Annotated in this window: 104 protein-coding genes and 2 riboswitches (1 of these 106 running past the window's edge); of the genes, 35 read left to right on the top strand and 69 right to left on the bottom strand. The window is 70.2% G+C overall.

Translation table 11 applies throughout. The annotated features are described in order from the left end of the window. Window positions 1–763: the 5' portion of a histidinol-phosphate transaminase gene (locus OO69_RS32745; protein WP_033284487.1), read on the bottom strand. The gene continues 347 nt to the left of window position 1, outside the view; the window shows 763 of its 1,110 coding nt (coding positions 1–763); the start codon lies at window positions 761–763; its stop codon lies off the left edge, out of view. After that, window positions 760–2,082 (bottom strand): histidinol dehydrogenase, encoded by a 1,323-nt coding sequence (gene hisD, locus OO69_RS32740; RefSeq protein WP_033284486.1) that lies wholly within the window; start codon window positions 2,080–2,082, stop codon window positions 760–762. The genes OO69_RS32745 and hisD overlap by 4 nt, the downstream gene beginning before the upstream one ends. 171 nt (window positions 2,083–2,253) lie before the next feature. Here hisD and OO69_RS32735 point away from each other — a divergent pair, with 171 nt between their 5' ends. From OO69_RS32735 to ybaK, 4 genes are all read left to right on the top strand, one after another. Further along, window positions 2,254–3,831: a hypothetical protein gene (locus tag OO69_RS32735; RefSeq protein ID WP_033284485.1), complete on the top strand. Its 1,578-nt coding sequence runs from the start codon at window positions 2,254–2,256 to the stop codon at window positions 3,829–3,831. Window positions 3,832–3,969: 138 nt separating this feature from the next. Then, window positions 3,970–5,103 (top strand): hypothetical protein, encoded by a 1,134-nt coding sequence (locus OO69_RS32730; RefSeq protein ID WP_051801339.1) that lies wholly within the window; start codon window positions 3,970–3,972, stop codon window positions 5,101–5,103. A gap of 11 nt (window positions 5,104–5,114) precedes the next feature. Then, on the top strand, window positions 5,115–5,858 hold the full coding sequence (locus tag OO69_RS32725) for an LON peptidase substrate-binding domain-containing protein (RefSeq protein WP_033284484.1): 744 nt from the start codon (window positions 5,115–5,117) through the stop codon (window positions 5,856–5,858). A gap of 15 nt (window positions 5,859–5,873) precedes the next feature. Continuing rightward, a complete protein-coding gene (ybaK, locus tag OO69_RS32720) occupies window positions 5,874–6,374 on the top strand; it encodes a Cys-tRNA(Pro) deacylase (protein WP_033284483.1) in 501 nt (166 codons plus the stop codon). 300 nt (window positions 6,375–6,674) lie between these two features. On the opposite strand, the gene OO69_RS53150 is transcribed toward ybaK, so the two are convergent. The 4 genes from OO69_RS53150 to OO69_RS32700 all read right to left on the bottom strand — a co-directional run bounded on the left by OO69_RS53150 (window position 6,675) and on the right by OO69_RS32700 (window position 10,719). Continuing rightward, window positions 6,675–7,415 carry a hypothetical protein gene (locus OO69_RS53150; protein ID WP_033284482.1) on the bottom strand — a complete coding sequence of 247 codons (741 nt, stop codon included), beginning with the start codon at window positions 7,413–7,415 and terminating at the stop codon, window positions 6,675–6,677. A 34-nt stretch (window positions 7,416–7,449) separates the two neighbouring features. Then, the gene (locus OO69_RS32710; protein WP_033284481.1) at window positions 7,450–8,277 is read right to left on the bottom strand and encodes an ABC transporter permease; all 828 of its coding nucleotides are present in this window, start codon (window positions 8,275–8,277) and stop codon (window positions 7,450–7,452) included. Window positions 8,278–8,371: 94 nt separating this feature from the next. Then, window positions 8,372–9,343, bottom strand: coding sequence for an ABC transporter ATP-binding protein (locus OO69_RS32705; protein WP_033284480.1), 972 nt, complete (start codon window positions 9,341–9,343; stop codon window positions 8,372–8,374). 152 nt (window positions 9,344–9,495) lie between these two features. Next, complete coding sequence (locus tag OO69_RS32700; protein ID WP_033284479.1) at window positions 9,496–10,719, bottom strand: NYN domain-containing protein; 1,224 nt, start codon at window positions 10,717–10,719, stop codon at window positions 9,496–9,498. A gap of 224 nt (window positions 10,720–10,943) precedes the next feature. On the opposite strand from OO69_RS32700, the gene OO69_RS52600 reads away from it, so the two are divergent. After that, entirely contained in the window at window positions 10,944–11,108 is a 165-nt protein-coding gene (locus tag OO69_RS52600; protein WP_019067731.1) for a hypothetical protein, read from the top strand. Window positions 11,109–11,190: 82 nt separating this feature from the next. Here the strand turns inward: OO69_RS52600 and dnaE are convergent, their stop codons facing one another. Continuing rightward, the gene (gene dnaE / locus OO69_RS32695) at window positions 11,191–14,730 is read right to left on the bottom strand and encodes a DNA polymerase III subunit alpha (protein ID WP_033284478.1); all 3,540 of its coding nucleotides are present in this window, start codon (window positions 14,728–14,730) and stop codon (window positions 11,191–11,193) included. Between the two features lie 187 nt (window positions 14,731–14,917). Here dnaE and OO69_RS32690 point away from each other — a divergent pair, with 187 nt between their 5' ends. The 4 genes from OO69_RS32690 (at window position 14,918) to OO69_RS32675 (ending at window position 19,664) form a co-directional block, all read left to right on the top strand. Next, window positions 14,918–16,243 carry a DUF2252 domain-containing protein gene (locus OO69_RS32690; RefSeq protein WP_033284477.1) on the top strand — a complete coding sequence of 442 codons (1,326 nt, stop codon included), beginning with the start codon at window positions 14,918–14,920 and terminating at the stop codon, window positions 16,241–16,243. A 68-nt stretch (window positions 16,244–16,311) separates the two neighbouring features. Further along, window positions 16,312–17,001: a hypothetical protein gene (locus tag OO69_RS32685; RefSeq protein ID WP_033284476.1), complete on the top strand. Its 690-nt coding sequence runs from the start codon at window positions 16,312–16,314 to the stop codon at window positions 16,999–17,001. 86 nt (window positions 17,002–17,087) lie between these two features. Further along, window positions 17,088–17,900 carry a thioredoxin domain-containing protein gene (locus OO69_RS32680; protein WP_033284520.1) on the top strand — a complete coding sequence of 271 codons (813 nt, stop codon included), beginning with the start codon at window positions 17,088–17,090 and terminating at the stop codon, window positions 17,898–17,900. A gap of 102 nt (window positions 17,901–18,002) precedes the next feature. After that, window positions 18,003–19,664: an alkaline phosphatase D family protein gene (locus OO69_RS32675; RefSeq protein ID WP_033284475.1), complete on the top strand. Its 1,662-nt coding sequence runs from the start codon at window positions 18,003–18,005 to the stop codon at window positions 19,662–19,664. Here OO69_RS32675 and OO69_RS32670 read toward each other — a convergent pair whose 3' ends face one another. After that, window positions 19,665–20,234, bottom strand: coding sequence for a dienelactone hydrolase family protein (locus tag OO69_RS32670; RefSeq protein ID WP_033284474.1), 570 nt, complete (start codon window positions 20,232–20,234; stop codon window positions 19,665–19,667). A 29-nt stretch (window positions 20,235–20,263) separates the two neighbouring features. Between OO69_RS32670 and OO69_RS32665 the strand changes: the two genes are divergently transcribed. Then, entirely contained in the window at window positions 20,264–21,370 is a 1,107-nt protein-coding gene (locus tag OO69_RS32665; protein WP_033284473.1) for a mechanosensitive ion channel family protein, read from the top strand. 106 nt (window positions 21,371–21,476) lie between these two features. Here the strand turns inward: OO69_RS32665 and OO69_RS32660 are convergent, their stop codons facing one another. From OO69_RS32660 to OO69_RS32635, 6 genes are all read right to left on the bottom strand, one after another. After that, entirely contained in the window at window positions 21,477–22,217 is a 741-nt protein-coding gene (locus OO69_RS32660) for an SDR family NAD(P)-dependent oxidoreductase (protein WP_033284472.1), read from the bottom strand. Between the two features lie 147 nt (window positions 22,218–22,364). Continuing rightward, a complete protein-coding gene (locus tag OO69_RS32655) occupies window positions 22,365–23,951 on the bottom strand; it encodes a Na+/H+ antiporter (RefSeq protein WP_033284471.1) in 1,587 nt (528 codons plus the stop codon). Between the two features lie 104 nt (window positions 23,952–24,055). Then, a complete protein-coding gene (locus OO69_RS32650; protein WP_033284470.1) occupies window positions 24,056–24,526 on the bottom strand; it encodes a GNAT family N-acetyltransferase in 471 nt (156 codons plus the stop codon). Further along, window positions 24,523–25,467 (bottom strand): RluA family pseudouridine synthase, encoded by a 945-nt coding sequence (locus tag OO69_RS32645; RefSeq protein ID WP_033284519.1) that lies wholly within the window; start codon window positions 25,465–25,467, stop codon window positions 24,523–24,525. The genes OO69_RS32650 and OO69_RS32645 overlap by 4 nt, the downstream gene beginning before the upstream one ends. A 76-nt stretch (window positions 25,468–25,543) precedes the next feature. Then, the gene (gene lspA, locus OO69_RS32640) at window positions 25,544–26,122 is read right to left on the bottom strand and encodes a signal peptidase II (protein WP_033284469.1); all 579 of its coding nucleotides are present in this window, start codon (window positions 26,120–26,122) and stop codon (window positions 25,544–25,546) included. A gap of 74 nt (window positions 26,123–26,196) precedes the next feature. Further along, window positions 26,197–27,303: a TraR/DksA family transcriptional regulator gene (locus OO69_RS32635; protein WP_051801337.1), complete on the bottom strand. Its 1,107-nt coding sequence runs from the start codon at window positions 27,301–27,303 to the stop codon at window positions 26,197–26,199. A 604-nt stretch (window positions 27,304–27,907) separates the two neighbouring features. Here OO69_RS32635 and ileS point away from each other — a divergent pair. Next, window positions 27,908–31,045, top strand: a complete 3,138-nt coding sequence (ileS, locus tag OO69_RS32625; RefSeq protein ID WP_033284467.1) for an isoleucine--tRNA ligase — start codon at window positions 27,908–27,910, stop codon at window positions 31,043–31,045. Between the two features lie 205 nt (window positions 31,046–31,250). On the opposite strand, the gene OO69_RS32620 is transcribed toward ileS, so the two are convergent. From OO69_RS32620 to rsmH, 16 genes are all read right to left on the bottom strand, one after another. Next, window positions 31,251–32,495 carry a DivIVA domain-containing protein gene (locus tag OO69_RS32620; protein WP_033284466.1) on the bottom strand — a complete coding sequence of 415 codons (1,245 nt, stop codon included), beginning with the start codon at window positions 32,493–32,495 and terminating at the stop codon, window positions 31,251–31,253. 52 nt (window positions 32,496–32,547) lie between these two features. After that, complete coding sequence (locus OO69_RS32615; protein ID WP_019062316.1) at window positions 32,548–32,838, bottom strand: YggT family protein; 291 nt, start codon at window positions 32,836–32,838, stop codon at window positions 32,548–32,550. 50 nt (window positions 32,839–32,888) lie between these two features. Beyond that, window positions 32,889–33,530: a cell division protein SepF gene (locus tag OO69_RS32610; RefSeq protein ID WP_033284465.1), complete on the bottom strand. Its 642-nt coding sequence runs from the start codon at window positions 33,528–33,530 to the stop codon at window positions 32,889–32,891. A gap of 128 nt (window positions 33,531–33,658) precedes the next feature. Continuing rightward, entirely contained in the window at window positions 33,659–34,378 is a 720-nt protein-coding gene (locus OO69_RS32605) for a YggS family pyridoxal phosphate-dependent enzyme (RefSeq protein ID WP_033284464.1), read from the bottom strand. Window positions 34,379–34,384: 6 nt separating this feature from the next. After that, a complete protein-coding gene (pgeF, locus tag OO69_RS32600) occupies window positions 34,385–35,113 on the bottom strand; it encodes a peptidoglycan editing factor PgeF (protein WP_033284463.1) in 729 nt (242 codons plus the stop codon). Beyond that, on the bottom strand, window positions 35,110–36,297 hold the full coding sequence (ftsZ, locus tag OO69_RS32595) for a cell division protein FtsZ (RefSeq protein WP_033284462.1): 1,188 nt from the start codon (window positions 36,295–36,297) through the stop codon (window positions 35,110–35,112). Before ftsZ ends, pgeF begins: the two co-directional genes overlap by 4 nt. Before the next feature lie 277 nt (window positions 36,298–36,574). Then, complete coding sequence (locus OO69_RS32590) at window positions 36,575–37,369, bottom strand: cell division protein FtsQ/DivIB (protein ID WP_033284461.1); 795 nt, start codon at window positions 37,367–37,369, stop codon at window positions 36,575–36,577. 25 nt (window positions 37,370–37,394) lie between these two features. Then, window positions 37,395–38,486, bottom strand: a complete 1,092-nt coding sequence (gene murG, locus OO69_RS32585; RefSeq protein ID WP_033284460.1) for an undecaprenyldiphospho-muramoylpentapeptide beta-N-acetylglucosaminyltransferase — start codon at window positions 38,484–38,486, stop codon at window positions 37,395–37,397. A gap of 6 nt (window positions 38,487–38,492) precedes the next feature. Further along, window positions 38,493–39,860: a putative lipid II flippase FtsW gene (gene ftsW, locus OO69_RS32580; RefSeq protein WP_033284459.1), complete on the bottom strand. Its 1,368-nt coding sequence runs from the start codon at window positions 39,858–39,860 to the stop codon at window positions 38,493–38,495. 21 nt (window positions 39,861–39,881) lie between these two features. Next, a complete protein-coding gene (gene murD / locus OO69_RS32575) occupies window positions 39,882–41,315 on the bottom strand; it encodes a UDP-N-acetylmuramoyl-L-alanine--D-glutamate ligase (protein ID WP_051801336.1) in 1,434 nt (477 codons plus the stop codon). After that, the gene (gene mraY / locus OO69_RS32570) at window positions 41,297–42,370 is read right to left on the bottom strand and encodes a phospho-N-acetylmuramoyl-pentapeptide-transferase (protein ID WP_078652664.1); all 1,074 of its coding nucleotides are present in this window, start codon (window positions 42,368–42,370) and stop codon (window positions 41,297–41,299) included. Before mraY ends, murD begins: the two co-directional genes overlap by 19 nt. Beyond that, entirely contained in the window at window positions 42,367–43,782 is a 1,416-nt protein-coding gene (locus tag OO69_RS32565) for a UDP-N-acetylmuramoyl-tripeptide--D-alanyl-D-alanine ligase (protein ID WP_033284457.1), read from the bottom strand. Before OO69_RS32565 ends, mraY begins: the two co-directional genes overlap by 4 nt. Window positions 43,783–43,786: 4 nt before the next feature. Continuing rightward, window positions 43,787–45,307: a UDP-N-acetylmuramoyl-L-alanyl-D-glutamate--2,6-diaminopimelate ligase gene (locus OO69_RS32560; protein WP_033284516.1), complete on the bottom strand. Its 1,521-nt coding sequence runs from the start codon at window positions 45,305–45,307 to the stop codon at window positions 43,787–43,789. 173 nt (window positions 45,308–45,480) lie between these two features. Beyond that, window positions 45,481–47,463, bottom strand: a complete 1,983-nt coding sequence (locus OO69_RS32555) for a peptidoglycan D,D-transpeptidase FtsI family protein (protein WP_324604572.1) — start codon at window positions 47,461–47,463, stop codon at window positions 45,481–45,483. Between the two features lie 5 nt (window positions 47,464–47,468). Further along, entirely contained in the window at window positions 47,469–48,059 is a 591-nt protein-coding gene (locus OO69_RS32550) for a membrane protein (protein WP_033284455.1), read from the bottom strand. A 30-nt stretch (window positions 48,060–48,089) separates the two neighbouring features. Beyond that, on the bottom strand, window positions 48,090–49,046 hold the full coding sequence (rsmH, locus tag OO69_RS32545) for a 16S rRNA (cytosine(1402)-N(4))-methyltransferase RsmH (RefSeq protein WP_078652663.1): 957 nt from the start codon (window positions 49,044–49,046) through the stop codon (window positions 48,090–48,092). A gap of 417 nt (window positions 49,047–49,463) precedes the next feature. Between rsmH and OO69_RS32540 the strand changes: the two genes are divergently transcribed. From OO69_RS32540 to OO69_RS32525, 4 genes are all read left to right on the top strand, one after another. Then, window positions 49,464–50,012, top strand: coding sequence for a beta-class carbonic anhydrase (locus OO69_RS32540; RefSeq protein ID WP_033284515.1), 549 nt, complete (start codon window positions 49,464–49,466; stop codon window positions 50,010–50,012). A 236-nt stretch (window positions 50,013–50,248) separates the two neighbouring features. Next, entirely contained in the window at window positions 50,249–51,274 is a 1,026-nt protein-coding gene (locus OO69_RS32535; protein WP_033284453.1) for an AAA family ATPase, read from the top strand. Then, on the top strand, window positions 51,274–52,629 hold the full coding sequence (locus OO69_RS32530) for a DUF58 domain-containing protein (RefSeq protein ID WP_033284452.1): 1,356 nt from the start codon (window positions 51,274–51,276) through the stop codon (window positions 52,627–52,629). Before OO69_RS32535 ends, OO69_RS32530 begins: the two co-directional genes overlap by 1 nt. Continuing rightward, window positions 52,626–55,007 (top strand): transglutaminase TgpA family protein, encoded by a 2,382-nt coding sequence (locus OO69_RS32525; RefSeq protein WP_033284451.1) that lies wholly within the window; start codon window positions 52,626–52,628, stop codon window positions 55,005–55,007. The genes OO69_RS32530 and OO69_RS32525 overlap by 4 nt, the downstream gene beginning before the upstream one ends. A 95-nt stretch (window positions 55,008–55,102) precedes the next feature. Here OO69_RS32525 and OO69_RS32520 read toward each other — a convergent pair whose 3' ends face one another. From OO69_RS32520 to OO69_RS32510, 3 genes are all read right to left on the bottom strand, one after another. Beyond that, complete coding sequence (locus OO69_RS32520; protein ID WP_033284450.1) at window positions 55,103–55,501, bottom strand: DUF3040 domain-containing protein; 399 nt, start codon at window positions 55,499–55,501, stop codon at window positions 55,103–55,105. Between the two features lie 277 nt (window positions 55,502–55,778). Further along, the gene (locus OO69_RS32515; protein ID WP_033284449.1) at window positions 55,779–56,549 is read right to left on the bottom strand and encodes a methyltransferase; all 771 of its coding nucleotides are present in this window, start codon (window positions 56,547–56,549) and stop codon (window positions 55,779–55,781) included. Window positions 56,550–56,809: 260 nt separating this feature from the next. Next, entirely contained in the window at window positions 56,810–57,349 is a 540-nt protein-coding gene (locus tag OO69_RS32510; protein WP_033284448.1) for an SAV_6107 family HEPN domain-containing protein, read from the bottom strand. Window positions 57,350–57,534: 185 nt separating this feature from the next. Here OO69_RS32510 and OO69_RS32505 point away from each other — a divergent pair, with 185 nt between their 5' ends. The 5 genes from OO69_RS32505 (at window position 57,535) to OO69_RS32485 (ending at window position 63,557) form a co-directional block, all read left to right on the top strand. Further along, window positions 57,535–58,227: an ABC transporter ATP-binding protein gene (locus OO69_RS32505; RefSeq protein WP_033284447.1), complete on the top strand. Its 693-nt coding sequence runs from the start codon at window positions 57,535–57,537 to the stop codon at window positions 58,225–58,227. Next, window positions 58,199–60,283: a YhgE/Pip family protein gene (locus OO69_RS32500; RefSeq protein ID WP_033284446.1), complete on the top strand. Its 2,085-nt coding sequence runs from the start codon at window positions 58,199–58,201 to the stop codon at window positions 60,281–60,283. The genes OO69_RS32505 and OO69_RS32500 overlap by 29 nt, the downstream gene beginning before the upstream one ends. 62 nt (window positions 60,284–60,345) lie before the next feature. Next, complete coding sequence (locus OO69_RS32495; protein WP_033284445.1) at window positions 60,346–60,975, top strand: TetR/AcrR family transcriptional regulator; 630 nt, start codon at window positions 60,346–60,348, stop codon at window positions 60,973–60,975. A 386-nt stretch (window positions 60,976–61,361) separates the two neighbouring features. After that, entirely contained in the window at window positions 61,362–62,000 is a 639-nt protein-coding gene (locus OO69_RS32490; RefSeq protein WP_033284444.1) for a DUF4126 domain-containing protein, read from the top strand. 45 nt (window positions 62,001–62,045) lie between these two features. Further along, a complete protein-coding gene (locus OO69_RS32485; protein WP_199811076.1) occupies window positions 62,046–63,557 on the top strand; it encodes a phytoene desaturase family protein in 1,512 nt (503 codons plus the stop codon). Window positions 63,558–63,611: 54 nt separating this feature from the next. Here the strand turns inward: OO69_RS32485 and OO69_RS32480 are convergent, their stop codons facing one another. The 6 genes from OO69_RS32480 to OO69_RS32455 form a co-directional block, all read right to left on the bottom strand. Then, complete coding sequence (locus OO69_RS32480) at window positions 63,612–64,616, bottom strand: hypothetical protein (protein ID WP_033284442.1); 1,005 nt, start codon at window positions 64,614–64,616, stop codon at window positions 63,612–63,614. A gap of 56 nt (window positions 64,617–64,672) precedes the next feature. Beyond that, window positions 64,673–65,596, bottom strand: a complete 924-nt coding sequence (metF, locus tag OO69_RS32475) for a methylenetetrahydrofolate reductase [NAD(P)H] (protein WP_033284441.1) — start codon at window positions 65,594–65,596, stop codon at window positions 64,673–64,675. Window positions 65,597–65,715: 119 nt separating this feature from the next. After that, the gene (gene thiE, locus OO69_RS32470) at window positions 65,716–66,375 is read right to left on the bottom strand and encodes a thiamine phosphate synthase (RefSeq protein WP_033284440.1); all 660 of its coding nucleotides are present in this window, start codon (window positions 66,373–66,375) and stop codon (window positions 65,716–65,718) included. Between the two features lie 118 nt (window positions 66,376–66,493). Further along, the gene (locus tag OO69_RS32465) at window positions 66,494–66,865 is read right to left on the bottom strand and encodes an Rv2175c family DNA-binding protein (RefSeq protein ID WP_033284439.1); all 372 of its coding nucleotides are present in this window, start codon (window positions 66,863–66,865) and stop codon (window positions 66,494–66,496) included. 64 nt (window positions 66,866–66,929) lie between these two features. Then, on the bottom strand, window positions 66,930–68,159 hold the full coding sequence (locus tag OO69_RS32460) for an NAD(P)/FAD-dependent oxidoreductase (RefSeq protein WP_078652662.1): 1,230 nt from the start codon (window positions 68,157–68,159) through the stop codon (window positions 66,930–66,932). 44 nt (window positions 68,160–68,203) lie between these two features. Next, a complete protein-coding gene (locus OO69_RS32455) occupies window positions 68,204–68,542 on the bottom strand; it encodes a hypothetical protein (RefSeq protein ID WP_033284438.1) in 339 nt (112 codons plus the stop codon). A 51-nt stretch (window positions 68,543–68,593) separates the two neighbouring features. After that, window positions 68,594–68,705: riboswitch (TPP riboswitch) on the top strand. On the opposite strand from OO69_RS32455, the gene thiO reads away from it, so the two are divergent. The 5 genes from thiO to OO69_RS32430 all read left to right on the top strand — a co-directional run bounded on the left by thiO (window position 68,703) and on the right by OO69_RS32430 (window position 73,983). Next, entirely contained in the window at window positions 68,703–69,866 is a 1,164-nt protein-coding gene (thiO, locus tag OO69_RS32450) for a glycine oxidase ThiO (RefSeq protein WP_033284437.1), read from the top strand. Its footprint overlaps the riboswitch before it by 3 nt. After that, window positions 69,863–70,063: a sulfur carrier protein ThiS gene (gene thiS / locus OO69_RS32445; RefSeq protein ID WP_033284436.1), complete on the top strand. Its 201-nt coding sequence runs from the start codon at window positions 69,863–69,865 to the stop codon at window positions 70,061–70,063. Before thiO ends, thiS begins: the two co-directional genes overlap by 4 nt. Window positions 70,064–70,066: 3 nt before the next feature. After that, complete coding sequence (locus tag OO69_RS32440; RefSeq protein ID WP_033284435.1) at window positions 70,067–70,861, top strand: thiazole synthase; 795 nt, start codon at window positions 70,067–70,069, stop codon at window positions 70,859–70,861. A gap of 238 nt (window positions 70,862–71,099) precedes the next feature. Then, entirely contained in the window at window positions 71,100–73,034 is a 1,935-nt protein-coding gene (pknB, locus tag OO69_RS32435) for a Stk1 family PASTA domain-containing Ser/Thr kinase (protein ID WP_033284434.1), read from the top strand. A 34-nt stretch (window positions 73,035–73,068) separates the two neighbouring features. Continuing rightward, window positions 73,069–73,983 (top strand): deoxyribonuclease IV, encoded by a 915-nt coding sequence (locus OO69_RS32430; RefSeq protein ID WP_033284433.1) that lies wholly within the window; start codon window positions 73,069–73,071, stop codon window positions 73,981–73,983. Between the two features lie 30 nt (window positions 73,984–74,013). Here the strand turns inward: OO69_RS32430 and OO69_RS32425 are convergent, their stop codons facing one another. Beyond that, complete coding sequence (locus OO69_RS32425; protein WP_033284432.1) at window positions 74,014–74,628, bottom strand: sulfite oxidase-like oxidoreductase; 615 nt, start codon at window positions 74,626–74,628, stop codon at window positions 74,014–74,016. Between the two features lie 158 nt (window positions 74,629–74,786). Here OO69_RS32425 and bfr point away from each other — a divergent pair, with 158 nt between their 5' ends. Then, window positions 74,787–75,263 (top strand): bacterioferritin, encoded by a 477-nt coding sequence (gene bfr / locus OO69_RS32420; protein ID WP_019062355.1) that lies wholly within the window; start codon window positions 74,787–74,789, stop codon window positions 75,261–75,263. Window positions 75,264–75,272: 9 nt separating this feature from the next. Here the strand turns inward: bfr and OO69_RS32415 are convergent, their stop codons facing one another. Next, window positions 75,273–75,515 carry a (2Fe-2S)-binding protein gene (locus tag OO69_RS32415; protein ID WP_199811075.1) on the bottom strand — a complete coding sequence of 81 codons (243 nt, stop codon included), beginning with the start codon at window positions 75,513–75,515 and terminating at the stop codon, window positions 75,273–75,275. Window positions 75,516–75,650: 135 nt separating this feature from the next. Next, window positions 75,651–77,006, bottom strand: coding sequence for a class II 3-deoxy-7-phosphoheptulonate synthase (locus OO69_RS32410; RefSeq protein ID WP_033284430.1), 1,356 nt, complete (start codon window positions 77,004–77,006; stop codon window positions 75,651–75,653). A 63-nt stretch (window positions 77,007–77,069) separates the two neighbouring features. On the opposite strand from OO69_RS32410, the gene OO69_RS53955 reads away from it, so the two are divergent. Further along, window positions 77,070–77,159, top strand: coding sequence for a trp operon leader peptide (locus OO69_RS53955; protein ID WP_078652660.1), 90 nt, complete (start codon window positions 77,070–77,072; stop codon window positions 77,157–77,159). Between the two features lie 96 nt (window positions 77,160–77,255). Continuing rightward, the gene (locus OO69_RS32405; protein WP_033284429.1) at window positions 77,256–79,136 is read left to right on the top strand and encodes an anthranilate synthase family protein; all 1,881 of its coding nucleotides are present in this window, start codon (window positions 77,256–77,258) and stop codon (window positions 79,134–79,136) included. Here OO69_RS32405 and OO69_RS32400 read toward each other — a convergent pair. The 5 genes from OO69_RS32400 to OO69_RS32380 all read right to left on the bottom strand — a co-directional run bounded on the left by OO69_RS32400 (window position 79,088) and on the right by OO69_RS32380 (window position 83,993). Beyond that, window positions 79,088–80,083, bottom strand: coding sequence for a 2-hydroxyacid dehydrogenase (locus OO69_RS32400; RefSeq protein ID WP_033284428.1), 996 nt, complete (start codon window positions 80,081–80,083; stop codon window positions 79,088–79,090). The genes OO69_RS32405 and OO69_RS32400 overlap by 49 nt on opposite strands. Before the next feature lie 87 nt (window positions 80,084–80,170). Further along, on the bottom strand, window positions 80,171–81,199 hold the full coding sequence (locus OO69_RS32395; protein ID WP_033284427.1) for a 6-phosphofructokinase: 1,029 nt from the start codon (window positions 81,197–81,199) through the stop codon (window positions 80,171–80,173). A gap of 120 nt (window positions 81,200–81,319) precedes the next feature. Beyond that, on the bottom strand, window positions 81,320–81,997 hold the full coding sequence (locus tag OO69_RS32390) for a response regulator (RefSeq protein WP_033284426.1): 678 nt from the start codon (window positions 81,995–81,997) through the stop codon (window positions 81,320–81,322). Then, window positions 81,994–83,214, bottom strand: coding sequence for a MacS family sensor histidine kinase (macS, locus tag OO69_RS32385; protein ID WP_033284425.1), 1,221 nt, complete (start codon window positions 83,212–83,214; stop codon window positions 81,994–81,996). Before macS ends, OO69_RS32390 begins: the two co-directional genes overlap by 4 nt. A 32-nt stretch (window positions 83,215–83,246) precedes the next feature. Next, complete coding sequence (locus OO69_RS32380; RefSeq protein WP_033284513.1) at window positions 83,247–83,993, bottom strand: lysophospholipid acyltransferase family protein; 747 nt, start codon at window positions 83,991–83,993, stop codon at window positions 83,247–83,249. 192 nt (window positions 83,994–84,185) lie between these two features. On the opposite strand from OO69_RS32380, the gene OO69_RS32375 reads away from it, so the two are divergent. Both OO69_RS32375 and OO69_RS32370 read left to right on the top strand, forming a co-directional pair. Further along, complete coding sequence (locus OO69_RS32375; RefSeq protein WP_033284424.1) at window positions 84,186–84,998, top strand: alpha/beta hydrolase; 813 nt, start codon at window positions 84,186–84,188, stop codon at window positions 84,996–84,998. Further along, a complete protein-coding gene (locus OO69_RS32370; RefSeq protein ID WP_033284423.1) occupies window positions 84,991–85,596 on the top strand; it encodes a hypothetical protein in 606 nt (201 codons plus the stop codon). Before OO69_RS32375 ends, OO69_RS32370 begins: the two co-directional genes overlap by 8 nt. Here OO69_RS32370 and OO69_RS32365 read toward each other — a convergent pair. From OO69_RS32365 to OO69_RS32340, 6 genes are all read right to left on the bottom strand, one after another. Next, window positions 85,593–86,339, bottom strand: a complete 747-nt coding sequence (locus tag OO69_RS32365) for an endonuclease/exonuclease/phosphatase family protein (protein WP_033284422.1) — start codon at window positions 86,337–86,339, stop codon at window positions 85,593–85,595. The two genes, OO69_RS32370 and OO69_RS32365, sit on opposite strands and share 4 nt — an antisense overlap. Before the next feature lie 247 nt (window positions 86,340–86,586). Beyond that, entirely contained in the window at window positions 86,587–87,540 is a 954-nt protein-coding gene (locus OO69_RS32360; protein ID WP_033284421.1) for an ROK family glucokinase, read from the bottom strand. Between the two features lie 148 nt (window positions 87,541–87,688). Beyond that, a complete protein-coding gene (locus tag OO69_RS32355) occupies window positions 87,689–88,186 on the bottom strand; it encodes a DUF5304 domain-containing protein (RefSeq protein WP_033284420.1) in 498 nt (165 codons plus the stop codon). Between the two features lie 81 nt (window positions 88,187–88,267). After that, a complete protein-coding gene (locus OO69_RS32350) occupies window positions 88,268–89,437 on the bottom strand; it encodes an ArsA family ATPase (RefSeq protein ID WP_033284419.1) in 1,170 nt (389 codons plus the stop codon). Window positions 89,438–89,554: 117 nt separating this feature from the next. After that, window positions 89,555–89,998: an SRPBCC family protein gene (locus OO69_RS32345; RefSeq protein WP_033284418.1), complete on the bottom strand. Its 444-nt coding sequence runs from the start codon at window positions 89,996–89,998 to the stop codon at window positions 89,555–89,557. A gap of 147 nt (window positions 89,999–90,145) precedes the next feature. Continuing rightward, window positions 90,146–90,901 carry a metallophosphoesterase family protein gene (locus OO69_RS32340; protein WP_033284512.1) on the bottom strand — a complete coding sequence of 252 codons (756 nt, stop codon included), beginning with the start codon at window positions 90,899–90,901 and terminating at the stop codon, window positions 90,146–90,148. Between the two features lie 338 nt (window positions 90,902–91,239). Between OO69_RS32340 and OO69_RS32335 the strand changes: the two genes are divergently transcribed. Next, window positions 91,240–93,036, top strand: a complete 1,797-nt coding sequence (locus tag OO69_RS32335) for an AMP-dependent synthetase/ligase (protein WP_033284417.1) — start codon at window positions 91,240–91,242, stop codon at window positions 93,034–93,036. Between the two features lie 22 nt (window positions 93,037–93,058). Here the strand turns inward: OO69_RS32335 and OO69_RS32330 are convergent, their stop codons facing one another. After that, a complete protein-coding gene (locus OO69_RS32330; protein ID WP_033284416.1) occupies window positions 93,059–94,645 on the bottom strand; it encodes a GMC oxidoreductase in 1,587 nt (528 codons plus the stop codon). 562 nt (window positions 94,646–95,207) lie between these two features. Continuing rightward, window positions 95,208–96,350 (bottom strand): glycosyltransferase family 4 protein, encoded by a 1,143-nt coding sequence (locus tag OO69_RS32325; RefSeq protein ID WP_033284511.1) that lies wholly within the window; start codon window positions 96,348–96,350, stop codon window positions 95,208–95,210. Between the two features lie 131 nt (window positions 96,351–96,481). Here OO69_RS32325 and OO69_RS32320 point away from each other — a divergent pair, with 131 nt between their 5' ends. Then, window positions 96,482–97,717: a glycosyltransferase family 87 protein gene (locus tag OO69_RS32320; protein WP_033284415.1), complete on the top strand. Its 1,236-nt coding sequence runs from the start codon at window positions 96,482–96,484 to the stop codon at window positions 97,715–97,717. 17 nt (window positions 97,718–97,734) lie between these two features. On the opposite strand, the gene OO69_RS32315 is transcribed toward OO69_RS32320, so the two are convergent. The 5 genes from OO69_RS32315 to OO69_RS32295 form a co-directional block, all read right to left on the bottom strand. Then, the gene (locus OO69_RS32315) at window positions 97,735–98,925 is read right to left on the bottom strand and encodes a hypothetical protein (protein ID WP_234444587.1); all 1,191 of its coding nucleotides are present in this window, start codon (window positions 98,923–98,925) and stop codon (window positions 97,735–97,737) included. Window positions 98,926–98,955: 30 nt separating this feature from the next. Next, on the bottom strand, window positions 98,956–99,978 hold the full coding sequence (locus tag OO69_RS32310) for an NlpC/P60 family protein (RefSeq protein ID WP_033284413.1): 1,023 nt from the start codon (window positions 99,976–99,978) through the stop codon (window positions 98,956–98,958). 241 nt (window positions 99,979–100,219) lie between these two features. After that, window positions 100,220–101,254 (bottom strand): C40 family peptidase, encoded by a 1,035-nt coding sequence (locus OO69_RS32305; RefSeq protein WP_033284412.1) that lies wholly within the window; start codon window positions 101,252–101,254, stop codon window positions 100,220–100,222. A gap of 210 nt (window positions 101,255–101,464) precedes the next feature. Further along, entirely contained in the window at window positions 101,465–102,808 is a 1,344-nt protein-coding gene (locus tag OO69_RS32300; protein WP_033284411.1) for an NYN domain-containing protein, read from the bottom strand. Between the two features lie 38 nt (window positions 102,809–102,846). After that, window positions 102,847–103,086 (bottom strand): hypothetical protein, encoded by a 240-nt coding sequence (locus OO69_RS32295; protein ID WP_033284410.1) that lies wholly within the window; start codon window positions 103,084–103,086, stop codon window positions 102,847–102,849. A 161-nt stretch (window positions 103,087–103,247) separates the two neighbouring features. On the opposite strand from OO69_RS32295, the gene OO69_RS32290 reads away from it, so the two are divergent. Both OO69_RS32290 and OO69_RS32285 read left to right on the top strand, forming a co-directional pair. Next, a complete protein-coding gene (locus OO69_RS32290; RefSeq protein ID WP_033284409.1) occupies window positions 103,248–103,982 on the top strand; it encodes a rhomboid family intramembrane serine protease in 735 nt (244 codons plus the stop codon). Further along, window positions 103,979–104,260: an Lrp/AsnC family transcriptional regulator gene (locus tag OO69_RS32285; protein WP_019062383.1), complete on the top strand. Its 282-nt coding sequence runs from the start codon at window positions 103,979–103,981 to the stop codon at window positions 104,258–104,260. Before OO69_RS32290 ends, OO69_RS32285 begins: the two co-directional genes overlap by 4 nt. A gap of 641 nt (window positions 104,261–104,901) precedes the next feature. Here OO69_RS32285 and OO69_RS32280 read toward each other — a convergent pair. From OO69_RS32280 to OO69_RS32255, 6 genes are all read right to left on the bottom strand, one after another. Beyond that, the gene (locus OO69_RS32280) at window positions 104,902–106,263 is read right to left on the bottom strand and encodes an aminotransferase class V-fold PLP-dependent enzyme (RefSeq protein ID WP_033284408.1); all 1,362 of its coding nucleotides are present in this window, start codon (window positions 106,261–106,263) and stop codon (window positions 104,902–104,904) included. 164 nt (window positions 106,264–106,427) lie between these two features. Further along, window positions 106,428–106,544, bottom strand: a riboswitch (SAM riboswitch). A gap of 76 nt (window positions 106,545–106,620) precedes the next feature. Further along, entirely contained in the window at window positions 106,621–107,685 is a 1,065-nt protein-coding gene (gene trpD / locus OO69_RS32275; RefSeq protein WP_033284407.1) for an anthranilate phosphoribosyltransferase, read from the bottom strand. 133 nt (window positions 107,686–107,818) lie between these two features. Further along, window positions 107,819–109,459, bottom strand: a complete 1,641-nt coding sequence (locus tag OO69_RS32270; RefSeq protein ID WP_033284406.1) for a cytochrome b — start codon at window positions 109,457–109,459, stop codon at window positions 107,819–107,821. Next, a complete protein-coding gene (locus OO69_RS32265; protein WP_033284405.1) occupies window positions 109,456–110,511 on the bottom strand; it encodes a ubiquinol-cytochrome c reductase iron-sulfur subunit in 1,056 nt (351 codons plus the stop codon). The genes OO69_RS32270 and OO69_RS32265 overlap by 4 nt, the downstream gene beginning before the upstream one ends. Continuing rightward, the gene (locus OO69_RS32260) at window positions 110,508–111,317 is read right to left on the bottom strand and encodes a c-type cytochrome (RefSeq protein ID WP_033284404.1); all 810 of its coding nucleotides are present in this window, start codon (window positions 111,315–111,317) and stop codon (window positions 110,508–110,510) included. The genes OO69_RS32265 and OO69_RS32260 overlap by 4 nt, the downstream gene beginning before the upstream one ends. A gap of 80 nt (window positions 111,318–111,397) precedes the next feature. Further along, window positions 111,398–112,018, bottom strand: a complete 621-nt coding sequence (locus OO69_RS32255; RefSeq protein WP_019067823.1) for a cytochrome c oxidase subunit 3 — start codon at window positions 112,016–112,018, stop codon at window positions 111,398–111,400. 193 nt (window positions 112,019–112,211) lie between these two features. On the opposite strand from OO69_RS32255, the gene OO69_RS32250 reads away from it, so the two are divergent. Continuing rightward, window positions 112,212–112,613 carry a response regulator transcription factor gene (locus tag OO69_RS32250; RefSeq protein ID WP_033284403.1) on the top strand — a complete coding sequence of 134 codons (402 nt, stop codon included), beginning with the start codon at window positions 112,212–112,214 and terminating at the stop codon, window positions 112,611–112,613. A gap of 77 nt (window positions 112,614–112,690) precedes the next feature. Here OO69_RS32250 and OO69_RS32245 read toward each other — a convergent pair whose 3' ends face one another. The 3 genes from OO69_RS32245 to OO69_RS32235 form a co-directional block, all read right to left on the bottom strand. Continuing rightward, window positions 112,691–113,956, bottom strand: coding sequence for a L,D-transpeptidase (locus OO69_RS32245; RefSeq protein ID WP_033284402.1), 1,266 nt, complete (start codon window positions 113,954–113,956; stop codon window positions 112,691–112,693). Window positions 113,957–114,086: 130 nt separating this feature from the next. After that, window positions 114,087–114,485, bottom strand: a complete 399-nt coding sequence (locus OO69_RS32240; RefSeq protein WP_033284401.1) for a cytochrome c oxidase subunit 4 — start codon at window positions 114,483–114,485, stop codon at window positions 114,087–114,089. Continuing rightward, a partial coding sequence (locus OO69_RS32235) for a cytochrome c oxidase subunit I (RefSeq protein WP_033284400.1) occupies window positions 114,482–115,343 on the bottom strand: 862 nt, incomplete at its 5' end. The genes OO69_RS32240 and OO69_RS32235, both read right to left, overlap by 4 nt.

Raw genomic sequence — 115,343 nt, 5'->3', positions numbered from 1 at the left:
CGAGTTGGACGGCGTCGACGACGGCCGGGTGCGCGGCGAGATAGCCGAGGCGGAGCCCCGCGGCCCCGAACGCCTTCGACATCGTGCGCGAGACGACGAGATTCGGCCGACCTTCGAGCAGCGGCAGCAGCGACTCGCCGTGGCTGAACTCGACGTACGCCTCGTCGACGATCACCATCGACGGCTTGGCGGCCTGCGCGGCCTCGTACAGCGCGAGGACCGTCTCGGGCGGAACGGCGTTGCCCGTGGGGTTGTTGGGGGTCGTGACGAACACGACGTCGGGCTCGTTCTTCGCGATCCACCGCTCGGCGGCGGCGAGATCGATCGAGAAGTCCTCGTTGCGCGGACCGGAGATCCACCCGGTCCCGGTGCCCCGCGCGATGAGCGCGTGCATCGAGTACGACGGCTCGAAGCCGATCGCGGTACGGCCGGGCCCGCCGAAGGTCTGCAGCAGTTGCTGGATGACCTCGTTGGAGCCGTTGGCCGCCCACACGTTCTCGACGCCGACCCGGTAACTCCCGGTCTTGGTGAGGTAGTTGGCCAGCTCGGTGCGCAACTCGACCGCGTCCCGGTCCGGGTAGCGGTTGAGGTCGCGGGCGGCTTCACGGACCCGCTCGGCGATCCGCTCGACCAGTGCCTCGGGCAGCGGGTAGGGGTTCTCGTTGGTGTTCAGCCGTACGGGGACGTCCAACTGGGGCGCGCCGTAAGGGGACTTGCCGCGCAGCTCGTCCCGTACGGGAAGATCGTCGATTCCGAAGCTCACTTGCCGGGCACCTTCCAACCGAACCTTGCCTTGACCGCCGCGCCGTGCGCGGGCAGGTCCTCCGCCTCCGCCAGCGTGACCACGTGATGCGCTACGTCCGCCAGCGCGTCCTTCGTGTAGTCGACGATGTGGATGCCGCGCAGGAAAGACTGCACGGAGAGCCCGGAGGAGTGGCAGGCACAACCCCCGGTCGGCAGCACGTGGTTGGAGCCGGCCGCGTAGTCGCCCAGCGAGACGGGCGCCCACGGTCCGACGAAGATCGCGCCGGCGTTCCGCACCCGGTCGGCGACGGCAGCGGCATCCGCGGTCTGGATCTCCAGGTGCTCGGCGCCGTACGCGTCGACGACCCGCAGGCCCTCGTCGACGCCGTCGACGAGGACAATCGCGGACTGTCGGCCGGCCAGTGCCGGGGCGATCCGGTCCTCGATGTGCTTGGTGGCCGCGACCTGGGGTTCGAGTTCCTTCTCGACGGCGTCCGCGAGCGTCACGGAGTCCGTGACCAGGACGGCGGCGGCGAGCGGGTCGTGCTCGGCCTGGCTGATCAGGTCGGCGGCGACGTGCACCGGGTCGGCGGTGTCGTCGGCGAGGACCGCGATCTCGGTCGGGCCGGCCTCGGTGTCGATGCCGATCTTGCCGGTGAAGTAGCGCTTGGCGGCGGCGACCCAGATGTTGCCGGGGCCGGTGACCATGTTGGCCGGGGCGCAGGACTCGGTGCCGTGGGCGAACATCGCGACGGCCTGGGCACCGCCGACTGCGTAGACCTCGTCGACGCCGAGCAGCGCGCAGGCGGCGAGGATCGTCGGGTGCGGGAGGCCGCCGAACTCGGCCTGCGGCGGCGAGGCGAGCGCGACGGACTGGACACCGGCCTCCTGGGCCGGGACGACGTTCATGATCACGGACGACGGGTACACGGACCGACCACCCGGGGCGTACAGCCCCACCCGGTCCACCGGCACCCACTTCTCGGTGACGGAACCACCCGGCACGACCTGGGTGGTGTGGGTCGTACGGCGCTGCTCGCGGTGGACGAGCCGGGCGCGCCGGATGGACTCCTCCAGGGCCGCGCGCACCTCCGGGTCGAGCTGCTCCAGCGCGTCACTGAGCGCCTGGGCCGGGACCCGCACCTGCTCCAGCCGCACCCCGTCGAACTTCTCGGCGAAGTCGATCAGCGCCGCGTCGCCCCGATGATGCACGGCCTCGCAGATCGGCCGCACCTTCTCCAGGGCGGCCGAGACGTCGAAGTCGGCTCGGGGCAGCAGGTCGCGCAGGGCGGGCCCTTCGGGGAGGGCGTCACCGCGCAGATCGATTCGGGAGATCACAGGAGCAATTCTCGCAGACCGCGATCGAGGGCCGCTCACGCATATCAATGGCTGATACAGAACGTGGCCGGAACCCGGAAGATCCCCTTCACGTCTAGTGTTCCGGGGGTTACTCAGCGGGCATGAACTGCTGTGCGAAACCCGTGAGTAGTTGAGAGGGATGAAAGAGCAGTGACCGAGGGTGCCGGCATCCGCGCGGGGGATGTGCCGGACGATGCGACCGCCGCCGAGGCCGGTATGTGGCAGGCCTTCCGCAACGGCAGCGTGTACGACCTGAGCAGCGGCGACAGTGTCGTCGACGATCCGCACGGCGGACATCCGTGGGGCCCGGAGCGGACCGTGCGGGCGCGGTTCGTGTGCTGGCTGCTCCTCGACGGACCGCCCGCGCTGTCGGGCCGGGTGGCCTCCCTGAAACTCACCGGCGTGCAGATCAGCGGCGTCCTGGACCTGGCGGGCGGCACCGTCACGCCGTACGTCGAGCTGAAGGGCTGCCGTTTCGAGCGGGAGGTGCTGCTGCCGGAAGCCCGCTTCCAGACCGTACGGCTGGTGGACTGCTCGGTGCCGCGGCTGGAGGCGGCGCGGGTGCACACGGAGGGTGACCTGCATCTGCCGCGCTGCCGCTTCCACAACGGCGTACGGCTGACCGACGCGCACATCGGCACCGACCTGCTGCTGAACCAGGCGATCGTCTACCGGGACCGCACCGGGCGTTCGATCGCCGCCGACGGCATGACCGTAGGGCAGGATCTGCAAGCCGAACTCCTGGAATCGCACGGTGAGTTGAGCCTGCGCAGCGCCAAGGTGGGCGTCTCGCTGAGTCTGCGCGGTGCCCGGCTGGCCAACCCGTACGGCCGACTCGCCCTGAACGCGCCCCAGTTGACCGTGGGCCGCACCCTGTACCTGACCCCGGCCGGTGTCGGCGGTCCCTGGCTGAGCGGTACAACTCCCGCGCGCGGGACCCGCATTCAGCGTTTCTCGTGCCAGGGCGGGGTGCGGCTGGACGACGGGCGGTTCGGGGACGCGGTGGACCTGGAGCGGGCCCGGTTCACGTTCACGGACGACCAGGAGCTGTCCCTACTGCGCGTCCAGGCGCCGGAGTTGCGCTTCCTCGGCGAGAAGCCCCAACGCGGGAAGGTGGTGCTGTCGGGGGCGCGGGTGGTCAACCTGATTGACGCGGCGACCAGTTGGCCGGCTCCCGGCAACCTCCACATGGGCGGCTTCGTGTACGAGAACCTCGTACCGCAGGGCCCGTTCCCGCTGGACGCGCGTCTCGACTGGGTGGCGGCGGCGACCGCCGAGTACGCCCCGGAGCCGTACGAGCGGCTCGCGACCGTGCTGCGCAACGCCGGTGAGGACGAGGACGCGCGCGAGGTGCTGCTCGCCAAGCAGCGGCGGCGCCGGGAGAGCCTGCCGATCGCGGCCAAGGTGTGGGGGTTCGTGCAGGACTGGACGGTCGCCTACGGGTACCGGCCGGGCCGGGCCGCCGTGTGGATGGCGGTGTTGTGGGCGGCGAGTTCGCTGGCCTTCGCGCACGCCGACCACGCGCCGGTGAACACGAACGGGCATCCGCCGTGGAGCCCCGCCCTGTTCGCGCTGGACCTGCTGCTGCCGGTGATCGACCTGGGGCAGGCGGGCCAGTGGCAGCTGCACGGCGGCTGGCAGTGGCTGTCGGTGGCGCTGATCCTGCTGGGGTGGATCCTTGCCACGACGGTCGCGGCGGGCGCCACACGGCTGCTCAGACGCGGCTAGCGGGCCCTCGGAAGCCCGCGCGCACAGCACTCGAACAGTTGAGCAACAGTCACCTTTTGCCTGGGCTTGACCGAAGCGCGTACAACTTTCAGCCGGGTGGTCAAACGGTCTGGCGCACTCCGGATCGGCGGTCTTTCAATGGTCGACACCATGGCTCTGCTGCGCGCGTTCATCCGCACCGCCCGGATGGCAAGGAACACCTCGCGGCTCGCCGCCGGGCTGCCGGCCGACGACGAGGTCCTCCTCGACGCCCCCGACGACCGGCTCGGCCCGGCGCTGGTCGCGGCCGGGCGCGGCGAGTACGGGCCCGCCTCCGAGCTGCTGGCCGCCTCGCGCGCGTCGGCGGAGTGGGAGGACCGCGACCGCCACACACGCCGGCTCGCCGCGTTCGCCCGCAGCCGCCCGGAGTGGCTGGACGACTGGTGCGCGGCCGCCCCGCGGAACCCGGACGCGCTCCTCCTCACGGCCCAGCTGGCGATGGACCGCGGCTGGGAGTCGCCGGCCCGCGCCGAACTCCTCCGTGAGCTGAGCCCGCTGATCACGGCGGCGGCCGAGGCCGAGCCGCGCGACCCGGTGCCGTGGCGGATCGCGCTGGACCGGGCGCGGGGCACGAACGCCGGGCACGCCGAGTTCGAACGGCTGTGGGGCGAGGCGGTCCGCCGCTCCCCGCACCACTACGGCTGCCATGTGGCCGCCCTCCAGTACCTGTCCACGGCCTGCTGCGCGCAGTGGGGCGACACGCCCCACACCGCCCGCTGCTCCCACCGCGAGTGCTTCGACTTCGCCGAACCGGCCGCGCAGGACGCCCTGCCCGGCTCGCTCGTCCAGGCCCTGCCGGTCCGGGCGGCCTTCGCGTGCCTGACCGACGGCTGCGGTCCCACGGTCCCCCGCGCCCGCCTGGACGCGGCGGCCGACCTGGCGATCGCCCTCTCGGCCACGTACGCGGCGGCGGACCCGTGGCCCGCAGAGGTCCGCAACCTCCTGACCTACGTCCTTGTCCGCCTGGAACGATGGACGGACGCTCTCGACCAACTCCGCCTGATCGGCCCGTACGCCACGTCGTTCCCCTGGGACCGGATATCCGACGACCCGCTCGGCCAGTTCCTCGAAGTCCGGGACGGCGTCCGCATGGCGGTGGCCGCGGACGTGCCCCTGGGCGGCCCGGTTCCCCCGGCCCTGCGGGCGATTCCGACCCAGCCGTGGGCGTTCGAGGACGCACCCGGGTATCCACGGAGTGAGCACGGCGGACGTGCCCGCTCCGGCGACCATTAGGCTTTTGCGCCGTGACCACCGTCCGGCTGCCGCTCTTCCCCCTGAACTCGGTTCTGTTCCCGGGGCTCGTGCTTCCTCTGAACATTTTCGAGGAGCGCTATCGCGCCATGATGCGCGATCTGCTCAAGACCCCTGAGGAGGATTCGCGCCGATTCGCCGTCGTGGCCATCCGCGACGGCCACGAGGTGGCATCGACCGCCCCGGGCATGCCCGACCAGACGGCCGTGCCCGACCGCGGGCCCGCCGCCGGCTTCGGCCCCGACCCGCTCAAGGCCTTCCACTCGGTGGGCTGCGTGGCCGACGCGGCCACGATCCGCGAACGCGCCGACGGCACCTTCGAGGTACTGGCCACCGGCACGACCCGCATGCGCCTGCTCTCCGTGGACGCCTCGGGCCCGTTCCTGACGGCCGAGCTGGAGGAGCTGCCCGAGGAGAAGGGCGACGAGGCGGGCGCGCTGGCTGAGGGCGTGCTACGCGCGTTCCGCCAGTACCAGAAACGCCTGGCGGGCGCCCGCGAACGCACCCTGTCCACGGGTGAGGCCGAACTCCCGGACGAACCGGCGGTCGTCTCCTACCTGGTGGCGGCGGCAATGATGCTCGACACGGGCACAAAACAACGCCTCCTCCAAGCCCCCGACACCGCCTCCCGCCTGCGCGACGAACTGAAACTCCTTCGCTCCGAGACGGCCATCATCCGTAACCTGCCGTCCCTACCGGCATCGGACCTGACCCGAGGCCCGACAAGCCTGAACTGACGCGGGAGTCCCCTGATGGCCAAGAAGCAGAAACAGCAACAGTCGGGCGGCACCCCGGCGACGGTCGCCCTGACGACCGCGGGGGTGCCGTACGAACTCCACGCCTACGACCACGACCCCTCCCACCCCTCCTACGGCGAGGAGGCGGCCGAGGCGATGGGCGTCTCCCCGGACCGGGTCTTCAAAACCCTGCTGGCGGACGTGGACGGCACCCTGACGGTCGCCGTGGTCCCGGTGGCGGGCCAACTGGACCTGAAGGCCCTCGCCTCAGCGGTAGGCGGCAAACGCGCCACGATGGCCGACCCCACCCTCGCCGAACGCACCACGGGCTACGTCCGAGGCGGCATCTCCCCCCTGGGCCAACGCAAAAAACTCCGCACGGTCCTGGACGCCTCAGCCACCACCCACCCCACGATCTGCGTCTCGGCAGGCCGCCGCGGCCTGGAGGTGGAACTCACCCCCGACGACCTGAAAACCCTCACCGCCGCGGTACTGGCCCCCATCGGCCGTGCGTGACCCCTCGACGCCCTCCCTGTCCTCGGTTAAGAGGAAGAGACATGTCGAAGAAAACGCGGAAACGAAAGTGGCGCATCAGGAAGCACAGGGCAAACCACGGGCGGAGGCCGGCGTAGGCGTTTCGGGCACCGGTCGGGCGGGCGTGACTTCCCAACGCAGGCCGCCACATCCAGCCCGTCCGGCGTTTGAGGACGAGGCCGTCCAGGCCGATGGGGGTCTGGGGGCGCAGCCCCCAGGCGGGGCGGAAGGGGCGGCAGCCCCTGGGGATGGGACGGGTAGGGGCGGCGGGGGCGAGAAAACCTAGGACAGAGGAGCCCCGTACCCATCCGTAGGCCCAACCCCCTGCTGCACATACCCCGGCTCAGGATCCCGAGGCCCGAACAACGCCGTCAGCCCCAGATGAACGACCAGCGCGGCCACCGGCCAGGCCAGCAACGCCCCCTTCGCCCCCATCTTCAGCGGCGCGGAGAACGTAACCCCCTTACCCACAGCCTTGGCATGCGCGAGCACATCCTTGGTAGGCCCGAACCACATCCCCAGCCGCCAGGCGATGAACGCGGCGAGCAACCCACCCAGAGCCAGCGCTGCGACCAGCGGCACTCCCCCACGCCGCCGCAACAAAAAGACGACAAGCGCGCTCACGACCCCAAAAGCGACGGCAAGCAGAGTGAACGTTCCGTCCACCCCCACGGCCTGCTCACCCTCGGAGTCCTTGAGGTAGACGACCCAGCTCTTGTCGACCACGTCCCCGACCAGCGGAACATGCGGCGCCAGCCACCACCACAACACCCCAAGCAACACCCCGCCGACCGCCGAGGCGACGGTGACGACCACGGCCTCGATCAGCTCGGTCTTGATCCCGGGCCCGTCCGCCCCGTAGGACGCTTCCTGCGGGGCGTACACGGGATACCCGGCCCCCGGCTCACCGGGGGCGTCCGTGGCACCCGGGGAATCCGGGGAATTGGGGTCACCCGGCGGCTGCCACGCATCGTGCGGGGACTGGTCACGCGGCGGCGGAGGCGGAGTCAGCGGTGCGGTCACAATGCCATCGTGCCAGGCCCGGCTGTGCGGCGCGTCACCGGACGGCAGCCCGACGGTATGCCCAGGCGGCGACGGCCAGCGAAACGACCCCGACCCCGGCGCATACGGCGAGGTCACCGAGGACGAGCGCCCAGTCCGGATGCGCCGCGAACGTCTGCGCGAACGCCTCCACGCCGTACGTCGAGGGCACCAGATCCCGCAGGAACCGCACCGCGTCCGGCATCCGATCAGCGGGCAGCACACCCAGCAACAGGGCCGCGGACATCCCCAACTGCCCGAGCAGCGTGGCGAGTTCGGGCCGAGGAGCCAGCAGCCCCAGCGCCGCCCCGAGTCCGGCGAGCGCGGCCCCCGCGAGCGGGATCACCGCCGCCAGGATCCAGATGTTCCCCATCGGCAGCCCGAACAGCACGCACCCGAAGACGGCGGTCAGCGCGGTCCCCGGCACGGTGAAGGAGGCGTACGCCCCCGCCGCGCCCAGCACCACGGCCGCGGGCGGCACCGGCAGGGTGGCGTAGTGGTCGAGCCCGCCGCTGCCGCGCAGCTGCCCGAAGTACTGCGCGAGGAGGTTGAGCCCGACGTAGGCGACGACGAGCACGGACGAGCCGGCGACCACGAACCGGGCGTCGTGGCTCCCGCCGTCGACGACCCCGCGCATCATGATCAGGATGCCGACCGACTGGAAGGTCGCCACGAACAGCAGCGGGATCCGCGCGACCCGCGCCCGGGACAGCTGCGCCCGGTACACGGCGGCCATGGACGGCCACAGCCTCGCCTTCGGCCCCAGCTCGGCCGCGCCCGAGGCGGTGGCCTCCGGCACGGCCAGGGGACCACTCGGCAGAACATCGGCGGATACGACACTCACGTCGCGCTGCTCCTCTCGACGCCGGCAGACGCCCTGTCCCCTACGGATACAACGACATTCGCCCTGTCCCATACGGATACGACGGCCCGTGCACTCATGCCTTCACCAGCCCCTGCGCGTTCCCGCCCAGCGTCAGATACACGTCCTCCAGGCTGGGCGTGGCCAGCGTGAAGTCGTCGAGGGCCGCGAAGGCCGCCCCGCCGGTCACCGTGGCGACGGCCACCCGGGCCTCCTCGGGGGCCAGCCGCAGCGTCCAGCGGCGGCCGGACTCGACGGCCCGGTCCCGCAGCGCGGCGACCTCCGGGACGTCCAGCGGCGGCTTCTCCCGCCACACCAGCTCGACCCGCACCTCGCCCGCGACCTGTTCCTTGAGCCCGGCGGGGGTGTCGCAGGCGATGACCTTGCCCTGGTCGAGGACGGCGACCCGGTCGAGGACCGTCTCGGCCTCGATGACGTTGTGGGTGACGAGCAGCACGGTGGACCCGCGCTCGGCCCGGCGCCGGTCGACGGCGGACCACACGGCCCTGCGCGCCACCGGATCCATCCCGGTGGTCGGCTCGTCGAGCACCAGCAGCGGCCGCTCCCCGACCAGCGCGGCGGCGACACACGCCAGCCGCCGCTGCCCACCGGACAGCTTCTTCAGCGGCCGCCCGGCAATGGCCGTAAGCCCCAACTCGTCCAGTACGGCGTCCCGTTCGGCCCGCGCCTCGCGCAGCTCCAGGCCGCGCAGCCGGGCGGTGGTCTCGGCGGCGAGCGACACGGTGAGTTCGTCGAGGGCGGAGGACTCCTGGCCGAGGTAGGCGAGGATCCGCGCGGCCCGCTCGGGGTGGCGGACGATGTCGTGGCCGAGGATCTCGACGCTGCCGGCGTCGGGCCGCATGAGCCCGGTCAGCTGGCGTACGAGGGTGGACTTGCCGGCGCCGTTCGGGCCGAGCAGTCCGAAGATCTCGCCCCGGCGGATGTCGAGGGTCACGTCGTCGGTGGCCCGCACCTCGGGGGTTCCCGGCGCACCGCGCCGTCCGCGCACCGCCGGATAGGTCTTGCTGAGCCCGCGCACCGCACACACGACATCATCACCGTGTCGAAGTGCCTGTCCCGCGCGCGTACTCACGGGACGAGACTACGGGGTCCGGGAGCCCCGCCCGTTCGCGGGTCGGTCGAGAACGGCACAATCGCCGGTAAAGCCGTCCCGCCACCGCGCGGCCCGGCCGGCTGCGCTCACTCCCCGGCGGGCGCGTGCTCCGCGGCCGTCCGTACGTCGATCTCGCGCCAGAAACCGGCCCGGATCGCGTACCGGTCGTGCTCGTCGATCTGGTCGTCCTTGTGCGCGAGGAGGCCGAACCGGGCGGCGTAGCGCAGGAGTTCACCGTCGATGCGGTGCGGGACGCGGGGGTACATCCCGGACAGCTTCTGCAGGTGGCTGCCGTGGTCGCCGAGGCGGCCCATCCAGCGGCGGGCGAAGACCTGGCCCACTTCGTAGGGGTCGCCGCCGACCGTGGTGATGTCCTCCTCGCGGTCGGCCCAACGCTGCTCGGCGGTGGTCAGCTGCGCGAGCGTCGGCATCGAGGCGACCTCGGGCGGCTCGGCGGCGCCGCCCGGCCGGTCGACCCACCCTTTGTCGGAGGACCAGCGCAGGGTCGCGCTCGCGGGCTGCTGCGCCGGCGCGGCGGCACCGGGGGCCTTCAAGCTCGCCAGGTCCTTCGGGGTGGGCACGCCCTTGGGCGCGGGCACCCGCTCCTGCGAGCCGTTCTCGGATCCGGCCGCGGCGGTCGCGTGCTCGCTCTCCTCGGCCGGCCGCTCACGCGCGGCCGGCGCGGACTCGGGCAGCGGCGCGGACAGGATCGCGGCGATCTCCGGCCGCGGCACGGGTGGCGGCGCGCACACCCCGCCGAGATCCTTCGCCCGTACGGCCTTGGTGATCCAGGTCCGGTCCAGCACCCGCCGCTCGTCGGCCTCGGCGACCAGGTCCTCGGACTGGTTGTAGTCCCCGTCCGCGGCCTGCACGGCCCACAGGTGTACGGCGACGCCGTGCTCCTTGGCGGCCATCATGCCCGGCAGCAGGTCGCCGTCGCCGGTGACGAGGACGACGTCGGAGCAGGCGCGGTTGCGGGCCAGCTCGGTCAGCTCGGCGTGCATGGCGGCGTCGACGCCCTTCTGCGCCCAGCGGCCGTCGCTGCGGGTCAGGGCGCCGAGGCGGACGGTCACGCGGGGCATCACGCGGAGCCTGCGGTGCTCGGGCTGGGGGACGCGGTCGGGGGCGCCGTCGAACCAGTAGATGCGCAGCAGGGGTCGTTCGGTGTCGGACTCGGCGCGCTCGCGCAGGCCCTGGATGAGGGCGGCGTGATCGACGGTGATCCTGGAACGCGAGGGTTCTCCGGCGAGGAGACTCGCAGCGGCCCCCAGCAGATACCCGGCGTCCACCAGGACGATGCAGCGGTCCACGCGACTCACCCTCTTCCCGGTCGGTTCACTTCGGGCTTGCTTCGAGTCTGCCCGACCGCGCAGGGGTTAACGGCCCGAACTCGATCTTCGGCGTGGCGTTTCGGGGCTGCTCTCTCGCACCAACCATGTCACACACGGTAATTATCCGAAATGCGTTCTTCGTCAGGCTATGTGAATCTGGTCGCGGCCCTGGCCCCTAGATCCCCCTCAGGAGGCAGATCACCATGGCCAAGAACAAGCACCGTGACCGCAAGCAGCCGCAGTCCGAGCGCGCCCAGGAGCAGGCCACGTCGTCCTCGATGGAGGCACAGGCCGAACAGCGCATATCCCAGGCGACGCCGAGCGACATGGCCCGCAAGGGCAAGCAGAAGCGCTTCGGTCACAACTGAGGCCTGCTTTAAGGGTTGTTGAACGACTGAGGGGCGCATCCGTTGGCGGATGCGCCCCTCAGTCCTGTCCGTACGCCTGTTGCTAGCCCGCCAGGCAGGCCGCGCCGAGCAGCACCTTCAAGTCGCCGAACAGCGCCGGGTCGGGCTTCACCCGGTGCTTGTCCAGACGCAGGATCGTGGTCTTGGTCGGGCCCTGGAGCTTGATGCGGACCTCGCTGTCGCCCCGGTGGTGGCTGAGGATCTCACCGAGCCTGCTGACCATCGGCGGAGTGACCCGGGTCGCCGGGATGGTGAGGATCACGGGCGCGTTGGTGCCCACGTTCGACACGTCCGGGACCTGCATCTCCATCGCGACCAGGCGCGGCACGTCCTCGCGCTTGTCGAGGCGGCCCTTGACGAACACGATGGTGTCCTCGACGAGTTGGGTCGACACCAGCTGGTAGGACGCCGGGAAGAACATGCACTCGATGGAGCCCGCGAGGTCCTCGACGGTGGCGATCGCCCAGGCGTTGCCCTGCTTGGTCATCTTGCGCTGGAGGCCCGAGATGATGCCGCCGATGGTGACGACCGCGCCGTCCCCGTGCTCACCTCCGGTGAGCTGGGCGATGCCCGCGTCGGCCTTGTCGGACAGCACGTGCTCCAGGCCGAAGAGCGGGTGGTCGGAGACGTACAGACCGAGCATCTCCCGCTCCTGGGCGAGGAGATACGTCTTCTCCCACTCGTCGGTGGTGAACTCCACGTCGAGTCCGAAGCCGGGCTCGCTGGTGTCCTCCTCGCCCATGCCCCCGAAGAGGTCGAACTGCCCCTCGGCCTCCTTGCGCTTGACCGCCACCACGTTGTCGATCATCGGCTCGAAGTGCGCGGTGAGGCCCTTGCGGGTGTGCCCCAGGGTGTCGAACGCCCCGGCCTTGATGAGGGATTCGGTGGTCCGCTTGTTGCAGGCGGCGGCCTCGACCTTGTCCAGGTAGTCGGGGAACGAGCCGTACTTCCCCTTCGCCTTGCGGGACCGGATGATCGAATCCACCACGTTCGTACCGACGTTGCGCACGGCCTCCAGGCCGAAGAGGATCACGTCGTCGCCCTGGGCGGCGAAGTTGTGCACCGACTCGTTGACGTTCGGCGGGAGCACCTTGATCTTCATGCGGCGGCACTCGTTCAGGTAGATCGCGGACTTGTCCTTGTCGTCCTTGACCGAGGTGAGCAGCGCCGCCATGTACTCGGCCGGGTAGTTGGCCTTCAGGTAGGCGGTCCAGTACGAGACCAGGCCGTACGCGGCGGAGTGCGCCTTGTTGAACGCGTAGCCCGCGAAGGGGACCAGGACGTCCCACAGGCCCTGGATCGCCTCGTCGCTGTAGCCGTTCTTCTTGGCGCCCGCCTGGAAGATGGTGAAGTTCTTCGCCAGCTCGTCGGGCTTCTTCTTGCCCATCACGCGGCGCAGGATGTCGGCCTCGCCGAGCGAGTAACCGGCGACGATCTGGGCGGCCTTCTGCACCTGCTCCTGGTACACGATCAGGCCGTAGGTCACCGCGAGGACCTCCTCGAGGGGCTCCTCCAGCTCCTTGTGGATCGGGGTGATCTCCTGGCGCTTGTTCTTGCGCTCGGCGTAGTTGATGTGCGAGTTCATGCCCATCGGGCCCGGGCGGTACAGGGCCGACACGGCGGAGATGTCCTCGAAGTTGTCGGGCTGCATCTGGCGCAGCAGCGAGCGCATCGGGCCGCCGTCGAACTGGAAGACGCCCAACGTGTCGCCGCGGCAGAGCAGTTCGAAGGTCTTGGGGTCGTCGAGCGGGAGGGCGAGCATCTCCAGGTCGATGCCCTTGTTGGACTTCACCATCTTGATGGCGTCGTCCATGATCGTGAGGTTGCGCAGGCCCAGGAAGTCCATCTTCAGCAGGCCGAGCGACTCGCACTGCGGGTAGTCCCACTGCGTGATGGTCACGCCGTCCGTGTGGCGGACCCACACCGGGGCGTGGTCGACGATGGGCTCGCTGGACATGATGACGCCGGCCGCGTGCACGCCCATCTGCCGGACCAGGCCCTCGACGCCCTTGGCGGTGTCGATGACCTTCTTGACGTCCGGCTCGTTCTCGTACATCCCGCGGATCTCGCCCGCCTCGCCGTAGCGGGGGTGCTTGGGGTCGGTGATGCCGGAGAGGTCGATGCCCTTGCCGAGGACGTCGGCGGGCATCGCCTTGGTGAGCCGGTCGCCCATCGCGTACGGGTAGCCCAGCACGCGCGCGGAGTCCTTGATGGCGTTCTTGGCCTTGATCTTGCCGTAGGTGCCGATCATGGCGACCTTGTCGGCGCCGTACTTCTCCGTCACGTACCGGATCACCTCGACGCGCCGACGCTCGTCGAAGTCGATGTCGACATCGGGCATGGAGACGCGCTCGGGGTTCAGGAACCGCTCGAAGATCAGGCCGTGCGGGATCGGGTCGAGGTCGGTGATGCCCATGGCGTACGCGACGATCGAACCGGCCGCGGAACCACGGCCGGGGCCGACCGCGATGCCGTTGTTCTTCGCCCACATGATGAAGTCGGCGACGACGAGGAAGTAGCCCGGGAACCCCATCTGGATGATGACGTCCATCTCGTAGTCCGCCTGCTTCTGGCGGTCGTCGGGGATGCCGTTCGGGAAACGGCGCTCCATGCCCCGGCGCACCTCCTCCTTGAACCAGGTGACCTCGGTGAACCCGTCCGGGATGTCGAACTTGGGCATGAGGTTCTTGGCCTCGAACATGCCGGAGGTGTCGATCTGTTCGGCGACCAGGAGGGTGTTGCGGCAGCCCTCCTGCCAGGCGTCCGAGGAGTCGACGGCGTACATCTCGTCGGTGGACTTCAGGTAGTAGCCGGTGCCGTCGAAGCGGAAGCGGTCCGGGTCGGAGAGGTTCTTGCCGGTCTGGATGCAGAGCAGGGCGTCGTGCGCGACCGACTCGTGGGCGTACGTGTAGTGCGAGTCGTTCGTCACCAGGGGCGGGATGCCGAGCTTCTTGCCGATGTCCAACAGGCCGTCACGGACCCGGTGTTCGATCTCGATGCCGTGGTCCATCAGCTCCAGGAAGTAACGGTCCTTGCCGAAGATGTCCTGGTACTCGGCCGCCGCCTTCAGGGCCTCGTCGTACTGGCCCAGGCGCAGCCGGGTCTGGAGCTCGCCGGAGGGGCAGCCGGTGGAGGCGATGAGCCCCTCGGACCACTGGGAGATGGTCTCCTTGTCCATGCGCGGCCACTTCTGGAGCCAGCCCTCGGCGTACGCGTCCGAGGACAGCTTGAAGAGGTTGTGCAGGCCCGTCTTGTTCGCCGCCCAGATCGTCTTGTGGGTGTAACCACCGGAACCGGACACGTCGTCGCGCTTCTGGTGCGGCTGGCCCCACTGGATCTTGCGCTTGTTGCGCCGCGACTCGGGGGCGACGTACGCCTCGATGCCGATGATCGGGGTGACGCCCGCCTTCTTCGCCGTGTGGAAGAAGTCGTAGGCCCCGTGCAGGTTGCCGTGGTCGGACATCGCGATATGGGTCATGCCCATCTCGTTGCACGCGTCGAACATGTCCTTCAGCCGCGCGGCACCGTCCAGGAGCGAGTACTGGGTGTGGACATGCAGGTGCGTGAACGGCGGCTTTGACACGGCTTGGCCTCCAGGGATAACAGGGGAAACGATCGACAAAGTGCGGCGGACGGTCTGGGGGGACGAGACCGAATCCTATGCCTGACCACTGACACATGGCGGGCACTCCCGCGTACCTTCAAGCGTTGGAAAGTGACGACAGACCCGTCACATGTCACGTACCACCCGTACCAGGAGGCACAGAGCGATGTCGGTTCCGCAGCTCAACGACGAGCACCGCGGCGAGGAGATCCTTGCCGTCTTCGACACCGCCTTCGGCGAGCTCCTGGCCGCCGACCCGGCCGCGTTCCGCGTGAAGTTCCGGAAGATGGCAGCCTCGGCGTTCGCGTTCTACCGGGGCACGGCGTGCCTCTTCTACCACGACCTGGACGCCGAGAAGCGGGGCGGCCCGTACCTGGACGACCGCACCTCGCGCGTGTGGATCCACGGCGACCTGCACGCCGAGAACTTCGGCACGTACATGGACTCGAACGGCCGGCTGGTCTTCAACGTCAACGACTTCGACGAGGCCTACGTCGGCCCCTTCACCTGGGACCTCAAGCGCTTCGCCGCCTCCGTGGCGCTGATCGGGTACGCGAAGGCGCTCAGTGACGAGCAGATCACCGAGCTGGTGCAGGTCTACGCGGGCGCGTACCGCGAGCGGATCCACGCGCTGGCGACCGGCGCGAAGAGCGACGAGGTGCCGCCGTTCACGCTGGACACGGCCGACGGCCCGCTGCTGGGCGCGCTGCGCACGGCCCGCTCGCTGACCCGCTTCGAGCTGCTGGACTCGATGACGGAGATCCGTGACTTCGAGCGCCGGTTCGCGTCGGGCGGCGGCTCCATCGAGCTGGACGCGGCGACCCGGTACAAGGTCCTCGCCGCCTTCGACGGCTACCTGGAGACGCTCCCGGAGTCCTCCCTGGACCGCCCGGACTCGTACCGCGTGAAGGACGTCGTCGGCCGCCGGGGCATCGGCATCGGCTCGGCCGGGCTGCCGTCGTACAACATCCTCCTGGAGGGCAACAGCGACGCCCTGGAGAACGATGTGGTGATCTACATCAAGCAGGCCCAGACGCCGGCCGTCTCGCGGCACATCACGGACGCGGCGATCCGGGACTACTTCCAGCACGAGGGCCACCGCACGGTGATCTCCCAGCGCGCCCTCCAGGCGCACGCGGACCCGTGGCTGGGCTGGACCGAGCTGGGCGGGACCGGGCAGCTGGTCGCCGAGGTGTCGCCGTACGCGGTGGACCTGGACTGGAGCGACATCGACGACCCGGAGGAGATCGCCGCCGTCGTCGCCGACCTCGGGCGGGCCACGGCGACGATGCACGCGGCGGCCGACGACCAGTCCGGCGAGTCCCTGGTGCCGTTCTCCACGGAGCGGGCCATCGACGCGGCGATCGCGGCCGACGAGGACGGCTTCGCGGGCGTGCTCGTCGACTTCGCGCACAGCTACGGCGCACGCGCGCGTGCCGACCACCAGACCTTCGTCGACCTGTTCCGCAACGGCCGGATTCCGGGTCTGTAACCATCCGTACGCTCACAGGAACCCTTTAGGGGTCCCTTACCGGAGCACGTGACAGACTCTCCTCCGCTATGGACATATCCGGGATCCAGCTCAGGGCCGTACGCGCGGCGCTGTTCACGGCACTGGTCGTGACGCTCAGCACCGCGTCGCACGTGCTGCTGTCCCGGGCCCCGCTTCCGCTCGGCACGGTGGCGGCGATCGCCGCCACCGTGTTCGTCATCGCGTACGCGCTCGCGGGCCGCGAGCGCGGCTTCGGCCGGATCGCCGCCCTCCTGATCCCGCTGGAGCTGGCCGCCGACACGGTCTTCACCACCGGCCAGCACGCCTGCTACGGCAGGGCGGGCGGCCCGGTCGCCGGACCGCTGCGCGCGGTCGGCCTGGACGTGCTGTGCAGCGGCGGCGACGTGGGCACCTCGCTGGCCCGCGTGACCGGCGATCCCCATCAGGCGGCGGCGCTCCTCACGCACACCGACGCCACCGCCGCCTGGCTGCTGCTCGGCGCGCACATCGGTGTCGGGCTGCTGGCCGCCGCCTATCTGCGCCGCGGCGAGCGCGCGATCTCCGAACTGCTGCGCGCGGCCACGGCGGTCGGCTTCCGCCCGCTGCTCCTGGCCGTCGCCGCGGTGACGGGCCGCCGCACCGCGCCGGTCCGCCGGCTGCCGCGCGGCACGCACCGCATCGCCACCGCCCGTGAGCGGCTGCTGGTGCACTCCCTGGGACGGCGTGGACCGCCGTGCTCGGTCCTCCTCGCGGTCTGAACACCCCACAGGTACCTGAGCACACATCAGTCCCCCACACGTATTCCGCGTACGACGTGTACGCGTCCCATATGGAGATCACCAACATGAGCAAGCGGAACAGCGCGGCGGCGAAGACGGCGGCCCGTGAGCGGCTGCGCGCCGAGCGCGAGAAGCAGGCCAAGCGCGCCAAGGTCAGGCGGCAACTCATAGTCGCCGCCTCGGTCGTCGGCGTCCTCGCGATAGCCGGCGGCATCGGCTACGCCGTCGTACAGAACAACAAGCCCACCTACTGGGAGTCGGCGAAGGACGACAAGCTCGTCAAGCCGGCCAACACCACCGGCACCAACGGCACCACGGTCGTCCTCGGCAAGAGCACCGCCAAGAAGACCCTGGTCATGTACGAGGACCCGCGCTGCCCGATCTGCGCCCAGTTCGAGCAGACCGTCGGCTCGACCGTGAAGAGCGACTGGGACGCCGGCAAGTTCAAGATCCAGTACGTCGGCGCCACGTTCATCGACAACAAGGACAACGGCGAGGGCTCGAAGAACGCGCTGAGCGCCATGGGCGCCGCGCTGAACGTCAGCCCCGAGGCGTTCCTCGAGTACAAGACCGCGCTCTACTCGACGAAGTACCACCCGGACGAGACGACCGACAAGTTCAAGGACGACGCGTACCTGATCAAGGTCGCGAACACCGTCCCCGCCCTGAAGAACAACGCGGCCTTCCAGAAGGCCGTGAAGGCGGGCACCTACGACAAGTGGGCGCTGGACATGTCCGCGACGTTCGACAAGAGCGGGGTCACCGGCACTCCGACCCTGAAGATGGACGGCAAGACGCTGACCGGCTCGGACGGCACGAACGCGCCGATGACGGTGGCCGACTTCACCACGGCGATCACGGCGGCCCTCAAGGCCTGAGCCTTGTCGTAGGACGCTGTTGCACGACGCGCAGTCGAAGAGCGGGCGAACTTTTACGAGTTCGCCCGCTCTCGTTAATACTGATCAGTAACCTGTTCGCTCGTGACCAGTCGATACAGAGCACCCGAGAGCGTCAACTCGCCCTCCCCGCGCCGCCGTACGGTCGTCAAGGCCGCGGCCGCCACCGCCGTCCTGGCCGGCCCGCTGATCGCCGCGCTCCCCGCAGGGGCCGCCACCGACACCCCTTCCTTCCTGCACGGAGTCGCCTCCGGGGACCCGCTCCCGGACGGCATCCTCCTGTGGACCCGGGTGACGCCCACCGCCGAGGCGGTCCCGGGCTCGGGGCTCGGCCCGGACACCGAGGTGAGTTGGACAGTCGCCACCGACAAGGCGTTCACGAACGTCGTCTCCCGGGGCTCCCTCACCGCGACCGCCGCCTCCGACCACACCGTGAAGGCCGACATCCGCGGCCTGGCCCCGGCCACGGACTACTGGTTCCGCTTCTCGGCCGGTGGCACCGACTCCCCGGCGGCGCGCACCCGCACCGCGCCGGCGGCGGACGCGACCGTGACCGGCCTGCGCTTCGGCGTCGTCACCTGCGCCAACTGGGAGGCGGGCTACTTCTCGTCGTACCGCCATCTCGCGGCCCGCAACGATCTCGACGCGTGGCTGCACCTGGGCGACTACATCTACGAGTACAAGTCCGGCGAGTACGCGGCGCGCGGCACGGTCGTACGGCAGCACGCGCCACTGAACGAGATCATCACGCTCGCCGACTACCGCACCCGACACGGCAAGTACAAGACCGACCCGGATCTCCAGGCGCTGCACACCAAGGCACCGGTCATCGCGATCTGGGACGACCACGAGTTCGCCGACAACGCCTGGTCCGGCGGCGCGGTCAACCACACCGAGGGCGCCGAGGGAACCTGGACAGCCCGTCAAGCGGCCGCGAAACAGGCGTACTTCGAGTGGATGCCGGTCCGCCCGGCGATCGCGGGCACCACCTACCGCCGTCTGCGCTTCGGCAAGTTGGCGGACCTCTCGCTCCTCGACCTGCGGTCCTTCCGTTCGCAGCAGGCGAGTTCGGGCAGCGGTTCGGTCGACGACCCGGACCGTACGATCACGGGACGCGCCCAACTCGACTGGCTGAAGGCCGGGTTGAAGGCGTCGGACACCAAGTGGCGGCTGGTCGGCAACTCCGTGATGATCGCGCCGTTCGTCATCGGCTCGCTCACCGCCGACCTGCTCAAACCGCTCGCCAAGCTGCTGGACCTGCCGCAGGACGGCATAGGCGTCAACACCGACCAGTGGGACGGCTACACCGACGACCGCCGTGAACTCCTCGCGCATCTGCGCTCGAACGCGATCGGCAACACGGTCTTCCTCACCGGCGACATCCACATGTCCTGGGCCAACGACGTACCGGTGGACGCCGGCACGTACCCCCTGTCGCCGTCCGCGGCAACGGAGTTCGTGATCACGTCCGTGACCTCCGACAACCTCGACGACATCGTGAAGGTCCCCGAGGGCACGGTCTCCGCGCTCGCCGCACCGGTGATCCAGCTCGCCAACCGGCACGTGCACTGGGTCGACACGGACCGCCACGGCTACGGCGTCCTGGACATCACGGCCGACCGCGCGCAGATGGACTACTACGTCCTGTCCGACCGCACCTCGGCGACCGCGACCTCGTCCTGGGAGCGGTCGTACCGGACGCGGAGCGGCACGCAGAAGGTGGAGCGGACGTACGACCCCGTGTAGTTACAGCGTTTCGAGGAAACCGAGCGCCACCCGCCAGGTGGCCTCGGCGGCCTCCTCGTCGTAGTCCGGGAGGTCGGGGTCGGTGTACAGGTGGCCGGCTCCGGCGTACCGGTAGATCTCCACGTCCGCGCCCGCCCTGCCCATCTGGAGATACCAGGAGCTGAGCCAGTCGTCGGTCTCGAACTGGTCGGGCTCGGCGACGTGCAGCTGGACCGGCAGGTCGTCGACGGAGGCGGTGGCCGCGATGTCCGAGGTGCCGTGCAGGAGGAGCAGGCCGCGGGCCTTCTCGTCGCCGAGGGCGAGGGTCTGCGCGACGGAGGCGCCGAGCGAGAACCCGGCGTAGACGAGACCGCGCTCGGAGTACGGGGCGGCGGCCAGCACGGCCCGCTTGAGCACCTCGTCCTTGCCGATCCCGTCGTTGAAGGCCATGCCCTCCTCGACCGTCTCGAACGTCTGCCCCTCGAAGAGGTCCGGGGTCCACACCTCGTGGCCCGCCGCGCGCAGCCGCTCGGCGGCGTCACGCACCGCCGGCCGGAGACCGTACGTGGAGTGGAAGAGCATGATGTTCATGAAGCCATCGTGCCAGTACGGTCGGACACATGGAGAACGTACTGCGCCCGCTGATCGTCATCGGCGGCTCCGTCGTCCTCACGCTGCTCATCGGCTGGGTCACCGACCTGCTGCTGCGCAAGGCGGACGCCCGGCACGACGACACCACCCTGTGGGGCCTGCTGCGCCGAGGCCGGGTCCCGTACCAGCTCGTACTCTGCGCGGCCTTCCTCAGAGCCTCCTACGACCAGGCACAGCTCCTGGAGGAACACCGGGTCGGCATCGGCCAGACCCTGACCCTGGTGCTGATCGGCGCCACCGCGTGGCTGATGATCCGGGTCGCGGCGGCGATCGTCGAATCGTCGTACGCCCGTTACGCCCGGGCCTCCCGCGACGCGGCCCGGGTCCGCCGGGTCCGGACCCAGGTGACGCTGATCACGCGGGTGGTGGCCGCGATCGTCGGCGTGGTGGCGGTCGCCGCGATGCTGCTGACGTTCCCGGCGATGCGCGCGGCCGGCGCGTCCCTGCTGGCTTCGGCGGGCGTCCTGGGCATCGTCGCCGGTGTAGCGGCCCAGTCCACCCTCGCCAACCTCTTCGCGGGACTGCAGATCGCCTTCGGTGACATGGTCCGCATCGGCGACACCGTGGTCGTGGACGGCGAGTGGGGCACGATCGAGGAGATCACCCTGACCTTCCTGACGGTCCGCACCTGGGACGAACGCCGGATCACCATGCCGGTGTCGTACTTCACGTCCAAACCCTTCGAGAACTGGTCCCGCGGCACCCCCCAGATGACCGGCATCGTCTACTTCCAGGTCGACCACTCGGCCCCGGTCGACGCGATGCGCACCCAGCTCCGCGAGATCCTCCGCGCCTGCCCCGCCTGGGACGGCCGCAGCTACGGCCTCGTCGTCACGGACACCACCCCGAACACGATGGAGGTCCGCGCCCTGGTCACGGCGAAGGACGCGGACGACATCTGGACGGTACGGGTCACCGTCCGCGAGCAGATGATCCGCTGGCTGTACGTGGAGCACCCGTACGCGTTGCCCCGCGTGAACACGGCGGACGCGGCACCGATCCCGGGCGAGGATCCGTCACCGAACGGCGCCACCACCCGCTCGGCTCACGAGCCTCCGGGCGGTAACCGGGGGTGAGGGTTGGGCGGGGCACCGCTGGCGGCTGGCCAGTCCCCGGCGCCAACCCCCGCGCCCATCAACGCCGTTGACCGGAACCAAACCCCCGCCACTCAGCCCCAACCCCTCAACGCCCCCGCTCAGCCCCGCCGTTGACCTGGATCACCTGCGAAGTCACATGCCCAGCGGCCGGAGACGCGAGCCAGTGCAAGGTCGCCGCGACATCCCCTGGCGTACCGGCCCGCCCGGTCGACGTGTCGTTGATGAGCCGTTCACGCCGGGCGGAATCGATCCGCGGCCCGAAGAACTCGGTGTCCTCGATGTACCCGGGCGCGACCACGTTCACGGTGATGCCGCGCGGGCCGAGATCCCGGGCCAGGTCGTAGGCGTACGGATGCAACGCGGCCTTGGCCCCGCCGTACGCCCCGCTGCCCGAACCCCGGTACGCGGCGATGGAGCTCACGAACAGCACCCGCCCGCCCGGTTCCGCGAGCCGCGGCTTCAGCGCCTCGGTGAGCAGCGCGGCGCTGAGGGTGTTGATGCGGAAGTTGACCGTCCAGTCGTGCGCGACACGGTCCAGCGGGTCACTGCTCGCGCTGGCCGGCTCCAACGCCCCGGTACCGCCCGCGCCGTGCACCAGCACATCCACGGTGCCGAACTCCTCGGCGACGAACCGCCCGACCCCGCGCACCACTTCGGGCTCACTCAAGTCCCCGGCGTACGTCAACGCCCCCGGTACCGCGGCCTTCTCCAACACCTCGCGCCGCCGCCCGAGCAGCAACACCCGATCCCCGTCACCCGCGAAGGCATGCGCCGCGGCGAGCCCAATTCCCGTACCACCACCACTGATTACTACGTTGCGAGCCATGGGGCGAGCGTACAAAGCGAACCGGGCGTTCCTCTCCCCCGTTAACAGGACTGCCATGCACGGCCGGAAGGCCGCCCACGGCGCCGTACGCCCACGAGAGCGTCCAGCCTCAATTGCCCGTGAACGGGCGGTGCTTGGGTGGGAGACTCACCTCAGACTACGCACGTCGAGATGCCGAAGCACCCGGTCCACGATCTCCGGATCCGCCCCCGGCTCGCTCCGCGCCGCCAGCACCTCGTGCCGAGCCGCGCTCATCATCTCCCCCTGGATCCGCCGCATCCGCTTCACCCGCTTCACCCGCTTCTCGTACGCCTCCCGCCGCTCCCCGTCCCCCACCTCGGGAGAGATCCGCACCCCGATGTCGAACGCCCGCCGCAACAACTGCTCGGACACCTCCTCCGGCAGTTCCTCCACGTCCTCGATCTCCCGCAGCCGCCGCTTCGCGGCCTTCGCCGCCCGCACCGCCAGCTCCTTCTCGAACGCCTTCTCGCTGTCGGTGTCGGCCCGCACCCCGAGCCGCTTCACCAGCCACGGCAGCGTGAGCCCCTGCAGCACCAGCGTCGCCATGATCACCCCGAACGCGATGAACACGATCTCGTCCCGGTCCGGGAACGCCGACCCGTCATCCATGGTCAGCGGAATCGCCAGCGCCAGCGCGACGGACGCCACCCCCCGCATCCCCGCCCACCACATGATCACGGTCTCCCGCCAGGACGTGGGGATCTCCTCGTCGTAGTCCCGCTTGGCGTGCAGCCGTTTCGTCAGCCAGGTCGCCGGCAGCAACCACGCCAGCCGTACGACGACCACGACCCCGACGATCGCCGCGGCCCAGCCGAGCATCTCGCCCCACCGCCCGGACGCCGTACGGATCGCGTTGTGCAGTTCGAGCCCGATGAGCCCGAACGCGACCCCGGTCACCAACGTGTCCACGACGTCCCACACGGTCGCCCCGGCGAGCCGCGTCAGCACGTCGTCGGCACCGAGCGAGTACTCGGCCAGGAACAGCGCGGTGGTCAGCACGGCGAGCACCCCGGAACCGTGCAGCTCGTCGGCCAGGACGTAGGAGGCGTACGGCACCAGCAGCGTCAGCCCGATCTGCAGCGTGGCGTCGTCGAGGGCCGACATCAGCTTGTTCGTGGCCCATCCCAGGACCACGCCGACCACTACGGCGACGACGGCGGACAGCACGAAGTCGAGCCCGGCACGCCAGAAGTGGAAGCTCCCGCTGACGGCGGCCGCGATTGCCACGTGGTACAGCACGATGGCCGTCACGTCGTTGAAGAGACCCTCACCCTCCAGGATCGACACCAGCCGCCGCGGCAGCCCCAGCTGCCCCGCGACGGCGGTCGCGGCGACCGGATCGGGCGGCGCCACCAGCGCGCCGAGCGCCACGGCGGCCGCTATCGGCAGCCCCGGCACGATCGCGCTCGCGACGGCGGCCACGGCGAGGGTGGTGACGAACACCAGCGCCACGGCCAGCAGGAAGATGGGCCGGATGTTGGCCGTGAACTGCCGCCAGGAGGTGCGCCGTACGGCCGCGTACAGCAGCGGCGGCAGCAACAGGGGCAGGATCAGATCGGGCGGGACGTTCACGTTCGGCACGAAGTCGGCCACCGCGAGGACTATCCCGAGGAGCGTCATGAGCACCGGCGCCGGCAGACCGAACCGGTCCCCCAGCGGGACGCTCACCACGGCCCCGAGCAACAGGACGAAAAGCAGGGCCAATTGATCCACGGTCAGGGCTCCGGCGGGATCTCGACGTTCACACAGCGGACGCCCCAGCCTGCCACGCCGCCCGCCCGACCAGCTCTTTCGACGCCCTCAGGTTGTGGAGCCCGTTACAGAGCGCGCCGCATCGCCCGGTGTGGAATCCCCGCGTCCGGAAACTCCGGCCCGTACGCCTCGTACCCGAGCCGTTCGTAGAACCCCAGCGCATGCGTCTGCGCGTGCAGATCCACGGCGGCCAGCCCACGCGCGCGTGCCGCGTCCTCGATGGCCCGCACCAGCGCGACCCCGACCCCCAGCCCCCGAGCCTCCTTGGTGACGGCCAGCCGCCCCAGTGACCCCACGGCCGGATCCCCACCGGTCTTCGCCGAGGCCGCCTCGCCGTACAACAGCCGCCCGGTCCCGAGCGGCACCCCGTCCTCACGCACGGCCAGCACATGCGTCGCTACGGCGTCGTAGTCGTCGTACTCGATCTCCTGGGCCACGCCCTGCTCGACGACGAAGACCTCCTTGCGCACCGCGAAGCAGGCCTCACGGTCGGCCGGGTCCTCGGCGACGCGCACCACGTAGGGCGTCGGACTCATGCGTACGTCTCCTCGCGCACCAGGTCCAGGGCCTGCTGGAGGTCGTCCGGGTAGCCGCTCTCGAACTCGACCCACTGGCCGTCGGCGGGGTGCTCGAACCCGAGCCGGACGGCGTGCAGCCACTGGCGGGTCAGGCGCAGCCGCTTGGCGAGCGTCGGGTCGGCGCCGTACGTCAGGTCGCCCACGCACGGGTGGCGGTGGGCCGCCATGTGCACGCGGATCTGGTGGGTGCGGCCGGTCTCCAGCTTCACGTCGAGCAGGGAGGCCGCGCGGAACGCCTCGATGAGGTCGTAGTGCGTGACGGACGGCTTGCCCTCGGCGGTGACCGCCCACTTGTAGTCGTGGTTCGGGTGGCGGCCGATGGGGGCGTCGATGGTGCCGCTCGTCGGGTCGGGGTGGCCCTGGACCAGCGTGTGGTACCGCTTGTCGACCGTGCGCTCCTTGAACTGGCGCTTCAGGGAGGTGTACGCCCGCTCCGACTTGGCGACGACCATCAGGCCGGAGGTGCCGACGTCGAGGCGGTGCACGATGCCCTGGCGCTCGGCGGCACCGGACGTCGAGATGCGGTACCCGGCGGCGGCGAGCCCGCCGATGACCGTCGTCCCGGTCCAGCCGGGGCTGGGGTGGGCGGCGACGCCGACCGGCTTCACGATCACGATCACGTCATCGTCGTCGTAGACGATCTCCATGCCCTCGACGGGCTCGGCGACGATCTGCACGGGCGCGGGCGCCTGGGGCATCTCGACCTCGAGCCAGGCCCCGCCGTGCACGCGCTCGGACTTCCCGACCACCGAGCCGTCGACCGTGACCTTCCCCGCCGCGGCCAGTTCGGCGGCCTTCGTACGGGAGAAGCCGAACATGCGGGAGATGGCGGCGTCGACACGCTCGCCCTCCAGGCCGTCGGGCACGGGCAGGTTTCGGATCTCGGGAACTGTACTCACCCGGTCGAGTATGCCGGACGGGTCCGACACCGCCTTACCGAAGCCCGCACGGCGGCCCGGACAGCGGCCCGCGCGGTCAGTCCTTGTGGACGGTGCCGTCCGGGTCCAGGCCGCGGAAGGAGAGCAGCACGATCAGGATGCCGCCGCACACGATCGCCGAGTCGGCGAGGTTGAACACGGCGAAGCCCTTGGGCGCGATGAAGTCGACGACCTCGCCCTGGAAGATGCCGGGCGAACGGAAGATCCGGTCGGTGAGGTTGCCGAGCGCACCGCCCAGCAGCAGGCCGAGCGCGATGGCCCACGGCAGGCTGTAGAGCTTGCGGGCCAGCCGGGCGATCACCACGATCACGGCGGCCGCGATCATCGTGAAGATGACCGTGAAGGCCGCGCCGAACCCGAAGGCGGCGCCCGGGTTGCGGATCGCGTGGAACTCCAGCCAGTCGCCGAAGACCTCGACCGGCGCGTGGTGCTCCAGCTTGGCGACCACGAGCAGCTTGCTGACCAGGTCGAGGGTGTACGCGAAGGCGGCCACCGCGAACAGCACGGCGATCCGGCGCTTCCCCCTGGGGGGCGACGCGGTGCCACCCTGCTCCGGCTCTGCCCCCGCCGCCTCTGGGGTATCCGGCGTACCGATGATGCGCTCCGCCTCTGCCACGTGAGTCCCTCGACCTAGGTGCCTAACTCAGGATGAGGGTACGGCACACCTGTCGGGGGCTTCAGTACCGGCGTTCAGTACCGCCGCTCCTGCTTCTGCTTGCACTCGACGCAGAGGGTGGCCCGGGGGAAGGCCTGCATGCGGGCCTTGCCGATCGGGTTGCCGCAGTTCTCGCACAGGCCGTAGGTGCCGGCGTCCAGCTTCCCCAGGGCGCGCTCGGTCTGGATCAGCATCTCGCGCGCGTTGGCGGCCAGCGCCATCTCGCTCTCCCGCGTGATGTTCTTGGTGCCGGTGTCGGCGTCGTCGTCGCCCGCGCCGTCCCCGGAGTCCCGCATCAGACCCGCGAGGGCCTGCTCGGTGGACGTGATCTCCTCGCTCAGCCGCGCGGCCTCGGACTGCAGCTCGGTACGGGCCTCCTCGACCTCCTCGGGCGTCCAGGGGTCCTCGCCGGGGCGCACCGCGAGCTCGCCGGGCACCGCCGCGACCCGCGCCTTCGGAACGGCCGTCTTCGCCGCCGTGGCCGTGCCAGGAGTCTTCTTCGCAACCACCGTCGTGGCTCCCGTCTGCTCCGCGGCCTGCGCCGCGCCCGCCTTTGCCTTCTTGGCCGCGCTCTTCTTCGTGCCGGTCGTGCTCTTCTTTGTGCCGGCCGTGCTCTTGGTTGCCGTTGTTCGCTTGGTGCTTGTGGCGCTATCCGTGCCGGTGACGCTCTTCGTGCCCGTGGTGCTCTCCGTAGAACTGCTCTTCGCGCTGGTGGTGCTCTCCGTAGGGCTGCTTTTCGTCGACGTGCTCTCCGGGGCGACGGTTTTCTTCCCGGCCGCCGTCTTCACGGCAGCCGTCTTCTCAGCCGCCTTCTTCGCGACCGTCTTCTTCACGGCCGTTTTCTTCGTCTCCGTAGCCTTCGGAGCGGCCGCCACCTTCGTGACCGCCGCCTTCGTAGCCCCCGCTTCCGTCCCCGTCCCCGTAGCCGCCCTCTTCGTAACGGTCGTCTTCGTAGCCGTCGCCTTCTTCGTCGCCGTGGATTTCGCGGTGCTCTTCCCGGCCGCCGCTTCCTTCGCCGCCGCCCCCTTCGCGGCCCCCGGTCTCTCGGCCCCTTCCCCGGTCGCCTTCTTCGAAGAAGCCGCCTTCGTAGCGACCGCCTTCTTCGCCGCGGTCTTCTTCGTTGCGGTCTTCTTCGCCACCATGGCCGCGGCCCCTTCACATTTTGTGATCACGCACGCGAATCGTGCTGGGACGATAAATCGACTTGAGTCCCGCGGCAACGGGGCACGCCGCCCGATTCGTCCACCCCCCTGGCCTCGCGCGGCAAGCCTTCAAGCGTTGTGCCCAGCTCCCCGCCCGGTAATCCGCCGAGTCCGACACCCCGAACATCGAACGCGTGTTCAGCGCCATTCGGGTCACGCGACGGGTCGGCAAGCCTCCCGCCGAGGCCCCCGCAAAACCGGTCGGCCGCTGTCCGTGCGGCCCCGTACACTGGGCGGAGCGAGAAGCGTGGATGGGGACGAGTAGCGGCGTACGCAGCCCAGAGCGACCCGGGGACGGTGGAAGCCCGGGGGCCGGCGCGACGTGAAGATCACCCCGGAGCCGCCGGAAGAAAGCCGCAGCCCACCAGCCGCGGCCGGTAGACCCGGTATCGCGACCCCAATGAGGGGGCTCACTGGTGCGCTGGACGCACCGGGGAGCCAAGGAGGGTGGTACCGCGGGAGCGCGCCGCACACGGCGTACGGAATGTCGTAGCTCTCGTCCCTCCGGACGGAAGGCAGAAAGTCCGCCGGAGGAAGCTCGCTGATGACAACGCCGACGTACCGCCAGGTGCCCGCCCAGGTCGACCTGCCCGCGCTCGAGCACGCCGTGCTCGACTTCTGGCGCGAGCAGAAGATCTTCGCCAAGACCCTGGACCAGTCCGAGGGGCGCCCCGAGTGGGTGTTCTACGAGGGCCCGCCCACGGCCAATGGCATGCCGGGTGCCCACCACATCGAGGCGCGCGTCTTCAAGGACGTCTTCCCCCGCTTCCGCACCATGCGCGGCTACCACGTGGCCCGCAAGGCCGGCTGGGACTGCCACGGCCTCCCGGTGGAGCTGGCGGTCGAGAAGGAGCTGGGCTTCACCGACAAGCAGGACATCGAGGCGTACGGCATCGCCGAGTTCAACGCCAAGTGCCGCGAGTCCGTGACCCGGCACACCGACGCCTTCGAGGCGCTCACGACCCGCATGGGGTACTGGACGGACCTCGAGAACCCGTACCGCACGATGGACCCCGAGTACATCGAGTCGGTCTGGTGGTCCCTCAAGGAGATCTTCGACAAGGGCCTGCTGGTCCAGGACTACCGCGTCGCCCCCTGGTGCCCGCGCGACCAGACAGGCCTCTCGGACCACGAGCTGGCGCAGGGCTACGAGACGGTCGTCGACCCCTCCGTGTACGTCCGTTTCCCGCTCACCTCCGGTCCGCTGGCCGGCCGTGCCGCACTCCTGGTCTGGACGACGACCCCCTGGACGCTGGTGTCCAACACGGCCGTCGCCGCCCACCCCGAGGTCACCTACGTCGTAGCGACGAACGGCGAGGAGCGGCTCGTCGTCGCCGAGCCGCTCCTCGGCAAGGCCCTCGGTGAGGGCTGGGAGACCACCGGTGAGTCCTTCACCGGCGCCGAGATGGAGCGCTGGACCTATCAACGTCCGTTCGAGCTCGTGGAGTTCCCGGAACCCGCCCACTACGTGGTGAACGCGGAGTACGTGACGGTCGAGGACGGTACGGGTCTGGTCCACCAGTCCCCCGCCTTCGGCGAGGAGGACCTCAAGGTCTGCCGCGCGTACGGCCTGCCAGTCGTGAACCCGGTCCGTCCGAACGGCACGTTCGCCGAGGACGTCCCGCTCGTGGGCGGTGTCTTCTTCAAGAAGGCCGACGAAAAGCTCACCGAGGACCTCAAGGACCGCGGTCTGCTCTTCAAGCACGTGCCGTACGAGCACAGTTACCCGCACTGCTGGCGCTGCCACACCGCGCTGCTCTACTACGCGCAGCCCTCCTGGTACATCCGCACCACCGCCGTCAAGGACCGTCTCCTCCAGGAGAACGAGAACACCAACTGGTTCCCGGACACGGTCAAGCACGGCCGGTACGGCGACTGGCTGAACAACAACATCGACTGGGCGCTGTCCCGCAGCCGCTACTGGGGCACCCCGCTCCCGATCTGGCGCTGCACGGAGGACCACCTCACCGTGGTGGGCTCCCGCGCGGAGCTGACCGAGCTGACCGGCAGCGACCAGTCGGCCCTGGACCCGCACCGCCCGTTCATCGACGCGGTCACCTTCGCCTGCCCCCAGTGCGGCGAGAGCGCCACGCGCGTGCCCGAGGTCATCGACGCCTGGTACGACTCGGGTTCGATGCCGTTCGCGCAGTGGGGCTACCCGCACAAGAACAAGGAACTCTTCGAGTCCCACTACCCCGCCCAGTTCATCAGCGAGGCCATCGACCAGACCCGCGGCTGGTTCTACACGCTGATGGCGATCGGCACCCTGGTCTTCGACAAGTCGTCGTACGAGAACGTCGTCTGCCTCGGCCACATCCTCGCCGAGGACGGCCGCAAGATGTCCAAGCACCTCGGCAACACCCTGGACCCCATCCCGCTGATGGACCGTCACGGCGCGGACGCGGTGCGGTGGTTCATGGCCGCGGGCGGCTCCCCGTGGGCGGCACGCCGCGTGGGCCACGGCACCATCCAGGAGGTCGTCCGCAAGACCCTCCTCACCTACTGGAACACGGTCGCCTTCCAGGCCCTGTACGCGCGCACGTCCGACTGGGCACCCAGCGCGGCGGACCCGGCCCCGGCCGACCGCCCGGTCCTGGACCGCTGGCTCCTGTCCGAACTCCACGCCCTCACCGACCAGGTGACACAGGCCCTGGAGTCCTACGACACCCAGCGCGCCGGCAAACTCCTCTCGGCGTTCGTCGACGACCTCTCGAACTGGTACGTCCGCCGCTCCCGCCGCCGCTTCTGGCAGGGCGACAAGGCCGCGCTGCGCACCCTGCACGAGGTCGTCCAGACGGTGACCCAACTGATGGCCCCGCTCACCCCGTTCATCACCGAGCGGGTCTGGCAGGACCTCATCGTCCCGGTGACCCCGGGCGCCCCGGAGTCCGTCCACCTGTCCACCTGGCCGGAGGCGGACCTCTCCGTCATCGACCCCGAGCTCTCCCAGCAGATGGTCCTCGTACGGCGCCTGGTGGAGCTGGGCCGGGCCACGCGCGCGGAGTCGGGCGTCAAGACCCGCCAGCCGCTGTCCCGCGCGCTGATCGCGGCCACGGGCTTCGCCGCCCTGGACCGCGAACTGCACGCCCAGATCACCGAGGAGCTGAACGTCGAGGGACTCGCCTCCCTCAGCGAGGTCGGCGGCTCCCTGGTCGACACCACCGCGAAGGCCAACTTCCGCGCGCTGGGCAAGCGCTTCGGCAAGCGCGTCCAGGACGTCGCCAAGGCCGTCGCGAACGCGGACGCGGCCGCGCTGTCCCTGGCACTGCGCGAGGGCACGGCGTCCGTCGAGGTGGACGGCGAGACCATCACCCTGGCCCCCGATGAGGTGATCATCACAGAGACCCCGCGCGAGGGCTGGTCCGTGGCCTCCGACTCGGGAGCGACGGTCGCCCTCGACCTGGAGATCACCGAGGAACTCCGCCAGGCAGGCCTGGCCCGTGACGCGATCCGGCTGATCCAGGAGTCCCGCAAGAACAGCGGCCTGGACGTCGCCGACCGGATCGCCCTGCGCTGGACGTCGACCGACCCGGCGGTCATCGCGGCCCTGTCCGAGCACGCGTCCCTGATCGCCGACGAGGTCCTCGCCACGGACTTCACCCAGGGCGAGGCCGACGACACCTACGGCACCCCGTTCACCGACGAAGGCCTGTCCCTGGTGTTCCGCCTGCACAAGGCGTAAGCACCACCGCCGGTACGGGAAAGGGCCCGGCCTCCTACGTGGAGGCCGGGCCCTTTTCTCGCGCCCAACGGCGCCCAACTCACGTGACCCAACGGTCAACTCACATGATCCCGCGGTCAACCCGCGTAAAAAGGGCGGGGCCCCGGATCGAAATCCGGGGCCCCGCCCTGAACGCTGCCGACGCCGAAGGCGTACTAAAGGCCGGTCAGTTGTCGTCCTCGTCGATCAGGAACCCGCGCATCGGCGAGGGAGCCTGGCCCATCGGCGACGGGCCCTGCGGCCGTACCGGCGCCATCGGCTGGGTCATGGCCGGGGACATCTGCTGCTGGCCGCCGTAGGACGGACCGGCGGGCGGCGGGCCGCCCATGCCCTGGTTGCCGCCGTACGACGGGGCGCTCGCGCCTGCCGGGGCCATGGAAGGCGCCGGGGACGGCGGAAGCGACGCGGTCGCCGGAGTGCGCGGCGGGGCCAGCGAGTCGTCGGCCTGGGTCTCCAACTGACGCAGCTGGGACTCCAGGTAGGACTTCAGACGCGTGCGGTACTCGCGCTCGAAGCCGCGCAGGTCCTCGACCTTGCGCTCCAGCGTGGCGCGGGCGGACTCCAGGGAGCCCATCGCGACGCGGTGCTTCTCCTGCGCGTCCCGCTCCAGGGCGTCGGCCTTGGCACGGGCGTCACGCTCGAGACCCTCGGCGCGCGAACGGGCCTCGCCGACAATCTTGTTGGCCTCGGAACGGGCCTCGGCGATCGCCTGGTCGGCGGTCTGCTGGGCCAGCGAGAGGACACGGGCGGCGCTGTCGCCACCGGGGCCCTGCTGCGGCATGCCGCCACCCATGGGACCGCCCATCGGGCCGCCCATCTGCTGCTGCATGGGGGGCTGGCCGCCCATCTGACCCTGCATCGGGCCCTGGCCCATCTGCTGCATCTGGCCCTGCATCGGACCCTGGCCCATCGGACCGCCCATGGGGCCCTGTCCCATCGGACCCTGGCCCTGCGGGCCGCCCTGGCCCTGACCGCCGGGACCGGCGGGCAACTGCGGGGCACCGCTCGGCAGCTGGGGCGGGCCGCCCATGGGGCCGCCCATCTGCTGCTGCGGCGGGCCCGATATGCCGGCGGGCACCGGGCCACCCGGACCGCGCATGCCTTGCGGGGGCATGCCCTGCTGGGGCATCCCCTGCTGCTGCATGCCGCCTTGCTGCATGCCGCCTTGCTGCTGCATGCCGCCCTGCTGCTGGTCCTGTTCGGGGGGCTTGCGCATGTTCTGTTGGTTCTGCGCCGCGGCGCGCGTGGCCGCGGCCAGCTTGGCGCGCAGGTCCTCGTTCTCGCGGAGCAGGCGCGTCAGTTCGGCTTCGACCTCGTCGAGGAAGGCATCGACCTCGTCCTCGTCATAGCCTTCTCGGAGGCGGACGGTCGTGAACTGCTTGTTCCGCACGTCCTCGGGGGTCAACGGCATCTCTTCACCTCAACGTAGTCATCGGCAGTCGGCAAGACCGTATCGTCCACTGTCACCTCGCGAGATTGCCCACGATAGAGATCAAGATGTAGACGATGATCATCAGGACGAAGAAGGACAGGTCGAGCGCCACGCCCCCGAGACGCAACGGCGGGATGAACCGCCGCAGAAGCTTCAACGGTGGATCGGTGACAGTGTAGGCGGCCTCCAGAACGACCACCATCGCCTTGCCGGGTTGCCATGAGCGGGCGAACTGGAAGACGTAGTCCATGACCAACCGGAAGATGAGCACGATGAGGAACACCATCAGCGCGATGTAGATCACCTGCGCGAACACGCTCATGGTCTGTCTTTCCCTCTCCCCTGTTCCGTGCTTACTAGCGGCTGTCTGTCTCAGCTCTGATTGAAGAACCCGCCCTCTGCGATGCGGGCCTTGTCCTCCGCCGTGACATCGACGTTAGCAGGCGACAACAGGAACACCTTCTGCGTCACCCGCTCGATGCTGCCGTGAAGACCAAACACCAAACCGGCCGCAAAGTCGACAAGTCGCTTGGCGTCTGTGTCATCCATCTCAGTCAGATTCATGATCACCGGGGTGCCTTCACGGAAGTGTTCCCCGATGGTACGGGCCTCGTTGTAGGTCCGGGGGTGAAGTGTGGTGATCCGGTAAGGCTCTCGTTCCGACACGACCTTGGGCATGATCACCGGTGCGTTCTTCTCCAGGGACTGGCGTTCTTGTGTGATGGATGCCACGGGCGCGATACGCGCCGGACGCCCTGATTCCGCACCCAGTGAAGCGGAATGGGACACCGGTTCGCGAGGGGCCGGAGGCTGCACCACTCGTACTGGTTCGTCCCTTTGAGACTGATGTGGGGTGTGTGACTGGTGCGACGGCTCGTGCCGTCGGCGGTCCCGCTCGGGCTCCGGGTCCAGTTCGGGTTCGAAGTCGTCATCGGGGTCGAAACCCCGGCCGTCGTACCCATCGTCCTCCACGAGGCCGAGGTAGACCGCCATCTTGCGCATCGCGCCGGCCATGCTCTGAGTCCTCCGCTCTGTGGTGGATCGGCTGACGACTGCCAAGTGCCCGCGATCCACGAGGTCGTTATGCCCGCCTTCGGCGGCATTGACCATATTTTCTGCTGTGGTCCGACTTCCTGGCGACGTTACCCGAGCCTGGGGCGCACGCCGAGTACCGCAGTGCCGACGCGTACATGTGTCGCTCCGGCTGCCACGGCCTGTTCGAGGTCCGCACTCATCCCTGCCGACACCATGTTCGCAGCAGGATGGGCTCGGCGCAGGTCAGTCGACAAATCCATCAACCGCCCGAACGCCTCCAGTTGGCGTCCCGCGTACTCACCGGTGAGCGGAGCGACGGTCATCAGCCCGTCGAGCCGCAGTCCCGGAGCCCCGGCGACGAGATCGGCCAACTCCCCGATCCCGCCCGGTCCGACGCCTCCGCGCTCGCCCCGCCCGCTCACTCCGGCATCGAGTGCGACCTGGATGAGACAGCCCAGTTGGCGCCCGGACCGCTCGGCCTCCTTCGACAGCGCGGTGACGAGCCGGGACCGGTCGACCGACTGCACGACATCGGCGTAACCGACCACGGATCGCACCTTGTTGGTCTGCAACTGACCCACGAAGTGCCAACTCAGCGCCAGATCCGCACATTCGGCGGCCTTCGGGGCGGCGTCCTGGTCCCGGTTCTCGGCGACTTGACGCACTCCGAGTTCCGCCAACATCCGCACGTCACTCGCCGGATAGGTCTTGGTGACCACGATCAGGGTCACTTCTTCACGCTTCCGCCCGGCCGCGGCACAGGCGGCGGCGATGCGCTCCTCGACTTTCGCCAGATTTACGGCGAGTTCAGCCCTACGGTCCGTCATGTCCCGTCAGTCCAGCCAGACATAGCTCGCCAGCCGCCCGGTGGTCCGGTCGCGGCGGTACGAGAAGTGGTCGTCCGATTCACGGGTGCACACCGGCGACTGCTCCCGGTCGCGCACCCCGAGCCGGTCGAGCTGCGCGTGCGCGCCGGCGGTCACGTCGACCGCGGGAGTGCCCCAACTCGTCTCGGCGTACGCCGCCGGTTCCACGGCGGCGACGTCGGCGCGCATGTCCGCGGGCACTTCGTAGCACCGGCCGCAGACGGCGGGTCCGGTGCGGGCGACGATCCGGGCGGGATCGGCGCCGAGTTCGACCATGGCCGCTACGGCGGCGGGGACGACCCCGGCGACCATGCCCGGGCGTCCGGCGTGGGCCGCGCCCGCGATCCCGGCGACCGGGTCGGCGAGCAGGACCGGCGTGCAGTCGGCGGTCAGCACGGCGAGGGCGAGGCCACGCCGGGCGGTGACGAGCGCGTCGACGGAGGGGATGTCCGAGGCGCCCCAGGGCTCCTCGACGACCGCCACGTCGGCCCCGTGCACCTGGTTCATCCAGACCACCAGGCCGGGGTCCAACCCCAGTGACTTGGCGGCCAGTTCGCGATTGGTACGGACCGCGTCGGGGTCGTCCCCGACCGCCCCGCCGAGATTGAGCTCCTCGTACGGAACGGCGCTCACCCCGCCCCACCTGTCGGTGAAGGCGAAGTGCGCGCCGCTCACGGTGTCGAACTGTCCTATCACTTCAGGAAGTCCGGTACGTCCAGCTCCTCGGCGGCGCTGTCCGAGTAGGTCCGCGACGGCGGGACCGGCGGGGCGACCGGGAGGTCGGCGACCGGCTCCGGAGCGTGCTCCGGCTCCTCCTTCGGCTTGACGCTGCCGAGCGACCCGAAGGACGGACGGCTCTCCTGCCGTACCGGAGTCGGCTCGTCGCGGCGGGCCGAGCCGGCGCTCGTGCTGGTGTCCCGGCGGGTCGGCGGCTGGCCGCCGTCGAAGCCGGCCGCGATGACCGTGACCCGGACCTCGTCGCCGAGGGCGTCGTCGATGACCGCGCCGAAGATGATGTTGGCCTCGGGGTGGGCGGCCTCGCTGACCAGTTGGGCCGCTTCGTTGATCTCGAACAGGCCGAGGTCGGAGCCGCCGGAGATGGAGAGCAGGACGCCGCGGGCGCCGTCGATGGAGGCCTCGAGGAGCGGCGAGGAGATCGCCATCTCGGCGGCCGCCACCGCGCGGTCGTCGCCGCGGGCCGAGCCGATGCCCATGAGGGCCGAACCGGCCTCGGACATCACGGACTTGACGTCGGCGAAGTCGAGGTTGATCAGGCCGGGCGTGGTGATGAGATCGGTGATGCCCTGCACACCGGAGAGCAGGACCTGGTCCGCCGACTTGAAGGCGTCGAGGACCGAGACCTGGCGGTCCGAGATGGACAGCAGCCGGTCGTTCGGGATGACGATGAGGGTGTCGACCTCTTCGCGGAGTTCGGCGATGCCGTCCTCCGCCTGGTTCGCCCGGCGCCGTCCCTCGAAGGTGAACGGGCGGGTGACCACGCCGATCGTGAGGGCGCCCAGGGAGCGCGCGATGTTGGCCACGACGGGGGCGCCGCCGGTACCGGTGCCGCCGCCCTCTCCGGCCGTCACGAAGACCATGTCGGCCCCCTTGAGGACCTCCTCGATCTCCTCGCGGTGATCCTCGGCGGCCTTGCGGCCGACGGCCGGGTTGGCGCCGGCGCCGAGTCCGCGGGTGAGTTCGCGGCCGACGTCGAGTTTGACGTCGGCGTCGCTCATCAACAGCGCCTGCGCGTCGGTGTTGATGGCGATGAACTCGACGCCCTTGAGACCGACCTCGATCATCCGGTTGATGGCATTGACACCACCGCCGCCGACACCGATGACTTTGATGACTGCGAGGTAGTTCTGCGGTGCTGCCACGTCGAAGGCCTCTCGCCTCGAGTTACGTGTCGTCGGTCGCGGTGTTCCGCGACCCGACGACGGATGCCGAATGGGACGGTCCGTAGCGCCGACCCGAACCCTAACGTTGAAGTTTAGGGTTACCAGTGTGTCCGTTCCTTGAAGTCTTCTGAACAGGACACTAAGTCGACAAGTGGCGCACGTTCAACGAACACGCCGAACCTCCCGTTTTTCTTTTCACCCTATGTGATCAGCCGTAGCGCTGCCCAACCAGGGTGCTGGCCTGCGCGAATGTGCGTCAACTCCCGGCTGACGCAGGGGCGGTGGGAACACTTACGTCGAAGTGCCGGGCGCCGGAAGCTGCTTTCATGAGAGCGGTGAGCGTACGCGCCTTCGCTGTGCCCTTCTCGCCACTTCCCCATGCGACGGTACGGCCGCCGGTCAACTCCAGTGAGATGTCGTCGTAGGAACGGACCTTGACGGTCTGGGTGACGCGTGCGACCGCGGCCGGAATGTCACCCGCGACGCCCACCGCCTCGCGTACGAGGCGGTCCTCGCCGAAGCGGCGCAGGCCCGCCGCGGACGAACTCGATTGCGAGAGCGCCAATTCGAGGGTGGGGACGGACTTCGGGGGTGTGGAAACGGTGGCGAACCGCACGCCCTCGTCGTCCACTTCGACGAAGTTTCCGCCCTTTTTCACCACCAGGACCGGGCTGCGTTCGGTCACTTTCAGCCCGATTCCATGAGGCCAGGAACGGACTACGTCAACGGTGTCAATTCGGGGCAATTTCCTGCGGAGTCGGGCTTCGATCGCATCGGTGTCGACCGAGACGAGTGGTCCGCCGACCGGAACGCCGGCGGCTTCGCGCACCTGTTCCGGCGTCAGGATCTTCGTGCCGGAGACCGACACCTTCTCGACCCGCAGCCACTGCGAGCCGTAGAGCAGCCAGACCGTGGCGGCGCCCAACAGGACTGCGGCGAGGGCGAGTACGACAATCAGACGAAGACGTCTGGGCCCCAGACGCCGGACAAGGGGCGGGCCGGACGACTCCTGTTGGCGTTCACCGCGCTCGGCGGTCGTCGGTCCGGCCACGATCCCCTGCCTCTCTCACATATGGCTAGCGGTGCCGCGAGGCGATCGCCTCGTACACCATGCCGACGAGCAGGTCGTCGGCGTCCCGGCGGCCGAACTCGCTTGCCGCGCGCGACATTTCGTACAGCCGGTGCGGATCGGCGAGCACGGGCAGGACATTGCCCTGGACCCATTCGGGCGTCAGTTCCGCGTCGTCGACCAGGAGTCCGCCGCCGGCCTTGACCACCGGCTGGGCGTTCAGCCGCTGTTCGCCGTTGCCGATGGGCAGCGGGACGTAGGCGGCCGGGAGTCCGACGGCGGAGAGTTCGGCGACGGTCATCGCGCCCGCGCGGCAGAGCATCATGTCGGCCGCGGCGTACGCGAGGTCCATCCGGTCCACGTACGGTACCGGGATGTAGGGGGGCATCCCCGGCATCTGGTGCACCTGCGGCAGTTCGTTCTTCGGGCCGACCGCGTGCAGGATCTGGATTCCGGCCTGTTGGAGGTACGGCGCGACCCGCTCGACCACCTCGTTCAGGTGCCGGGCGCCCTGCGAGCCGCCGGAGACCAGCAGCGTCGGCAGGTTCGGGTCGAGCCCGAACGCGGCCCGGGCCTCGGGCCGTACGGCCGCGCGGTCCAGGGTGGCGATCGTGCGGCGCAGCGGGATGCCGATGTAGCGGGCGTCGCGCAGCTTGCTGTCCGGGGTCGAGACGGCGACCCGGGCCGCGTACCGCGAGCCGATCTTGTTGGCCAACCCGGGCCTGGCGTTGGCCTCGTGGATCACGATCGGCACCCCGAGGCGCTTGGCCGCGAGGTAGCCGGGCAGCGCGACATAGCCGCCGAAGCCGACGACGCAGTCCGCCTTGGTGCGCTCCAGGATCTGCTCGGCCGCCTTGATCGTGCCGCGCAACCGGCCCGGCACGGTGATCAGTTCGGGGGTGGGCTTGCGCGGCAGGGGTACGGCGGGGATCAGCGCGAGTTCGTAGCCCCGCTCGGGTACGAGACGGGTCTCAAGGCCGCGCTCCGTGCCCAGGGCTGTGATCCCCACGGTGGGGTCCTGCCTGCGCAGGGCGTCCGCGAGGGCGAGCGCCGGCTCGATGTGGCCGGCGGTCCCCCCACCGGCGAGTACGACATGCACCGAAATTCACCGCTCTCCGGACGAACGCGCCGCCGAGGCACGCCGTCGCATCGTGTTCCATCTCCGGGGCCGTTGGCCAAAACCGGTACCCCTGGCCCCCCGCTTTCTACCAAAGCGGGGTTGCCGCATCGCAAGCGCCGCCCGCGCAGCGGGGTCGTCGCGCGCGAAGGCGATCAGCAACCCGATGGCGAACATGGTCGGCAGCAGGGCGGAACCCCCGTAGGAGAACAGCGGGAGCGGGACGCCGGCGATCGGCAGCAGGCCGAGCACCGCACCGATGTTGATCACCGCCTGAGCGATGATCCAGGTGGTCACGCCTCCCGCGGCATACCTCACGAAGGGGTCCTCCGTGCGTCCGGCCACGCGGATACCCGCATAGCCTAGAGCCGCGAAGAGGGCGAGCACCGACAGTGTGCCCGCCAGACCCAGTTCCTCACCGGTGACGGCGAAGATGAAGTCGGTGTGGGCCTCGGGGAGTTGACCCCATTTCTCCACACTCGCCCCGAGCCCGGAGCCGAAGATCCCGCCGGATGCGAGCGCGTAGATCCCGTGCACGGCCTGCCAGCAGTCGGCGACCCCGGTCTTGGGCTCGGTGGCGCCGATGCAGGCGAGCCGGGCCATGCGGTTGGGGCTGGTCTTGATGAGGATCACACCGATCGCGGCCGCGATCGACAGCACGCCGACGAAGAGCCGGGTCGGTGCGCCGGCCAGCCACAGCAGGCCGAACAGGATCGCGGTGAGGATGATCGCCGTACCCATGTCGCCGCCGAGCATGATCAGCCCGAGCAGCATGAACGCGACGGGCACCAGCGGCACCAGCATGTGCTTCCACTGGGACAGCATCGCCTTATCCTGCTTGCGGGCGAGCAGATCGGCACCCCACAGGACCAGGGCCAGCTTGCCGAACTCGCTCGGCTGGATCTGGAAGGAGCCGCCCAGGGAGATCCAGTTGCGGTTGCCGTTGACCGACATCCCTATCCCCGGCAGCTGCACCAGCGCCATCATGAAGACGGCGCCCGCGAGGATCGGATAGGCCAGCGCCCGGTGGAGTTTGACCGGCATCCGCGAGGCGGCGAGCGCCAAGACCCCGCCGATACAGGCCGCGAGGAACTGTTTGCGGAAGAAATACGAGCCGGGCAGCGAGAGTTGGAGCGCGGTGATCTGGGACGCCGAGTAGACCATCACCAGACCCAGCACGGTGATCAGCACACTGCCGCCGGCGATCAGGTAATAGGCCGTCAGCGGGCGGTCCCAGGCCCGGCGGGCGTTGGCGTACAGCCGTCGGACGGGGTTGTCGCGGACGGTCCTGGCGGCGGCGGGACGTCTGGGGGTCCGCTGCTGCACGGGCGGCCGGCCGGTACGGCTACTGGGCATCAGCGCCTCCGCTTGCGTCGGTCAGGCGCCGAGTTCGCGAACCGCCGTGGCGAACGCGTCACCGCGCTTGTTGTAGTTGGCGAACATGTCCATGGAGGCGCAGGCCGGGGCGAGCAGCACCGTGTCGCCGGCGGCGGCGAGCCGCTGTGCCTCCTGGACAGCCGCGAGCATCGCCCCAGTGTCGGTCCGGTCGAGGTCGACGACGGGTACTTCCGGCGCGTGTCGCGCGAGGGCTTCGCGGATCAGCGCGCGATCGGCGCCGATCAGCACCACACCCCGAAGGTGCTTCGCCGACTTGGCGACGAGTTCGTCGAAGGTCGCGCCCTTGGCGAGGCCGCCCGCGATCCACACGATCGACTCGTAGGCCGCCAACGAGGCTTCCGCCGCATGGGTGTTGGTGGCCTTGGAGTCGTCGATGTACGCGACGCCGTCCACATCGGCCACGTGCGCGATGCGGTGCGCGTCGGGCGTGAAGACCCGCAGCCCGTCCCGTACGGCCTTGGCGGGCACCCCGAAGGCGCGCGCGAGGGCGGCGGCGGCAAGGGCGTTGGCGATGTTGTGCGGGGCGGGCGGATTGACGTCCGACACCTCGGCGAGTTCCTGCGCGTTCTTCTGCCGGTCCTCGACGAAGGCACGGTCCACCAGAATGCCGTCCACGACGCCGAGTTGGGACGGCGCGGGACTGCCGAGGGTGAAGCCGATCGCCCGGCACCCCTCCTCCACGTCGGCCTCGCGGACGAGTTCCTCGGTGGCCTTGTCGGCGACGTTGTAGACGCAGGCGACCTGATTGCCTTCGTAGATACGGCCCTTGTCGGCGGCGTACGCCTCCATCGAGCCGTGCCAGTCGAGGTGATCGGGCGCCAGGTTGAGAACGGCGGCGGAGTGGGCGCGCAGCGAGGGCGCCCAGTGCAGCTGATAGCTCGACAGTTCCACGGCGAGGACGTCGTACCGCTCGTCCCCGAGTACGGCGTCCAGGACCGAGACGCCGATGTTGCCGACCGCCGCCGTGCGCAGGCCGCCCGCCTTCAGGATCGAGGCGAGCATCTGGACGGTGGTGGTCTTGCCGTTGGTGCCGGTGACGGCCAGCCAGGGGGCCGCCCCGGGGCCGCGCAGGCGCCAGGCCAGCTCCACGTCCCCCCACACCGGAACACCCGCCTCACGCGCCGCCGTGAACAGCGGCTTGTCGGGCTGCCAGCCGGGGGTGGTGACGATCAGTCCGGTGCCGTCGGGCAGGGTCGCCCCGTCGCCGAGGCGCACGGTGATGCCGAGCGCCTCCAGGTCGGCCGCCTGGGCCCGGGAGCGCTCGTCGTCGCCGTCGTTCACGACTGTGACGAGCGCGCCGAGGCCGTGCAGGACCTTGGCCGCCGGGATGCCGGAGACACCGAGCCCGGCGACGGTGACGTGCTTGCCCTCGAAGGAGGGACCCTGACCGTCGGTCACTTTTCCGCTGCCCATCCCGCGTAGAAGAGGCCCAGGCCGACGATCACGCAGATGCCCTGGATGATCCAGAAACGGACCACCACGAGCACTTCGGACCAGCCCTTGAGTTCGAAGTGGTGCTGGAGCGGAGCCATGCGGAAGACCCGCTTGCCGGTGAGCTTGAACGAGCCGACCTGGATGACCACCGACATCGTGATGAGGACGAACAGACCACCCATGATGGCGACCAGCAGCTCGGTGCGGGAGAGGATCGCCAGACCCGTCAGCACACCGCCGAGGGCCAGCGAACCGGTGTCCCCCATGAAGATCTTGGCCGGTGAGGTGTTCCACCACAGGAAGCCCAGGCAGGCACCCATCAGCGCGGAGGCGATGACCGCGAGGTCGAGCGGATCGCGCACCTCGAAGCAGGCGTTCGGGTTGGTCAGGGTCTGCGCGTTGGCGCAGGACTCCTGGAACTGCCAGACACCGATGAAGGTGTAGGCGCCGAAGACCAGCACCGAGGCGCCGGTGGCCAGGCCGTCCAGACCGTCCGTCAGGTTCACGCCGTTCGACATCGCGAGGATCATGAACAGCGCCCAGATCACGAACAGGATCGGGCCGATGTTCCACCCGAAGTCCGTGATGAAGGACAGCTTCGTCGAGGCCGGGGTGTTGCCGCTGGCGTCCTTGAACTGCAGGGCGAGCACCGCGAAGCTGATGCCGACGATCAGCTGGCCGGCCATCTTCGCCTTGGCCCGCAGGCCCAGCGAACGGCGCTTGACGATCTTGATGTAGTCGTCCAGGAAGCCGACCAGGCCCATGCCCACCATCAGACCGAGCACCAGCAGACCCGAATAGGTCGGCGTGTAACCGGTGATGACCTTGGACAGGAAGTAGGCGGCGACCGTCGCGAAGATGAACGCGATACCGCCCATCGTCGGCGTACCGCGCTTGCTGGCGTGCTCGCGCGGGCCGTCGTCACGGATGTACTGGCCGTAGCCCTTGCGGGCCAGCAGCTTGATCAGCAGCGGGGTGCCCACCAGGGTCAGGAACAGGCCGATGACTCCTGAGAACAGGATCTGCTTCATCATCGGGCGGCAACCTCACCCTCGGCACCGGTCTCGATGAGCGCCTGCGCCACGCTCTCGAGCCCGACCGACCGGGACGCCTTCACGAGAACGACGTCTCCCGGGCGCAACTCGCTGCGCAACAGGTCGACCGCCGCCTGTGCGTCGGACACGTGCACCGACTCCTCACCCCACGAACCCTCGTTATATGCGCCCAGTTGCAGCCAGGACGCTTCCCTGCCCCCGACCGCGACGAGCTTGCCGACATTGAGCCGGACGGCCAGCCGTCCGACCGCGTCGTGCTCGGCGAGCGCCTCGTCCCCGAGCTCGGCCATCTTGCCGAGCACCGCCCACGTCCTGCGTTCCCTGCCCATGGCCGCGAGCGCGCGCAAGGCGGCTCGCATGGACTCGGGGTTCGCGTTGTAGGCGTCGTTGACGATGGTCACGCCGTCCGGTCGCTCGGTGACCTCCATCCGCCAGCGGGAGAGGGAGCCCGCCTCGGAGAGCGCGGTGGCGATCTCGTCTGCGGACATGCCCAGCTCATGGGCGACGGCGGCCGCGGCGAGCGCGTTCGACACGTGGTGCTCACCGTACAGGCGCATGGTCACTTCGCTGCACCCGGAGGGTGTGTGAAGGCTGAAGGCGGGCTGTCCGCTGTCCGTGAGTCTCACGTTCTCGGCCCGTACGTCCGCTTCGCCGGACTCTCCGAAAAGGATCACCTTCGCCTGCGTACGGGACGCCATGGCCCGTACGAGCGGATCGTCCGCGTTGAGGACCGCGACGCCGCCTTCTTCAACTGAAGGGAGGGCTTCTACGAGTTCACCCTTTGCCTGTGCGATCTGCTCCCGGCCGCCGAACTCGCCGATGTGGGCGGTGCCGACGTTGAGGACGAGGCCGATCTTCGGAGGCGTCAGATCCGCGAGGTAGCGGATGTGACCGATGCCGCGGGCGCCCATCTCCAGGACGAGGAACCTTGTCTCGGCGGTGGCGCTCAGCGCGGTCAGCGGCAGCCCGATCTCATTGTTCAACGATCCCGGCGTGAACACCGTGGGCGCCTTGCGCGCGAGCACCTGCGCGATGAGGTCCTTGGTGCTGGTCTTGCCCGCCGAGCCGGTGAGGGCCACGAGGGTCGCGCCGAGCCGTCGTACGACATGACGGGCGAGGGCGCCCAGGGCGCTCTGGACGTCGTCCACGACGATCGCGGGGACGCCGACCGGGCGGGACGCCAACAGGGCCACCGCGCCCGCCTCGACGACCGCTTCCGCGAAGTCGTGGCCGTCGACGTGCTCGCCGACGAAGGCGACGAAGAGGCTGCCGGGTTCCACTTCCCGGGAGTCGCGGACCACCGAACCGGTGACCTGGACGGACGGATCCGGTATGTCGTGCGTCTGCCCGCCGACGACTTCTGCGATCTCGGCGAGGGAGAGGGCGATCACAAGTTCATCCCTGGGTCTTCTGGATAGCTTCGCGAAGCACCTGGCGGTCGTCGAAGGGACGGACCACTCCGGCGATGTCCTGGCCCTGCTCGTGGCCCTTGCCCGCGACCAGCACGGTGTCGCCCGGCTGTGCGCGGGCGACGGCGGCGGCGATGGCGGCGGCCCGGTCCTCGAAGACCTGGACCTCGCCACGCTCGTGCGCGGGCACCGACGCGGCCCCCTGGAGCATGGTCGCGAGGATCGCGAGGGGGTCCTCGGAGCGGGGGTTGTCGGAGGTCAGTACGGCGGTGTCGGCGAGCCGGGCGACAGCGGCGCCCATCGGCTCGCGCTTGGTCTTGTCCCGGTCCCCGCCGCAGCCGAGCACGACGTGCACCTTGCCCTCGGTGACCTTGCGCAGCGCGCGCAGGACCGATTCGACGGCGTCCGTCTTGTGGGCGTAGTCGACGACCGCGAGATACGGCTGGCCGGCGTCCACGCGCTCCAGGCGGCCCGGCACGCCCGGCACCGCGGCGATGCCGTCGGCGGCGAGCTGCGGGTCGAGGCCCGCGGTGGCCAGGGCGGCGATCGCGGCGAGGGTGTTGGCCACGTTGAAGGAGCCGGCGAGCGGTGAACGGGCCGTGATCAGCTCGCCCTTGGGGCCGACCGCGGTGAACGTCGAGTCCATCGGGCCGACTTCGACGTCCTCGGCGCGCCAGTCGGCGTCCGGGTGGCCCTCGGCGGAGTAGGTGACCACGGGGACCGTGGCCTCGGCGGCGAGCCTGCGGCCGTACGCGTCGTCGAGGTTGACCACGCCCTGGCGGCTGCGCAGCGGGGTGAACAGCTGGGCCTTGGCCTGGAAGTAGTCCTCCATGCCCGTGTGGAACTCCATGTGTTCCGGGCTGAGGTTGGTGAAGACCGCGATGTCGAAGATGCAGGCGTCGACCCGGCCGAGGACAAGCGCGTGGCTGGAGACCTCCATCGCGACCGCGTCGACCCCGCGCTCCAGCATGACCGCGAACAGGGCCTGGAGATCGGTGGCTTCGGGGGTCGTGCGCTCCGACTTGATGCGCTCGTCGCCGATGCGCGTCTCGACCGTGCCGATCAGACCGGTGGACCGGACCGTTTTCAGGCCGCCCTCCACCAGGTACGCGGTGGTGGTCTTGCCGGACGTCCCGGTGATGCCGATCTGGAGCAGATCGCGGCCGGGGTGGCCGTAGATGGTCGCCGCCAGCTCGCCCATCTGCCCGCGCGGGTCCTCTACGACCAGTACGGGCAGGCCTGTCGCGGCCGCGCGGTCGGCGCCGGCCGGGTCCGTCAGGACGGCTGCGGCGCCGAGGCCTGCCGCCTGCGTGACGAAGTCGGCGCCGTGCAGGCGGGCGCCGGGCAGCGCGGCGTACAGGTCGCCGGGGCGGACGGCGCGCGAGTCATGGGTGATGCCCGTGATCTCGGCGGTCGGCACCGGCTCGGCGGCGCCCAGTTCGTCGGCGAGTTCCGCGAGGGGTGTGGCGGAGATCCGCGCCGGCCTGGGCGGCCCCGGGTAGGTCACGGATGCGCCCTTCTGGGGGGTTTGGGACTGATCGGCGGGTGGCACGGCGGTGAGCGTACCGGGCGCACCCGCCCCGGAGCGAAGTGAGGGGCGGGGCCTGCTGTCCTGCTGGCCCTGGTTCCCGGACTGAGAGGTGATCATGGTCACGGATCGGTTCCTGGCTGTTGCGCTGATCAGGGCGTGAAGGTCACGGGCAGATTCGCGGCCTTCGCCCCGGTGGGCGGGACCTGGAGGGTCTTGAGGGCGAACTCCATCACCTGCTTGTAGATCGGTCCGCAGATCTGACCGCCGAAGTAGCTTCCGCTGGTGGCGTTCTGGATCGCGCAGTAGACGGTGATGCGGGGGTTGTCGGCGGGCGCGAACCCGGCGAACGACGAGGTGTAGCCCTTGTACTTGCCGGTGGCCGGATCCACGCGGTTGGCGGTGCCGGTCTTGCCCGCGACCCGGTACCCGGGAATCGCGGCCTTACCGCCCGTGCCCTGCTCGTCGTCCACCACGGACTCCAGCATCTGGGCGAGGGTCTTCGCCGTCTTCGCACTGATGACCCGGGTCTTCTTGGGCGTCGCCGCGGGCGTGAAGCGGCCGTCGGGCCCCTTCGTGCCGCGCACCAGGGTGGGCTCGACGCGGACTCCGCCGTTGGCGACCGTCGAGTACACGGAGGCCGCCTGGAGTGCGTTGAGGGACATGCCCTGGCCGAAAGGAATCGTGTACTGCTGCGAGGTCGACCACTTGTCGGCGGGCGCGAGGATGCCCTTGGTCTCGCCGGGGAAGTTCAGCCCGCTGTAGCTGCCGATGCCGAACTTGCGCAGATACGAGTACAGGACCTGGTTGGCCTCGGGCTGGGTCTTGCCGAGCTGGCCGGCCGCCTCGATGGTCCCGATGTTGCTGGACTTGGCGAGCACGCCGTTGAGGGTGAGGTTCCAGGTCGCGTGGTCCACGTCGTCCTGGAAGAGCCGGTCGCCCCGGTGCAGCCGGTTCGGCACGACGACATGCGTCAGCGGGGTGGCCGCGTTCTCCTGGAGCACGGCGGCCATCGTCATGACCTTGGCGGTGGAGCCGGGTTCGTAGGCGTCCTGGACGGCCGCGTTGCCCAGGGAGGCCGCGTTGGCCTGCGCGAGGTCGTTCGGGTCGAAGCCGGGCGCGTTGGCCATGGCGAGGATCTCGCCGGTGCGAGTGTCCTGCACTATCACGTACCCGCGGTCCGCCTTGGACTTCTTGACCTGCTCGGTGATGGCGTTCTGCGCGGCCCACTGGATGTCGCGGTCGATCGTCAGCTCCACGTCGGAACCGGGCACCGCCGGTGTCTCCGTGGAGCCCGCGGTGGGCACCTGGAGACCGCCGGACTGGGCGTAGCGGACCTTGCCGTCCTTGCCGGTGAGGTCCTTGTTCAGCTGCTGCTCGACCCCGCCGCCGCCCTTGCCGTCGGCGTTGACCCAGCCCAGTATCCCGGCGGCGAGATCGCCGTTCGGGTACACGCGCTTGGTGGTGGGGACGGCGAGGACACCGGCGATGACATTGACCGTGGTCGGGTCGGTCGAGGCCTTCGTGTTCAGCGCGCTCTTCAGGTCCTTGATCTGCTTCCAGACCTGCGGGGTCTGCCGGTTGGCGAGCACCACGTAGCGCAGGTTCTTGTTCGCGGGCCTGAGCTTCTTGACGAGGGAGGCCTGGTCCACGCCGAGGATCGGGGCGAGGAGGGCGGCCGCCTGCTCGGGCCCGTCGTCGATCTTCAGCTGCTTGCGGGTGAACAGCGTCGGGTCGGCGGTGATCGTGTACGCGTCCACGCTGGTCGCCAGCGCCACCCCGGAACGGTCGGTGATCTCACCGCGCTCGGCGGCCAGGACGTAGTCGACGTACCGGTTCTGCGCGGCCTTGGCGGCGTACGCGCTCGCGTCGACGGCCTGCACCTGGAGCAGTCGTACGACGAACGCGATCAGGACGAGGGTCAGCGCGAGGCTGATCATGCGCAGCCGGGGGCGCGGGCTGCCGAGCCGGAGGGAGCGGGGGCCCGCCGGGCGAGCCGAGGGCGGAGGAGATGCCGGGCGGCGGGCCGGGCGGGCACCGGGCCCGGGGCGGCGCCGGGGGGCGTTACCGCCCTCGGGGCGTTCGGGCCTGGCCGGTCCTGGCACTCGGCGGCGCGGCGGTTCCCTGTCGGACACTTCCGTCACCTGCCGGGGATTGTCGGGGTGGAGGACTGTGCTGTGGATGACTGCGCGGTGGAGGTATGGGTTGTAGCGGTCCGGGTCGCGACCGGGGTGGCCGCGGGGGCCGGTGCCGGTACGGCGGCCGTGGGGGCCGGGCTCGAACTGGGGCTCGGGCTCGGCCTGCTGACGAGTGCTTCGGGGGCGAGGACCGCCGGTGTGCTCACGGTCTTCGCGGCGGCCTGTTCCGGGACACCCTTCACGGTGCCGTTCGGGTCGAGGAAGGCGGGGTCCCCGCCGGGCACCATGCCCAGCTCGTGGGCGCGGCGCTGGAGGGCGTCGGGGGCGGAGTACGCGTCGACGTCCCGCTGGAGCGCCTGCTCCTCGTCGGTGAGGCTCTTCGTCTGCTTCTGGAGGTCGTCCAGCTTGAACTGCCCTTCGCTGAGCGCGGAGTTCAGCACGAGCAGCGCGATCAGGCCGCCGCCCAGGAGGAGGACGACAAGGAGGACGAACGGGGTACGGGCCGCCTGGATCCCGTTCGCCTGCGCGGGCCCGGTCGGGAAGAGCCGCGCGAGACGGGCGGCCCTGCCCCTCAGTTCGGGTTTCCTACTCACTCACGCACCCCGCACTCACTTGGTACGTACTCACCCGATGTCCTCCCTGATGCGCTCGGCCCCCCGCAGCCGCGCGGGTGCCGCTCGCCGGTTCTCGGCGACCTCTTCCTCGGTGGGAAGTTCGGCACCGCGCGTCAGGAGCTTGAGCCGGGGCTGGTACTGCTCGGGCACAACAGGCAGCCCAGGAGGCGCGGTGTTGGCGGCGCCGGCCGCGAACACCTGCTTGACCAGGCGGTCTTCGAGCGAGTGGTACGACAGGACGGCGATCCGGCCGCCCACGGCAAGGGACTTCACGGCGGCGGGGATCGCGCTCTCCAGGACGGACAGTTCGCCGTTGACCTCGATGCGCAGCGCCTGGAAGGTGCGCTTGGCCGGGTTGCCGCCGGTGCGCTTGGCGGCCTGCGGCAGCGAGTCGCGGATCAGCTCGACGAGCCGCGCGCTGTTGCTGAACGGCTCCTTGTCACGCTCCCGGACGACCGCGGAGACGATCCGCTTGGCCTGCTTCTCCTCGCCGTACGCCCGCAGGATGCGGACGAGTTCACCGGGCGCGTAGGTGTTGAGGACCTCGGCGGCGCTGATGCCGGTCGTCTGGTCCATGCGCATGTCGAGGGGGGCGTCCTGGGCGTAGGCGAAGCCGCGGTCGGCCTCGTCGAGCTGCATGGAGGAGACGCCGAGGTCGAACAGGACGCCCTCCACGCGCGGGATGCCCAGGCGGTCCAGTACGTCGGGCAGTTCGTCGTAGACGGCGTGCACGAGGGTGGCCCTGTCCCCGAAGGGGGCGAGGCGCTCGCCGGAGAGGCGCAGGGCCTCCTTGTCGCGGTCGAGGGCGACGAGGCGGGCCTCGGGGAACTGGGTCAGCAGGGCCTCGCTGTGCCCGCCGAGGCCGAGGGTGCAGTCGACGACGACCGCGCCCGGCCGCTCCAGCGCGGGGGCCAACATGTCCAGGCACCGCTGGAGCATCACCGGGACGTGTCGACTCTGGCTCAAGGGGCCCTCTCAGATCCGGCACGGGCCCTACGCACCGCCGGGTCCCCGCCCGCTGTTGAAGGGGAAGCCTGCCGGCGCCGAAAGCGTCAGCCGACCGGGAGCGGGAGGAGGCCGAGCCGTACGTACGCGCCGCGCACGTGGGGAGAATCCGGAAAGTCGCCGGCGTCTCCGGGAAAAGTCCAGCAGGGAGAGCCTCGCCTCCCGGCTCGCGCAACTTTAGTCCACGCTGTCTCACGGTCAATCAACCGGCCTGCGCGTCGCGGGCCCGGGTGCGTGCGAAGCGTCAAAACGGGAAGAATCACCCGGACGGGCGCACCCCCGCCACCCGTGTGGGTTACCTCACAAGAGGACGCAATGACGCTCTTTTTCCCGTCCCGCACCAAGACCGCACCGCCGGTGACCAGTACCGTCATAGGTATGACGACCTCCGCATCCGTACCCACAGAGTCCGAAGGCGCCATAACCGACGGCGGGACCGTGACGGACCGCCTCGTCGAGGCCAACGGGCGGTACGCCGCCGCCTTCACCGATCCCGGGATGGACGCCCGTCCCGTTCTGCAGGTGGCCGTGGTCGCCTGCATGGACGCCCGTCTCGACCTGCACGCCGCGCTCGGCCTGGAACTGGGCGACTGCCACACCATCCGCAACGCGGGCGGTGTGGTCACCGACGACGTGATCCGCTCCCTCACCATCAGCCAGCGGGCGCTCGGCACCCGCAGTGTCGTGCTCATCCACCACACCGGCTGCGGTCTGGAGTCCCTCACCGAGGAGTTCCGGCACGACCTGGAGATGGAGGTCGGCCAGCGCCCCGCCTGGGCGGTGGAGGCCTTCCGGGACGTCGAGCAGGACGTACGGCAGTCCATGCAGCGTGTGCGCACCTCGCCGTTCCTGCTGCACACTGATGATGTGCGCGGCTTCGTCTTCGACGTGAAGTCGGGTCTGCTGCGCGAGATCGACCCCGCCTGACGCACCCGCCCGCCCCGAAACTTCGAAAAGTTCGCCCCTCGGACCGCCCAAAAGGTCGTAAGACCCGACAAAGCGAAGGCAGTTGTCCACAGGCGAGTGACACGAACCGGTAACGGCAACAAGAATGCGGGTGTGGCGTCGCGCGGAACTTTTTCCGCGCGGTGTCCGTGTTTCGGGGTGGGCCGGTCCGCAGTGCGTGCGCCGGCCCATGGAAAGAACGGGCCGAGGAGGGCCGGGTGACGACCTATGACGATCGAGCGAGCCTTACAGATCTGACCGCCACTGTGGAGCGAGTCCGCAGTTCGGTGGAAGGAGTGATCGAGGGCAAGCCCGAGGTCGTACGGCTTTCGCTGACCGTGCTGCTCGCCGAGGGACATCTTCTGATCGAGGACGTTCCGGGTGTGGGCAAGACAATGCTGGCCAAGGCGCTGGCGCGGTCGATCGACTGTTCGGTGCGGCGAATCCAGTTCACGCCCGACCTGCTGCCCTCGGACATCACCGGTGTGTCCATCTGGGACCAGCAGCAGCGGGACTTCGAGTTCAAACCGGGCGCGATCTTCGCCCAGATCGTGATCGGCGACGAGATCAACCGCGCCTCGCCGAAGACCCAGTCCGCGCTCCTGGAGTCCATGGAGGAGCGCCAGGTCACCATCGACGGCCAGACCTACGAGCTCCCCAGCCCCTTCATGGTGGTCGCCACGCAGAACCCGGTCGAGATGGAGGGCACCTATCCGCTGCCCGAGGCGCAGCGCGACCGTTTCATGGCCCGGGTCTCCATCGGCTATCCCAGCGCGGAGGCCGAGCTGCAGATGCTGGACATCCACGGCGGGGTCAGCCCGCTGGACGACCTCCAGCCCGTGGCCCACGCGCACGACATCGTCAAGCTGGTCGAGGCGGTCCGGGGCGTCCATGTCGCCGACCCGGTGCGCAGGTACGCGGTGGACCTGGTCTCCGCCACGCGCAACCACCCCGATCTCAGACTCGGCGCCTCCCCGCGCGCGACGCTGCACCTGCTGCGCGCGGCGAAGGCCTCCGCCGCCCTGAGCGGCCGTGAGTACGCCCTGCCGGACGACATCCAGGCGCTCGCGGTCGCGGTCCTGGCGCACCGCCTGCTGCCCACCGCACAGGCCCAGCTGAACCGTCGTACGGCGGAGCAGGTCGTCCAGGAGATCCTCCAGCGCACCCCCGTGCCCTCGGCGCCGACCCCGCAGAGCGGCCTGGGTCTCGGCGGGTACGGGCAGCAGCAGCCCCGGAGGCTGTGATGTCCACCGGGGAGGCGGAGACCGACCGGGACGAGAAGGGCGGTGTCCGTACGGCCCTGGCCGGGCTGACGACCCGTGGACGCTCCTTCCTGGCCGCCGGTATCGCCGCCGCGGTCTGCGCGTACGTCCTGGGGCAGAGCGATCTGCTCCGGGTCGGACTGCTGCTGGCGGTGCTGCCCCTGGTCTGCGCGACCGTGCTCTACCGCACCCGCTACCGGGTCGCGGGCAGCCGCAGGCTCTCCCCCGCGCGCGTGCCCGCCGGCTCCGAGGCCCGCGTCCATCTCCGGATGGACAACGTCTCGCGGCTGCCCACGGGCCTGCTGATGCTCCAGGACCGGGTGCCGTACGTGCTCGGCCCGCGCCCCCGCTTCGTGCTGGACCGGGTCGAGGCGGGCGGCCGGCGCGAGGTGTCCTACCGGGTCCGCTCCGACCTGCGCGGGCGCTACCCCCTGGGCCCGCTCCAGCTCCGCCTGACGGACCCCTTCGGGATGTGCGAACTGACCCGCTCCTTCTCGACCTTCGACACCCTCACGGTCATCCCGCGCGTGGAGGCCCTCCCCCCGGTCCGCCTCAGCGGCGAGGCCAAGGGCTACGGCGACGGCCGCAACCGCTCGCTGGCCCTGGCGGGCGAGGACGACGTGATCCCGCGCGGTTACCGCTACGGCGACGACCTGCGCCGCGTGCACTGGCGCTCCACCGCGCGCTACGGCGAGCTGATGGTGCGCCGCGAGGAGCAGCCCCAGCGCGCCCGCTGCACGGTCCTGCTCGACACCCGGGGCATCGCCTTCGCGGGCCAGGGCCCGGACTCCGCCTTCGAGTGGGCCGTCTCCGGCGCCGCCTCCGTCCTGGTGCACATGCTGGAACGGGGCTTCTCCGTACGGCTGTTGAGCGACACCGGCAACTCGGTGCCGGGCCAGGACGCCGACGGGTTCGCGGGCGCGAGCCAGGAGTCGGCGGACGCGGCCGGGCTGATGATGGACACCCTCGCGGTGATCGACCACTCGGACGGCTCGGGCCTGTCCCGCGCCTACGACGTCCTGCGCAGCGGGAACGAAGGGCTGCTGGTGGCCTTCTTCGGCGACCTGGACGAGGAACAGGCCGCGGTGGTCGCGCGGATGCGCCAGCGCAGCGGGGGCGCCCTCGCCTTCGTGCTGGACAGCGACGGCTGGGTGCGTGAGTCGACCGACGTCCCCGGTCCCGGGGACGAGCCCGAGGAGCGGCTGCGGATGCTGCGCGACGCGGGCTGGACCGCTGTGGGCGTGCCGCGCGGCGCGTCCCTGACCGATCTGTGGCAACAGGCCGACCGGGAGCGCAACGGCATCACCGCGACCGGCCTCGGGGAGGGATGGGCATGAGCGGGCGCGCACGACTGGCGATCTGCGCCTGGGTGGCCACACTGCTGGCGTCCTGCGCGATGCTGCCCCTGGTCTCCCCGGCGACCTGGATCATCCAGGCCGCCTTCATGCTGGCGATCCAGACCGGCGTCGGCGCGGCGACCCGCCGGGTGCCGCTGGCCAGGCCGCTGACCGTCGCGGCGCAGGCCCTGGTCACGCTGCTGATGCTGACCCTGGTCTTCGCGCACGCGCAGGCCCTCGCCGGGTTCGTCCCGGGTCCCGAGGCCTTCCAGCACTTCGCGGACCTGCTGCGGGAGGGCTCCGACGACGTCTCCCGGTACGCGATCCCGGCACCGCTGCACGACGGCATCCGCCTCATGCTCATCGGCGGTGTCCTGGTGATCGGTCTCGCGGTGGACACCCTGGCCGTCACCTTCCGCAGCGCGGCCCCGGCCGGACTGCCGCTGCTCGCGCTGTACTCGGTCGCCGCCGGACTGTCCGAGAGCAGTGTCAGCTGGCTGTGGTTCCTGCTCGCCGCCGCCGGCTACCTGATGCTGCTGCTGGCCGAGGGCCGGGACCGGCTCGCGCAGTGGGGCCGCGTCTTCGGCGGGGCACCGCGCACCACCCCTGGCTCGGACTCCTCGGGCCCGCTCGCCCCGGTCCGCACCGGGCGGCGGATCGGCGCGGTCGCGATGGCCATCGCCCTGCTGCCGCTGCCCACCATCTCGGGCGGCCTGCTGGACGCCGCCGGGACCGGCGTGGGCTCGGGCAACGGAAGCGGCGGCACGATCTCCGCGGTCAACCCGCTGGTCTCGCTCCGCGACAGCCTGAACGTGGACGAGAACCGCCAGGTCCTGTCCGTGCGCACCAACACGAACGACATCTCGGACATGTATCTGCGGATCGTGTCCCTGGACGACTTCGACGGCACCACCTGGAAGCCGTCCCAGCGGCACATCCAGGGTGTGCCGAACCAGTTCCCCACCCCGACCGGCCTCGGCGCCGACATCAAGCGCTCGGAGATCCAGACCCGGATCTCGGCCGCGGACTGGTACGCCCAGGACTGGCTGCCGATGCCGTACCCGCCCAGCCACGTGAGCATCGACGGCAGTTGGCGCTACGAACCCGTGGGCATGACGGTCGTGGGCGACCACGGCCAGAACACGCGGGGCGCGACCTACACGGTCAACAGCCTGGACGTACAGCCGACCGCGGAGCAGCTGGCCACGGCACCGGAGCCGTCGGCGACCCTGCGGAACCAGTACACGAAGGTGCCCAAGTCGCTGCCCTCGGTGGTGGCCGACACGGCCCGCAAGGTCACCGCGGGCTCGACCAGTCACTACGAGGAGGCGGTCAAGCTCCAGGACTACTTCGCGGTGACCGGCGGCTTCCAGTACGACACCCAGGTGGACGTCGGCACCGGCCGTGACGCGATCGCCAAGTTCCTGAAGGACAAGCAGGGCTTCTGCGTCCACTTCTCCTTCGCGATGGCGGCGATGGCCCGCACCCTGGGCATCCCGGCCCGGGTCGCGGTGGGCTTCGCCCCGGGCACCCCGGAGGCGGACGGCACGGTGTCCGTGGGCCTGAAGGACGCGCACGCCTGGCCCGAGCTGTACTTCGAGGGCGTGGGCTGGACCCGCTTCGAGCCGACCCCCAACCGGGGCTCGGTGCCGTCGTACACCCAGTCGACCACCCCCGGCAGCGATGTCCCGGACCCGGCCCTCCCCTCGGCCTCGACGAGCACGGCGCCCTCCGCGGCCCCCTCGGCGAGCGAGAGCTGCACGGCCCAGCTGCGGAAGCTGGACGGCTGCGCGAGCCAGGCCCCGGCGATCGCGGCGGGCGGCGACCCGCGCGGCCCCTGGTGGTACGTGCAGATGGTGACGCTGGGCCTTGGCGCGCTCCTGCTGCTGACGATCCCGTTCTCGCCGATGCTGTGGCGGACCCGGATGCGGTCCGTACGGCTGGGCGCGCACGGTCGTACGGAGTCCGAGGCGGCCCTCCACACGCTGGCCGTGTGGGAGGAACTGACCGATACCGCCTGGGACTTCGGGATCTCGCCCGACGATTCGCTGACCCCGCGCAGAGCGGCGGCGCGGATCGTGGACCTCGGGCATCTCGACCCGCCGTCGGCCGCCTCGGTGCACCGGGTGGCGGACGCCGTGGAGCAGGTCCTGTACGCGCCCCGGCCGCAGCTCGCGGCGGGGCTCGCCCAGGACGTGCGGCGGGTGGTCGTCGGGTTCCAGGACACGGCCGGCCGCTCCACGCGGCTGCGCGCACTGGTCGCCCCGCGCTCGACCGTCCGGGTGGTGTGGGCGCTGTCGGCCTGGCGGACGTCGGTGACGGCACGGGCGGCGGCGCTGCGGCCGACCCTGCGCAAGCCGTCCGGGCAGCAGGGCTAGGGCATACGGGAGGGGGTGACCACCGGTCCGGTGGTCACCCCCTCACTCGTCTTCGAGGAGCGCCGCGTGTGCTGCTCGCGCGGGGCCGGGTGCTGCTACTGGCCGCCCTGTTGCTCGTCGCGGCGGCGCTGCCAGCGCTGCTCGATACGATCCATCACCGAGCGCCGCTGCCGTCCCTGGCTGCGGGCCTGCGGAGCGCCTGCGGCGGGCTGTTCGCCAGGCTTGGGGGCCTTGCGCCAACCGGTCACGGCGAGAACCGCACAGCCCAGCATGACGAGGAATCCCACCACGCTGACCCAAATCTGCAGCGTGACCATGCCGGCGATGAGGAGCGCGATACCTACGAGGAAGCCGGCCACTGCTTGGTAGACCCGTCGCCGGGTGTACGTGCGCAGGCCGCTTCCTTCGAGCGCTGTCGCGAACTTGGGGTCTTCGGCGTACAGCGCTCGCTCCATCTGCTCAAGCATTCGCTGCTCGTGCTCCGAGAGCGGCACGGAGTCCTCCTCATCGTGCAGTCGCCGGGGCGACCCGGGGGGTCCCTTCAGGATAGGCAGGGAATCGCCCCCGTGAAACCCGCCCCTCTACGCCAATTGGCCAACCGGAACCCGTCATGGCCGTTCCGACTCGCTGAGGCTTCCATTCCCCAGGAGCCGTCCCGTCATGCCGGGCGGTCTCCCTCGATCATACGGCGCCGGGCCCCCGATCGGGGGGCCTGTGGCGTACTCCATGTGCTGTCGAGCCCCTGATCAGGGGTCCGGCGCGGGAGGCCACTCACGCCTCGCTGGCACCCCGCGTCTCGCCGAGCACATGAAGCTGCGTGGCCACGGAGTGGAACGCCGGGAGTTCGGCCGCCGCGGCCTCCAGCTTCAGCAGCGCGTCCAGGGCGCCGGGCTCGGTGTCCACGAGCACTCCGGGCACCAGGTCGGCGAAGACCCGCACCCCGTGCACGGCGCCGACGTCCAGGCCCGCGCCCTCGACGAACGCGGCGAGCTGCTCGGCGGTGAAACGGTGCGGGACGGGATCGGCCTCGCCCCAGCGGCCGTTCGGGTCGTCGAGGGCCTGCCGGGCCTCCTTGAAGTGGCCGGCCAGGGCGCGCGCGAGCACGGCACCGCCGAGCCCGGCTGCGAGAAGGCTGAGGACGCCCTCGGGGCGCAGCGCGGCCACCACGGTGCGGACGCCCTCGGCGGGGTCGTCCACGTACTCCAGGACGCCGTGGCACAGCACCGCGTCGTAGCCGCCGCGCTCGACCACGTCGAAGAGGCCGTGCGCGTCGCCCTGGACGCCCTGCACACGGTCGGCGACACCGGCCTCGGCGGCGCGGCGCTCCAGTGCGAACAGCGCGTTCGGGCTGGGGTCGACGACGGTGACGCGGTGCCCGAGGCGGGCGACGGGCACCGCGAAGTTGCCGCTGCCGCCTCCGGTGTCGAGGACGTCCAGCGCGTCCCGCCCCGTGGCCTTGACCCGGCGGTCGAGGGCGTCCTGAAGGACGTCCCAGACCACGGCGGTACGGAGGGAGGCGCGGGGGCGGCTCGGGTCCGACACGGCAGTTGACTCCTCGGCGCGGCACCGCCTGTGCACGGCGGAGCGAACGGGCTGCCTCCCCCGGCCCGGGTGCGGACGGAGGGGGAAGGCTTCAGGCGCCTTCCACCCTATTGCCTCCGGTGCCGTACCTGGTCATGTGTCTCGCGGGGAAGCGCTCCGCTGGTGGGAGCGGTGATCAACCTGCCGGCCGGTGGGGGCTGGTCGCGCGCACGCGGCGGAGCCGCATATCGACACAGCCCCGCGCCCCTTTGGGGCGCTGCTCACCCCGCGCGGTCCCCCGGCCGCTCCGGGTCCTGGCGTGGCTGGGGCAGGACCGGCTGGAGGACGAGCATGCGCTCGACCAGGCGCAGGAACATCGCCACGTCGCGTATGAGGTCGTCGGCGTCCCGGCGGGTCGCCGCGCCCTGGATGCCCGCCTCGGCCCGCGCGCGGCGCCGGGCGCCGGAGGCGAACAGGGCGCTCCACTCGGTGAGTTCGGGCGCTATCTCGGGGAGCACTTCCCAGGCGCTGCGGATACGGCCGCGGCGCCGGGCCGTGGGCTCCGGCTGGACGCGCGCGGCGAGGACCGCGGCGGCGGTGCGCAGGGCGGCCAGGTGGGCTGTCGCGTAGCGCTCGTTCGACGTCTCGAGGACGGCTGCCTCGTCCAGTCCGGCGCGGGCCTGGGCGAGGAGGTCGAGGGCGGCTGGTGGGGCCGTGGCCCGGCGGAGCACGGGGTGCACGTCGCTCGCCGGGCCGGTCAGTGAGGGGGCAGGGCCGGAGGCGCGGCGCCGACGGGCGGCGGCTGCGGACGAGTTGGCCATGACGAACCTCCTGTCGTCGTGTGACGGCACGCCCAGTCAGGTAGTGCCGTATGTGACCCATCGTGGGGTATGGCACTGACAATCCGTTCTGACCTGCACTTTTGCTTCGATCGAAGGTTCGGGTTACTTTTTGCACTGACCAGTCAGTTCAAATAGTTCGCTGTGCGGGCAGGGGGCGGGGAACCGTGGGTGGGGTCGGTGTCACGGCCGAGGACTTCGGGGTCGAGGGGCCGCGCGGCTGGGCGTTCCGGGGGATCTCCCTGGACGCAGGGCCCGGGTCGCTGATCGCCGTCGAAGGGCCGTCCGGGTCCGGGCGTACGAGCCTGCTGCTCGCGCTCACCGGGCGGATGAAGGCGTCCGAAGGGACCGTCGCCGTGGGCGGGTTGACGCTCCCGAAGCAGGCGGCCGCCGTACGCCGGGTCAGCGCGCTGGCCAATGTCGCCGGGGTCACCGACCTCGAACCGGCACTGACCGTCGGCGAGCATCTGCGCGAACGGGCGCTGCTGCAACGGCGGTTCGGGGACTCGGTGCGCGGACTGCTGCGCCCGCGTTCCGAGCGGGCCGTCGAGGCGGGCCTGCGGATCGAGCGTGCGCTGACCGCCGCCGGGCTCGACCGCGAGGCGCTGCCCAAGGGTGCGCGGACCGCCGTACGGGATCTGGAACGGCCGCAGGAGCTGCGGCTGTCCATCGCGCTGGCGCTCATCGGGCGGCCGGCACTGCTCGGGGTCGACGACGTCGATCTCAAGCTGTCGGATGCCGAACGGGCCGATATCTGGGACTTGTTGAGGTCGCTCGCCGATTCCGGGACGACTGTCGTAGCGGTGTCCACCGAGGGGACGGAGAAGGCCGATGCACACGCCACGACTGGCCGCGCTTGAGCTCAAGCGCTTCGGCAGGGGGAAGCTGCCGCGCGCCGCGCTCGTCGCCCTCCTGCTGCTGCCGCTGCTCTACGGCGCCCTGTACCTGTGGTCCTTCTGGGACCCGTACGGCCGCCTGGACCGCATCCCCGTGGCGCTCGTCAACGACGACAAGGGGGCGAGTGCCGACGGGAAGAAGGTCACCGCGGGCGAGGACATCACCAAGGGGCTGCGGGACAGCGGGACGTTCGACTGGCACGAGGTGAGTGCGGCCGCCGCGCGGAAGGGCGTCGAGGACGGCACGTACTACCTGTCGTTGACCATGCCGGCCGACTTCAGTAAACGCGTCTCCTCCAGTGCGGGCGACTCCCCGGAGACGGGCGCGCTCCAGGTGCGGACGAACGACGCGAACAACTACATCGTCGGGCAGATCTCCCGGACGGTGTTCAGCGAGGTGCGCTCGGCCGCGTCCACGAAGGCCTCGCGGACTTTCCTCGACCGGATCTTCGTGTCGTTCTCCGACATCCACGGGCAGACCGTGAAGGCGGCCGACGGCGCCGACAAGCTCAAGGGCGGTATCGGGACGGCCGAGGCGGGCTCCAAGGATCTCGCCGACGGCCTGAGGGACGCCAAGAAGGGCAGTGGCAAGCTCTCCAAGGGCCTGAAGAAGCTCGACACGGGCGCGGGCAACCTGGCGGACGGCTCGGCGCAGGTGGCGGCGGGGACGCAGACCCTCGCGGACACGGTCAACGGGGTCGCCGACAAGGCGGGCCCCTTCCTGAAGGACAACGAGAAGACCATCGGGGACACCGCCCAACTGGTGGCCGATTCCGCCAAGACGATCCGCGCCAACCTCGACGTCCTGGTGAAGACGGCCCCGGTCGCCGCCAAGGGCGCGCACGCGGCCTCGGACACTCTGGACAAGGTCTACAAGGCGCGCTGCGAAAGCGTCGTCCTGAAGGATGACGCCTGCCCCGACCTGAAGAAGGCCGTTACGGCCGCCTCCGATGTGGCGAAGGTCGCCGACGACGTGAACACCCTGGTCGTCGATCAGCACGGCGACCTGAAGAAGCTCGACGCGAACCTGGCCACGCTCCAGACGCAGGCCCAGGCCCTCGCCGACCACGCCCCGCATCTCTCCGAGGACCTCGACGACGCGGTGGCCAAGGTCGACAAGCTGAACGACGGTGCCTCGAAGGTCGCCGCGGGCGCCAAGACCCTGCACGCCGGGCTCGGCACGGCCAGCACCGGCGCCACCGACCTGGACACCGGCGTCGGCAAGCTGAAGACCGGCGCGGTGGACCTCAGCGGCGGCCTGTACAAGCTCGTCGACGGCTCCGGGAAGCTGGCCGGTGGCCTTCACGACGGCGCCGCGCAGATCCCGGACTACGACAAGCAGGACCGCGACCAGCGCACCGGGGTCATGTCCGACCCGGTCCACCTGGCCTCCCAGGACCTCCACAAGGCGCCCAACTACGGCACCGGATTCGCCCCGTACTTCATCCCGCTGTCCCTGTGGGTGGGCGCGATGGTGGCCTACATGCTGATCGCGCCCATGAACCGGCGCGCGCTCGCCGCCGGCGCCTCGGCCTGGCGGATCGCGCTCGCGGGCTGGCTGCCGGTGGTCGCGGTCGGGGTGCTCCAGACGGTGGCCCTGATGGCCGTACTGCACTGGGCGATCGGCCTGGAGATGGTGCGCGCGGCCGGCACGATCGGCTTCCTCTTCCTCGTGACGGCGTGCTTCGGGGCCATCGTCCAGTGGCTGAACGCACGCTTCGGGGCGGCGGGCCGGATCCTCGTACTCGCCCTGCTGATGCTCCAGTTGACGTCGGCGGGCGGCACCTACCCGGTGCAGACCAGCCCCGGCTTCTTCAACGCAATCCACCCCTTCTTGCCGATGAGTTACGTCGTCGAGGCCCTACGGAGGCTCATCACGGGCGGTGGCCTCGGACCCGTGTGGCACGCGTGCGTGGTGCTCGTCGCCTTCACCGCGGGGGCGCTCGCGCTGACCGCGCTGTCGGCCCGCCGCCGCCAGGTGTGGACGCTGGACCGGCTGCACCCGGAGCTGAGCCTGTGAGCGCGCGCGGGACCTCGGCACCCGTGCCCGAGGCGGGGACCGGGCCTGTGACAATCAGGCCCATGGAAAGCAGCAGCACCCCGTCGGGCGGCAGCACGCGCCGCGAGGCCACCCGGCAGAAGCTCTACGAGGCGGCCGTCACGCTCATCGCCGAACAGGGCTTCTCCGCCACCACGGTGGACGAGATCGCCGAGCGTGCCGGGGTCGCGAAGGGCACCGTCTACTACAACTTCGCCAGCAAGTCCGTTCTCTTCGAGGAGCTGCTGCGGCACGGCGTCGGCCTCCTCACCGCCTCCCTGAGAGAGGCCGCCGAGCAGACGGCCCGGGACGGCGGCAGCAAGGTCGACGCCCTGGACGCGATGATCCGCGCGGGCCTCGGCTTCATCGCCCGCTACCCGTCCTTCACCCAGCTCTACGTGGCCGAGCTGTGGCGCACCAACCGCTCCTGGCAGCCCACGCTCATGGTCGTGCGCCAGCAGGTGAACGCGGCCATCGAGGACGTGCTGCACGCGGGCGTGGCGGGCGGTGAGTTCAGCCCCGAGATCGATGTCCGGCTGACGGCGGCCGCCCTGGTCGGCATGGTCCTGGTGGCCGCCCTGGACTGGCAGTCGTTCCAGCCGGAGCGCTCCCTGGACGACGTCCACGCGGCGCTGTCCCGGCTGCTCCAGGGGCGGGTCAGCGGCGGCCGCTGACAACAGGTCACACCTGACGACAGGTCACAAGCAGAAGCGCCGGTCCGTTGTGGCCGCGTCCCCCGCGGGCCACCTCGAACCGGCGCCTCCTTGTGCTTCCCCCGTACGTTCCCCCTGTTGGAACCCCCGTTGGTCAGTCCCAGGGTTCCCCCGTGCCTCGCTTCCGCCGGAAATCCGGCGGAAGGAGCGGCCAAGGGCGCGGGCCCCGTTCCGCCGCCCCGTGTCGGCGGTTCCGGAGCCGCGCCCCTTTCCGTGCCCCTACTCTCTCGTTCGCGCAGGTCGCGCCCCATCCGCGCGCGTACTCATCTCACTCCCTAGGTACGGATACTCAGCCGTACGCACTCAGGCCCAGGACGCCATGTTGCCGAGTGGTTACTATCGCCTCCGTGTCCGTACTCCCCCTGGTCTTCACCAGCGGCTGGGCCAGCGGCGTCAACGCGTACGCGGTGGTGCTGCTGCTCGGGATCTTCGGCGCGACCGGAGTGACCGACGCGGTCCCCGAGTCGCTGCAACGCCCTGAGGTCCTCATCACAGCGGGCGTCCTGTTCCTGTGCGAGTCCGTCGCCGACAAGATCCCCTACCTCGACTCCCTGTGGGACTCCGTGCACACGGTGATCCGGCCGGCCGCCGGGGCCTGGGTCGGGGCGGTGCTCGCGGGCCACAGCGGTTCCATGAACGACGTGGTGGCGGGCCTGATCGGCGGTTCGTCGGCGCTGGCCAGCCATACCGTCAAGACCGGGACGCGGATGGCGATCAACACCTCGCCGGAGCCGTTCAGCAACGTGATCATGAGCTTCGCGGAGGATCTCGGCGTCGGCGGGATCGTCTCGTTCGCGATGTTCCATCCCCAGGCGGCGGCGATCATCGCGGCCGTGCTGCTGGTGGCCGGGCTCACGGTCCTGTTCTTCCTGGTCTCCCGGATCCGGCGCTACCTGCGCCGCAGAGCCCAGCGCCGGGAGGAGAAACGGCTCGCCTCACAGGTGGGGCACCCGCCCGGACGGCCACCGGACCAAGATCCCTGGTGATGCCCGCGGCCGTGACTGTCAGTGGCGGCCGATAAAGTCGCAGGCATGGCACGGATTGCGGTGATCGGCGCCGGCATGGGCGCGATGGCGGCCGCTGCCCGGCTGGCCGTCGCGGGCCACCGGGTGGCGGTGTACGAGCGTACGGAGACGTACGGCGGTGCGGTGCGCCGCTTCGAGCGGGACGGGTTCTCCTTCGACACCGGCCCCGGTCTGCTGCCCGTGCCCGCGGTCCACCGCGATCTGTTCATCAAGACCGGCAAGGAGCCGCTGGAGGACCTGGTCGAGCTGGTCCAGGTCGACCCGTCGTCCCGGCACGTCTTCGCGGACGGCACGGAGGTGTCGCTGCCGAACGCCTCCCGCGCGGGCGTCGTCACGGCCCTGGACGAGGCCCTGGGCGGCGGCGCAGGCGAGCGCTGGGGCGACTTCCTGATCCGGGCCCGCGAGGCCTGGGACCGCACCCGCAGGCCCCTCCTGGAGGAGCCCCTGTGGCCCAACTGGTCGGTGCTGGCCGACCAGGAGCCCTATCCGGCGGTCCCGCACAAGAAACTCCTGCGCACCCGGCGCGCGAGCACCCTCGCCGAGATCGGCGCCTGGGAGCTGCGCGACGAGCGCCTGACGGCCCTTCTGGAGAGCCACGCGCTCGCCTACGGCCTCGATCCCCGGACCGCACCGGCGAGCGCGGCCGTGCTGCCGTACATGGAGCACGCCTTCGGCACCTGGTATGTGCGGGGCGGCATACGGGAGTTGGCGCGCGCGGTGTACGAGCGGTGCGTGGCGAGAAGGGTCGAGTTCGTCTTCGGGGCCGAGGTCACCCGGGTGCTGGAGAAGGACGGTCGGGCGGCGGGAATCGAGCTCGCCGACGGGACGATGGTCGACGCGGACCATGTCGTGGCGGACGTCGACCCCGCGCGGCTGCGGGCCCTGACGGAGCGTCCGCTGGACGAGGACGGCGATGTGCGGGCCGACGCGGACTCGTCCCGGCCGGTGCGGTGCACGCTGCTGCTGGCCCTGCGCGGCCCGCGCGAGGACGGGGCCGTTCACCGGACGGTGGTCCACGCCCCGGACCGCGAGGCCGAGTTGGACCTCCTGGCCTCCCCCGGCGGCGACGAGCCGCGCTGCCCCACGGTGACGGTGCTGCGCCCCGACGACCCCGCGCTCACGCCCGACGGCGAGCACGAGTCGGCGGTGGTCTCCGCCGTGCTGTCCGGCGAGGCCGACTGGGACGACGAGGGCACGGTCCGGCGGTACACGGACTTCCTCCTGGAAGCCGCCGGACGGGCCGTACCAGGGCTGCGGGAGCGCCTGTTGTGGCACGAGGTGCGTACCCCGCGGCACACGGAGGGTGAGACGGGCACCCGCTTCGGTGCCGTGCCCGCGCCTTCGCTCGCCGCCGGGCAGGGCCGTTTCCTGCATCCCGCGAACACCACGCGCGTGCCCGGGCTCTACCGGGTCGGCGGCTGGTCCCACCCCGGCGGCGGACTTCCGCACGCCGGGATGTCGGGGGCGCTGGTCGCCGGACTGATCGTGGAGGGGCCGCAGTTCAGAGGGTCCCAGTAGACGGAGCCCACGTCCCAGTAGACGGGGCCCTAGCAGGACAGGTCTCGGCAGGCTTCAGAAACGGTACTGCTCGTCGTAGCCGGGGCCCGACTGAGGCTGCTGCTGCGGCTGTTGCTGGCCGTCGCCCTGGTAGGGGTACTGCTGCTCCGGCGGCATCTCGCCGCCGTAGGTCTCGTCGTTGCGCTGCTGCGGGACCCACACCCCGCCGGCCGGGGTCTCGCCGCCGTAGCCGCCGTTGCCGTACTGGTCCTGCGTGTAGCCCTGTTGGGGGTACTGCTGCTGACCGTCGTAGCCCGTGTCGTAACCGGTGCCGCCGTAGGTCTGGGTGCCGATGTACGGGTCGGAGTAGGCCGCGTACTGCTGCTGGCCGGTCGTGTCGTAGCCGTACTGCTGCTGGTCGTAGCCCGCGTAGTTGTTGTCGTAGCCGTAGTTCTGGTCGCCCGTCGCGTAGGCCTGGTCCTGGGTCTGGCCCGCGGCCGCCGCCGCGTACGCCTGGTCCGAGCCCTCGTAGTTGGGGTCCGTGGCGTTCGCGTACGCGGTGGCGTTGTACACGCCGTAGGAACCGGTGTCGTCCGGGAGGGGCTGCGGCTCGTAGACCGAGGTGGTCTCGGCGGCCGTGGGGGCGACGGGGCGGTTCGGGGTGAACACGTCGTCGCGGTCGTAGTCGTCGTCCTGGCCGAAGGCGGCCTTGTCCTGGCCGTACTCCTGGAAGCCGCTCTCCGCCCCTTCGAGGCCGGAGGCGTCCAGGTTCGGGTCCTGCTCGTCGGGCTCGCCGCGACGGCGCTTGAGGCCGCCCGCGCCCGGTCGGCCGGAGACCGCCCAACCGGCTTCGAAGCCGCGGCGGAACGACAGCGTGACGTAGGTCTGGCCGACCGCGAACGCCACGGCGCCCAGGCCGATCACGACGACGGAGGGGATCAGCACTCCGAGGACGACGCCCAGGAAGCCGACGAAGGCGAGCAGCCGCCAGCGCAGGCGTGCCTTGTACTGCAGCAGCACCTCGCCGAGCAACCACAGTGCGACGACGCCGAACGCGATGTAGAGGACCGTCCAGCCCATGTACGCCCCTCTCCCAGTGGCCGCTACGCAGTGTGTCCTATTCCGGAGCGACCGGTCTAGGCCCGCGGTGGGTGGTGCAGGCCCAAGTTCTCGTAGATTTCAAGTGACGCCGTGGAGCTGTTGAGCGTGATGAAGTGAAGTCCGGGGACTCCCTCGGCCAGCAGCCGGGCGCAGAACTCGGTGGCGAACTCGATTCCGATCGAGCGTACAGCGGCCGGATCGTCTTTGGCTGTGAGGATTCGCTCTTTCAGGGCGTCCGGGATGTCGGCGTTGCTGAGCTGCGGCAACCGCTCCAGCATCCGCACGCTGGTCACCGGCATGACCTCGGGGATGACCGGGGTCGCGCAGCCCGCGGCCCCGACACGGTCGCGCAACCTCAGATACGACTCGGGTTCGAAGAACATCTGGGTGATCGCGTAGTCGGCGCCGGCCCGGCACTTGTCGACGAAGTGCGCGACGTCCGTGTCCCAGTCCGGGGAGCGCGGGTGCATCTCCGGGAAGGCGGCGACGCCGACGCAGAAATCACCCGACTCCTTGATGAGCCGCACCAGTTCGGCCGCGTACGTCAGCCCCTCCGGGTGCGCCACCCAGTCGGCCATCGGGTCGCCGGGCGGGTCGCCGCGCACGGCGAGGATGTTGCGGATGCCCGCGTCGGCGTACTGGCCGATGATGTTGCGCAGTTCGGCGACGGAGTGGTTGACCGCGGTGAGGTGGGCGACCGGGGTGAGCGTGGTGTCGGCGACGATCTGCTCGGTCTCCCTGACGGTGCCCGCGCGCGTGGAGCCGCCGGCGCCGTAGGTCACCGAGACGAAGTCGGGGGCGACCGCCTCGACCCGCCGCAACGCGCTCCACAGGTTCCGCTCGCCCTTGGGGGTCTTCGGCGCGGAGAACTCGAAGGAGTACGTCGCTTTGCCGGTCGCGAGCATGTCCCGCACGGTGCGTGCGCGATCAGTCCTGGTCGATGCGGTTCCGAAGGCCATACCCGCAGGTTAGTCAGGGGGCGGCGGTCACCCAACCGGAAGTGGGAATTTGCCGGGTTTGTCGCCCTCTTGTCCACCCATCGGACAACAGCGCGACTTCCTGGACGCCCGTCAGAGCCTCAGAGCTGCCGCAGCCGCTTCGCGAACTCCGCCGCCGCCGCGCCCGGATCGTCGGCCTCGGTGATCGCCCGTACGACGACGACGCGGCGGGCGCCCGCTTCGAGGACCTCGTCGAGGGTGCCGAGGTCGATGCCGCCGATGGCGAACCACGGGCGGTCGGTGCCCAGGGCGGCCGTGTACCGGACCAGGTCGAGGCCGGGGGCGTGGCGGCCGGGCTTGGTGGGGGTGGGCCAGCACGGGCCCGTGCAGAAGTAGTCCACGCCCTCCTGGACGGCGGCCGCGGCCGCTTCGGACTCGGCGTGCGTGGAGCGGCCGATCAGGATGTCCTCGCCGAGGATCGCGCGGGCCGCGGGAACCGGGAGGTCGCCCTGGCCCAGGTGCAGTACGTCGGCTCCGGCGGCGTGGGCGACGTCCGCGCGGTCGTTGACCGCGAGGAGTCTGCCGTGCCGGGCGCAGGCGTCGGCGAACACCTGGAGGTGCTCCAGCTCCTCGGCGGCCTCCATGCCCTTGTCGCGCAGCTGCACGATGTCGACCCCGCCGGCCAGGACCGCGTCCAGGAACTCCGGGAGGTCGCCCTGGCGCCGGCGGGCGTCCGTGCAGAGGTAGACCCGGGCGTCGGCGAGTTCCGCGCGGGCGGCTGCTGCGGCGGTGTCGGGCATGGATGTGTCCCCCGTTGTCCTGCTGGTCGTGTGGTGGTGTCGCGCACGGGCCGCGGGCAGGGCCCTCTCAGGCAGGCCCTCGTGTCACCGCGGCCCGTGCACCGGTAGGTCGTGCGGGTCAGACGGCGAGCGCCTGGGCGCGGCGCTTCACCTCCGTGCCGCGATTCTCGCTCAGGGCCTGCGCGGGGGTGCCGGGCAGGCTGGGGTCGGGGGTGAAGAGCCACTCGAGCATCTCTTCGTCGGAGAAGCCGTCGTCCCGCAGGAGCGTCAGGGTCCCCGTGAGGCCCTTGACGACCTTCTGCTCGGCCCCGTCGATGAAGGCGGCGGGGACGTGCAGCGCGCGGTTCTCACCACGGCGTACGGCGATGACTTGGCCGTCCTTGACCAGCTGCCGCACGCGTGTCACCTCGACATCGAGCAACTCTGCGATGTCGGGCAGCGTGAGCCAGGCGGGGACGAGAGCATCGATCTTTGCGTCAATCTCGGTCACGTAAACAGCGTGCCATCCCGGACTGACAGTCGGAAGCCGGGCCGGTCCGACCCGGGGGTACGAACTAGGCGATAGCGGCCTTCATCGGGAGAGAAGCATCCACCAGCAGCGTGTGATCCATCGGCGTGGCCGACTCGATCAGGCGGCGGCCCTGGGCCAGGTCACGGGGTCGGCCGACCGCCAGGAGGGCCACCAGACGGTCCCCGCGCAGCCAGCAGACGCTCCACGCCGGGGTGGCCGGGTCCCCGCGCCACAGGGTGGTGTCGGCGGACGCGTGGTGACCGGCGTACTGGACGAACCGGCCGAACTGCTCCGACCAGAAGTACGGCACCGGGTCGTACACCGCCGGGCTCTCCCCCACGATGTTCGCGGCGACCGTGCGCGGCCCCTGGAGGGCGTTGTCCCAGTGGTGGACCAGGAGTCGCTCGCCATACCTTCCCGAAGGGAAGGAGGCGCAGTCGCCGACCGCGTAGACGTCCGGCACCGAGGTGCGCAGCCCGGCGTCGGCCAGGACCTCGCGGTGCGCGCCCAGTTCGATGCCCGAGCCCGCCAGCCAGGCGGTGGCGGGGCGGGCGCCGATGCCGACCACGACGGCACCCGCGGGCAGCCGTGAGCCGTCGTCGAGGACGACCTCGCCGGGTTCGACGTGCGCCACGCGTGCGTGCGTCCGCAGGGTGGCTCCGGCGGCGGCGTACCAGGCTGCCATCGGCGCGGCCACCTCGGCGGGCAGCGCCCCCGCGAGCGGCCGGTCCGCCGCTTCTACGACGGTCACCGCGCAGCCCGCCTCGCGCGCGGCCGTGGCGAACTCGGCGCCGATCCAGCCCGCGCCGACCACCACGATGTCGTGCTGCCGGGCGAGCACCGGGCGCAGCCGCTCGGCGTCGTCCAGGGTGCGCAGCAGATGCACCCCGGGGATGCCGTCGGCGCCCGGCAGCCGGATCGGTTCGGCACCGGTGGCGAGCACGAGGACGTCGTAGGGCACCGGGCCCTCGGCGGTGTCCAGTTCGTGGTCGGCGGGGCGCACGCCCACCACCTCGCGCCCCAACTGCACCTCGATGCCGAGCGCCTCGAAGTCGACGTCGAAGGCGGAGCCCTCGGCCTTGCCGAGCAGGACCGCCTTGGAGAGCGGGGGCCGGTCGTACGGCTGATGGGGTTCCGCGCCGATCAGGGTGACGGTGCCGGTGAAGCCCTGCTCCCGTAGCGCGACCGCGGTCTGCACCCCGGCCATGCCCGCGCCGACGACGACCACGCGCCGCCCTGCCACCGTGCCCTGGTCCCGCGTCTGCTCGCTCACTCGATCACCATAGACACCTGACAATTTGTCAGTCAGCGGGCGCGTCAGGTGACCTGTTCCACAATGCTGGTCCCGTTTCCCTCCTGGGACTCCCACTCCCAGGACTCGTCGAGGCGAATGCGGCCGTCGGGCAGCTCGACCACATCCGAAACGCAGTGCCCGGAGGACGTCGTCCCGTCGGTCTTCAACTGCACGTACCGGAAGTCGATCCGGTCCCCCGCGCGCGTGCCGACGAGACGCCCCCGTACGACGTCGCCGCCCTCGTACTCGGCCCAGATCTCGCCGTCCTGCTCGTGGTAGGTGAACCGCGTGCGCGTACTGACCTGACCTGGGGCCTGGTCCGCGACCGGGGCGAGGACGAGACCGTCGAGCGAGCGGGCCATGGACAGAGGCTCCCTTACTGGGACAGTGACAGCGGGCTAGGGTGGTCAAGGTAAAGCACTCGCGGGAGTCCGGACGTACCGGGCTGAGAGGGAGGCTGGCGGCCTCCGACCGTACGAACCTGATCCGGGTCATGCCGGCGAAGGGAGGGGCTGGACGCCCATGCCTGCACGTAACTCAGACGTCCTCGTCGTCGGGGGCGGGATCATCGGCCTGGTCACGGCCTGGCGCGCGGCCCAACGCGGCTTCTCCACGGCCGTGTTGGACCCGGAGCCGGGTGGCGGGGCCGCCCAGGTGGCCGCCGGGATGCTGGCCGCCGTCACCGAACTCCACTACGGCGAACAGACCCTGCTCGCCCTCAACCTCGCCTCGGCGCACCGCTACCCGGACTTCGCGGCCGAGCTGACCGACCTCACCGGCCTCGACCTCGGCTACCGCCGCTGCGGCACGCTCGCCGTCGCCCTGGACGCCGACGACCGTGCCCATCTGCGTGAACTGCACGCCCTGCAGCACCAGTCGGGGCTGGACTCGGAGTGGCTGTCGGGGCGCGAGTGCCGGCGCCTGGAGCCGATGCTCGCGCCGGGCGTGCGTGGAGGGCTCCGGGTCGACGGGGACCACCAGGTCGACCCGAGGCGGCTGGCGGGCGCGCTGGTGGCCGCCTGCGAGCGCGCCGGGGTCGTCTTCCACCGGACGTGGGCCGAGCGCCTCACGGTCGCGCGGGACCGCGCCACAGGGGTCGTGACGCGCGAGGACGAGACGCTGGGCGCGGACCAGGTCGTACTGGCCGCCGGCAGCCTCAGCGGGCAGCTGGAGGGGGTCCCTGACGACGTCCTGCCGCCCGTACGGCCCGTGAAGGGGCAGGTGCTGCGGCTGACCGTGCCGGAGCGCTACGCGCCGTTCCTGAGCCGGACCGTGCGGGCCGTGGTCCGTGGCAGCCAGGTGTACCTCGTGCCGCGCGAGAACGGCGAGCTGGTCGTCGGCGCGACCAGCGAGGAGCTGGGCTGGGACACGACCGTGACGGCCGGCGGTGTCTACGAACTGCTGCGCGACGCCCACGAGTTGGTCCCCGGGATCACCGAACTGCCGCTCACCGAGACCCGGGCCGGACTGCGCCCCGGGTCCCCCGACAACGCGCCGCTGCTCGGCCCGACCGCGCTGCCGGGACTGCTGCTGGCCACCGGGCACTACCGCAACGGCGTGCTGCTCACGCCGGTTACCGGCGACGCCCTGGCGCATGCGCTCAGTACCGGTGAACTGCCGGACGAGGCACGCCCGTTCACCCCGAAGCGGTTCGCCCGCACGCACCTCGTGGAGCAGCCCGCATGAACATCTCCGTCAACGGCGAGCACCAGGAGATCGCTCCGGGTACGCCTCTCGATGTGCTTGTACGGTCCCTCACCCCGGCCCCCTCCGGAGTGGCCGCCGCCCTCAACGAAACCGTCGTCCCGCGCGCGGAGTGGACATCGACCTCCCTCTCCGAGGGAGACCGCGTCGAGGTCCTCACCGCCGTCCAAGGAGGCTGACCCATGGCCGACGACCCCTTCGTCCTCGGTGGTACGTCCTTCACGTCCCGGCTGATCATGGGCACCGGGGGCGCCCCCAGCCTCGACGTCCTGGAGCGCGCGCTGGTGGCCTCCGGTACGGAACTCACGACGGTCGCGATGCGGCGCGTAAACGCTTCCGTGCACGGCTCGGTGCTGTCCGTGCTGGAGCGGCTCGGGATCCGGGTGCTGCCCAACACCGCGGGCTGCTTCACGGCGGGCGAGGCCGTGTTGACGGCGCGGCTGGCCCGGGAGGCCCTGGGGACCTCGCTGGTCAAGCTCGAAGTGATCGCCGACGAGCGCACGTTGCTGCCGGACCCGATCGAACTCCTCGACGCCGCCGAGACGTTGGTCGACGACGGGTTCACGGTGCTGCCGTACACGAACGACGATCCTGTGCTGGCGCGGAAGCTGGAGGATGTCGGGTGTGCGGCGATCATGCCGCTGGGCTCGCCGATCGGTTCCGGGCTCGGGATTCGCAACCCGCACAACTTCCAGTTGATCACCGGGCACGCGCGTGTGCCGGTGATTCTGGACGCGGGGGCGGGTACGGCGTCCGACGCGGCGTTCGCGATGGAGCTGGGGTGTGCGGGGGTGATGCTTGCGTCGGCGGTGACGCGGGCGCAGGAGCCGGTGCTGATGGCGTCTGCGATGCGGAGCGCGGTGGAGGCGGGGCGGTTGGCGTTCCGGGCCGGCCGTATCCCCCGCCGGCATTTCGCCTCGGCGTCCTCTCCTGCGGAGGGCCTCGCCGCCTTGGATCCCGAACGGCCCGCTTTCTAGGCCCCCTGTACCGCACTTCCGTTGCGTCTCCCACCCGCGCACCACCCGTTTACGGTCGGCCAAGAAGTGGACGTTTCCCGTGGGGCCTTCTCGCCGTCGGCGACTGCCAGTACATGGCTGGTCGCCGGACCCGGACACCCGCCCCACCATGAGGTATCCGTCACAGCTCAGCTGCAGTACCGCCTCGAAACCGGGCGAAAAGGCCGTGCTTTCAGCCTTGGCTCGTACACTCACCTGCGTGGATACGACCCTTCATGACCCTCTCGTCGGGCAGTTGCTCGACGGCCGGTATCGCGTCGACGCGCGGATCGCCGTCGGCGGGATGGCCACGGTCTACCGGGCCGTGGACACCCGCCTGGACCGGGTTCTCGCGCTCAAGGTGATGCACCCGACGCTGGCGGCCGACGCCCACTTCGTGGACCGGTTCATCCGCGAGGCGAAGTCCGTGGCGCGACTGGCGCACCCGAACGTGGTGCAGGTCTTCGACCAGGGCGCCGACCGGTCGTACGTCTATCTGGCGATGGAGTACGTCGCCGGCTGCACCCTGCGGGACGTGCTGCGCGAGCGCGGGGCGCTGCAGCCGCGGGCCGCCCTCGACATCCTGGAGCCGGTGCTGGCCGCGCTCGGTGCCGCGCACCGGGCCGGGTTCGTGCACCGGGACATGAAGCCGGAGAACGTGCTCATAGGGGACGACGGCCGGGTCAAGGTCGCCGACTTCGGGCTTGTCAGGTCCGTGGACACGGTGACCAGCACCACGGGGTCCGTGCTCGGCACGGTGTCGTATCTCGCGCCGGAGCAGATCGAGGGCACCACCGCCGACCCCCGGGTCGACGTGTACGCGTGCGGTGTCGTCCTCTACGAGATGCTCACCGGCCAGAAGCCGCACGACGGGGACTCGGCCGCGATCGTGCTCTACAAGCACCTGCACGAGGACGTCCCGCCGCCCTCGGCGCTCGTGCCGGGGCTGGCGTACGAGCTGGACGAGCTGGTCGCCACCGCCACCGCGCGCACCCCGGACCTGCGGCCGTACGACGCGGTCGCACTGTTCGGTCTGGTCCGCGAGGCGCGTGCGCGGCTGAGCACCGAGCAGCTGGACGCGGTGCCGCCGCAGGCGCTGACCTCGGAGTATCCCAACGCCGAGAACCGTACGAGTGTGATCCCGCGCTCGCTGACCGTGCCGCGTCCGCTGCCGGTCAACGAGGACGACGAGCCCGGTGACCGGTTCAACCGGACCAGCCGCTTCGAGAGCGGGCCGCCGCTGCCGCCCCGGCGGCGCGAGACGCGGCGGCCCCGGCGCGGGCTGCTGGCGGTCGTCGCCGCCCTGCTGCTGATCGTCGGGGTCGGGGCGGGGGTCTGGTACATCAACTCCGGGCAGTTCACCAAGGTCCCGCCGCTGCTGGCGAAGACCGAGGCGCAGGCGAAGGAGCGGCTCAAGGAGGCCGGTCTCGACGTCAAGAAGGTCGACCACGCCTACAGCGACACCGTGAAGCGCGGCACGGTCATCAGCACCGACCCGGAGTCCGGCGCCCGCATCCGGGACAACGACTCGGTCGCCCTCACCGTCTCGGACGGCCCGGAGACCGTGAAGGTCCCCGACCTGACGGGCACCCGCCTGGCCAAGGCGCAGACCCTGCTGAAGCAGGACGGGCTGGCGGCCGGCATGGTCACCAGGGAGTTCAGCGACGACGTCCCCAAGGGCTTCGTGATCAGCACGGACCCGGAGGCGGGTACCGAGCGCCACGCGGGCTCCGCGATAGCCCTGACCGTCAGCAAGGGCAGCGCGGTCGACGTGCCCGACGTCACCGGCGAGAGCCTGGACGACGCGAAGTCGGACCTCCAGGAGGCCGGTCTCACCGTGAAGGTGTCCGACACCGAGATCACCTCGGAGTACGACGCGGGCCAGGTCGCCCAGCAGACCCCGGCCGGCGACGGCCAGGCCGCCGAGGGCGACACGGTGACGCTGACGCTGTCCAAGGGCCGGGAGATGGTCGAGGTCCCGAGCGTGGTCGGCGCGAGCGTGGATGCCGCGACGAAGCTCCTCGAGCAGTCCGGCTTCGAGGTCAAGGAGGACCGCGGCCTGCTCGGCCTGTTCGGCGACACCGTGAAGAAGCAGTCCGTGGACGCGGGCGAACAGGCCCCCAAGGGGTCGACGATCACGATCACCATCCGGTGACGGGGGCGGCACGCGCGCGTGACACCCTGGACGCGTGAGCAGCGAGTCCCCTTCCAGCGCCCCCGGATCCTCTTCCAGCGCCCCCGCGTTCCCCTCCCGCAACCCGGTCGGCGGCCACGTCCCGGTCGCCGGCGGCCTGCACTCCGTAGGGCTGTCCTACGCCCGTGAGCTGGCCGCCGAGACCGTGCAGGTCTTCGTCGCCAACCCGCGCGGCTGGGCCACCCCGGTCGGGAACCCGCGCCAGGACGAGGAGTTCCACGCGGCCTGCGAGGCCGATTCGATCCCGGCGTACGTGCACGCCCCGTACCTGATCAACTTCGGCTCGCACACCGAGGCCACCGTGGAGAAGTCCGTCGATTCGCTACGGCACTCGCTGCGGCGCGGGCGGGAGATCGGCGCGCTCGGTGTCGTCGTGCACACCGGGAGCGCGACGGGTGGGCGGGAGCGGTCGGTGGCGCTGGCCCAGGTGCGGGAGCATCTGCTGCCGCTGCTGGACGAGTTGACGCACGACGACGACCCGTTCCTGCTGCTGGAGTCGACGGCCGGCCAGGGTTCCTCGCTGTGTTCGCGGACCTGGGACTTCGGGCCGTACTTCGAGGCGCTGGACGCCCATCCGAAGCTGGGCGTATGCCTGGACACGTGCCACATCTTCGCCGCCGGGCACGACCTGACCGGCCCGAGCGGTATGCACCAGACCCTCGACCTGCTGGTGGACACGGTCGGCGAGGGACGGCTGAAGCTGATCCACGCCAACGACTCCAAGGACGTCGTCGGCGCCCACAAGGACCGGCACGAGAACATCGGCTCCGGTCATATCGGCGAGGACCCGTTCCGCGCCCTGATGACCCACCCGGCGACCGCGGGCGTACCGCTGATCATCGAGACGCCCGGCGGCAAGGAGGGGCACGCGGCGGACGTGGAGCGGCTGAAGAAGCTCAGGGACGCGTAGCCCCCGGAGGGCTCACGGTCTCGAAGGGGCTCACAGTTCGGGTCCCTCGCCGGGGCCCTCCTGGTACGAGTACCGCTGCTCCTGCCAGGGATCCCCCACGTTGTGGTACCCCCGCTCCTCCCAGAACCCCCGCCGGTCCGCCGTCATGTACTCGACGCCCCGGACCCACTTCGGGCCCTTCCAGGCGTACAGGTGGGGGACGACCAGGCGGAGCGGGAAGCCGTGTTCCGCGGTGAGGAGTTCGCCGTCCTTGTGGGTGGCGAAGATGGTGCCGTCGGCGGCGAAGTCGGCGAGGCGGAGGTTGGCGCTGAAGCCGTACTCCGCCCAGACCATGACGTGCGTGACCGTCGGTGCCGGCGGGGCGGTGTCCAGGATCGTGCGGGCGGGGATGCCGCCCCATTCGGCGCCGAGCATGCTGAACTTCGTGACGCAGTGCAGATCGGCGACTACGGAGTCGTAGGGCAGGGCCGTGAACTCGTCGTGGTTCCAGCAGTGCTTGTCGCCGTCCGCCGTGGCGCCGAAGACCCTGAACTCCCAGCGCTCGGGGCGGAACTTGGGCACCGGGCCGTAGTGCGTGACCGGCCAGCCGCGCTGGAGCCGCTGGCCCGGCGGAAGCTCGGACTGTTCGACCCCTCTCTGACCCATGACTCCATCCTGACAGACCGGGGGCGGTGCACATGACCGGCTCTGGGCGGATTCGGGCAACTCCTACTAAGCATGCACTTACTGGACGACGTCTTCGCGCCGGTGCAATCATGCGGCGCAACCCGCCAGTTCCCCCGTTTTTGGAAGGAGCCTCTGCGATGCAGGGCGACCCCGAGGTCCTCGAGTTCCTGAACGAGCAGCTCACCGGTGAGCTGACCGCGATCAACCAGTACTGGCTGCACTACCGCATCCAGGACAACAACGGCTGGACCAAGCTCGCCAAGTACACGCGTGAAGAATCCATCGACGAGATGAAGCACGCGGACAAGATCACCGAGCGCATCCTGATGCTCGACGGTCTGCCGAACTACCAGCGGCTGTTCCACGTCCGGGTCGGGCAGACGGTCACCGAGATGTTCCAGGCGGACCGGCAGGTGGAGGTCGAGGCGATCGACCGCCTCAAGCGCGGGATCGAGGTGATGCGCACGAAGGGCGACATCACGTCGGCCAACATCTTCGAGGACATCCTCGAGGACGAGGAGCACCACATCGACTACCTCGACACGCAGCTCCAGCTGATCGAGCAGCTCGGCGAGGCGCTCTACATCGCGCAGCAGATCGAGCAGCCCAGCTAGGGTCCGCCCCTAAGCGGCTTCGTCCAGTTCGGCCGGTTCGGCCAGTTCGGCGAAGACCGGCGCGCCCTCTTCCGCGAGATCGCGGCGCGGGCAGCTGCCGCGGCCGAGGATCGCCTGGATCCGGCGGACGCACGAACCGCAGTCGGTACCGGCCTTGCAGGCGGAGGCGATCTGGCGGGGCGTGCAGGCACCCCCACCCGCGTGCTGCTGGACCTGCGCCTCGGTCACCTGGAAGCAGCTGCAGACGTACACGCGGATTCACCTCCCGCCGGAACTTGATAAGGCCAACCTAACCTTACCCGGCCCGCAGGTGCCGCAAAAGTGCTGTGGGGCGGGGATCGTATGTGATCCCCGCCCCACGGCACACTGCTGTAACAGGTGAAACGGTTACTGGTCCCTGTACATCTCGGCGACGAGGAAGGCCAGGTCAAGCGACTGGCTGCGGTTGAGGCGCGGGTCGCAGGCCGTCTCGTAGCGCTGGTGGAGGTCGTCGACGAAGATCTCGTCGCCGCCGCCCACGCACTCGGTGACATCGTCGCCCGTGAGCTCGACGTGGATGCCGCCCGGGTGGGTGCCGAGGCCCTTGTGGACCTCGAAGAAGCCCTTCACCTCGTCGAGCACGTCGTCGAAGCGGCGGGTCTTGTGACCGGAGGCCGCCTCGTACGTGTTGCCGTGCATCGGGTCGGTGATCCAGGCGACGGTCGCGCCGGACGCGGTGACCTTCTCGACCAGCTCGGGCAGCTTGTCGCGGACCTTGTCCGCGCCCATCCGCACGATGAAGGTGAGCCGGCCGGGCTCGCGGTCCGGGTCGAGGCGCTCGATGTACTGCAGCGCGTCCTCGGCGGTCGTCGTCGGGCCGAGCTTGATGCCGATCGGGTTGCGGATCTGGGAGGCGAACTCGATGTGCGCGCCGTCCAGTTGGCGGGTGCGCTCGCCGATCCACACCATGTGCCCGGAGACGTCGTAGAGCCGGCCGGTGCGCGAGTCGACCCGGGTCAGGGCCGACTCGTAGTCCAGCAGGAGCGCCTCGTGCGAGGAGTAGAACTCGACGGTCTTGAACTCCTCCGGGTCCGTGCCGCAGGCCCGCATGAAGTTCAGCGCGCTGTCGATCTCGCGCGCGAGCTGCTCGTAGCGCTGGCCGGACGGGGACGACTTCACGAAGTCCTGGTTCCAGGCGTGCACCTGGCGCAGGTCGGCGTAGCCGCCGGTGGTGAAGGCGCGGACCAGGTTGAGCGTGGAGGCGGACGCGTTGTACATCCGCTTCAGGCGCTCGGGGTCCGGGATACGGGACTTCTCGTCGAAGGCGAAGCCGTTGACCGAGTCGCCGCGGTACGTCGGCAGGGTCACGCCGTCACGGGTCTCGGTGCCCTTGGAGCGCGGCTTCGAGTACTGGCCGGCGATGCGGCCGACCTTCACGACCGGCACGGAGGCCGCGTACGTGAGGACGGCGCCCATCTGGAGCAGGGTCTTCAGTTTGGCGCGGATCTGGTCGGCGCCGACGGCGTCGAAGGACTCGGCGCAGTCGCCGCCCTGAAGGAGGAACGCCTCCCCCTTGGCGACGGCCGCCAGACGGGCACGCAGCTGGTCACACTCACCGGCGAAGACCAGCGGAGGATACGACTCCAGCTCGGCAATCACCTTGCGCAGAGCCTCGGAGTCGGGGTAATCAGGCTGCTGCGCCGCGGGCAGGTCGCGCCAGGTCGCCTGAGCGGCGACGGCTTGGGAATCAGCGTTCACGGTCACTCAGTAAACATTACGGGGTCGTGTCGAGTCGTTTTCCTGCGGCTCGACAGGTGAGACGCCCCGATGCTCACCTGTGCGTGGGGTAGGGTGCGCTCCATGTTCGCGCACTCGACCCGTAACTGGTGGTGGACCGCTCATCCGGCGGCCCACTGACTGCGCGTACTCCCAGTACTCCGCGAAGGCCGCCCGAGGGGCGGCCTTCGGTGTGTCCGGGGTCCGTTCCTCTCCACGAGAAGGAACAGAGGACCCATGCATCTGGACGACCTGCTCAGCGATCCCCGCCCGTTCGCCCTGCTGCGCCGTCGCACCCCGGGCCACGACCAGGACGTGATCGAGGTCATGCGCGGCCCGGTCGCCTCCTACGACCGCCTCGCCGACCTCCCCGACGAGGGCCTGGCCCTGATCCCCTTCCGCCAGATCCGCGAGCGCGGCTTCGACGTCCGCGACGACGGCACCCCGCTGACCTTCCTCACGCCCGAGGAGTCGTACGAGATCCCGCTCGCCGACGCGCTGGCCCAGCTGCCCGCGCACGACGTCCGGGTCGAGGGCGGTGGCTTCGACGTCGACGACGAGGCCTACGGCGAGATCGTCGGGCGGGTGCTGCGGGAGGAGATCGGGCGGGGCGAGGGCGCCAACTTCGTCATCCGGCGGACGTACGAGGGCGAGATCCCGGGGTACGGCAGGGCCGAGGCGCTGGCGCTGTTCCGGCGGCTGCTGGTCGGGGAGCGGGGCGCGTACTGGACGTTCGTCGTGCACACCGGGGAGCGGACGCTCGTGGGCGCGAGCCCTGAGGTGCACGTCCGGATGTCGGGCGGGACCGTCGTCATGAACCCGATCAGCGGGACGTACCGCTATCCCGCCGAGGGGCCGACGCCCGAGCATCTGCTGGATTTCCTGGCTGACGGCAAGGAGATCGAGGAGCTGTCGATGGTCGTCGACGAGGAGCTCAAGATGATGTGCACGGTCGGCGACATCGGCGGGGTCGTGATCGGGCCTCGGCTGAAGGAGATGGCCCATCTCGCGCACACCGAGTACGAGTTGCGCGGCCGGTCCTCGCTGGACGTGCGCGAGGTGCTGAAGGAGACGATGTTCGCGGCGACCGTCACCGGGTCGCCGGTGCAGAACGCCTGCCGGGTCATCGAGCGGCACGAGGTCGGCGGGCGCGGCTACTACGCCGGTGCGCTCGCGCTGATCGGCCGTGACTCCGGGGGCGCCCAGACCCTCGACTCCCCCATCCTCATCCGCACCGCCGACATCGACCCGGGCGGGCGGCTGCGGGTGCCGGTCGGCGCCACCCTGGTCCGCGGTTCGGACCCGGCGAGCGAGGTAGCGGAGACCCACGCGAAGGCGGCGGGGGTGCTGGCGGCTCTGGGCGTACGACCGTCCCGGCCGCGGGACGAGAGCACGCGGCCCCGGCTGGCCGACGACCCACGCGTGCGTGCCGCGCTCGACGGGCGCCGGTCCTCGCTCGCCCCGTTCTGGCTGCGGATGCAGGAGCGGTCCGAGGAGCTGACCGGGCACGCGCTGGTCGTCGACGGGGAGGACACCTTCACGGCGATGCTCGCGCACGTGCTGCGGTCGAGCGGCCTCGAGGTGACCGTGCGGCGGTACGACGAGGAGGGGCTTCGGGAGGCGGTGCTCGCGCACGAGGGGCCCGTGGTGCTGGGCCCCGGGCCGGGTGACCCCTCCGACTCGGCCGACCCGAAGATGCGGTTCCTGCGCGCGCTGACCGCCGAGGTCCTCCGGGCGAACCGGCACGGTGTCCTCGGCGTCTGCCTCGGCCACGAGCTGATCGCTGCGGAGCTGGGCCTGGAGATCGTACGGAAGGAGGTTCCGTACCAGGGGGCGCAGACGGTGATCGATCTGTTCGGGCGGGCGGAGACCGTCGGGTTCTACAACAGCTTCGTGGCCCGGTGTGACGAGGAGGCCGCCGCTGAACTGGCCACCCATGGTGTGGAGTTGAGCCTGAGCGGGTCGGGCGAGCTGCATGCGCTGCGCGGACCGGGGTTCGCCGGTGTCCAGTTCCACCCGGAGTCGGTGCTGACGCTCAACGGGGCTGCTGTCGTACGGGAGTTGGTGGGTCAGCTGCGCGGGACGAGCACGTTCTCCGAGCGACGGCCCTCCGTGTAGTCGAGGACGTTTTGGACGGTGGCCTCGATGATCTGGCCGACGGCGTCCTCGGTGTAGTACGCCTGGTGGGAGGTGACCAGGACGTTCGGGAAGGTGACCAGGCGGGCCAGGGTGTCGTCGTCGACGGCCTCCAGGGACTTGTCGAGGAAGAACAGGCCCGCCTCCGCCTCGTAGACGTCCAGGCCCACGCCGGTGAAGCGGCCCTCGCGGAGTTCGGCGACGAGGGCCGCGGTGTCGATCAGGCCGCCGCGGCTGGAATTGACGAGGATCGCGTCGTCCTTCATCAGCTTCAGGGCGTCCGCGTCGATGAGCCGCTGGGTGGCCGGCATCAGCGGGACGTGCAGGGTGACGAGGTCGGACTCGGCGAGGAGCTGGTCCTTCGGGACGTAGGTCATGCCGAGTTCCACGCAGGCCGGGTTCTCGGTGACGTCCCAGCCGAGCAGGCGCATGCCGAAGCCGTGGGCGATCCGGGTGAACGCCTCGCCGATCTTGCCGGTGCCGAGGACGCCGACCGTGCGGCCGCGCAGGTCGCGGCCCATCAGGCCGTCGAGGCGGAAGTCGAAGTCGCGGGTGCGGGTGGCCGCGCGGACGATACGGCGGTTGACCGCCATCGCGAGGGTCCAGGCGAACTCGGCGACGGAGTACGGGGAGTAGGAGGAGACGCGGGCGACCGTGAGGCCGAGGCGTTCGGCGACGTCGAGGTCGATGTTGTTGAAGCCGGTGGAGCGCTGGGCGATGAGCTGGGTGCCGCCGGCGGCGAGGGTCTGGAGGACGCGGGGGTTCAGGTCCGCGTTGACGCTCGTGGAGATGATCTCGTGGCCTGCGGCGATCGGGGCGGTGTCCTCGTCGAGGAAGACGCTCAGGCAGTGGATGCCGTGGTGGCCGGCGAAGGCGCGCTCGATCAGCGGCTTCTCGTCGGCCTGGACACCGAAGGCAAGGATCTCCACGAGCGCTCCCGTTCTGTGGGGTTATGGGCCGAATATAAGGCTCATAACCCCACAGTGCCGGTCCAGCCGATGCGACCGGTTCAGGGTTCAGCCGAAGAAGACGCCGACCTCCTCGTACAGCTTCGGGTCGACGGTCTTCAGCTGGGCCGTGGCCTCCGCGATCGGTACGCGGACGATGTCCGTGCCGCGCAGGGCGACCATCTTGCCGAAGTCGCCGTCGCGCACGGCCTCGATGGCGTGCAGGCCGAAACGGGTGGCGAGCCAGCGGTCGAACGCGCTCGGGGTGCCCCCGCGCTGGATGTGCCCGAGGACGGTGGTGCGGGCCTCCTTGCCGGTCCGCTTCTCCAGTTCCTTTGCCAGCCACTCGCCCACCCCGGACAGCCGGACGTGCCCGAAGGAGTCGAGCGTCCCGTCCTTCAGCACGACATCGCCGTCCTTGGGCATGGCCCCCTCCGCGACGACCACGATCGGGGCGTACGACGCCTTGAAGCGGGACGTGATCCAGGCACACACCTGGTCGACGTCGAAGCGCTGCTCGGGGATGAGGATGACGTTCGCGCCGCCCGCGAGGCCGGAGTGGATGGCGATCCAGCCGGTGTGGCGGCCCATGACCTCGCAGACCAGGATGCGCATGTGCGACTCGGCGGTGGTGTGCAGCCGGTCGATCGCCTCGGTGGCGATGCCGACGGCGGTGTCGAAGCCGAAGGTGTAGTCGGTGGCGGACAGGTCGTTGTCGATGGTCTTCGGTACGCCGACGCAGGGCACGCCACTCTCGTCCCAGAGCCGCGCGGCCACGCCGAGGGTGTCCTCGCCGCCGATCACGATGAGCGCGTCGACCTCCTGCGCGGCGAGGTTGGCCTTGATGCGCTGGATGCCGTTCTCCAGCTTGAGCGGGTTGGTGCGGGAGGAGCCGAGGATGGTGCCGCCGCGGGGCAGGATGCCGCGCACCGCGGGAATGTCGAGCCGGACGGTGTCGCCTTCGAGCGGGCCTCGCCAGCCGTCCCGGTAGCCGACGAAGTCATAGCCGTACTCCTGTACGCCCTTGCGGACGATGCCCCGGATGACGGCGTTGAGTCCGGGGCAGTCGCCGCCTCCGGTCAGTACTCCGACGCGCATGGAAATATCCCTTCGCCGCGGTTTCCTGTGACAGCCACGCTAATGGTGATCCAGGTCACAGAGGGATGGGCGGGAAGGTCAATTCGGCTGAATTATGGGGGAGTTGATCTACCGGTCTGGCTACGCGTCGTCGAGACCGCGCTCTATGGCGTACCGGACCAGCTCCACCCGGTTGTGCAACTGCAGCTTGCCCAGGGTGTTCTGGACGTGGTTCTGGACCGTGCGGTGCGAGATGACGAGACGCTCGGCGATCTGCTTGTAGCTCAGGCCCTTGGCGACCAGGCGGAGCACTTCGGTCTCGCGGTCGGTGAGTTGGGGTGCCTTGGGCTGGTCGCCGTCGATGGCCGGTGCCGGATCGGAGGCCAGGCGGCGGTACTCGCCGAGGACCAGTCCGGCGAGCCCGGGTGTGAACACCGGGTCGCCGACCGCGGTCCGCCGCACCGCGTCCAACAGCTCTTCCGTGGAAGCCGACTTGAGCAGATAACCGGTCGCCCCCGACTTCACCGCCTCCAGCACGTCGGCGTGCTCGCCGCTCGCGGAGAGGACCAGGACGCGCAACGCCGGGTTGGCGCCGACGAGTTCCTTGCAGACCTGGACGCCGGGCATCGCCGGCAGGTTCAGGTCGAGGACGAGGACGTCCGGGGCGGCAGCCTTGGCCCGGCGTACCGCCTGCTCGCCGTCACCGGCGGTGGCGACCACGTCGAAGCCGGACTCGGCCAGGTCGCGGGCGACGGCGTCGCGCCACATCGGGTGGTCGTCCACCACCATGACCCTGATCGGGCCCTGCTGCTCACTCATCGTGTCCCCGCCTTCCCCCGCGCTTTCGGTACCTTCAGCTCAACTTCCGTGCCCTGCCCGGGAATCGACACCAGTTCGGCGCTCCCCCCGAGGTCCCGCAACCGCCCCCGGATCGACAGCGCGACCCCGAGCCGCCCCTCCCCCTCAGCCTGCGCGAGCCGCCCCTCGGGAATCCCGGGCCCGTCGTCCCGCACGGTCACCACGACCTCCCGGGGCTCGTCCTCGACCAGGATCCAAGCCCGGGCATCCTCCCCCGCATGCCTGCGCACATTGTCCAGCGCGGCCCCGACAGCGGCGGCCAGCTCCTTCGCCGCGGGCGCGGGCAAGGGCACCGGAGCCCCCGGCTCGGCAAAACTCACCTTGGCCGCGGCATACGGCGCGAGCAGCGCCCGCAGATCGACCGGCCCGTCGTCGGGTTCTTCGACTTCTACTTCTACGGCCCTCACGACCGCGCCCTCCGCCGCGTCCAGCGACACCCGGGACACGGGCACCAGGGCGCCGGAGACCAGGGTGCGCAGCGCGATCTCCTGCTCGCCCGCCATCCTGCCCAGCTCGCCCGCCTCGCCGCCGAGGACGGCACCGCGCCGCTGGACCATCGCCAGCACCTGGAGGACGCCGTCGTGGATGTCGCGGGCGAGGCGCTCCCGTTCCCGGGTGGTGGCCTCGATCTCCAGGGCGCGGGCGAGGGTGCGCTCGGAGGCGCGGGCGACCTCGACGACGTAGCCGATGGCGATGGAGGCGACCCAGACGAGGACCACGTTGTGGACGGTGTCGCGGGCCGGGGAGCCGCGCTCGATCAGGTTGGCGGCGGCGACCGGGGTGGAGGCGAAGGCGGCCCAGCGCCAGCCGCCCTTGATGGCGTAGGCGAGGACCGAGCCCGCGGTCCATATCGACGGGAGGGTGGGGCCGCCGCTGGAGATGTGGTGGTCGTCGGCCGCGAGCGGGGTGAGGACGATGCCGGTCAGCGCGATCGCGAGGTCGACGGCGAGGAAGCGCTTGGTGCACGCGACCGCGCTCTGCACCCGGGGCAGGGTGGCGAGCGTCCAGACGAACAGGACGACGTAGAAGGCGATGGCGATGCCGGGGCGGTCGAACTCGTCGTAGGCGGAGGCGAACAGCCCGATCGCGTACAGCATGGTCAGCACGCGGTAGCCGCTCAGGGCGCGCCAGAGCGGCTGCTCCACGGACATCCTGACGACACGTACCTGCTTGGCCATCTCCCCCACCCCCGACACAGACTCCGGCCCGCCTAGGGGCTGGTCTGTTCCTTCTCCGTCTGCGCGAGCGCGGCCTTGGCCGCCTTGTCCGCTTCCTTGTCGGCCTTCGCCGCCTCCGCGATCTGCCGCTTGGCGGCGGTCGCGTAGATGTCGACGTACTCCTGGCCGGAGAGCTTCATGATCTCGTACATGACCTCGTCGGTCACCGCGCGGAGGACGAAGCGGTCGTGCTCCATGCCGTTGTACCGGCTGAAGTCGAGCGGCTTGCCGATCCGGATGCCGGGGCGCATCAGCTTCGGCATCACCTTCCCCGGCGGCTGGATCTTCTCCGTGTCGATCATCGCGACCGGGATCACCGGGGCGCCGCTGGCGAGCGCCACGCGCGCGAGGCCGCCGGGCTTGCCCCGGTAGAGGCGGCCGTCCGGGGAGCGCGTGCCCTCCGGATAGATACCGAACAGTTCACCGCGCTCCAGGACGTCGATCCCGGCCTTGATCGCGGCCTCGCCCGCCCCGCGCGCACCGGAGCGGTCCACCGGAAGCTGGCCCGCGCCCTTGAAGAACGCGGCCGTGAGCTTGCCCTTCACCCCGGGGGTCGTGAAGTACTCGGCCTTCGCGATGAAGGTGACCTTGCGGTCCAGCACCGCGGGCAGGAAGAACGAGTCCGAGAACGAGAGGTGATTGCTCGCCAGAATGGCGGCCCCCTCGTCCGGAATGTTCTCCAGGCCCTCCACCCAGGGTCGGAAGGCGACCTTCAGCGGTCCCCCGATGGCGACCTTCATCGTGCCGTACAACAAGCGAGTGCCTCCCGTATCCGTCGATCAGACCTTAACCCGGAGCACTGTCAAAGGACCCGACGACCCTGGTCGGTGTCAGTGCGGTCGCGTACGGTTAACCGCACCTGGACTTGTTCAGACCCCTCTCATGAACACGCGTCTCACCACCACGCCCTTCTCATGAACAGGAGACCGAAGGTGCCGGTCCTCCCCGGAGCCGAGCCGTACCGCCACGAGGGCGGGGAGGTCGGAGTGCTCCTCTGCCACGGCTTCACCGGTTCCCCGCAGTCGCTGCGCCCCTGGGCGGAGCATCTGGCCGAGCGCGGCCTCACCGTGTCGCTGCCGCTGCTGCCCGGGCACGGCACGCGCTGGGAGGACATGCAGCTCACCGGCTGGCAGGACTGGTACGCGGAGGTGGACCGCGAGCTGCGCGCCCTGCGCGAGCGCTGCTCGCAGGTCTTCGTCGCGGGCCTGTCCATGGGCGGCGCGCTGGCCCTGCGGCTGGCCGCGAAGCACGGTGACGAGATCAGCGGTGTCGTGGTCGTCAACCCCGGCATCAAGGTGCACGGCCTCGCGGCGTACGCCCTTCCGGTGGCCCGCCATCTGGTGCGTACGGCGCCGGGTATCGCCAGCGACATCGCGAAGGAGGGCAGCGAGGAGGTCGGGTACGACAAGGTGCCGCTGCACTCCGCGCACTCCCTGCGTATTTTCTTCCGGCTGGTCGACAGCGAGCTTCCGCAGGTCACCCAGCCGCTCCTGCTGCTGCACAGCCCGCAGGACCATGTGGTTCCGCCGGCCGACTCGGCTCGTGTGCTCAGCCGGGTTTCCTCGGCCGACGTGACGGAGATCCTGCTGGAACAGAGCTACCACGTCGCGACGTTGGACCACGACGCGGACCGGATTTTCGAGGAGAGCTTCGCGTTCATCGGCCGGCTCGCACCCAGTGTCGGCAAGCAGGCGTCCGACACGGGCCGGGTGAGCGAGCAGGAAGGGACGGCCACAGGTGGCTGAGCACGACTCCGACCGCGAGGGCCTCGAACCGGACGAGCAGGGCGTCCCGTTCGACGAGGAGGCCGCGTGGGCCGCGATCGTCGCCGGGTACGGCGACGAGCCCAAGGATCCGCCGGGCGCCAAGCCGTTCAAGTCGATCGAGGATCTCGCGCTGCTCGATCCCGAGAAGAACGACGAGCGGCCGAAGGCCAAGGAGCCGGACAAGGACACCGGCAAGGACAAGGCCGCGGAGGAGCCGCCCGCGCCCGCCAAGCCGCTGGGCAGCTCGGTCTCCTTCGCGCCCGGTGTCGGCGGACCCCGTGACTACACCTCGCCCGACTCCTCCGAGGAGGACTTCGACGAGGACGACGAGGGCCACTTCGTACCGCCGGAGCCGCCGCCGCTGCCTGATGCCGATACGACGGCCAAGTTCGCCTGGCTCGGGGTGGTCGGCGGCCCGATCCTGCTGCTGCTGGCGGTGCTGCTCAGCTGGGACATGACCTGGTGGCTGGCGACCATCGGGATCGGCGGGTTCCTGGGCGGGTTCGGCACGTTGGTGATGCGGATGCGGACGGACGAGGAGGACGGGGACGACCCCGGACGCGGGGCCGTCGTCTAGCTCGCGGGGATTCTGAGGGCGGCCAGCACCGGGAAGTGGTCGGTGGCCGCCCTCAAGTCCGTCTCCGTGACTCCCGGTTGGGCCGAGGGCACCCCGCAGCCCAGCACCTCGATGCCGTGCGTGGCGAAGATCGCGTCGATGCGCTGGAAGGGGTTACCGGGGGTCCAGGTGTGCTCGTCGCCCCAGGGCGCGGTGGCCCAGCAGTCCTGGAGTTCCTTGGCCAGGCGGCCGAAAGTCCGGCCGTCGGGGCGGTCGTTGAGGTCGCCGCCCGCGATCACGTGGTCCACGCCCATGCCGGCCAGCCGGTCGAGCAGCATGCCGGCCTGTTCGTAGCGCTCGTCCTGGTGGAGGCTGAGGTGACAGCTGAGGACGCCCAGGCGGACGCCGCCGATCCGTACGACCGCGGTGGCGAAACCGCGGCGGTGCTGGCCGGGGGTCAGGGGCAGGAGTACGTCCTCCGTGCGCTCGACCGTGGCCCGGAGTGAGCACAGCAGGGCCGGGCCGGCCGCGGTGCCTCCGCCGGAGAGGACGACCAGGTCTGAGGCCGAGGCCAGGCGGGCCAGCTTTTTGCGCCAGCGGAAGAAGAGGGGGGCCTCTTGGATCAGGACGAGGTCCGGAGCGCAGGCCTTGATGACGCGGGCCAGGGCGGCTGTGTCGTCGCGCATCGAGCGGATGTTGTAGCTCAGGACGCGGATGACTGCCGAACCGTCGGGTTCGGTGCGGGAGTTGGGGAGCGGCGCCATGTGGATCAATCTACGCCTGACCGATCGGGGCGCGAGGTACGTGGGCGACTGCCAGTAGTACGTGGCTGGTCGCGCAGTTCCCCGCGCCCCTGAAAGCGGTAGCTCGCGGCGCTTCTAAGAGCACGAACTCCCCGCGCCCCTAAAAGCGAAAAGCAGAAGCGGGGCGCGAGGTTCGTGGGCGGCTGCCGGTGGTGCGTGGCTGGTCGCGCAGTTCCTCGCGCCCCTGAGGTGGGCAGCGTCGTGCGTGTTACATGATCGGGTCCGGTTCCCTTGCCAGGTCCGCTGCGCCGACCATGCCCGCCTTGTTGCCTAGCTGGGCCGCGATCACGTCGGCGACCGGGCGCCAGTTGCCGCCTACCAGCCAGCGTTTGTAGGACTTGCGGATCGGGTCGAGGACCAGTTCGCCCTCGTCCGAGAGACCGCCGCCGACGATGAAGGCGGAGGGGTCGAAGAGGGAGGCGAGGTCGGCGAGGCCCGCGCCGGCCCAGCGGGCCAACTCGCGGTAGGAGTCGACGGCCACCGGGTCGCCCTGCCGGGCGGCCATGGAGATGTGCTTGCCCTCGATGCCCTCGGGGGTGCCGTCGCCGAGCGAGAGGAGCACCTCCGCGGACTCGGGGGTCGCGTTCGCGCGCTGCTTGGCGTAGCGCACGAGCGCGCGGCCCGACGCGTACTGCTCCCAGCAGCCCTGTGAGCCGCAGCCGCACAGCAGGCCGTCCGGCACCATGCGGATGTGGCCGAACTCGGCGGCCACCCCGAAGTGCCCGCGGCGCAGCTTGTTGCCGATGATGATGCCGCCGCCGAGGCCGGTGCCGAGCGTGATGCAGATGACGTTGCGGTGGCCCTTGCCGGCGCCGAACTTGTACTCGCCCCAGGCCGCGGCGTTCGCGTCGTTCTCCACGACGACGGGGAGGCCCACGCGGGCCTCGACCTTCTCCTTCAGCGGCTCCTGGCGCCAGTCGATGTTCGGCGCGAAGTAGACCGTGGAGCGCTGACGGTTGACGTATCCGGCGGCACCGATGCCCACGCCGACGATCTCGTGCCCGGCGCGCGCCCCGTCGACCGCGGCGGCGATGGCGTCCACGATGCCCTCGGCCGTGCCCGGGGTCGGCACCTTGTGGGTCGAGAGGATGTTGCCTTCCTCGTCGACCACCCCGGCCGCGATCTTGGTGCCGCCGATATCGACGCCGATGGTGAGTCCCATGAATCCCTCAGTTTCGGTCGAGCCCCGCTACGGCCCACCGTACCCGAGGGGCTGCCGTCGGAATCGCGGCGTTCGCCCGTAGGACGGCCCGACGACAACGCCTGGCCGCCGGGCGGACGCGAATCCGGCGGCGGGCCCTCAGGGGCTTCTAGTCCAGGTCGATGCGCTCCCCCGGACCGGAGTCGTCTCCCCGGTCGCGGCGGTCGTTCTTCAGGTCCTTCAGCTCGCTGTCCCGGGCCGTCCAGCGCTGCTCCTGGGCCTGGACCGCGGAGCGGTACGCGGCGAGGAGTTCGTTGCCGGCCGCCGCGAGGTGGTCGAAGACGTCCGGGTTGCGTTCGATGACGGGCTCGACGGCGGCCTTGGCCTGCTGGACGACCTGCTTCACCACCTGCTGGGCGGCCGGTCCCGCGACCTGGCCGAGCAACGGGGACTGGAGGCCGGACAGCTTGTCCGCGACGGTGTCGACGAGCTTGCGCAGTTCCTCGGCGGCCGAGACCGGCGGCTGGCCGTACTGGGTGCGGCGGCGGGCCTTCTCCGCCGCGAGGTCTTCGGCGGCCGCCGTCGCCCAGGCGTCGGCGTCGGTCGCCCGCACCTCGTCGAGCGCCTCGTCCTTGCGGGCGTCGGACGGGGGGAGCTCTTCGCTCATGACGGACTCCTGACTACGGTTCGTCTCTACGACGTTACCCGAATGGGCGTACGTGCTTCACGGCTCCGCACCCACCAATACTCACCTTCCCTGCGGCCACAGGTCAGGGTCCGGGGCGAACCGGATGCGCAGTTCGCCCTCGCGCAGGGCCGCGCCGGCCACCGTGCAGCGGCGCAGGGCCGACGGCAGCGGCACGATCCGGCGGAACCGGCCGACGGTGACGACGAGTTCGTCGCCGCGCCGGACCAGGTCCAGCTCGTCCCGTATCGCGCCGGGCAGCGGGATGCCCCAGACCAGCACACCGTCCTCGGCCAGCCGGTCGGTCACCGGCCACTCGACCGCGGAACCGGCCGCGTCGACACCGGGCACGGCGAGCGCGGTGAGGTCGTCGGTGCCGCGGGGGTCGTGGCCGAGGTGCGGGACGTGCCGGACGTCGTACGTCCCCTGCCACTCGTCCAGGGTCTTGCGCTGCTGGGCGTTGAGGCCGGCCAGCCAGGTGTCCTCGACGGACTCGGGCAGCACCCGGTTGGCGACCAGCACGTCGGGGCGCAGGCCGCGCAGGGCGAGCGCGAGCCCGGCCGCGCGGACGGCTTCGGCGCCGGCCGGTCCTGGCTCGGCCACCAGTCGTACGGAGGTGTGGCGGTCGGCGAGGACGGCTTCCACGGCGGCCAGTTCCACGTCCCAGCGGCCGGCCGTGTCGTAGAGCCACTCGGACGGCATCGGGACGCCGGCGAGGCGGCCGAGGACCGGGCGAAGGGCGCGGGCCGCTTGCCGCTCGGCCGGGAGGAGGCGGCGGAGGTAGCGGCGGAGTTCCTCGGGGAGGGCGAGGAGCGCGAGCGCGTGGGGGGTCGGCGGGAGGTCCACGACGAGGAGGTCGTAGGCCTCGGACAGGGCCGCGTCCCTGAGGGCTCGGAGGAGGGCCAGTTCCTCGGCGCCTGGGAGGGGGGTCAGTTCTTCCGCGTCCAGGCGGGCCGCGCCCAGGAGTTCGAGGGCGGTGGAGGCGCGGTCCTGGAAGGCGGTGAGGTCGGCGCGGAAGGACTCCGTGGCGTCGGGGCGCCATGCCGTGAGGTTCTCGGCGGCTTCCACGGGGGCCGCTCCCGTCACCACGCCCAGGGCGGCGCCTAGGGTGTCGCCGCGGTCGGCACCGAGGAGCAGTGTCCGGGTGCCGGTGCCTGCGGCGGCTTGTGCGGTGGCTGCGGCGATGGTGCTGCGGCCGCTGCCGCCTGGGCCGGTGATCAGGATGGTACGCATATGAGTGAACGGTAGTCGCTGCGTGGGGGTTGGGCGCCGTTGCCGGGGGCTCCGCCCCCGGACCCCCGTCGGCCCTGAAGGGGCCTCGTCCTCAAACGCCGGACGGGCTGACCGCTCTTACTGCTCCCCGGACTCCACGCGCTTCTTCAACCCCGCCAGCGCCCGGTCGATGATGACCTTCTCGGCCTTGCGCTTGATCATGCCCAGCATGGGGATCTTGACGTCCACCGTGAGGAGGTAGGTGACCTCCGTGGCGCCCGCGCCCGACGGCTTGAGCAGGTAGGAGCCGTCCAGGGAGCGCAGCATCTGGGACTTGACGAGGGTCCAGGAGACCTCGTTGTCGCCGGTCCAGGTGTACGCGAGGACCTGGTCGTCCTTGATCGCGCCGGCGTCCATGACGAGGCGGACCTCTTGGGCGCGGCCGCGCTCGTCGGTCTTGAGGACGTCCGCCTCCTTCACCTCGCCGGTCCAGTCCGGGTAGCGGGCGAAGTCGGCGATCACTTCCATCACTTCGGCCGGTGCCGCCTCGATCGTGATGCTCGAACTGGTGTGTTCCGCCATCGCTGTGGCTCCTCCAGATGCGGACCGGCAGGGCGTCGTCGTCGTGCGCGTGTGCGTGCAGCGTGAAGGCTACCTCCCCGCCAACCCCCTTACCGCACCCCCTACCTGCGGACATCAGGAGGAAGTCAGGATGAGGTCAGGGGGAGGTCACCACTCCAGTACCCACGGCTTGCCGCTGCTCGCGAAGTGCCCCACGTTCACACACTCGGTGGCCCCGATCCGCATCCTGCGCACCAACGGCTGGTGAACGTGCCCGAACAGTGAATAGCGGGGCCTGGTGCGGCGGATGGCGTCCAGGAGGGCACGGCTGCCGCGTTCGAAACGGCGCGCGACGGTGTCGTAGACCAGCTCGGGGACCTCGGGCGGGATGTGCGTGCACAGGACGTCGACCTCGCCGACCGCCTCGATCTTCGCCGCGTACTCCTCGTCGCTGATCTCGTACGGGGTGCGCATGGGGGTGCGCAGGCCGCCGCCGACGAAGCCGAAGGTGCGGCCCCCGATCTCCACGCGTTCGCCGTCGAGGACCGTCGTTCCGGGGGCGGCGTACTCGGGCCACAGGGTCGGCATGTCGACGTTGCCGTAGGTGGCGTACGTCGGGGTGGGGAAGGCGGCGAACATCTCGGCGTACTGTTTGCGGACCGCCTTCTCGATCAGGGCCGCTCGGTCGCCGCCGACGCCGGACCAGAGGCGGGCGCCCAGTTCTCGGGCCTCCTCGAAGCGGCGAGCGGTGCGCAGCTCGACCAGACGGTCGGCGTTCTCCTCGCCGAACAGTTCGGGGAAGATCCCGCGCGCGTGGTCGGCGTAGTCGAGGAAGAGGACGAGGTCGCCCAGGCAGATCAGGGCGTCGGCACCCTCGGCGGATCTGGCCAGGTCACGGGCGTTGCCGTGCACGTCGCTGACCACGTGGATGCGCGTCCCGGAGTTACCGGCCGGTGTGGGTGCCATGACGATCAAGCGTAGGCGTGTGCGGCAAACGTGAACAGTGGCGGCGGACCTTGCGGTTACTGGCCAGTTAAGAAAGGCGTGGACTACTGTGCGCGAGGAAACACCAATCTGTGTGACGCAGCGAACATCTCGCCGGACCCCCCTGTCGTAGGACCCATACCGGCGGGTAACGTCCGGGCAGTCCAGTCGTGCTCAGGATTTCAATCATCCGGTCCTGACGCACCTGCCCGAGCCTTGGACCGGACCGTCGCATCACACAACGTCGTGGCGCCGGCGCCCTATGAGGAGCAGCAGTCTTGCGCGAGTTCAGCCTTCCGGCTTTGTACGAGGTCCCTGCGGACGGCAATCTGACCGACATCGTCCGCAGAAACGCCGCGCAGCACCCAGATGTCGCCGTGATCGCCCGCAAGGCGAACGGCGGCTGGCAGGACGTGACCGCCACGGTCTTCCTCGCCGAGGTGCACGCCGCCGCCAAGGGGCTCATCGCCTCCGGCGTCCAGCCCGGCGACCGGGTCGGCCTGATGTCCCGCACGCGGTACGAGTGGACGCTGCTCGACTTCGCGATCTGGTGCGCGGGCGCGATCACCGTGCCGGTGTACGAGACCAGCTCGCCGGAGCAGGTGCAGTGGATCCTGAGCGACTCGGGCGCCACCGCCGTCATCGTCGAGCAGGACGGGCACGCGGCCACCGTCGAGTCGGTGCGGGCGCAGCTGCCCGCGCTCAAGCACGTCTGGCAGATCGACGCCGGCGCGATCGACGAGCTGGACCGCGCGGGCAAGGACGTCACCGACGCGACCGTCGAGGAGCGCAGCTCGCTGGCGAAGGCCGACGACCCGGCGACCATCGTGTACACGAGTGGCACCACCGGGCGGCCCAAGGGCTGTGTGCTCACCCACCGCAGCTTCTTCGCGGAGTGCGGCAACATCGTGGAGCGGCTGCGCCCGCTGTTCCGCACCGGCGAGTGCTCGGTGCTGCTGTTCCTGCCGCTCGCGCACGTCTTCGGGCGGCTGGTGCAGATCGCGCCGATGATGGCGCCGATCAAGCTGGGCCTGGTCCCGGACATCAAGAACCTCACCGATGAACTCGCCTCGTTCCGGCCGACGTTGATCCTCGGTGTGCCGCGCGTCTTCGAGAAGGTCTACAACTCGGCGCGGGCCAAGGCGCAGGCGGACGGCAAGGGCAAGATCTTCGACAAGGCGGCCGACACCGCGATCGCGTACAGCCGCGCGCTGGACACGCCGTCGGGTCCGTCCCTCGGGCTGAAGATCAAGTACAAGACCTTCGACAAGCTCGTCTACAGCAAGCTGCGCGCGGTGCTCGGCGGCAAGGGCGAGTACGCGATCTCCGGCGGCGCCCCGCTGGGCGAGCGGCTCGGGCACTTCTTCCGGGGCATCGGCTTCACGGTCCTGGAGGGCTACGGCCTGACCGAGTCCTGCGCGGCCACCGCGTTCAACCCCTGGGACCGCACGAAGATCGGCACGGTCGGCCAGCCGCTGCCCGGCTCGGTCGTGCGCATCGCGGACGACGGCGAGGTGCTGCTGCACGGCGAGCACCTGTTCAAGGGCTACTGGAACAACGAGGCGGCTACGGCCGAGGCGCTCGCCGACGGCTGGTTCCACACCGGCGACATCGGCACCCTCGACGAGGACGGCTACCTCAGCATCACGGGCCGCAAGAAGGAGATCATCGTCACCGCGGGCGGCAAGAACGTCGCCCCGGCCGTGATCGAGGACCGCATCCGCGCGCACGCGCTGGTCGCGGAGTGCATGGTCGTCGGCGACGGGCGGCCCTTCGTGGGCGCGCTGATCACGGTCGACGACGAGTTCCTGGGCCGGTGGGCCGCCGAGCACGGCAAACCGGCGGGTTCCACCGCGGCGTCGCTGCGTGACGACCCGGATCTGGTGCGGGCGATCCAGGACGCGGTCGACGACGGCAACGCCGCGGTGTCGAAGGCGGAATCGGTGCGGAAGTTCCGCATTCTGTCCTCCCAGTTCACGGAGGAGTCGGGCCACCTGACGCCGTCCCTGAAGCTCAAGCGCAATGTGGTGGCGAAGGACTACGCGGACGAGATCGAGGCCATCTACCAGAAGTAGCGGGCCCGGTACGGGAGTTGGGCTACGACGCGGTGTCCTCGGCGAGGACCCGCGTCATCGTCCTTTCCGCGAGTGCGGTGATCGTCACGAACGGGTTGACCCCGATCGAGCCGGGCACCAGCGAGCCGTCGGTGATGTACAGCTTCGAATACCCCTTCACCCGGCCGTAGTTGTCGGTCGCCTGGCCCAACACGCAGCCGCCGAGCGGGTGGTAGCAGAAGTCGTCGGCGAAGACCTTGCTGGTGGAGCCGAACAGGTCGTACCGGTAGATGGTCCCGTTCGCCGCGTTGATCCGGTCGAACAGCTTCTTCGCCATGGCGACCGAGACCGCGCTCTGCGCCGCGGTCCAGCCGAGTTTCACGGTCCCGGAGGCGGAGTCGTACGTGAACGACGCCCGCTGCGGGTTCTTCGTGATCGCCAGATACAGGCTGATCCAGTGCTCGATGCCCATCGGCAGCGGGGCGATCTCCGCGAAGACGGGGTTGTCGGTGTTGGCCCAGTCGTCGATGCCCATGACCGGCATCGTCGACTCGTTGGCGCCGACGGTGTCCCAGACGTGGTTGGCACGCCCGACCATCGTGTTGCCGTTGGTCCCCCAGCCCGCTCCGACGCTCGCGTTGAGGGCCGGGAGGGTGCCCGTGTCCCGTGCGCGGACGAGGAGTTCGGTGGTGCCGAGGCTGCCGCCGCCGAGGAACAGATAGGTGCAGCTGTACTGCTTGGTCTCGACGACCGTACCGGTGTCGTCGATCCGGTCGACGGTCAGGACGTACGACCCGTCGCTAGCCCGAGTCACCCCCCTCACCTTCTCCATGGTGTGGATGGTGACCTTGCCGGTGCCGAGCGCGGCGGCGAGGTAGGTCTTGTCGAGGCTCTTCTTGCCGTAGTTGTTGCCGTAGATGACCTCGGCGGCGAGCGCGGACTTGGTGGCAGTGCCGGCGGCCTCCTTCTGCATGTAGCCGAAGTCGTAGACGTTGGGCACGAAGGTGGTCTTCAGGCCGGCGGTCGTGGCGGCCTTCCGTGAGGTGCGGGTGAACTGGTACCACTCCGTCGACTCGAACCAGGTCGGGTCCACTGTGTTGACGCCGAGCATGGTGCGGGCGCGCGGGAAGTACGTGGCGTACATCTCGGTGGCGTCGACGGTGGGGAACTGCTCGGTGAAGTACGACTGGAGCGGGGTGACGGCCATGCCCCCGTTGACCAGGGACCCCCCACCAACACCGCGCCCCACGTACACGGACATGTTGTCGTAGTGCACGCGGTCCAGGACGCCGGGGTACAGGCCGATGTCCTTGTTGACGATGTCCAGCCACAGGAAGGTGGCGAGCGGGGCCTCGGTGCGGGTCTTGAACCACATGGACCGCTGGTCCGGGGCGGAGGTGGAACAGAAGACCTTTCCGTCCGCACCCGCCGTGTTCCAGAGCCTACCCATCTCCAGGACCAGGGTGGTGATACCGGCCTGCCCGAGCCGGAGCGCGGCGACCGCACCGCCGTAACCGGACCCGACGACGATCGCCGGGGCGGTCTGGACGGCGGCGGGTTCGACGGCCTGCGCGGACTGCAGACCGATACGGGTGAGACCGGCGGTGGCGGCGGTCTGCAGGGCGATCATGCCCAGGATTTGACGTCTCGTCAGCTGATGCTGCGTCAGTTTTGCTGTCATGCGCGCAGCATGTGCGGATTATTGGGTTCCGCCAAGGGGCTGCGGCGGTTTTGGGGCGCGGTGGGGGGTGCCGGGTGCGGTGGTCGGGCGGGTGCGGGTGGGTGGGGGCTGGTCGCGCAGTTCCCCGCGCCCCTAAAAACCAGGGGGTTCCGCCGTGCGACCGCTGCAGAGTCGCCGGTGTCACGGTCCCGCCCCGGAAAGCAGGGGGTTGCCCAGGGTCGCCGCCCCCGCCACTCGGGCAAGCCGGGGTTCGGTCACACGGCACACCGCAAACACCCGCAACCGCCCGTCCTTTAAGGGGCGCGAGGAACTGCGCGACCAGCCACACACGACTCGCAGCCGCCCGACAAACCCCCGCCTTCAGGGGCGCGAGGAACTACGCGACCAGCCCCCACCACCCCGCACCCGCTCGGCGCAACCCCCTGCTTTTAGGGGCGCGGGGAACTGCGCGACCAGCCCCCACCACCCCGCAGCCGCCCGACAACCGCACCCGGCACCCCAAATGGCGCCCCTACAGCAACGCCCTCAACTTCTCCGCAAGGAGGTCCCACCGCCACCGCTCCTCCACCCACTGCCGCCCCCGCTCCCCCATGTTCTGACGAAGCTCCGGGTCGGCAAGCAGCGCGAGGATGCGGTCGGCGGCCTCCTCCGGCGAGCCACCCCGGACGACCCAACCGGTCTCCCCGTCGAGGACCGCGTCGGGCGCGCCCCCGGAGTCCCCGGCAACGACGGGCAGCCCCGTGGCGGACGCCTCCAGATAGACAATGCCGAGGCCCTCCACGTCAAGCCCCCCGCGCCGGGTCCGGCAGGGCATCGCGAAGACGTCCCCGGCGCCGTAGTGGGCGGGCAGTTCGGACCAGGGCACGGCACCCGTGAAGCGGACGGAGTCACTCACACCCGTCTCCCGCACAAGCCGCCGCAGATCCTTCTCGTACGGCCCGCCCCCCACGATCAGCAGCACGGCCTCCGGCTCCCGGGCCAGAATGCGCGGCATCGCAAGGATCAACGTGTCCTGCCCCTTGCGCGGCACCAGCCGCGAGACGCAGACGACCACCGGCCGTTCGGTCAACCCAAGGCGGGACCGGACCTCAGCGCCACCCGAACCCGGATGGAAGACCTTCTCGTCCACACCGGGCGGGAGTTGGACCATCCGCGCGGCCGCCTCCGGACTCAGCGCCGCGGCGATGCGCGAGCGCGTGTACTCCCCGAGGTAGGTGACCGTGTCGGTGGACTCCCCGATACGGTGCAGGAGTTGACGCGAGGCGGGCAGTTGCGCCCACCCGGCCTCGTGCCCGTGGGTCGTGGCGACCAGCCGTTCCGCGCCCGCCTTCCGCAACGCCGGCGCCATCAGCCCGAGCGGCGCCGCCGCCCCGAACCACACCGCCGTACACCCGTGTTCACGCAGCAGCCCCACCGCCCGGCGGGTCGCGGCAGGCGTCGGCAACAGCATGGTCGTGGCGTCCCGTACGACGGTGAACGGCTGCTCGGCGTCGAACGCCGCCGTCGCCTCCGCGCCCTCCCGCCCGCGCTTCCAGGTCGAGGCGTAGACCACGAGCCGCTCCGGATCCAGCCGTAGCGCCATGTTGTGCAGGAACGCCTGGATGCCACCGGGCCGGGGCGGAAAGTCATTGGTCACGATCAGGGTCTTGCGCACGCGGCAGACCCTACCGGCCCCACCGGACGACGACTCACAGGCCCGCACGGCCGCGCTTCATGGCCATCGCACAGCAGATCGGGAGAACATGTGCCCCACATCCGCAGGCACGGCACGGAACAGGGGCTCAGGTGGAGATCGCGGGCGCGGGACGGCGGCTGGCGCCGCTGCTGGGAACCTGGGGCCTGACCCGAGTCGTACTCCTGCTGTTCGTGTTCAAGGTGCTCGTGTTCCCGGGCCCGGACGTCACCAGCGACGTGTCGGTGATCTACCAGGGCTGGTACGAGACACTCCGCCACGGCGGTTTCCCGCTGGACGACGTCACCTGGCAGTACCCGCCCGCCGCCGCCCTCCCGATCCTCTCCCCCGCCCTGCTGGGCTTCCTGGACTACGCGTCGGCGTTCTTCGTCCTCGCCTTCCTCGCCGACCTGACCGTCCTGGCCCTGCTCCTGTACACGGGCCTGCGCCCCGGCCGCACCCTCCGCGGCGCCTGGGTCTGGACCGCGGGCGTCCCCCTCCTCGGCCCGACCGTGTACGCGCGCTACGACGTGATGGTGACCGCGGTGGCCGTGGCAGCGCTGCTCGCCGGCACCCGCCACCCCCGCGTGATGGGAGCACTGGCCGGCTTCGGAGCGCTCCTCAAGGTCTGGCCGGCACTGCTCCTGCTGGGCGCGGTCAAGCGCCGGGCGTGGGGAGCGGCGGCGCTGACGGTGGCAGCGATCGCGTCGCTCTTCGCGGTGTCGATGCCGGGCGCGTTCGCCTTCCTGAACTTCCAGCGCAACCGCGGCACGGAGGTGGAGTCCCTGGGCTCCCTCGTCTTCCACGTGGCCCGCCACTTCGGCTGGCCGGGCCAAGTCCTCCTGAACTACGGCTCGGTGGAGTTCGTCGGCCCGTACGTCAACTGGGTCAGCACGGCCGCCCTGGGCCTCACCGCGATGGCCTTCGGCTGGATCGTGCTCTGGCGCCTGATGGCGGCCCGCTTCCTCCCCCACACCCTCGCGGACGCGGCCTTCGTCGCGGTCCTGATGTTCACGGTCACCAGCCGCGTCATCAGCCCCCAGTACGTCGTCTGGCTGATCGGCCTCGCAGCCGTCTGCTCCTGCTTCCGAGCCAGCCGCATGCGGCTCCCGGTCACCCTGGTCCTGGCAGCGGCCTTCGTCACGGTCCTGGAATTCCCGATCTGGTTCGCCCACGTGGTCGCCAGCGACGGCCTCGGCGTGACCCTCCTGACCGTCCGCAACGGCCTGCTGATCGCAGCGACCCTCACCGCCGCACGGGAGCTGTGGCGGGCATCGGTCACCTGGGCGGACGTACCGCCACTGCCCAGTCAGGCGACGCGGTCGAAGGCGACTTCGGCGTCGTCCTGAGCCAAGACCCTTTCAGATCAGGCGAGTTGACCCTTCAGATACTCCCGCCACTCCGCCGTGAAGCCCCCCAGCGTCACCCCGAGGACACTCTTCAACGCGTCCTCCACCGCCCCCGACCGCTTCTTGTGGGCCCCGACTGCCCTGTAGAACTTGCCCAGTTGGTCGACCCCCCACCGGTCCTCGATCATCCGGCAGGCCATCCAGCCGCCCTCGTAGGCCTGCGCGAGCTTCGTCGGATCGCTGTCGAAGCCGAAGTCCTTGTCGGTGGGGAGGGCGGTCGGGAGGTCGCCGTCCTCGACGGCGCGGTAGAGCTCCGGGGCGGCCTGGGTGGGGGTGCGGCCGGTGCCCCGGTAGCCGATCCAGTCGGCGTAGCCCTCCGAGAGCCAGAGGGGGGTGGCGGAGGTGGTGTGGGCCCGCGTGGCCACATGGGTCGTCTCGTGGGTCAGGACCACCTGCTTGCCCACCGAACCCAGGAGCGCGTACGCCTCCGGGTTGACGATGATCCGGTCCGCGGGCGCGCTGCCCGAGCCGCCCGCCTCGCCCGTCGTCACCGCGGCGATGCCCCGGTAGGAGGCCGCCGGTGAGCCCAGGAGGCCCGCCATGCCGTCCAGGGAGCCGGGGACGAGCACGACGACGTGCCGGGTCCAGTCCGTGCCCCACGCGGCCGACACGGCCGGTACGGCGTGGTCCGCGAGGGAGCGGTAGTCGTCGAGGCCGTCGGCGTCCTGGCCGACCCCCATCACCAGGCTGTGCGCGCCCTTGACCACGCTCACCTTCCCCTGGTCCCACAGCTGCTGGCCGGACTTCTTCGCGGGCTTGTCGGAGTCCACGTACCACTGGTCGTCCGCCGTGAGGCGGAGGCCGAGCGTGCGGCCGACCGTGACGGGTGAGGTGTCGTAGCCCTTGACCTTGTAGCTCAGCTCGGCGTCGGCGGTCGCCGTGGCGCCACTGGGGTGGAAGGAGGTCAGGCGGTAGGACCAGGAGGCGAAGGGGACGGCGCTCAGGTTCTCGTACGCCGTGCGCGCTCCGGTCCTGGTGTACGCCGGCTCGTCGTGGCGCAGGACCGCCGCGGACTGACGGTCGAGGAGGCTCTGGACCTCCGCCTTCGCGCTGTTCGCCGCCGGCTGCCCGCCGCACGACACCAGCGAGCCGAGCAGCAGACACAGCGCGAGCACTCCGGAGCGCGACGCCCGCCTACGACCAGTCACTTCCCGATCGTACGACCCTTTCGGGCGGGTTCAGACCCTCGTGACCGACGAGATGGGCATCATGCCGACCGGGTCGTAGCGCACCGGCGCGCCGGGGTAGGGGGCGTGGATGACCTGGCCGTTGCCGACGTACATGCCGACATGGCTGGCGTCGGAGCGGTAGACGACCAGGTCGCCGGGCTGGGCCTGGGAGAGCGGGATCTGATGGCCGGCGTAGCGCTGTTCCTGCGAGGTGCGCGGGAGGTGGACGCCCGCGTGGGCGTACGACCACTGCATCAGGCCGGAGCAGTCGAAGCCGCCGGGGCCGTTGGCGCCCCAGATGTACGGCTTGCCGAGAGCGGAGTGGGCGGCGGCCACGGCGGCGGCCGCGCGGCCCGAGGAGGGGACGCCGGCGCCGAGGTCGGGGATGTCCTCGCGGGTGGAGCGGGAGGCCCGGTCGAAGGAGGCGCGCTCGGCGAGCGGCATCTGGTTGAGGAGCTGCCGGGCCTTGGCGAGTTTCCGCTCGACGGTCTTCTTGTGGGTGGCGACGGCCTTGCGGCTGCGCTCCAGTTCGGCGAGGTGTCCGGCGGCCTCGGTGCGTTCCTGGGCGAGTTCGCGCATGGCCTCCTGGAGGTCCTTGAGCTGGCCCGCCTGCTGGGTGGTGATGCGGTCGAGGACGGAGGCCTTGTCGAGGTAGTCGGCCGGGTCGTCGGAGAACAGCAGCGCGACGGTGGGGTCGATGCCGCCGGAGCGGTACTGGGCGCCGGCGAGTGAACCCAGCGCGTCCCGCATGGTGTTGATGCGCTGCTGCTGCCGGGCGATCCGGTCCTGCGCGTCGCTGACCTGCCGGTGCAACTGCCCGGCGCTCTCGTCGGCCTTGTCGTAGGCCTCGGTCGCCCGCTCCGCCTCCTGGTAGAGCCGGTCCACCTCGGCCTTGGAGTCGTCGTGCGGCGCGGCCACGGCGGAGGTGGCCGGCAGGGCGCCGAGGGCCGCGGCGGCGGCGCTCAACACACAGACCGCGGCGCTGGCGCCTCGGTCGAACCCGGACGGTGCAGGGCGGCGACGGGATCCCACGGGGAGTCGCACTCCTTCCGCTGGCGGACACGGACCGCTTCCCCGGTGCGGGGAAACGCGCCAGACAGTAGCTCTGTGAAGGGGTGCGGGCCAAAGACCGCCGCAGGCACACAACGTGACGCCCCGCCTATGACGCAGGTCATCGGCGGGGCGCGGGGTCAGCCTGGTGTGTCGTAATTCGCCCGTTCGGGCGGTGCCCAAGGGCCGGAGAACGACCGGAGGGGAACCGGACGAGGTCGGATCAGATCCGGACGCCGAACTCGAAGGTCATGTTGCTGATCGCCTCGTAGCGGACCACGGCACCGGTGTGCGGTGCGTGCAGCACCTGGCCGTTGCCCGCGTAGAGACCGACGTGGTGGAAGTCGCCGTAGAAGATGACCAGGTCGCCGACCTTGAGGTCGCTCTGGCTGTAGATCCGGGTGCCGGCGTTCGCCTGCGCCTCGGACGTGCGGGGTATGGAGACACCCGCCTGCGCGTAGGCCCAGGAGGTGAGGCCGGAGCAGTCGAAGGAGGACGGGCCCGAGGCGCCGTAGACGTACGGGGAGCCGATCACGGACTGGGCGGCGGCGAAGGCGGAGGCGGCGCGGCCGGAGGCGGAACCGGTGTTGCCGAGGTTCACCCGCGAGCTGGAGCGGTTGGCGGCCTGCGCCTGCTCCTGGTCCAGCGCCGCCTTCTCCGCGGCGGTCAGGGTGTTGAGCAGCTTCTGGGCCGAGGCCAGCTTCGCCTTGACCTCGTCCTTCTTCTTCTTGAGCTCGGTGCGGGTGGCGGAGAGATCCTTGAGCTTGCTGCTCGCCTCCGCGCGCTCCTGGGCGAGTTCGCGCTGCTTGCCCTGGATCTTCGTGAGCGCCTCGACCTGCTGACTGCTCAACTGGTCCATCGTGGACGCCTTGTCGAGGTAGTCGTCCGGGTTCGAGGACAGGAACAGCTGGATCGAGGGGTCGATGCCCCCGGTGCGGTACTGGGCGCTCGCCATCGTGCCGAGGCCGTCCCGGAGCTTGTTGAGCTCCTCCTGGCCGCGGGCGACGTTGTCCTGGATGGTGGAGATCTCCTTCTGGAGCTTCTCCTGCTTCTCCTGGGCGCCGTCGAGCTTCTCGGTGGCCTGCTCGGCCTGCTCGTAGAGGGCGTCGACCTTCGCCTTGACCTCGTCCTTGCTGGGCTTCTCGCTCGGCGCGGCATTGGCGGCCTGAGCGCTGAAGGCAACGGCGGCTGCGGCTGCGGTGGTCAGCACAGTCACACGCGTGCGGCTCGGCTGCTTCGGTCGACGATGGGACGCCACGGAGTCGAGCTCCTTCTATTGAGTGATCACCCGTTCGGAGGTTCGAGGCCTGACCCTAGTGATGTTTCTGTGATCAGTTCAAATCCTCACACGAAAAAATGCTGTCACTCAAAGCATTCTTTGCACATAACCAACGTGCAGTGATGGCCGATTGACGCTACGTTGCGTGACGGTTCGGTCAATTCCGGCATTAAACCTGTACGTTGACCTTCACGACAGTCGCTTGAGGAGTACCGCAGAAGCGACGGGCCGGGCGCCCGCCTTCGCGATGCCGTCGGCCACCTCGCGGTCGGTCGACGCGACGATCACCGGCCGGCCCGGCGGCTCGGCGCGCACCAGCTGGCGGATCAACTCGTCGGCGGTGACGCCCGGTTTGGAGAACAGCACCCGCACTCCGCGCGGCGGCGCGAGCAGCACCGGCGCGGCCAGCTCGGCCCCGTCGAAGACACAGGTGACCTCGGCGCCGGTCTGCGCGGCGAGCTGCGAGAGCTGCCCCAGAAGCCTCAACCGCTGCTTCTCCAGGGGCATTTGGGGATAGCCGGTCTTGGTGACGTTGTAGCCGTCGACGACCAGGTGGGCCTGCGGCAGCGCGAGCAACTGGTCGAGGATCGCGGGGTCGTTGTCCGACAGCGCCCGCGCCGCGATGTCCTTCGGGGTCATTCGTCCCGGTTCGACCGCGTCGACGGTCTCGGCGGGCCGTACGGAGACCGGCGGCAGAGCCAGTTCCCTCCGCAGCCCCTGGGCCGCGTCCAGCACGGTGTCGAGCAGCAGCCGTACCCGCATGTCCTCGACGCTGCGGCCCTCACGGGCGGCCTTGCGGGTGGCCTCCAGGGCCGCCTCCGCCTCGCCCAGCCGGGCCTTGAGGCGGCGGCTCTCGCTCTCGGCGGCGGACACCTGGGTCTGCGCCTCGGCGCGCGCGGCGTCCGTCTCGGCCCGCAGCTTGCGCAGGGCGGCCTCGCCGCGCTTGACGTCGCTGTGGGCGGCACGCAGCTTGCGGTGCAGCGAGTCCGCTTCCTTCTTCGCCGCGTCCAGCTCGGTGCGCAGCCGCTCCGTGTCGGCCCGGGTCGCGTCCCGCGCCTGCGCCAACTCCTCGCGCAGCCGCTCCAGTTCGGCCCGGCTCTCCTCGTCGGCGCGCTCGGCGTCGGCGCGCAGCGCCTCCTCGCCGGCGGCGGTCACCAGCTTCACCCAGCCGGTGGGGCGCAGAACATAGGCCGCGGCCGCCACGTCGAGCGGATCCGCGGCCGGGGGCGGCGAGCCGGAGTCGAGAGCGCCCGCGAGCTCCGACTGGGCCTCTCTGAGCTTCTCCCCGATCCGCTGCCGGAACAGCGGATCGGTCTCCAGCGCGGCGGCCATCGCGTTCCCCGCGAACTTGGCGCGCCGGTTGGGGGCGAAGCGGGCGTACTGTCGTAGCTGCGCGGGCAGTTCGGCGACGGTGAGGCCGCCGAAACCGTCCGACACGATCTGTACGACTCGTCTCCGCACGCCGTCGGGCAGCGGACGGTCGAGCACCTCGGCGGCGCCGTCGCCCGGCCCCCCGCCTGAGTTCTCCACCATCCCTCACACCCCAACCATTTGTGCGGGGCCACTCCCTCTCAGGAGCCGGCGCCCGGCCTGTCCACGAGTTCCACCTGATCCACGGCGTTGCACCAGCGGCAGCGCACCGACTCGATGGTCTCACTGACCACCTCGCGCTCCTCCACCTTCGGCTCACCCGCCAGGTCCAGGTGGAGGTACTCCACGACCTTCGACGAGCGCGTCACGTCGAAGCGCGTGAGGTTGCCGCAGAGGGTGCAGCGCCACCGCGTGGAGCCGGTCGGCAGGGGAACCGTCATCGTGGCTGTCCGCTTCCTTCTTGTTCCAGTTTCCGTGATCGCCGGTTTCCCCGGCGAGTGTGGCTCGTAACCCTACGGCCTGGCGGGTACTCGCCGCTCGGCCGTCCACAGCGGCGATTCACCCTGTCCCGTTGCGTCCCGTTACGTCATGCTCTGTAGCCATGATCAGCAACTGGGGCCCGGCCCTCATCAGGACGTTCCGCGGCACCTCCGCGCCCATGACCTACGCCCTGATCGCCCTGTGCTGCCTGATCTTCGTCCTCGGCCCGGCCTCGGGCTTCGTCCCGTCCTACGGCACCGGGGACACGCTGCTCGCGGCCCAGCGGGCGTACTTCCGCCGCTGGGGCGTGGTCCCGGCCGACCTGTTCGGCCACCCCGCCCGCGAGGCCCTGACCCCGGTCACGGCCCTGTTCATCCACGGCAGCTGGATCCATCTCCTCGGCAACATGCTCTTCCTCTACGTCTTCGGAGCGATGACCGAGGAACGGCTGGGCCGGGTCGAGTTCACCCTGTTCTACCTGGTCTGCGGGTACCTCGCGCTGCTGGGCTACGCGGTGGCCAACGCCGGCTCCGAGCAGTCGCTGGTCGGCGCGTCCGGGGCGATCTCGGCGGTCCTCGGGGCGTTCCTGTACTTGTTCCCCCGGGCACGCGTGACGAGTCTCCTCCCCTTCCTCTTCTTCCTGCCGTTGCGCTTCCCCGCGTGGGTCGTGCTGCCGTTCTGGGTCGCCCTGCAGTGGCTGGCGGCGGGGCAGGCGGCGACGGGGCCGGGGGTGGCGTACCTCGCCCACCTCGTGGGCTTCACGTTGGGGTTCGGCTACGCGTGGGTGAGATTCGGTCGTACGACTAGAGTTGGGGCCGCCCCAGTAACGGTCCCCGAGGGAGAGAACCAGCCGTGATCACCGCGATCGTCCTCATCAAGACCAGCGTGGACCGGATTCCCGAGATCGCCGAGTCGATCGCCGCGCTCGAATCTGTGAGCGAGGTCTTCTCCGTCACCGGTACGTACGACTTGATCGCGATGGTTCGGGTGCGGCAGCACGAGGATCTGGCCGAGGTGATTCCCGGGCGGATCTCGAAGATCCCCGGGGTGGAGGGGACGGATACGCACGTCGCCTTCCGGACTTACTCGCAGCATGACCTTGAGGCTGCGTTCGCCATTGGGCTGGACTCGTGAGGTTGGGCGCCTAGTGGGGTGGGGGGCGCGGATCGTTTGCGGGTGACCGGTCCGTCGTGGCTGGTCGCGCAGTTCCCCGCGCCCCTTAGGGGGGTGCCGTCGAGGGCGTTTGCCTCATACCGCCGGGACGCAGCCGCTTCCACAGGGCGACCAGCGCACACCAGTTCACGACCTCCCAGGCTGGCAGCTCGGTGCGGTGCGGGTCTCCGTGGCCGCAGCCACCGATACGCCAGTCGGCCGCCCGGCACGAACAGCCCGTGCGCGTCCGCCGTGAGCGGGCCGAAGGTGACCTGCCGGCCCGCCTCGATCCGGTCGAGCATCGCCGGTACCTGAGCGTCGGCCACCCGCTTCTCAGGGGGCTCGACGACCATCACCCCCAGCTCGGTCTGCCGCTCGTGGACAAGGAAGCCCTGTTCCACCCCGTCACCGAACCGCAGCAGATGCCGGTGGACCAAGGTGTACCAGGCCCTGTCGCCGTTCTCGTTGGCCCCGACGTTCGCGTCGACGGTGGAGCGCCGGCGCGTCACGTCCGCCCAGCGACGGGCCCGCGCCCCGCGGACGAGGACGAACCCCTCCTCGTACAGGTGGACGGGTCTGCCGCCGCCGCGCTCACCTCAGGTGGAATCCCCACCCTCGGATGGTCACACGGCCGGGACGCAACGGCCGTCCTCCGTACGGTAGTTCCACTTGGCGCCGTCGGTCACGAGCTCCCGTACGGCCGTGATGAACCGCTCGACGTGCTCGTCCGGGGTGCCCGCGCCGAAGCTGACGCGGATGGCGTTGAGGGACTTCTCGCCCGGGGCCGCCTCGGGGGCGCCGCACTCGCCCTGGGTCTGGGGGTCGGAGCCCAGGAGCGTGCGGACCAAGGGGTGGGCGCAGAAGAGGCCGTCGCGGACGCCGATGCCGTACTCGGCGGAGAGGGCGGCGGCGAAGTGGGAGCTGTTCCAGCCGTCGACGACGAAGGAGATGACGCCGACTCGCGGGGCGTCGTCGCCGAACAGGGACAGGACCTTCACCTCGGGGACCTCGGCCAGGCCCGCCCGTACCTTCTCGATCAGGTGCTGCTCGCGGGCGACCAGGGTGTCGAAGCCCGCCTCCGTCAGGGCCTTGCAGGCCGACGCGATGGAGTAGGCGCCGATGACGTTCGGGGAGCCGGCCTCGTGGCGGGCCGCGCTGTCGTGCCACTCCACGTCCACTCCCCCGTCCTCGCGCCGCGTGACCTTGCGGCTGGCGCCGCCGCCCGCGAGGTAGGGGTCGGCGGCCTGGAGCCAGTCGGCTCGGCCCGCCAGGACGCCCGAGCCGAAGGGGGCGTAGAGCTTGTGGCCGGAGAAGGCGATCCAGTCGACGTCGAGGTCCTGGACGGAGACCGGGTGGTGGGGGGCGAGTTGGGCGGCGTCGAGGACGATCCGGGCGCCGTGGGCGTGGGCCGCGGCCGCCAACTCCCGTACGGGCCACAGCTCGCCGGTGACGTTCGAGGCGCCGGTGACGCAGACCAGGGCCGGGCCCTGCGGGTCGCGGGCGGCTAGGGCCTGCTCCAGGGTCTCGACCGCCTGGGCCGGGGTGCGCGGGGCGTTGAGGTAGGTGACCCGGGCGTCCTTCCAGGGGAGCAGGGACGCGTGGTGCTCGGTCTCGAAGACGAAGACCTGGCAGTCGGCGGGGAGGGCCGCGGCGAGGAGGTTCAGGGAGTCCGTCGTGGAGCGGGTGAAGATCAGCTGGTCGTCGGGGCGGCAGTCCAGGAACTCCTCGACCGTCTTGCGGGCGTTCTCGAAGAGGTCCGTCGACAGTTGCGAGAGGTAGCCGGCACCTCGGTGCACGCTGCCGTAGTACGGGGCGTAGGCCGCCACGTCGTCCCAGACGCGCTGAAGGGCGGGGGCGCTGGCCGCGTAGTCGAGCGCCGCGTAGGTGACCTCGCCGCCCGTGACGAGCGGGACGGTGACATCCCGGCCGAGAACGGGCAACGGGGCACAAATGGTCTGAACGGTGGCAACAGTGGAGACAGACATGGCGAACTCCCGTAAGAGGCAGGCGAATTCACTGCGCGAGCGGCATGGCTTCGGCGCAGGAAAGGGTGAAAGGGGATGTGCGGAGTGGGGGCTTCGCGCCCTATCGCATTCGCTTGCTCACAGAGAGCTCCCTCGATGACCAGGACCCCTGGTGTCTTTCGAGGGGCCCGCGCTTGCCGCAGACCTCGCTGCCTACGGCCTGGTCTTCACCCGGGGCACCCCGCCACGGACGGAGGGTTGCCGGACAGTCGGCCGGGGCCTCATGACTGTCACTCATGACCTGGTCAGAAAACTTACGCGAGGTGATCGTCGTCCCGCAACCCGTGTCCGGATCGCGGGACGACGACCGCCGTACCGCTACGCGTTGCTGGCCGCCGCCCAGCGCTCCAGCGTGCGCTTGGCCGCCCCGGAGTCGATCGACTCCGCCGCCTTCGCCATCCCGGCCCGGATCCGGTCCACCAGCGGCCCGTCCCCGGCCTCAAGCGCCACCAGGGCCGCCGCCGAGTTCAGGAGTACGGCGTCCCGCACCGGGCCTGTCTCGCCGTCCAGGAGACGGCGGGCGACGTTCGCGTTGTACTCGGGGTCGGCTCCGCGCAGGGCCTCCACCGGGACGAGTTCGAGGCCTACGTCCCTCGGGTCGAAGGCCTCCTCGGTGACCTTGCCTTCGCGGACGATCCACACCCGGGAGGTCGCCGTGGTCGTCAGCTCGTCCAGGCCGTCGTCGCCGCGGAACACCAGGGCGGAGGAGCCGCGTTCGGCCAGTACGCCCGCGATGAGCCCGGCCATGCGGGTGTCGAAGCAGCCGACCGCCGACGAGGTGACCTTGGCCGGGTTGGTGAGCGGGCCGAGGAGGTTGAACGCGGTCGGCACGCCCAGGTCCCGCCGGACCGCGCCCGCGAACCGCATCGTGGGATGGAACTTGGCCGCGAAGCAGAACGTGATCCCGGCCTCCTCCACCACCTGCGCGACCCGCTCGGGCGACAGCTCCAGGTTGATGCCGAGCCGCTCCAGCACGTCCGAGGAACCGCTCGCCGAGGAGGAGGCGCGGTTGCCGTGCTTGACGACCTTCGCGCCGGCCCCGGCGATCACAATCGCCGACATGGTCGAGATGTTGACCGTCTTGGCCCGGTCGCCACCCGTACCGACGATGTCGACGGCCGGTCCCGGGATGTGCAGCGGCTTGGCGTGGGCGTACATCGTCTCGACGAGGCCGTTGATCTCCTCGACGGTCTCGCCCTTGGCCCGCAGCGCCACCAGGAAGCCCGCGATCTGGGCGTCGGCCGCCTCGCCGCTCATGATGCGGTCCATCGCCCACGCCGTGTCGGCGGTGCTCAGGTCCTGTCCGGCCAGCAGCGCGCTCAGTACGTCGGGCCAGGAACGGGCCGCCGCGGTGTCGCCTCCAGCGGGGGTCACAGCGCTCATACGGCCGCTCCTGAGTGTCGTAGAAACATGGTCCGAAAGACATGCCCACCCTATCCAGCCGCGGGCACGGCGAAGGGCCCCGTCCGGTGTTCGGACGGGGCCCTTCGACTGTGGCGTGGCGACGCCTCAGCGATCAGTGGTGGCCGTGGCCGCTCGTGATCTCCTTGTACTCCTCGACGGTGGGCTTGGGGATCTGGGACTCCTCGCCGTAGTACGCCTCGCTCAGCTTGGCGCGCAGCTTCTGGGAGCCCTTCACCTTGCGCTCGACGCCGTTGTCGTCGACGGTCGCGCCGATCGCGGCCGGCTCGTACTGCTCGTGCGCGGTGAGCGTGTGCAGCGCGTCCTGGCTGAGCGGCTCGTGGATCTCGACGAACTCACCGTGCGGCAGGCGCTTGATGATGCCCGACTCGCGGCCGTGCAGCACCTTGTCCCGGTCGCGGCGCTGGAGGCCGAGGCAGACCCGCTTGGTGGCGATGAAGACCAGCACCGGCACCACGAAGAAGCCGACGCGCACGAACCAGGTGATCGAGTTGATCGACAGGTGGAAGTGCGTGGCCCAGATGTCGTTGCCGCCACCGATGAGCAGGACGAAGTACCACGAGATCCACGCGGCACCGAAGGCCGTACGGGTCGGGACGTTGCGCGGGCGGTCCAGGATGTGGTGCTCGCGCTTGTCGCCGGTGACCCAGGACTCGATGAACGGGTAGACCGCGATCGCGACCAGGACCAGCGGGAAGATGATCAGCGGGATGAACACGCCCAGGACGAGCGTGTGACCCCAGAAGTTGATCTCCCAGCCCGGCATGACACGGATCAGGCCCTCGGAGAAGCCCATGTACCAGTCGGGCTGCGCGCCCGTGGACACCATGTCCGGACGGTACGGACCCATGGACCAGATCGGGTTGATCGAGGCGATCGCCGCGACGGCCGCGATGACACCGAAGACCAGGAAGAAGAAGCCTCCGGCCTTGGCCATGTAGACCGGCAGCAGCGGCATGCCGACGACGTTGTTGTTCGTCTTTCCGGGACCCGCGAACTGCGTGTGCTTGTGGTAGAAGACCAGGATCAGGTGGCCGACCACCAGGCCGAGCATGATGCCCGGCAGCAGCAGGATGTGGATCGAGTAGAACCGCGCGACGAAGTCGCCGCCCGGGAACTCGCCGCCGAAGAGGAAGAACGACAGGTACGTGCCGACGATCGGCACGGACAGGACCGCGCCCTCCATGAAGCGGACACCGGTGCCGGAGAGCAGGTCGTCCGGGAGCGAGTAACCGGTGAAGCCGGTGAACATGCCCAGGACGAACAGCAGGAAGCCGAACAGCCAGTTGACCTCACGCGGCTTGCGGAACGCGCCCGTGAAGAACACCCGCATCATGTGCACGAACATGGCGGCGAGGAAGATCAGCGCCGCCCAGTGGTGGATCTGACGGATCAGCAGACCACCGCGCACATCGAAGGAGATGTGCATCGTCGAGTTGAACGCCTCCGACATCAGCTGCCCCTGGAGCGGGACATAGCTGCCGTGGTACGTCACCTCGTTCATCGACGGGTGGAAGAACAGCGTCAGATACACACCCGTGAGGATGATGATGATGAAGCTGTAGAGGCAGACCTCGCCCAGCATGAACGACCAGTGGTCGGGGAAGATCTTGCGCATGTTGGACTTGGCCAGGGAGTAGATCCCCAGGCGGCCGTCCGCCCAGTCGGCGATCTTCTCGCCGGCCGGTGCCTTCTCGCGCGAGCGCGAGTCGGAGGTGTTCGCCGTAGTACTCATCCGCGCTCCCAGAATGCAGGACCGACGGGCTCCTCGAAGTCGCCGAGCGCCTGGAGGTAACCCTCGTCGCTCACGCCGATGCGCAGCTGCGGCAGGGCGTGACCGGCCGGGCCGAAGATCACTCGGGCACCGTCGGAGAGGTCGAAGGTGGACTGGTGGCACGGGCACAGCACGTGGTGCGTCTGCTGCTCGTACAGGGAGATCGGGCAGCCCACGTGGGTGCAGATCTTCGAGAAGGCGACGATGCCCTCGTGCGCCCACTCCAGCTCGCGCTTGTCCTTGATGTTGTCCGGCTGGAGCCGGACGATCATCAGGGCCGACTTGGCGATCTCGGTCTGGAACTCCTCGTCGGTCTCCTCCAGGCCCTCGGGCTTGGCGAAGGTGAGCGAGCCGACGGCCACGTCCGAGGGACGCAGCGGCAGGTTCGTGTTCATGTTGACGAGCAGCTTGCCCTTGGACCACAGGGTGTGGCGGAGCTTCGTCCCCGGCAGCGGGCCGAGGTCACGCAGCAGCATGACGCCGGAGAGCGGGAACAGGGCCAGCGCGCCGAACATCGTGTTGCGGATCAGCTTGCGGCGGCCGAGCGCCGACTCCTTGGCACCGTCCTTGAAGTCGGCCATGACCTTGGCCTTGACCTCGGGGGGCGCCTCGATCGCGTGCCGCTCGTCGGCGATCTCCACGTCGGACATCAGGGTGCGGGCCCAGTGGACCGCGCCCGCGCCGATGGTGAAGAGCGCTCCGCCGAGGGTCAGACCCAGCGCGAAGTTGAGCGCGTTGATGTGACCGATCGGGAAGACGAAGATCGCCTTGTCGTGCGGGATCGCCACGTAGGAGGCGATGAAGCCGACCGTGAGGAGCATCGACAGGGTGAACAGGAAGGCGACGACGCGCTCGGACCGCTTGGCGGCCCGCTCGTCGATGTCCTGGACACGGTGCTCGTGCGGCGGCAGTCCCGGGTCGGCGAACGGGTCCTGCTCGTCCGCGACCGACACCGCGCCGTGCGCGTCCTGCTCAGCGGGCAGGTTCTCTTCTGGAATGTCTTGGCTACTCATGACTTCTTGGCCTTTGCGGTCCGAGCGGCGACCCAGACGGCTACCGCGATCAGCGCGCCCAGACCGAAGATCCAGGCGAAGAGACCCTCACTGACCGGACCGAGACCGCCCAGCTCAAGCCCGCCGGGGCTCTCGGTGTTGTCGCCGTTGACCGCGTTGAGGTACGCGATGATGTCCTTCTTGTTCTTCGACGACAGCGTGGTGTCGGGGAAGGAAGGCATGTTCTGCGGGCCGGTCTGCATGGCCTCGTAGATGTGCTTCGGAGCGACACCCTCAAGGCTCGGCGCGAACTTGCCGTGCGTCAGCGCGCCGCCCTTGCCGGTGAAGTTGTGGCACTGGGCGCAGTTGGTGCGGAACAGCTCGCCACCCTTGGCGATGTCCGAACCGGCGGGCCCGTACTCGTTCTTCGTCGGGATCGCGGGACCGGCGCCCAGCGAGGCGATGTACGCCGCGAGCTGGTCGATCTCGGCCTGCGAGTAGATGACCTTCTTGGCCGGGATCTGAGCACCCGGCTGCTGCGCCGGCATCCGGCCGGTGCCGACCTGGAAGTCGACCGCCGCGGCGCCGACACCCACCAGGCTCGGACCGTCGGAGGTGCCCTGACCGCCGGTGCCGTGGCAGCTTGCGCAGCCGACGGCGAACAGCTTCTTGCCCTCGTCGATGGCGAGGGACTGGGCGGACTCGTCGGCCTGCGCCTTGCTCGCGGGCGCGAACGCGGCGTACAGCCCCCCAGTTGCCGCCAGCGCGAAGAGTAGGACGACGACCGCCGCCAGCGGATGGCGTCGTCGGGTGGAGAGCTTTTTCACGGATTACCCCGGTGTCAGGATCTTCTGCGTCGATGCTTCTGGAATGTGCGCTTCTTGGCTGCGCGCGGGATCGGGCCCGACTACTTGATCAAGTAGATCGTGGCGAAGAGGCCGATCCAGACGACATCGACGAAGTGCCAGTAGTAGGACACGACGATGGCCGCGGTCGCCTGTTCGTGAGTGAACCTCTTCGCCGCGTAGGTACGTCCGAGGACGAACAGGAAGGCGATGAGGCCGCCCGTCACGTGCATGCCGTGGAACCCGGTGGTCAGGTAGAACACCGAGCCGTACGGGTCGGAGGACAGCGACAGGCCGTCCTTCTTCACCAGCTCCGTGTACTCGAAGATCTGACCGCCGATGAAGATCGCACCCATCACGAACGTGATGATGAACCAGCCCCGGAGCTTCTTCACATCCCCGCGCTCGGCGGCGAAGACGCCGAGCTGGCAGGTGAGGGAGGAGAGCACCAGGATCGTGGTGTTGGTCGCGGAGAACGGAAGGTTGAGATGGCTCGCCATCTCCTTCCAGTGATCCGGACCGGTCACCGATCGCAGGGTGAAGTACATCGCGAAGAGGGCCGCGAAGAACATCAGCTCGGAACTCAGCCAGATGATGGTTCCGACGCTGGTGAGGTTCGGCCGGTTGACCGACGGGTGCGCGTGCCCGGTTTCTACTGTCGTTGCTGTCGCCACGACCGACATTATGTCGGTCGCTTATCCCGCCCTCACTCCGGGGGGTGCCGTTCGGAGTGTTCGCAGCGTGTGTACTGCCCGTATGGCCCATCGCAGGGGTGTTCCAACAGGTGTTGACGGGGTGTTCAAGGGAGTAGCATCCGCCGCATCGGTACCCGGGGTTCCCGATCAACACGGTGCTTCTCAGATGCGTGGAGGAACAATGCAGCCGACTGCCACGGTGCTCGTCTACAGCGACGACTCCAACACCCGCGAGCAGGTGCGGCTCGCCTCCGGCAGGCGGCCGGCGTCCGACGTGCCGTTGGTCGAGTTCCTCGAGTGCGCCACGCCTGCGGCGGTTCTGAAGGAGCTGGACCGGGGTGGGATCGATGTCTGTGTGTTCGACGGGGAGTCCTCGCCGATGGGGGGCATGGGGTTGTGCCGTCAGGTGAAGGACGAGGTCTTCAACTGCCCGCCGGTGCTGGTGCTGATCGGGCGGCCTCAGGATGCGTGGCTCGCCACGTGGAGCCGTGCGGAGGCCGCGGTGACCCTTCCGGTGGATCCCGTTGAGTTCGCGGCCTCTCTTGCCTCTCTGTTGCGTGAGAAGCGGGCGTTGAGCGCCTAGTGGGGTGGGGCGCGAGTTTCGTGGCGACTGCGGGCCGGCTGTGGCTGGTCGCGCAGTTCCCCGCGCCCCTGGGGATGTCACGCTGACTCTGGGCGCAAACGTGCCGCGTCCTCCGGCCTCGGACCGTCCGGGGTTCCGCCTACCAGTGCGCTGCCGGCCCGCCAGTTCTTCCAGCCGAGGTTCCAGTCGCCGTAGCCGTTGCCGAAGGGTTCCATCTCGTCGCCGTTCGAGTTGATGACCTTGACCACGTCACCCTCGTGGACGGTGTCGAAGAACCACTCGGCGTTGCTGGTGCTCATGCCGGTGCAGCCGTGGCTGACGTTCTCGGAGCCCTGGGAGCCCACCGACCAGGGGGCGGCGTGGACGTACTCGCCGCTCCAGGTGACGCGGGTCGCGTAGTACACCGGGAGGTCGTACGAGTCCGAGGAGCCCTCGGAGATGCCGACGGTGGTTCCGCGCATCCGTACGAAGTACTCCTTGCCCAGTACGACCTTGACGCCGTTTCGGGTCTCGAAGCCGGGCTTGCCGGTGGTGACGGGGATCTCGTTGATCTCCTCGCCGTTCTTGTAGACCGTCATCTCGTGGGACGCGGCGTCCGTCACGGCGACGATCTTGTCGCCGGTGGTGAGCTTGAGGGCCTTCGAACTGCCGCCCCACAGGCGGTCGCTGATCTTCACGCCGTCGAGGTCGCTGCGCACCTGGACGGTGGCGTGGGCGGGCCAGTAGTCCTTGGGGCGGTAGTGGAGTTCCTTGTCGTCCACCCAGTGCCAGGCGCCCTCGACGGCGGGTACGGAGTCCACCCTGAGGGCGCGTTCCACGATGGCCCGCTGCGCCTTGTCCTTGACGGGCGTGTTCAGTTCGGCGGTGACCGGCTGGCCGACGCCGTACTTGCCCGCGTCGGGGCCGAACTTCACGGTCAGGCTCTTCTTGGCGGTCGGCTTGCTGGTGTCGAAGGTGAGGACCTTGCGGCCGGGGGCGCCGTCCTCGTCCTCCGTGCTCACGCTGACCGTGTAGTGGGCGTTGGCGGCCAGCGGGGAGGTGCTGTGCCAGCGAGTGCCGTCGGCGGCGAGTTCGCCCGTGACGTAGCGCCCCGTGGCGTCCACGGCGGTGACGTCCGTGATGCGGCCGTCGTCACCGGAGGCGGTGACGGCCAGAGGCTTGTCGGGGTCGACCTTCTTGCCCTTGCCGGACGGACCGTTGAAGGAGATCTGCCCCGCCGCGTCGTACGGCTTGGCCGACAGCGGGTTGCCGCCGTCGGACCCGCAGGCGGTGACGCCCGCGCCGAGGGAGATCACCAGCAGAGTGCAGCTGACGACGGTGCGGGTGCGCGGAGAGTGGTTCATGGGGTCACGCTATGAAGCTTCGTCAGCCCCGGCGCGGTGAGTAACCCGGACGAGGGACCGGCGTTGCGGCAAAAGCACGAGCCCGGACCCTCCTGACGGAGTGTCCGGGCTCGCGAGTGTTCCGCGCGTGCTACTGGGTGCGGTCTTCACCGCGGTAGTACTCGAAGACCCAGCCGTACAGGCCGATCATGATGATCGGGGCGGAGAAGTACAGCAGCCACCAGCCGATCGCGATCGACAGGAAGGCCAGTGCGCCACCGACACCGAGGGCGAGGGGCTGCCAGCTGTGCGGGCTGAAGAAGCCCACCTCGCCGGCCTCGTCCGCGACGTCGGCCTCCTTGTTGTCCTGCGCGAGCGTGTCGATCCGCCGGGCCGTGAAGCCCAGGTAGAAGCCGACCATGATGCACAGGCCGAAGGCCATGAAGAGGGCCGTGGTACCGGCCGCCTCCTTGGACCAGACGCCGTAGACGATCGCCGTGGCGAGCACGAAGACGGCCAGCCACATGAACATCCTGCCCTGGACCTTCACTTGCCCGCCTCCTTGCCGCCAGTGAGGGCCTTGTCACCGTGATGCGCGTTCTCGAGCTGGTCGAGAGCGGCGATCTCCGGGTGGTGCAGGTCGAACGCCGGGGATTCGCTGCGGATCCGCGGCAGGGTGAGGAAGTTGTGCCGCGGCGGCGGGCAGGACGTCGCCCACTCGAGCGAACGGCCGTAGCCCCACGGGTCGTCGACCTCGACCTTCTTGCCGTACTTGGCCGTCTTCCACACGTTGTAGAGGAACGGCAGGATCGACAGGCCGAGCAGGAAGGAGCTGATCGTCGAGATCGTGTTCAGGGCGGTGAAGCCGTCGGCCGCGAGGTAGTCCGCGTAACGACGGGGCATGCCCTCGGCACCCAGCCAGTGCTGGACCAGGAAGGTGCCGTGGAAGCCGATGAACAGCGTCCAGAAGGTGATCTTGCCGAGGCGCTCGTCGAGCATCTTGCCGGTCATCTTCGGCCACCAGAAGTGGAAGCCGGAGAACATCGCGAACACGACCGTGCCGAAGACCACGTAGTGGAAGTGGGCGACGACGAAGTACGAGTCCGAGACGTGGAAGTCCATCGGCGGCGAGGCCAGGATGACACCGGTCAGACCACCGAAGGTGAAGGTGATCAGGAAGCCGGTGGCCCAGAGCATCGGGGTCTCGAAGCTCAAGGACCCCTTCCACATCGTTCCGATCCAGTTGAAGAACTTCACGCCTGTTGGCACGGCGATGAGGAACGTCATGAAGGAGAAGAACGGCAGGAGCACTCCGCCGGTGACGTACATGTGGTGGGCCCACACGGTCACGGAGAGGCCGGCGATGGAGATCGTGGCCGCGACCAGTCCCATGTAGCCGAACATCGGC

It is taken from the genome of Streptomyces sp. NRRL F-525 (assembly GCF_000716605.1).
Taxonomy (GTDB): Bacteria; Actinomycetota; Actinomycetes; order Streptomycetales; family Streptomycetaceae; genus Streptomyces.
This window is presented reverse-complemented; position numbering and strand designations above follow the sequence as displayed.

Bases quoted from the DNA above. Each gene is read 5' to 3' on its own strand.
- OO69_RS32605 (WP_033284464.1), bottom strand. From the start codon at position 34,378: ATGACGGACCGTAGGGCTGAACTCGCCGTAAATCTGGCGAAAGTCGAG.
- OO69_RS32280 (WP_033284408.1), bottom strand. From the start codon at position 106,263: ATGTCTGTCTCCACTGTTGCCACCGTTCAGACCATTTGTGCCCCGTTG.
- OO69_RS32635 (WP_051801337.1), bottom strand. From the start codon at position 27,303: ATGGTGGCGAAGAAGACCGCAACGAAGAAGACCGCGGCGAAGAAGGCG.
- OO69_RS32290 (WP_033284409.1), top strand. From the start codon at position 103,248: ATGATCAGCAACTGGGGCCCGGCCCTCATCAGGACGTTCCGCGGCACC.
- OO69_RS32380 (WP_033284513.1), bottom strand. From the start codon at position 83,993: ATGAAGGTCGCCATCGGGGGACCGCTGAAGGTCGCCTTCCGACCCTGG.
- OO69_RS32610 (WP_033284465.1), bottom strand. From the start codon at position 33,530: ATGGCCGGCGCGATGCGCAAGATGGCGGTCTACCTCGGCCTCGTGGAG.
- OO69_RS32485 (WP_199811076.1), top strand. From the start codon at position 62,046: ATGGCACGGATTGCGGTGATCGGCGCCGGCATGGGCGCGATGGCGGCC.
- OO69_RS32690 (WP_033284477.1), top strand. From the start codon at position 14,918: ATGTCGGTTCCGCAGCTCAACGACGAGCACCGCGGCGAGGAGATCCTT.
- OO69_RS32350 (WP_033284419.1), bottom strand. From the start codon at position 89,437: ATGCGTACCATCCTGATCACCGGCCCAGGCGGCAGCGGCCGCAGCACC.
- OO69_RS32730 (WP_051801339.1), top strand. From the start codon at position 3,970: ATGGTCGACACCATGGCTCTGCTGCGCGCGTTCATCCGCACCGCCCGG.
- OO69_RS32425 (WP_033284432.1), bottom strand. From the start codon at position 74,628: ATGGGTCAGAGAGGGGTCGAACAGTCCGAGCTTCCGCCGGGCCAGCGG.
- OO69_RS32330 (WP_033284416.1), bottom strand. From the start codon at position 94,645: ATGATCGCCCTGCAGACCGCCGCCACCGCCGGTCTCACCCGTATCGGT.
- OO69_RS32390 (WP_033284426.1), bottom strand. From the start codon at position 81,997: ATGAGTGAGCAGCAGGGCCCGATCAGGGTCATGGTGGTGGACGACCAC.
- OO69_RS32250 (WP_033284403.1), top strand. From the start codon at position 112,212: ATGCAGCCGACTGCCACGGTGCTCGTCTACAGCGACGACTCCAACACC.
- OO69_RS32245 (WP_033284402.1), bottom strand. From the start codon at position 113,956: ATGAACCACTCTCCGCGCACCCGCACCGTCGTCAGCTGCACTCTGCTG.
- OO69_RS32455 (WP_033284438.1), bottom strand. From the start codon at position 68,542: ATGGCCCGCTCGCTCGACGGTCTCGTCCTCGCCCCGGTCGCGGACCAG.
- OO69_RS32670 (WP_033284474.1), bottom strand. From the start codon at position 20,234: ATGAACATCATGCTCTTCCACTCCACGTACGGTCTCCGGCCGGCGGTG.
- ftsW (WP_033284459.1), bottom strand. From the start codon at position 39,860: ATGCCCAGTAGCCGTACCGGCCGGCCGCCCGTGCAGCAGCGGACCCCC.
- thiE (WP_033284440.1), bottom strand. From the start codon at position 66,375: ATGCCCGACACCGCCGCAGCAGCCGCCCGCGCGGAACTCGCCGACGCC.
- OO69_RS32500 (WP_033284446.1), top strand. From the start codon at position 58,199: ATGCACACGCCACGACTGGCCGCGCTTGAGCTCAAGCGCTTCGGCAGG.
- OO69_RS32265 (WP_033284405.1), bottom strand. From the start codon at position 110,511: ATGAGTAGCCAAGACATTCCAGAAGAGAACCTGCCCGCTGAGCAGGAC.
- thiO (WP_033284437.1), top strand. From the start codon at position 68,703: ATGCCTGCACGTAACTCAGACGTCCTCGTCGTCGGGGGCGGGATCATC.
- OO69_RS32300 (WP_033284411.1), bottom strand. From the start codon at position 102,808: ATGGTGGAGAACTCAGGCGGGGGGCCGGGCGACGGCGCCGCCGAGGTG.
- OO69_RS32480 (WP_033284442.1), bottom strand. From the start codon at position 64,616: ATGGGCTGGACGGTCCTCTACATCGCGTTCGGCGTCGTCGCACTGTGG.
- OO69_RS32395 (WP_033284427.1), bottom strand. From the start codon at position 81,199: ATGCGCGTCGGAGTACTGACCGGAGGCGGCGACTGCCCCGGACTCAAC.
- OO69_RS32620 (WP_033284466.1), bottom strand. From the start codon at position 32,495: ATGCCGTTGACCCCCGAGGACGTGCGGAACAAGCAGTTCACGACCGTC.
- metF (WP_033284441.1), bottom strand. From the start codon at position 65,596: ATGGCCTTCGGAACCGCATCGACCAGGACTGATCGCGCACGCACCGTG.
- macS (WP_033284425.1), bottom strand. From the start codon at position 83,214: ATGGCCAAGCAGGTACGTGTCGTCAGGATGTCCGTGGAGCAGCCGCTC.
- trpD (WP_033284407.1), bottom strand. From the start codon at position 107,685: ATGAGCGCTGTGACCCCCGCTGGAGGCGACACCGCGGCGGCCCGTTCC.
- OO69_RS53955 (WP_078652660.1), top strand. From the start codon at position 77,070: ATGCTCACCTGTGCGTGGGGTAGGGTGCGCTCCATGTTCGCGCACTCG.
- OO69_RS32255 (WP_019067823.1), bottom strand. From the start codon at position 112,018: ATGTCGGTCGTGGCGACAGCAACGACAGTAGAAACCGGGCACGCGCAC.
- bfr (WP_019062355.1), top strand. From the start codon at position 74,787: ATGCAGGGCGACCCCGAGGTCCTCGAGTTCCTGAACGAGCAGCTCACC.
- OO69_RS32295 (WP_033284410.1), bottom strand. From the start codon at position 103,086: ATGACGGTTCCCCTGCCGACCGGCTCCACGCGGTGGCGCTGCACCCTC.
- OO69_RS32355 (WP_033284420.1), bottom strand. From the start codon at position 88,186: ATGAGCGAAGAGCTCCCCCCGTCCGACGCCCGCAAGGACGAGGCGCTC.
- OO69_RS32650 (WP_033284470.1), bottom strand. From the start codon at position 24,526: ATGAGTCCGACGCCCTACGTGGTGCGCGTCGCCGAGGACCCGGCCGAC.
- thiS (WP_033284436.1), top strand. From the start codon at position 69,863: ATGAACATCTCCGTCAACGGCGAGCACCAGGAGATCGCTCCGGGTACG.
- mraY (WP_078652664.1), bottom strand. From the start codon at position 42,370: ATGATGAAGCAGATCCTGTTCTCAGGAGTCATCGGCCTGTTCCTGACC.
- OO69_RS32530 (WP_033284452.1), top strand. From the start codon at position 51,274: ATGTCCACCGGGGAGGCGGAGACCGACCGGGACGAGAAGGGCGGTGTC.
- OO69_RS32680 (WP_033284520.1), top strand. From the start codon at position 17,088: ATGAGCAAGCGGAACAGCGCGGCGGCGAAGACGGCGGCCCGTGAGCGG.
- OO69_RS32685 (WP_033284476.1), top strand. From the start codon at position 16,312: ATGGACATATCCGGGATCCAGCTCAGGGCCGTACGCGCGGCGCTGTTC.
- OO69_RS32540 (WP_033284515.1), top strand. From the start codon at position 49,464: ATGACGACCTCCGCATCCGTACCCACAGAGTCCGAAGGCGCCATAACC.
- OO69_RS32360 (WP_033284421.1), bottom strand. From the start codon at position 87,540: ATGGGACTCACCATCGGCGTCGATATCGGCGGCACCAAGATCGCGGCC.
- murD (WP_051801336.1), bottom strand. From the start codon at position 41,315: ATGGGCAGCGGAAAAGTGACCGACGGTCAGGGTCCCTCCTTCGAGGGC.
- OO69_RS32440 (WP_033284435.1), top strand. From the start codon at position 70,067: ATGGCCGACGACCCCTTCGTCCTCGGTGGTACGTCCTTCACGTCCCGG.
- ybaK (WP_033284483.1), top strand. From the start codon at position 5,874: ATGGCCAAGAAGCAGAAACAGCAACAGTCGGGCGGCACCCCGGCGACG.
- OO69_RS32510 (WP_033284448.1), bottom strand. From the start codon at position 57,349: ATGGCCAACTCGTCCGCAGCCGCCGCCCGTCGGCGCCGCGCCTCCGGC.
- OO69_RS32495 (WP_033284445.1), top strand. From the start codon at position 60,346: ATGGAAAGCAGCAGCACCCCGTCGGGCGGCAGCACGCGCCGCGAGGCC.
- OO69_RS32405 (WP_033284429.1), top strand. From the start codon at position 77,256: ATGCATCTGGACGACCTGCTCAGCGATCCCCGCCCGTTCGCCCTGCTG.
- OO69_RS32615 (WP_019062316.1), bottom strand. From the start codon at position 32,838: ATGAGCGTGTTCGCGCAGGTGATCTACATCGCGCTGATGGTGTTCCTC.
- OO69_RS52600 (WP_019067731.1), top strand. From the start codon at position 10,944: ATGGCCAAGAACAAGCACCGTGACCGCAAGCAGCCGCAGTCCGAGCGC.
- OO69_RS32525 (WP_033284451.1), top strand. From the start codon at position 52,626: ATGAGCGGGCGCGCACGACTGGCGATCTGCGCCTGGGTGGCCACACTG.
- OO69_RS32365 (WP_033284422.1), bottom strand. From the start codon at position 86,339: ATGGCGCCGCTCCCCAACTCCCGCACCGAACCCGACGGTTCGGCAGTC.
- OO69_RS32660 (WP_033284472.1), bottom strand. From the start codon at position 22,217: ATGGCTCGCAACGTAGTAATCAGTGGTGGTGGTACGGGAATTGGGCTC.
- ileS (WP_033284467.1), top strand. From the start codon at position 27,908: ATGACAACGCCGACGTACCGCCAGGTGCCCGCCCAGGTCGACCTGCCC.
- OO69_RS32665 (WP_033284473.1), top strand. From the start codon at position 20,264: ATGGAGAACGTACTGCGCCCGCTGATCGTCATCGGCGGCTCCGTCGTC.
- OO69_RS32345 (WP_033284418.1), bottom strand. From the start codon at position 89,998: ATGGCGGAACACACCAGTTCGAGCATCACGATCGAGGCGGCACCGGCC.
- OO69_RS32270 (WP_033284406.1), bottom strand. From the start codon at position 109,459: ATGAGTACTACGGCGAACACCTCCGACTCGCGCTCGCGCGAGAAGGCA.